At 46.4% G+C, this 115,343-nt stretch carries 88 protein-coding genes, 1 tRNA gene and 6 pseudogenes (1 of these 95 running past the window's edge); 47 read left to right on the forward strand and 48 right to left on the reverse strand.

Annotated elements, in window-relative coordinates:
- Positions 1–699 precede the first annotated feature (699 nt).
- From AM1_RS44345 to AM1_RS00030, 3 genes and pseudogenes are all read right to left on the reverse strand, one after another.
- A pseudogene (locus tag AM1_RS44345) lies at positions 700–816 on the reverse strand (SUMF1/EgtB/PvdO family nonheme iron enzyme); the annotation flags it as partial.
- 114 nt (positions 817–930) lie between these two features.
- Positions 931–1,596: pseudogene (locus tag AM1_RS39525) on the reverse strand (RNA-directed DNA polymerase); the annotation flags it as partial.
- A gap of 30 nt (positions 1,597–1,626) precedes the next feature.
- Positions 1,627–2,319: an NUDIX hydrolase gene (locus tag AM1_RS00030; protein WP_012160714.1), complete on the reverse strand. Its 693-nt coding sequence runs from the start codon at positions 2,317–2,319 to the stop codon at positions 1,627–1,629.
- A gap of 84 nt (positions 2,320–2,403) precedes the next feature.
- Here AM1_RS00030 and AM1_RS00035 point away from each other — a divergent pair, with 84 nt between their 5' ends.
- The 5 genes from AM1_RS00035 (at position 2,404) to AM1_RS00055 (ending at position 8,051) form a co-directional block, all read left to right on the forward strand.
- Positions 2,404–3,255: a protein phosphatase 2C domain-containing protein gene (locus tag AM1_RS00035; RefSeq protein ID WP_012160715.1), complete on the forward strand. Its 852-nt coding sequence runs from the start codon at positions 2,404–2,406 to the stop codon at positions 3,253–3,255.
- Positions 3,233–4,009, forward strand: coding sequence for an ADP-ribosylglycohydrolase family protein (locus AM1_RS00040; protein ID WP_012160716.1), 777 nt, complete (start codon positions 3,233–3,235; stop codon positions 4,007–4,009). The genes AM1_RS00035 and AM1_RS00040 overlap by 23 nt, the downstream gene beginning before the upstream one ends.
- A gap of 161 nt (positions 4,010–4,170) precedes the next feature.
- The gene (locus AM1_RS00045) at positions 4,171–6,042 is read left to right on the forward strand and encodes a hypothetical protein (protein WP_012160717.1); all 1,872 of its coding nucleotides are present in this window, start codon (positions 4,171–4,173) and stop codon (positions 6,040–6,042) included.
- Between the two features lie 14 nt (positions 6,043–6,056).
- Positions 6,057–7,085: an isochorismatase gene (locus tag AM1_RS00050; RefSeq protein WP_012160718.1), complete on the forward strand. Its 1,029-nt coding sequence runs from the start codon at positions 6,057–6,059 to the stop codon at positions 7,083–7,085.
- Positions 7,086–7,271: 186 nt separating this feature from the next.
- Positions 7,272–8,051, forward strand: coding sequence for a hypothetical protein (locus AM1_RS00055; protein ID WP_012160719.1), 780 nt, complete (start codon positions 7,272–7,274; stop codon positions 8,049–8,051).
- A gap of 74 nt (positions 8,052–8,125) precedes the next feature.
- Here AM1_RS00055 and AM1_RS00060 read toward each other — a convergent pair whose 3' ends face one another.
- The 3 genes from AM1_RS00060 to sppA all read right to left on the reverse strand — a co-directional run bounded on the left by AM1_RS00060 (position 8,126) and on the right by sppA (position 10,096).
- A complete protein-coding gene (locus AM1_RS00060; RefSeq protein WP_012160720.1) occupies positions 8,126–8,617 on the reverse strand; it encodes a CBS domain-containing protein in 492 nt (163 codons plus the stop codon).
- A 46-nt stretch (positions 8,618–8,663) separates the two neighbouring features.
- On the reverse strand, positions 8,664–9,083 hold the full coding sequence (gene aroH / locus AM1_RS00065; RefSeq protein WP_012160721.1) for a chorismate mutase: 420 nt from the start codon (positions 9,081–9,083) through the stop codon (positions 8,664–8,666).
- Between the two features lie 191 nt (positions 9,084–9,274).
- Positions 9,275–10,096: a signal peptide peptidase SppA gene (sppA, locus tag AM1_RS00070; RefSeq protein ID WP_012160722.1), complete on the reverse strand. Its 822-nt coding sequence runs from the start codon at positions 10,094–10,096 to the stop codon at positions 9,275–9,277.
- Positions 10,097–10,467: 371 nt separating this feature from the next.
- Here sppA and AM1_RS00075 point away from each other — a divergent pair, with 371 nt between their 5' ends.
- Entirely contained in the window at positions 10,468–11,535 is a 1,068-nt protein-coding gene (locus tag AM1_RS00075) for a DMT family transporter (protein WP_041660677.1), read from the forward strand.
- A 6-nt stretch (positions 11,536–11,541) separates the two neighbouring features.
- Here the strand turns inward: AM1_RS00075 and AM1_RS00080 are convergent, their stop codons facing one another.
- The 5 genes from AM1_RS00080 to AM1_RS00100 all read right to left on the reverse strand — a co-directional run bounded on the left by AM1_RS00080 (position 11,542) and on the right by AM1_RS00100 (position 19,227).
- On the reverse strand, positions 11,542–12,792 hold the full coding sequence (locus AM1_RS00080) for a uracil-xanthine permease family protein (RefSeq protein ID WP_012160725.1): 1,251 nt from the start codon (positions 12,790–12,792) through the stop codon (positions 11,542–11,544).
- 102 nt (positions 12,793–12,894) lie between these two features.
- Complete coding sequence (locus AM1_RS00085; RefSeq protein WP_012160726.1) at positions 12,895–14,004, reverse strand: hypothetical protein; 1,110 nt, start codon at positions 14,002–14,004, stop codon at positions 12,895–12,897.
- A gap of 126 nt (positions 14,005–14,130) precedes the next feature.
- The gene (locus AM1_RS00090; protein ID WP_012160727.1) at positions 14,131–16,395 is read right to left on the reverse strand and encodes a GGDEF/EAL domain-containing response regulator; all 2,265 of its coding nucleotides are present in this window, start codon (positions 16,393–16,395) and stop codon (positions 14,131–14,133) included.
- Between the two features lie 93 nt (positions 16,396–16,488).
- Complete coding sequence (locus AM1_RS00095) at positions 16,489–18,813, reverse strand: ATP-binding protein (protein ID WP_012160728.1); 2,325 nt, start codon at positions 18,811–18,813, stop codon at positions 16,489–16,491.
- 12 nt (positions 18,814–18,825) lie between these two features.
- The gene (locus AM1_RS00100; protein ID WP_012160729.1) at positions 18,826–19,227 is read right to left on the reverse strand and encodes a response regulator; all 402 of its coding nucleotides are present in this window, start codon (positions 19,225–19,227) and stop codon (positions 18,826–18,828) included.
- Between the two features lie 288 nt (positions 19,228–19,515).
- Here AM1_RS00100 and AM1_RS00105 point away from each other — a divergent pair, with 288 nt between their 5' ends.
- Positions 19,516–20,316 carry an IS5-like element ISAcma5 family transposase gene (locus tag AM1_RS00105; RefSeq protein WP_012160730.1) on the forward strand — a complete coding sequence of 267 codons (801 nt, stop codon included), beginning with the start codon at positions 19,516–19,518 and terminating at the stop codon, positions 20,314–20,316.
- 26 nt (positions 20,317–20,342) lie between these two features.
- On the opposite strand, the gene AM1_RS00110 is transcribed toward AM1_RS00105, so the two are convergent.
- The 5 genes from AM1_RS00110 to AM1_RS00130 form a co-directional block, all read right to left on the reverse strand.
- Entirely contained in the window at positions 20,343–21,668 is a 1,326-nt protein-coding gene (locus AM1_RS00110; RefSeq protein ID WP_012160731.1) for a PhoH family protein, read from the reverse strand.
- A gap of 260 nt (positions 21,669–21,928) precedes the next feature.
- Positions 21,929–22,390 (reverse strand): hypothetical protein, encoded by a 462-nt coding sequence (locus AM1_RS00115; RefSeq protein WP_012160732.1) that lies wholly within the window; start codon positions 22,388–22,390, stop codon positions 21,929–21,931.
- A 146-nt stretch (positions 22,391–22,536) separates the two neighbouring features.
- The gene (locus AM1_RS00120; RefSeq protein WP_012160733.1) at positions 22,537–25,671 is read right to left on the reverse strand and encodes a WD40 domain-containing protein; all 3,135 of its coding nucleotides are present in this window, start codon (positions 25,669–25,671) and stop codon (positions 22,537–22,539) included.
- A 25-nt stretch (positions 25,672–25,696) separates the two neighbouring features.
- Positions 25,697–27,079: a tetratricopeptide repeat protein gene (locus tag AM1_RS00125; RefSeq protein WP_012160734.1), complete on the reverse strand. Its 1,383-nt coding sequence runs from the start codon at positions 27,077–27,079 to the stop codon at positions 25,697–25,699.
- 341 nt (positions 27,080–27,420) lie between these two features.
- Positions 27,421–28,368: an RsmB/NOP family class I SAM-dependent RNA methyltransferase gene (locus AM1_RS00130; protein ID WP_041660678.1), complete on the reverse strand. Its 948-nt coding sequence runs from the start codon at positions 28,366–28,368 to the stop codon at positions 27,421–27,423.
- 164 nt (positions 28,369–28,532) lie between these two features.
- On the opposite strand from AM1_RS00130, the gene AM1_RS00135 reads away from it, so the two are divergent.
- The 3 genes from AM1_RS00135 to AM1_RS00145 all read left to right on the forward strand — a co-directional run bounded on the left by AM1_RS00135 (position 28,533) and on the right by AM1_RS00145 (position 30,424).
- Complete coding sequence (locus AM1_RS00135) at positions 28,533–29,159, forward strand: hypothetical protein (RefSeq protein WP_012160736.1); 627 nt, start codon at positions 28,533–28,535, stop codon at positions 29,157–29,159.
- 88 nt (positions 29,160–29,247) lie between these two features.
- Positions 29,248–29,320: transfer RNA gene (locus AM1_RS00140), tRNA-Arg, on the forward strand.
- Between the two features lie 102 nt (positions 29,321–29,422).
- Positions 29,423–30,424: an adenosine kinase gene (locus AM1_RS00145; RefSeq protein ID WP_012160737.1), complete on the forward strand. Its 1,002-nt coding sequence runs from the start codon at positions 29,423–29,425 to the stop codon at positions 30,422–30,424.
- Here the strand turns inward: AM1_RS00145 and AM1_RS00150 are convergent.
- Positions 30,398–30,859 (reverse strand): MAPEG family protein, encoded by a 462-nt coding sequence (locus AM1_RS00150; RefSeq protein ID WP_238549122.1) that lies wholly within the window; start codon positions 30,857–30,859, stop codon positions 30,398–30,400. The two genes, AM1_RS00145 and AM1_RS00150, sit on opposite strands and share 27 nt — an antisense overlap.
- A gap of 105 nt (positions 30,860–30,964) precedes the next feature.
- Between AM1_RS00150 and AM1_RS00155 the strand changes: the two genes are divergently transcribed.
- Complete coding sequence (locus AM1_RS00155; RefSeq protein ID WP_083776672.1) at positions 30,965–31,660, forward strand: helix-turn-helix transcriptional regulator; 696 nt, start codon at positions 30,965–30,967, stop codon at positions 31,658–31,660.
- A 211-nt stretch (positions 31,661–31,871) separates the two neighbouring features.
- Positions 31,872–33,323 (forward strand): pentapeptide repeat-containing protein, encoded by a 1,452-nt coding sequence (locus AM1_RS43855; RefSeq protein WP_012160740.1) that lies wholly within the window; start codon positions 31,872–31,874, stop codon positions 33,321–33,323.
- A gap of 35 nt (positions 33,324–33,358) precedes the next feature.
- On the opposite strand, the gene AM1_RS00165 is transcribed toward AM1_RS43855, so the two are convergent.
- The 8 genes from AM1_RS00165 to AM1_RS00200 all read right to left on the reverse strand — a co-directional run bounded on the left by AM1_RS00165 (position 33,359) and on the right by AM1_RS00200 (position 43,209).
- A complete protein-coding gene (locus tag AM1_RS00165) occupies positions 33,359–34,825 on the reverse strand; it encodes an aromatic ring-hydroxylating dioxygenase subunit alpha (protein WP_148215637.1) in 1,467 nt (488 codons plus the stop codon).
- A 548-nt stretch (positions 34,826–35,373) separates the two neighbouring features.
- Positions 35,374–35,880 carry a YqeG family HAD IIIA-type phosphatase gene (locus tag AM1_RS00170; protein ID WP_012160743.1) on the reverse strand — a complete coding sequence of 169 codons (507 nt, stop codon included), beginning with the start codon at positions 35,878–35,880 and terminating at the stop codon, positions 35,374–35,376.
- Positions 35,881–35,903: 23 nt separating this feature from the next.
- Positions 35,904–37,004 carry an endolytic transglycosylase MltG gene (gene mltG / locus AM1_RS00175; protein WP_012160744.1) on the reverse strand — a complete coding sequence of 367 codons (1,101 nt, stop codon included), beginning with the start codon at positions 37,002–37,004 and terminating at the stop codon, positions 35,904–35,906.
- Positions 37,005–37,032: 28 nt separating this feature from the next.
- Positions 37,033–37,587, reverse strand: a complete 555-nt coding sequence (locus tag AM1_RS00180; protein WP_012160745.1) for a DUF3727 domain-containing protein — start codon at positions 37,585–37,587, stop codon at positions 37,033–37,035.
- 124 nt (positions 37,588–37,711) lie between these two features.
- Positions 37,712–38,146 carry a Holliday junction resolvase RuvX gene (gene ruvX, locus AM1_RS00185; RefSeq protein ID WP_010477919.1) on the reverse strand — a complete coding sequence of 145 codons (435 nt, stop codon included), beginning with the start codon at positions 38,144–38,146 and terminating at the stop codon, positions 37,712–37,714.
- Between the two features lie 5 nt (positions 38,147–38,151).
- Complete coding sequence (locus AM1_RS00190) at positions 38,152–39,366, reverse strand: GNAT family N-acetyltransferase (protein WP_012160746.1); 1,215 nt, start codon at positions 39,364–39,366, stop codon at positions 38,152–38,154.
- Positions 39,367–39,602: 236 nt separating this feature from the next.
- Positions 39,603–40,769, reverse strand: coding sequence for a hypothetical protein (locus AM1_RS00195; RefSeq protein ID WP_012160747.1), 1,167 nt, complete (start codon positions 40,767–40,769; stop codon positions 39,603–39,605).
- Between the two features lie 649 nt (positions 40,770–41,418).
- Positions 41,419–43,209 carry an iron uptake porin gene (locus AM1_RS00200; RefSeq protein ID WP_012160749.1) on the reverse strand — a complete coding sequence of 597 codons (1,791 nt, stop codon included), beginning with the start codon at positions 43,207–43,209 and terminating at the stop codon, positions 41,419–41,421.
- 933 nt (positions 43,210–44,142) lie between these two features.
- Here AM1_RS00200 and AM1_RS00205 point away from each other — a divergent pair.
- The 6 genes from AM1_RS00205 (at position 44,143) to AM1_RS00230 (ending at position 49,698) form a co-directional block, all read left to right on the forward strand.
- A complete protein-coding gene (locus tag AM1_RS00205; RefSeq protein WP_012160752.1) occupies positions 44,143–44,808 on the forward strand; it encodes a HEAT repeat domain-containing protein in 666 nt (221 codons plus the stop codon).
- On the forward strand, positions 44,798–45,481 hold the full coding sequence (locus AM1_RS00210) for an SDR family oxidoreductase (protein ID WP_012160753.1): 684 nt from the start codon (positions 44,798–44,800) through the stop codon (positions 45,479–45,481). Before AM1_RS00205 ends, AM1_RS00210 begins: the two co-directional genes overlap by 11 nt.
- A 48-nt stretch (positions 45,482–45,529) precedes the next feature.
- On the forward strand, positions 45,530–45,799 hold the full coding sequence (locus AM1_RS00215) for a hypothetical protein (RefSeq protein ID WP_012160754.1): 270 nt from the start codon (positions 45,530–45,532) through the stop codon (positions 45,797–45,799).
- A gap of 78 nt (positions 45,800–45,877) precedes the next feature.
- The gene (gene tsaE / locus AM1_RS00220) at positions 45,878–46,366 is read left to right on the forward strand and encodes a tRNA (adenosine(37)-N6)-threonylcarbamoyltransferase complex ATPase subunit type 1 TsaE (protein WP_012160755.1); all 489 of its coding nucleotides are present in this window, start codon (positions 45,878–45,880) and stop codon (positions 46,364–46,366) included.
- A gap of 49 nt (positions 46,367–46,415) precedes the next feature.
- Complete coding sequence (locus AM1_RS00225; RefSeq protein ID WP_238549124.1) at positions 46,416–46,976, forward strand: DUF2062 domain-containing protein; 561 nt, start codon at positions 46,416–46,418, stop codon at positions 46,974–46,976.
- Between the two features lie 289 nt (positions 46,977–47,265).
- Positions 47,266–49,698: a GAF domain-containing protein gene (locus AM1_RS00230; RefSeq protein WP_012160757.1), complete on the forward strand. Its 2,433-nt coding sequence runs from the start codon at positions 47,266–47,268 to the stop codon at positions 49,696–49,698.
- 92 nt (positions 49,699–49,790) lie between these two features.
- On the opposite strand, the gene AM1_RS00235 is transcribed toward AM1_RS00230, so the two are convergent.
- From AM1_RS00235 to AM1_RS00250, 4 genes are all read right to left on the reverse strand, one after another.
- On the reverse strand, positions 49,791–50,555 hold the full coding sequence (locus AM1_RS00235; protein ID WP_012160758.1) for an SDR family oxidoreductase: 765 nt from the start codon (positions 50,553–50,555) through the stop codon (positions 49,791–49,793).
- Between the two features lie 131 nt (positions 50,556–50,686).
- Complete coding sequence (locus AM1_RS00240; RefSeq protein ID WP_012160759.1) at positions 50,687–50,986, reverse strand: SH3 domain-containing protein; 300 nt, start codon at positions 50,984–50,986, stop codon at positions 50,687–50,689.
- 192 nt (positions 50,987–51,178) lie between these two features.
- Entirely contained in the window at positions 51,179–51,790 is a 612-nt protein-coding gene (locus AM1_RS00245) for a hypothetical protein (RefSeq protein ID WP_238549125.1), read from the reverse strand.
- A gap of 569 nt (positions 51,791–52,359) precedes the next feature.
- Complete coding sequence (locus AM1_RS00250) at positions 52,360–52,668, reverse strand: SH3 domain-containing protein (protein ID WP_041658422.1); 309 nt, start codon at positions 52,666–52,668, stop codon at positions 52,360–52,362.
- 238 nt (positions 52,669–52,906) lie between these two features.
- On the opposite strand from AM1_RS00250, the gene AM1_RS00255 reads away from it, so the two are divergent.
- The gene (locus AM1_RS00255) at positions 52,907–53,416 is read left to right on the forward strand and encodes a PH domain-containing protein (protein ID WP_012160762.1); all 510 of its coding nucleotides are present in this window, start codon (positions 52,907–52,909) and stop codon (positions 53,414–53,416) included.
- A gap of 12 nt (positions 53,417–53,428) precedes the next feature.
- On the opposite strand, the gene AM1_RS00260 is transcribed toward AM1_RS00255, so the two are convergent.
- The 3 genes from AM1_RS00260 to AM1_RS00270 all read right to left on the reverse strand — a co-directional run bounded on the left by AM1_RS00260 (position 53,429) and on the right by AM1_RS00270 (position 56,479).
- Positions 53,429–54,646 (reverse strand): DUF790 family protein, encoded by a 1,218-nt coding sequence (locus AM1_RS00260; RefSeq protein ID WP_012160763.1) that lies wholly within the window; start codon positions 54,644–54,646, stop codon positions 53,429–53,431.
- 3 nt (positions 54,647–54,649) lie between these two features.
- Positions 54,650–55,873 carry a leucine-rich repeat domain-containing protein gene (locus tag AM1_RS00265; protein ID WP_012160764.1) on the reverse strand — a complete coding sequence of 408 codons (1,224 nt, stop codon included), beginning with the start codon at positions 55,871–55,873 and terminating at the stop codon, positions 54,650–54,652.
- A 63-nt stretch (positions 55,874–55,936) separates the two neighbouring features.
- Positions 55,937–56,479 (reverse strand): SRPBCC family protein, encoded by a 543-nt coding sequence (locus AM1_RS00270; RefSeq protein WP_012160765.1) that lies wholly within the window; start codon positions 56,477–56,479, stop codon positions 55,937–55,939.
- 389 nt (positions 56,480–56,868) lie between these two features.
- On the opposite strand from AM1_RS00270, the gene AM1_RS00275 reads away from it, so the two are divergent.
- The 5 genes and pseudogenes from AM1_RS00275 (at position 56,869) to AM1_RS00295 (ending at position 60,259) form a co-directional block, all read left to right on the forward strand.
- A complete protein-coding gene (locus AM1_RS00275) occupies positions 56,869–57,216 on the forward strand; it encodes a hypothetical protein (RefSeq protein WP_012160767.1) in 348 nt (115 codons plus the stop codon).
- Positions 57,217–57,305: 89 nt separating this feature from the next.
- Positions 57,306–57,686 carry a PD-(D/E)XK nuclease family protein gene (locus AM1_RS00280; protein WP_012160768.1) on the forward strand — a complete coding sequence of 127 codons (381 nt, stop codon included), beginning with the start codon at positions 57,306–57,308 and terminating at the stop codon, positions 57,684–57,686.
- Between the two features lie 55 nt (positions 57,687–57,741).
- Positions 57,742–58,671: an IS5-like element ISAcma6 family transposase gene (locus tag AM1_RS00285; RefSeq protein WP_012160769.1), complete on the forward strand. Its 930-nt coding sequence runs from the start codon at positions 57,742–57,744 to the stop codon at positions 58,669–58,671.
- Positions 58,672–58,709: 38 nt separating this feature from the next.
- Positions 58,710–59,031 (forward strand): annotated as a pseudogene (locus AM1_RS38315) (PD-(D/E)XK nuclease family protein); the annotation flags it as partial.
- A 71-nt stretch (positions 59,032–59,102) separates the two neighbouring features.
- A protein-coding gene (locus AM1_RS00295) for an IS3-like element ISAcma13 family transposase (protein WP_148215638.1) occupies positions 59,103–60,259 on the forward strand; the annotation gives its coding sequence in 2 pieces (ribosomal slippage) (positions 59,103–59,358 and positions 59,358–60,259; 1,158 coding nt in all).
- Positions 60,260–60,295: 36 nt separating this feature from the next.
- Here AM1_RS00295 and AM1_RS43860 read toward each other — a convergent pair.
- The 6 genes from AM1_RS43860 to typA form a co-directional block, all read right to left on the reverse strand.
- Complete coding sequence (locus AM1_RS43860) at positions 60,296–60,424, reverse strand: hypothetical protein (RefSeq protein WP_261890555.1); 129 nt, start codon at positions 60,422–60,424, stop codon at positions 60,296–60,298.
- Positions 60,425–60,626: 202 nt separating this feature from the next.
- Positions 60,627–60,977 carry a hypothetical protein gene (locus tag AM1_RS37400; protein ID WP_049783664.1) on the reverse strand — a complete coding sequence of 117 codons (351 nt, stop codon included), beginning with the start codon at positions 60,975–60,977 and terminating at the stop codon, positions 60,627–60,629.
- Positions 60,978–61,040: 63 nt separating this feature from the next.
- Positions 61,041–62,291 (reverse strand): IS256-like element ISAcma7 family transposase, encoded by a 1,251-nt coding sequence (locus AM1_RS00305; protein WP_012160773.1) that lies wholly within the window; start codon positions 62,289–62,291, stop codon positions 61,041–61,043.
- A 186-nt stretch (positions 62,292–62,477) separates the two neighbouring features.
- Positions 62,478–62,795 carry a cupin domain-containing protein gene (locus AM1_RS00310; RefSeq protein WP_012160774.1) on the reverse strand — a complete coding sequence of 106 codons (318 nt, stop codon included), beginning with the start codon at positions 62,793–62,795 and terminating at the stop codon, positions 62,478–62,480.
- A 19-nt stretch (positions 62,796–62,814) separates the two neighbouring features.
- A complete protein-coding gene (locus AM1_RS00315; protein ID WP_012160775.1) occupies positions 62,815–63,222 on the reverse strand; it encodes a zinc ribbon domain-containing protein in 408 nt (135 codons plus the stop codon).
- An 85-nt stretch (positions 63,223–63,307) separates the two neighbouring features.
- Positions 63,308–65,101: a translational GTPase TypA gene (gene typA, locus AM1_RS00320; protein WP_012160776.1), complete on the reverse strand. Its 1,794-nt coding sequence runs from the start codon at positions 65,099–65,101 to the stop codon at positions 63,308–63,310.
- 212 nt (positions 65,102–65,313) lie between these two features.
- On the opposite strand from typA, the gene AM1_RS00325 reads away from it, so the two are divergent.
- The 3 genes from AM1_RS00325 (at position 65,314) to AM1_RS00335 (ending at position 71,972) form a co-directional block, all read left to right on the forward strand.
- Positions 65,314–70,041: a GAF domain-containing protein gene (locus tag AM1_RS00325; RefSeq protein WP_012160777.1), complete on the forward strand. Its 4,728-nt coding sequence runs from the start codon at positions 65,314–65,316 to the stop codon at positions 70,039–70,041.
- A gap of 348 nt (positions 70,042–70,389) precedes the next feature.
- The gene (locus tag AM1_RS00330; protein WP_012160778.1) at positions 70,390–71,421 is read left to right on the forward strand and encodes a diguanylate cyclase domain-containing protein; all 1,032 of its coding nucleotides are present in this window, start codon (positions 70,390–70,392) and stop codon (positions 71,419–71,421) included.
- Between the two features lie 113 nt (positions 71,422–71,534).
- Positions 71,535–71,972, forward strand: coding sequence for a secondary thiamine-phosphate synthase enzyme YjbQ (locus tag AM1_RS00335; protein WP_012160779.1), 438 nt, complete (start codon positions 71,535–71,537; stop codon positions 71,970–71,972).
- Positions 71,973–71,989: 17 nt separating this feature from the next.
- Here the strand turns inward: AM1_RS00335 and AM1_RS00340 are convergent, their stop codons facing one another.
- Positions 71,990–73,042, reverse strand: coding sequence for a Fe(3+) ABC transporter substrate-binding protein (locus AM1_RS00340; RefSeq protein ID WP_012160780.1), 1,053 nt, complete (start codon positions 73,040–73,042; stop codon positions 71,990–71,992).
- 439 nt (positions 73,043–73,481) lie between these two features.
- On the opposite strand from AM1_RS00340, the gene AM1_RS00345 reads away from it, so the two are divergent.
- Positions 73,482–73,811, forward strand: a complete 330-nt coding sequence (locus AM1_RS00345) for a hypothetical protein (protein ID WP_012160781.1) — start codon at positions 73,482–73,484, stop codon at positions 73,809–73,811.
- 87 nt (positions 73,812–73,898) lie between these two features.
- Here AM1_RS00345 and AM1_RS00350 read toward each other — a convergent pair whose 3' ends face one another.
- Both AM1_RS00350 and AM1_RS00355 read right to left on the reverse strand, forming a co-directional pair.
- A complete protein-coding gene (locus tag AM1_RS00350) occupies positions 73,899–75,623 on the reverse strand; it encodes a mechanosensitive ion channel family protein (protein WP_012160782.1) in 1,725 nt (574 codons plus the stop codon).
- Positions 75,624–75,662: 39 nt separating this feature from the next.
- Positions 75,663–80,873 (reverse strand): translocation/assembly module TamB domain-containing protein, encoded by a 5,211-nt coding sequence (locus AM1_RS00355; protein WP_012160783.1) that lies wholly within the window; start codon positions 80,871–80,873, stop codon positions 75,663–75,665.
- Positions 80,874–81,322: 449 nt separating this feature from the next.
- Between AM1_RS00355 and AM1_RS00360 the strand changes: the two genes are divergently transcribed.
- From AM1_RS00360 to AM1_RS00395, 8 genes are all read left to right on the forward strand, one after another.
- Positions 81,323–83,506: a filamentous hemagglutinin N-terminal domain-containing protein gene (locus AM1_RS00360; RefSeq protein ID WP_012160784.1), complete on the forward strand. Its 2,184-nt coding sequence runs from the start codon at positions 81,323–81,325 to the stop codon at positions 83,504–83,506.
- A 210-nt stretch (positions 83,507–83,716) separates the two neighbouring features.
- A complete protein-coding gene (locus tag AM1_RS38320) occupies positions 83,717–84,205 on the forward strand; it encodes a hypothetical protein (protein ID WP_012160786.1) in 489 nt (162 codons plus the stop codon).
- 243 nt (positions 84,206–84,448) lie between these two features.
- Positions 84,449–85,570 carry a magnesium/cobalt transporter CorA gene (gene corA / locus AM1_RS00370; RefSeq protein ID WP_012160788.1) on the forward strand — a complete coding sequence of 374 codons (1,122 nt, stop codon included), beginning with the start codon at positions 84,449–84,451 and terminating at the stop codon, positions 85,568–85,570.
- 103 nt (positions 85,571–85,673) lie between these two features.
- Positions 85,674–86,513: a LapA family protein gene (locus AM1_RS00375; protein ID WP_012160789.1), complete on the forward strand. Its 840-nt coding sequence runs from the start codon at positions 85,674–85,676 to the stop codon at positions 86,511–86,513.
- 140 nt (positions 86,514–86,653) lie between these two features.
- Positions 86,654–87,454, forward strand: coding sequence for an IS5-like element ISAcma5 family transposase (locus tag AM1_RS00380; protein WP_012160730.1), 801 nt, complete (start codon positions 86,654–86,656; stop codon positions 87,452–87,454).
- Positions 87,455–87,744: 290 nt separating this feature from the next.
- Positions 87,745–88,260, forward strand: coding sequence for a tetratricopeptide repeat protein (locus AM1_RS37405; RefSeq protein ID WP_012160790.1), 516 nt, complete (start codon positions 87,745–87,747; stop codon positions 88,258–88,260).
- An 80-nt stretch (positions 88,261–88,340) separates the two neighbouring features.
- The gene (locus AM1_RS00390) at positions 88,341–89,213 is read left to right on the forward strand and encodes a rhomboid family intramembrane serine protease (RefSeq protein WP_012160791.1); all 873 of its coding nucleotides are present in this window, start codon (positions 88,341–88,343) and stop codon (positions 89,211–89,213) included.
- A 433-nt stretch (positions 89,214–89,646) separates the two neighbouring features.
- Positions 89,647–91,185 (forward strand): phosphohexomutase domain-containing protein, encoded by a 1,539-nt coding sequence (locus AM1_RS00395; protein WP_012160792.1) that lies wholly within the window; start codon positions 89,647–89,649, stop codon positions 91,183–91,185.
- 14 nt (positions 91,186–91,199) lie between these two features.
- Here the strand turns inward: AM1_RS00395 and AM1_RS00400 are convergent, their stop codons facing one another.
- A complete protein-coding gene (locus tag AM1_RS00400; RefSeq protein ID WP_238549127.1) occupies positions 91,200–92,090 on the reverse strand; it encodes a preprotein translocase subunit SecD in 891 nt (296 codons plus the stop codon).
- A 113-nt stretch (positions 92,091–92,203) separates the two neighbouring features.
- On the opposite strand from AM1_RS00400, the gene AM1_RS00405 reads away from it, so the two are divergent.
- The 3 genes from AM1_RS00405 to AM1_RS00415 all read left to right on the forward strand — a co-directional run bounded on the left by AM1_RS00405 (position 92,204) and on the right by AM1_RS00415 (position 95,660).
- Positions 92,204–93,379, forward strand: coding sequence for an alpha/beta hydrolase (locus AM1_RS00405; protein WP_012160794.1), 1,176 nt, complete (start codon positions 92,204–92,206; stop codon positions 93,377–93,379).
- 343 nt (positions 93,380–93,722) lie between these two features.
- Complete coding sequence (locus AM1_RS00410; protein ID WP_012160796.1) at positions 93,723–95,060, forward strand: FAD-dependent oxidoreductase; 1,338 nt, start codon at positions 93,723–93,725, stop codon at positions 95,058–95,060.
- A 132-nt stretch (positions 95,061–95,192) separates the two neighbouring features.
- A complete protein-coding gene (locus tag AM1_RS00415; protein ID WP_012160797.1) occupies positions 95,193–95,660 on the forward strand; it encodes a HugZ family pyridoxamine 5'-phosphate oxidase in 468 nt (155 codons plus the stop codon).
- A 2-nt stretch (positions 95,661–95,662) separates the two neighbouring features.
- On the opposite strand, the gene AM1_RS00420 is transcribed toward AM1_RS00415, so the two are convergent.
- Both AM1_RS00420 and AM1_RS00425 read right to left on the reverse strand, forming a co-directional pair.
- Positions 95,663–97,660, reverse strand: coding sequence for an amylo-alpha-1,6-glucosidase (locus AM1_RS00420; protein ID WP_012160798.1), 1,998 nt, complete (start codon positions 97,658–97,660; stop codon positions 95,663–95,665).
- A 102-nt stretch (positions 97,661–97,762) separates the two neighbouring features.
- A complete protein-coding gene (locus tag AM1_RS00425; protein ID WP_041658435.1) occupies positions 97,763–98,530 on the reverse strand; it encodes a carbonic anhydrase in 768 nt (255 codons plus the stop codon).
- Positions 98,531–98,832: 302 nt separating this feature from the next.
- Between AM1_RS00425 and AM1_RS40710 the strand changes: the two are divergent.
- Positions 98,833–98,979, forward strand: a pseudogene (locus AM1_RS40710) (IS630-like element ISAcma27 family transposase); the annotation flags it as partial.
- A gap of 42 nt (positions 98,980–99,021) precedes the next feature.
- Here the strand turns inward: AM1_RS40710 and AM1_RS00435 are convergent.
- Positions 99,022–100,266, reverse strand: coding sequence for an ISL3-like element ISAcma10 family transposase (locus tag AM1_RS00435; RefSeq protein WP_012160803.1), 1,245 nt, complete (start codon positions 100,264–100,266; stop codon positions 99,022–99,024).
- A 100-nt stretch (positions 100,267–100,366) separates the two neighbouring features.
- On the opposite strand from AM1_RS00435, the pseudogene AM1_RS00440 reads away from it, so the two are divergent.
- A pseudogene (locus AM1_RS00440) lies at positions 100,367–101,184 on the forward strand (IS630-like element ISAcma27 family transposase); the annotation flags it as partial.
- Positions 101,185–101,484: 300 nt separating this feature from the next.
- On the opposite strand, the gene AM1_RS00445 reads toward AM1_RS00440, so the two are convergent.
- On the reverse strand, positions 101,485–102,453 hold the full coding sequence (locus tag AM1_RS00445; protein WP_012160807.1) for an IS4-like element ISAcma11 family transposase: 969 nt from the start codon (positions 102,451–102,453) through the stop codon (positions 101,485–101,487).
- A 126-nt stretch (positions 102,454–102,579) separates the two neighbouring features.
- On the opposite strand from AM1_RS00445, the gene AM1_RS41940 reads away from it, so the two are divergent.
- Positions 102,580–102,744, forward strand: coding sequence for a hypothetical protein (locus AM1_RS41940; RefSeq protein WP_012160808.1), 165 nt, complete (start codon positions 102,580–102,582; stop codon positions 102,742–102,744).
- Between the two features lie 527 nt (positions 102,745–103,271).
- On the opposite strand, the gene AM1_RS00450 is transcribed toward AM1_RS41940, so the two are convergent.
- Entirely contained in the window at positions 103,272–103,853 is a 582-nt protein-coding gene (locus AM1_RS00450; RefSeq protein WP_012160809.1) for a hypothetical protein, read from the reverse strand.
- Positions 103,854–104,365: 512 nt separating this feature from the next.
- On the opposite strand from AM1_RS00450, the gene AM1_RS00455 reads away from it, so the two are divergent.
- On the forward strand, positions 104,366–105,616 hold the full coding sequence (locus AM1_RS00455; RefSeq protein ID WP_012160773.1) for an IS256-like element ISAcma7 family transposase: 1,251 nt from the start codon (positions 104,366–104,368) through the stop codon (positions 105,614–105,616).
- 26 nt (positions 105,617–105,642) lie between these two features.
- Here the strand turns inward: AM1_RS00455 and tnpA are convergent.
- A pseudogene (gene tnpA, locus AM1_RS42960) lies at positions 105,643–105,899 on the reverse strand (IS200/IS605 family transposase); the annotation flags it as partial.
- Positions 105,900–106,075: 176 nt separating this feature from the next.
- Between tnpA and AM1_RS00460 the strand changes: the two are divergent.
- The 4 genes from AM1_RS00460 to AM1_RS00475 all read left to right on the forward strand — a co-directional run.
- The gene (locus AM1_RS00460; protein WP_012160811.1) at positions 106,076–108,868 is read left to right on the forward strand and encodes a CHAT domain-containing protein; all 2,793 of its coding nucleotides are present in this window, start codon (positions 106,076–106,078) and stop codon (positions 108,866–108,868) included.
- 294 nt (positions 108,869–109,162) lie between these two features.
- Positions 109,163–109,753 (forward strand): DUF4329 domain-containing protein, encoded by a 591-nt coding sequence (locus AM1_RS00465; RefSeq protein ID WP_012160812.1) that lies wholly within the window; start codon positions 109,163–109,165, stop codon positions 109,751–109,753.
- Between the two features lie 288 nt (positions 109,754–110,041).
- Positions 110,042–115,273, forward strand: coding sequence for an inverse autotransporter beta-barrel domain-containing protein (locus tag AM1_RS00470; RefSeq protein WP_012160813.1), 5,232 nt, complete (start codon positions 110,042–110,044; stop codon positions 115,271–115,273).
- A 27-nt stretch (positions 115,274–115,300) separates the two neighbouring features.
- Positions 115,301–115,343 carry the start of a TIGR03032 family protein gene (locus AM1_RS00475; RefSeq protein WP_012160814.1) on the forward strand. 1,052 nt of this gene lie beyond the right edge of the window, so only the first 43 of its 1,095 coding nucleotides appear in the window; its start codon is at positions 115,301–115,303; its stop codon lies off the right edge, out of view.

Here is a 115,343-nt window from a genome sequence, read left to right on the forward strand (position 1 = left end):
AATAAATACTTACAGGTATTCCACCTGAAACTCTTTCTATGAATGACTTTCAAGTCTATATCCTATATTTATCCTCAATAAAATATGCACAATAGATCTCTACTGAGAAAACTTTATATTTTAGAAGCAATTCATCTCCCTTTTAAAATACAAACTTGCATAGGATTGCCATAAATTAATGCACCTAAAATTAAGTCGTTTCTATGAAATTTATTTTAGGTGTGAAATTATATATTAGGTGTACAATTAGCCATACCATTCCGACAATATCGACATAGGAATATTGAGTAGAACAAGATGTACCATTATTAGCTTCTGGGTTGGCATAAGGGAATACAGGCAAAGACTTAAACCTATTCGGACTCTGTAGAGCTGGCTCAATATTCAAAAGAATAATGTCCCTCGATACAAGCATCAGAATAGAGATCGCGCTCTTTACACCTATTAAATACATCATCTAAAACAACTGCATATTGTTCTATGCTCAAGCTGTAAGCATCAATATCTAGGCAAGCTCATTGACTAAAACAGTCTCTATCGAAATGTTCCAGCTCAATTCAAGGTCGAGATAGTACACCTATTAAATTAATTTCATACCTATAAATTCGAGATTCCCAGTAGTCTATTGGTGACTACATCAATCGGGCAACACCACCATGGCAAATATGCCGAGGGCAAGAAGAACAAAGGGCACGGGAGTCATCGGGACGCGAGCACAATACGAAAACCGATGTTGTTGTTCGTGTTGTCGGGATTGTTGTGGTTGCGCGTGGCAGACCGACAGTTCCTCGGATTGTTGTTCCAAGACCCGCCGTGTTTTGGATGTCTGTCCCGCTTTGACCATAAGGAGTTTTAGGGGTGGTTCGTGAATGTCAATGGCCTAAATTAACGATCGCAAGCTGGATACGCAATCTCTGGATGTCGCTTAAATCAGGTGTCATCAAAGATTCGTCGTCTCAGTTGGTAGGTATCACCATGTTTAAGGTGGGCTGCCCAACTCTGTAAGCACTGAATAAGATCTTGAGGGTCACATTGATAGGTTCCATAGGCTTGTTGCAGGTTTTTGATTCGTTGACGACCTCGGCGGAGGTTGTCGTTTCTGACTCGGATGCGGTCATGCAGCACTCAGAAGCCGACGAAGTTGGCTCCTTGTTGAGTTTCAAATTGCTGACTTTTTACGGGATGGATCTTGAGGCGTAAGGTCGCTAAGTAGTTTTCAATGGAGGTGCGGCAGTGTTGGAGATATTGCCATTCATCTGAGAATAAGGCGAGGTCATCTACGTAGCGTAAATACTTTGAACAACGCAGGTTCTCTTTAACGTAATGATCAAAGCTATTGAGATAGACGTTGGCAAAGAATTGGCTGGTTAGGTTACCGATGAGCAACCCTCGTTTGCGAGTCAGTGGGGTTAGCAGGGTGCCTCCAGGAAAATATTCAATGGAAGGGTCTTGTTCATTGCTGTTGTCGATAATTTTATCGATCAACCAAAGGGTTGAGGGACAACGAATCTTCTTGTGCAGGATATTTTTGAGGATGTCTAGATCGATGGAGGGGAAGTATTTGCGGATATCGCACTGCAAGATATATCGGCTGCTACACAGCCCTACTTTTCAAAAGCTTTAATCTCAAACCTCGAAGTTAAATCCCTGTTGTTTCAATAGCTCGTATTTGCTTTGGTCGAACTGATAGAGTCTGGCAGCACGATGAGCAACTCCAGTTTGTTGCTCATCAAGGGGAATTAAGAGATCCATTTTTAGCAATTTCTTACGAAAGTTCCGTTTATCTAGAGGATGGCCAAGAACTGTTTCGTAAAGCTGCTGAATTTGGGTGAGTGTAAATTTTTGCGGCAGTAGTTCGAAGCCAATCGGTTCGTAGCGAACTTTGCCCTGCAATCGCCGGATGGCCTGTTTCAAGATTTGAGCATGATCAAAAGCTAGAGATGGCAAATTCTCAATGGAGTACCAGGCTGCGTCTTCAGCATCAGTAGAGGCTTGTAAAGGATATTCGATGAGGTTGATTAGAGCGTAGTAGGCAACGGAGATGATGCGATCGCGCGGATCTCGACCCAAATCGCCAAAGGTATAGAGCTGCTCTAGGAAAATACCCTGAACCCCCGTTTCTTCTCGCAGCTCCCGGCGAGCCGCGTCTTCTAAAGATTCATCCATCTGCACAAAGCCTCCGGGTAATGCCCACTGATGCTGGAAAGGGGGAATCTGGCGCTGAATCAGTAGGACTTTGAGATCGATCTGTTCGTCTAGGCCAAACACCACGCAGTCAACGGTAAGACCAGGGCGCGGATAATCATAGGTATAGGGCATAGGATAGGGGCAATCTTGACATCGTGTAAAAACGACACTATGATGGTTTTATTCAAGTTAGTGTCGTTTTTACACTATAGAGCAATGCAACAGCATTTTGAAGTCGCGGCCGGGTCTATTTTGGGCCAGAACCATCGACGAGTGAGTCAGAATAATCAAGATGCTTGGGCAAGTCTGACGCTAGGTCAAGCAACCATTGCGGTGGTATGCGATGGGTGCGGAAGTCGACCTAAAAGTGAAGTTGGCGCGCAGCTTGGGGCTCAGTTAACGGTGCATGCTCTTGCCCAACTCGTAGCAGAGGAGCAACCGGAAGACGAGCTGTTTTGGCAGATGTTGAGGAAGCACCTATTAGGAGGGATGCAGACTTTACAGGAGCGGCTAGGAGCAGATTCGCAGAGGCTGGTGGATTACTGGTTATTCACTCTGATGGGGTGTTTAGTGACCCCAGAAACAACCTGGATTTTTGGCCTAGGGGATGGGGTATTTGCCATCAATGAGGAGTTCCATCAGATTGGCCCATTTACTAACAATGCCCCGCCCTATCTGGCCTACAGCTTGCTATGGAACACCGAGAAGGGCCTCGATCCGTTTCAACTCCAGATTTATGCTCAACACCCCACAGAACAGGTGCAGTCTGTGCTGATTGGGAGCGATGGAGTGGGGGATTTAGTTAATGTAGCAGAAGATTATCTCCCTGGGAAGTCAGAGCTGGTAGGACCACTGAATCAGTTTTGGTGTTGCGATCGCTATTTCCAGAACCCTGATCAGGTGCGACGACGGCTCGCTCAAATTAATCGAGAGGTAATACAGCCAGATTGGCATACCCGGCAGGTGCGGAAGATACCCGGGTTATTACCAGACGACACTACGTTAATCAGTATTAGACGCAAAGGGACAAAAGAAGGAGGTAGCGATGCTAGGTGCAATTGCAGGTGACATCATTGGGTCGGTATTTGAGCCCCATTGGCGACGAATTAAACGGAAAGAGTTTGACCTATTTAGTAAAAAATCAAAATTTACAGATGATACGGTGCTGACCATTGCAGTTGCTGATGCCATTCTCCATCAGAAAGCATATGCCCATACCATCAAGGACTATTATCGGCGTTATCCCAAAGCTGGCTATGGCAAGACTTTTCGGGAGTGGGGAGCATCAGACAGTATGGAGGCGTATCACAGTTGGGGAAATGGTTCGGCCATGCGGGTCAGTGCCGTTGGGTTCGCCTTTGATGATTTAGAAACGGTATTGCAGGAGGCGGAGCAGAGTGCAGCCGTTACTCATAATCGTCCAGAAGGGATTAAAGGGGCCCAGGCAACGGCGGCAGCGATTTACCTAGGGCGGCAGGGACGATCTAAAGCGGAGATAAAAACCTATATCGAAACCACCTTTGGCTATGACTTGCGTTTGAGCCTGGAAGAAATTCGGCCCCAGTATCAATTTGATAGTTCCTGCCAGGGGTCAGTGCCCCAGGCGATTACGGCGTTCCTAGAGTCGACAGATTTTGAGGATGCCATTCGCAATGCCGTATCTCTGGGAGGCGATAGCGATACCCAAGCCTGTATTGCGGGCGGTATTGCCCAAGGATTCTATGGTGGAGTGCCAAAACAGATTGCCCAGGAGACCTGGGCGCGATTAGATGCTGATTTGCAGCAGGTGGTAGAGGCATTTATGGCAACTTACCAGATTTAATAGGTGCATTAAAGACGTATCGCGATACACCTTGCTTTTAGGTGTATTAGCTGAATGTACGCCAACCTCTTTCTCCAATAAGGATTAAAAGCAATACCATAAAACATCAATTCGTATCGTCAACTGGTATTGCGATACGGGAACCTACTTTCTCAATTTTTATGGACGTTTATATCAATCAAAAACGAGTTCGTCTGCGGCCTCAGCAAGCCATTGGTAAGGGGGGAGAAGCGGATGTGTATCGTCTCAATCGAACAACGGCGGTGAAGCTGTTTAAACCGCCCAGTCATCCAGATTTTGAGGGCATGGTTGAGGCTCAGCAGGGTGCACGGGAACGGTTGGCACTGCATCAGCAAAAGCTACGGCAGTTCCCCCAGTCTTTGCCTGAGCGTGTCATTTCCCCCCAAGCGTTGGTGATGAATCAAAATGGACAGCGCATTTTGGGCTATACGATGCCACTGCTCACCCATGCAGAGGTGCTGTTACGGTATTGCGATCGCCGCAGGCGGGTCAAGGACCATTGCAGAAGGCAGGTCGGAGACCATCGCAAATTCCAGCAGGCGGTTGATACTCAGGCGGTAGTTGACCTGTTTTTAGATCTACACGAGACCGTCTCCAAGCTGCATTTTGCAGATGTGGTAATTGGGGATTTTAACGACCTCAATATTTTGGTCCAGGGCACCCAGGCATTTGTGATTGATGCCGATTCATTCCAGTTTGGTTCGTTTCCCTGTTCGGTCTTTACAGCCCGGTTTGTCGATCCACTGCTGTGCGATCCGCAAGGGACACAACCGATATTATGTCGCCCCTATTGCTGGGAATCGGATTGGTACGCCTTTACGGTGATGTTGATGCAGGCACTGCTGTTTGTTGATCCCTATGGAGGGGTTTATAAACCCTCTGATCCGGCTCAGCGATTACCACAGGCGGCGCGACCACTACATCGGGTGACGGTGTTTCATCCGCAGGTGCGCTATCCCAAGCCAGCTTTACCTTGCGATCACTTGCCGAAACCCTTGCTGGATCATTTTCGCCAGGTGTTTGAGCAGGATTGGCGGGGGGAGTTTCCGCGATCTCTATTGGAAAATTTGCGCTGGCATACCTGTCCGTCCTGTGGGGTGGAGCATGCTCGCTCTGCTTGTCCAAGCTGTGTGAAATCTGTGGGGATCCCGATGCCGCCAGGTGCGGTTCAGGTGACAACGGTGCTGCAAACGAATGGAGTGATTTTGGCGGCGACGTTAACGGCGGGGCAGCTACAGTGGCTGGTCTGGGAGGAAGGACAGTTTAAGCGAGAAGACGGAACGGTGGTGCTCACGGGTGATCTCAGTCCTGAGTTTGACTGGCATCTCCAGGGTCAAACCACCTGGATTGTCCAGCAGGGTCAAGTGGTGGAATTGCCAACCACGGAGCGCATTGCGGTGGATAGCTATCAAGGTCGCCCCCAGTTTGCGGTCAACGATCGGCATAGTTATTGGTTCAACCAGGGACAGTTGATGCGAGACCATGCCGTAATGGGGGAAGTATTGATCGGACAAACTCAATTTTGGGTGGGGCCTCGGTTTGGTCTGGGCTTTTATCGAGCTGGACAATTGAACGGAGCCTTTGTCTTCGATGCTGATCGTTCAGGCATCAACGATCGGCTGTCTTTGTCTATGGAAGCGGGGACAGTGGTGGCGGCCCACTGTACGTTTAGTCAGTCCTTCGGGTGGCTCTTTGTCACCCTGCAGGCCCAAGGGGTGCTGCAACAACGCTGTTGGGTGATTGCGCCGACGGGTCAGGTACTAGCGCAGGCGGAGGTAGGGGAATGGGCCGCAACGGCATCCGGCCCTTGTCCCCACTGGGCGGTGGAAGAGGCGCTGTTCGTGGCCACGGATGAGGGCATTATCCGGGCGCAGGTGGAGCAGGGGCAGGTGATCGTACAGCGACGATTCCCGGAAACGGAGCCCTTTGTACAGACGGGCTGTCAGTTGTTGGCGGCCCCCCAGGGACTCTATACGGTCGGGTCCCAAACGATTCAGTTATTGCAGTTATAGGAGTGTTTGAGATGATGTTGACGCAATTACCGATTCCTGATTTTTTTGACCCTCAGCGGGTGGGAGAGGTGTGGCGGGTTCCTTACCAGGAACGAGCCCAACAGGCCCAGGACTGGGCTAACCAACAGGGGATACAGCCAGCAGCGAAGGATAAAACGCGCGTCTGCCTGATGGCCATTGATGTCCAAAATACGTTTTGTATTCCCGAGTTTGAGCTGTTTGTGGGGGGACCATCCGGGATGGGGGCGGTGGAGGATAATCGCCGACTCTGCGAGTTTATCTACCGCAATTTAGGGACGATTACGGAAATTGCACCGACGATGGATACCCATACAGCGATGCAGATCTTCCATGCTGATTTCTGGGTGAATGATCGCGGTGAGTCCCCCGCACCACTCACGATGATTCCTCTGGCGGAGGTGGAGCAGGGGGCCTGGAAGGTAAATCCGGCTATGGCCTATAGTCTGGGCAATTATATGGCGCTGCAGAATTTTGCCCGCCATTATGTTCAAAGTCTTTCCCAAGAGGGCAAATATCCCCTGACAATTTGGCCCTATCACTCCATGTTGGGAGGCATTGGTCACGCCCTAGTGGCGGCGGTGGAGGAGGCCTGTTTTTTCCATAATCTGGCCCGCCATAGTCAGACCCATTTTGAAATTAAGGGGGGTAATCCGCTGACGGAGAATTACTCGGTACTCCGACCGGAGGTTCTCGATGATCCCAAGGGGCGGCCCATTGCCCAAAAGAATACCCGATTTATCCAAAAGCTGCTGGATTTTGATGCGGTGATTATTGCAGGGCAAGCCAAGAGTCACTGTGTGGCCTGGACCATTGACGACTTGCTGACGGAAATTCAAGCCCATGACCCGAGTCTGGCCCAGAAAATCTACTTACTAGAAGATTGTTCTTCGCCGGTGGTGGTGCCAGGGGTGGTCGATTTTACCGAGCAGGCGAATGAAGCGTTCCTCCGGTTCCAGCAAGCGGGGATGCATGTGGTGCAGTCTACGGAGGCGATCTCAACTTGGCCTGGAATCCATCTTTAGGCAGAAGGGTCAGGATCAACTGTGTGCATAAGGTGTAAGGATGGGCTGCTAGCATTTCTCAATAATGCGTAAATAATCTTTTTTTAATCCACTTGGCCTCTTTTGAGGTTTGGGAGCGATTGTGATCGCTTCACAGGATACGTTTGTCTTTTTTTTCAATGTTTTGGTTTATTCAAGGAGGATGGGATGTCTCAAGTTCCCAATTTAAATACGTTATTCCAATCTGCCCAAGCGGATGGGGTACTCTCTAATGCATCGATGCAGGCTCTCAATGTTGTCGATATTGGGGCGCAAATCCAGGCGGGACTGGGAACACCGGTGGATGATGTGATGGCCAGTGAGGTGGTGCTGGTGACGATTATGCCGGATGATTCGGGGTCGATTCGGTTTGCGGGCAATGGGGCGGTGGTCCGAGCGGGGCATAATATGGTGCTGGATACCTTGGCTATGTCCCCGCAACAAGATCAGATTCTGGTTCACAACCGCTATCTCAATGGGGCAGTGCTTTATCCCTACTGTCCTGTTGACCAAGCGCTTCGGATGGATCAACACAATTATGATCCGAATCTAGGTACGCCGCTCTATGACCAAACCCTGGTGTTACTCGCTACGGTGCTGGCGAAGGCCCAAGCTTTTATCGATAATGGAGTGCCGGCACGGACGGTGTCGCTGATTATTACGGATGGGGCGGATGCCCATTCTCGGCGCTCGGTACGCGAAGTCAAGGGGGTGGTCGAGGATATGCTAAGAACGGAAGACCATATTATTGCGGCGATGGGCATCAATGATGGACAGACGGACTTTAAACGAGTGTTTCGAGAGATGGGGGTGCGTGATCAATGGATCTTGACGCCCGGCAATTCTCAAAATGAGATTCGTAAGGCGTTTCAACTGTTCTCTCAGTCGGTATTGAGGGCCAGTCAGTCGGCGCACAACTTTAATTCCTGGGGCGGTTTTGGACCTTAACAGGCGCGTCCCCTAGACAGGCACTATGATTGAAATCACTATTGAAGGCTGCGGTGGTTGATCAAAGGCCCATATCAATCAGGAAGTGATTCATAGGTTACGGCAGGCTTTAATGCGCGCACTAAATCATGCCGTGTAATGATGCCTATCAAATATTGGTCGTTATCAACCACTGGTAAACGGTTGATCTTTTTAGACAACATCAAGTTGGCTGCAGACGTTAAGGGGATATCTGGCTTAGTGGTAATCGGTTGGCTCGTCATAACGTCCTGAACCAACATACCCAACGCCTTTTGCATATGCTGATGGAATTGCTTCGGAGACTCAAAGTATATGACGCTCCCTAGCAATGTCATATACAAAGGAGGTTGCATGGGGGATTCTCTAACGAGCAAATCGCCTTCTGAGATAATGCCAACAACATGATTCGAGGCATCCACCACCGGCATTCCACTGATTCGATGATCCTCTATGAGCTTGATCACTCTCTCTATTGAGTCCGTGGGAGAGATAGTAATAGGATCAGGGGTCATAAAGTCTTTGACTACGGGATGAGATTCTGCCATTAGCCCACCTATTTATATGTGAATTGTCCAAATGGACGCGCTAGGATTACAACGATGAGGAAGTGGAAACTCTTGCTTTGATAAAGCCCCAATCTGGGCGTAAATGCCTGGCCCCTCTTTGATATATATGATGGATCGCCTGGTTCGGATCTGCAGTATTAAAATGGATCAAACAGCGGATACAATATTCCAGATCACTTGATACATGCATCTGCTGCACATCTAGGAGAGGGACTGTATCCCAGTTGGGACGCTGGCGAGCGATTGCTGCAGGAAAAATGGCATCTAAATCCCGAGTCACGGAAAACGTTACGCTAATAATTTCATTCACATCCAGAGAATTCTCTGACTCAATGGCCAACATGAGCTCATTCACGGCTTCCCGTATTGCGGCTACGGAATTCTCAGTTGCTGTCGTTGCCCCGCGGATTGCCCTCACTTTCCATGACACAGAATTATCCTCCATAGCTAAATCATGCCTCAGGATTTGCGAAAACCTGCGCCATGTTAGCAAACTTGACATCTTAAGGGAATTGACCCACATCACAGAAAATCTGCGATTTTCCATACTAACTGTTTATTGAATCATGTAAGGCTCATTAAAGCTAAATTGGATGCAATGTCAATTTAGCTCTAAACCCTTGAGAAGCATGATATTTAAGGTCGATAGAGCCACAAGGGTAAGCCATTCGTTGCTATCTCAAAATTCACCCAATCCGCAACTTGGGGAGGTACAGACCAGGAAGATTGGCGGCTACCGGGTAGCAGCTTACTCCAAAAGGATTTATGTTCTTCTATTGTGTTGCATTTGGCCTTCTCAGGATCTAGGCCTGCTAGTTCAGCCGCCCAGCACCGGGCATCTTCTTCTGTTCCTAATCGATCCACTAGGCCAAGTTCAAGCGCTTGTTGTCCCGTGAAGACACGCCCATCAGCAAATTGCTTAACGGCGTCTACTTCTAGGTTTCGACCTTCTGCCACAATCTCCACAAACTGAGAATAGCTGCTGTCAATCAGATCTTGGAGGATTTGACGCTCCGGTTCAGTTAACTCTCGATCAAAGGCGAGAATGTCTTTGTAGGGACCAGACTTGATGACCTTAAAGGAAACCCCCACCTTATCTAATAGACGTTCCAGATTATTCCCTCGAAGGATCACGCCAATACTGCCGGTGATGGTACCTGGGTTAGCCATGATATGTTCAGCCCCCATGCCAATATAGACCCCACCAGAAGCCGAAATATTGCCAAAGCTGGCAACAATCTTGATTTTTTCTCGCAATTTGATCAGAGCACTGTAAATTTCATGGGAGTCAACGACCGTTCCTCCTGGACTATCGATACGGAGGAGAAGCACTGGATAGCCTTTCTCTTCAATCGTTTTGAGGGCTTCCAAGACATGCTTTCGGGTTGCGCCTGCGATCGCACCTTTGATCTCCAAACGGGCTATTTGTTTGCGGGCACCTTTAAACGGCCAAATCATGGGCAATATTTATTACTGACTGTTTTCAACACTATCAATCTGGGAATGGATTAAAAAATGATCGACCCAAGCGTAACACTCCAGGACCAGCCCATTGTGAAAGCACGCCGCCCATTCAATCACCCTTAAGGTTCCCAAAGCCTGTATTGTAGCTTGGTCATCTCTACAATGCTCACATCGGATAACCGCCCCACTAAATTGTGAACACCGAAGCATCGGTCTTATAATCGAAACAAAGGTTACAGAAAGTTTAAATTTCTCAGACTAGATTTACTAAACCTGGGACGTTTGTGACTTTCTTTCATCCGTTGTGCTTTGAGACCAGCTTAAATAAAGCCAATTTCTCTTTTCAATCCTTGCTACGGGTCATTATGCAATTTAGTCTGCCTCACTCTCAACGCATTCCCAATCGTCTGACCTTGATCGCCCCCTTCTTCCTATGGGGAACCGCGATGGTTGCCATGAAGGGGGTTTTGGCTCACACCACTCCCCTCTTTATGGGGGGCTTGCGCATTGCCCCCGCTGGGCTTCTGGTTATCGGAGTCGCTCTACTCTTGGGTAAGTCTCAGCCCAAGGGATGGCGAGCCTGGCTATGGATATTGCTATTTGCCCTAGTCGATGTCACCCTATTCCAAGGTTTTCTTGCATTAGGGCTCTCCCATACCTCTGCAGGGCTTGGTTCTGTGATGATCGATTCACAGCCCCTCGTGGTGGCCTTACTGGCGCTGGTCCTATATGGGGAGCGAATTGGGCTGTGGGGATGGTTGGGATTAGGCATTGGCGTGAGCGGGATTAGCTGTATTGGGTTGCCTGATGAATGGATTTTACAGTTGGGGTCTGGGGAATGGCTGCAACAAGATTGGCAGCAGGTTTTTAATTGGCAATACCTAAATCAGCTCACTCAAAGTGGGGAGTTTCTGATGCTGCTAGCGGCCCTGTCAATGGCAGTGGGGACCGTGATGATCCGCCAAGTGTGCCGTTACGCCGACCCCATCAGTGCCACCGGTTGGCATATGGTCATTGGGGGACTTCCCCTGTTTATAGGGTCTGGACTTTGGGAATCTGAGCAATGGGTCCATCTAACCCAAATTGATTGGCTCTCTATTGGCTATGCTGCCGTTTTTGGCAGTGCAGTTGCCTATGGCCTCTTTTTCTATTTCGCGTCTAAGGGTAACTTAACCAGCCTCAGTTCCTTAACATTTTTAACGCCAGTCTTTGCCCTGATCTTTGGCAATCTGTTTTTGGCAGAAGTTCTCAGCCCGATCCAAACCCTGGGCGTCTGCCTCACCCTCGTCAGTATTTATTTCGTTAACCAAAGAGAGCAGCTTCCCACCCTGGGACATCTATGGTCGTCTCTAGAGCTTCGGATGTTGGGTACCAAAGATTCTAAAACTGCGGAGATTCCGGTCCGAGTTGATCCCAAAACGACCGTTAAATAATAGCCCCTATTCCCCCGGACTAGGGTTCGGGAGAACGCTATTTAACAACACTCCCATTAGGCTGGACAGCCCAATACCTTCCAAGGAGAACTGGCCTATGGTTAGGCTCATATTCCCCGCTCCTAACACTAGAATCACCCCCACAATAATCATGTTGCGGGACTGCAGCAGGTTACTCCCAGACTGAACCAAACTGTTAATTCCCACTACGACAATGGTGCCGAACAGCACCACCAACACCCCTCCCATAACGGGTGGGGGAATGGTCCTTAATAAAGCTCCTAATTTACCGGAGAAGGACAGCATAATGGCAATGAGGGCAGCCCAGGTCATAATGCCAGGATTAAATGCCCGGGTCAGGGCAACTGCACCCGTAACTTCTGAGTAGGTGGTATTGGGAGGGCCTCCCAACAATGCTGCAATTGAAGTGGCCACACCATCGCCTAAGAGAGTGCGATGCAGTCCTGGATCACGCAATAAAGGGTTGCCAGTGATGGAACTGATCACGAGGATATCGCCGATATGCTCAATGGCCGGGGCAATAGCAACGGGCACAAAGAATGCGATCGCAGGCCAATGCAGGGTCGGTAAAGTAAATTGAGGCCGCATTAGCCAAGGCGCTGCCACAACAGGGGAAAAATCCACAATCCCCAACAGTAAGGCACCGACATATCCCACACTAATCCCCATCAAAATCGGGACTAATTGAAACGTTCCTCGGGCCAACAGGGCCGCCACAATCGTTGTGGTTAAGGCCAAAGCAGCTAGGAACTGTGCCGTCCCCACGCCATAACTAGAGCCTGCCTCAGACGCCATTTGAATCGCGATGGGGGCCAAAGATAGGCCAATCACCATGATCACAGGCCCCGTCACGATCGGTGGTAACACTTTCAAAATTGAGTCTGGCCCCCGCCACAGCACCAACATACTTAAAAGCATGTACAAGAATCCAGCCGCGACCAACCCGGACATCGTTGCAGCCAAACCAAATTGTTGGATACCAGCGGTAATCGGCGCAATAAAGGCAAAGGAAGAAGCCAAAAAAACAGGGACTTTGCCTTTAGTAATCAGTTGAAAGACCAGCGTTCCCACTCCCGCCGTGAATAAAGCCACATTCGGATCTAAGCCTGCCAGGATAGGAACTAAGACCAACGCCCCAAAGGCGATAAACAGCATTTGCGCCCCCAGGATGATGTCCTTGAGGCGGAAGGAGTAGGAACTGGGAGATTCAACCGGATGAGGCGGGCTAAGGTTCATAAACAAACGGTACCGGTTTTGAAATTTCTGTTTTTCCAGTATCAGTCAGCCTTTTTGGGGATCAAGATAGCGCCAGGATTTTCTTCATACTTGGCTCAAACATCAATCTCCATCAATTTGGGTGATCCACTGCATCTGTTGATGAATGGCTAATAATTGCCGCTGGATGTGCCGTAACTGGCGAGCTTGGTACACAAGCCCTTGCATATCTACCTCAAGCAGCTCCAGGTCATTGACAAGGGACACATACTGAACTTGCAAGGGGGTTAGTGCCACCACGATTTGTTCTTCAATCTGAATCGGAGAAAGGGCCGTATCGGATGTTGACGACTTCACGCTATTGAGATCGGGATGCAACCTTGCCATCTCCTCCTGCAGCTGATGGAGAGAACGCTGCAGGTTCTGTTGATCCGTATTGAAGGGGAGCAATTGTTCTGATAACACCTTTTGGATAGATACCAACCGATGATCTAAAGATGAACTTTGTTCATAAAGGCAACTTAAACTCTCTCCCTGCGAGGTTGCGAGATCAGACGAATTTTTCTGGTTCATAGAGGAAGTAAGAGTGTCTAGCTGAGCCTGTAAAGACTGCACCTCCCCACACCAATCTCGAACCAGTTCTGCTACTTTTGGGTTTTGATCTATCGAGCGCGGAGTATTTTGGTAGCGTTGTAGGGTCGTTTTCAGAGCTGACATAGCTGCCAACCTAGCTGTAGGGGTGCTGATTTCCTGTAAGTCTTGCATTAGGGCCATTAGCGTCTGTCCGCAATTTTGGACTTGCTCTTTTAAGCCTTCAATCTGATCCAGGAAGATCGGTAATTTTTTCGCATCTACCCCACCCTTCTGTCGGGCTTCCAGACGCTTAATTTCATCTAACAAAGCATCAATAGACTGATGAAATTGAGCTAACTCAGACTCGGTGTTATTTCGTTGATGTAGGGACACATAAGCCTGAATCACCTGTAGGTCCTGCCGTAAGGCGATTTGAATCGTATTCCGTCTTAATCCTGCATAGTATTCAGTCAGACGATCCATCTGACGCCGATTATGCAAATTGAGGGCAACGGCCACACTTAGAGGGGCTGCAGCCAACACCATGTTTTGGGTCACACAGGTCGTGATCCCTCCAGCCACTACGATCAATGCCGATAAAAACTCTAGACCTTTAAGTCTGGAACCTTGCTCTCTTGTTCGCTGGGATAAGCCCGTCATGGCTGTTCGTCCTACATGCCTTGGCTATCAAAATGCGGGATTACCTCTATTCCTTGCCCATCTCTCGCTCTTAAATTCTTATTCTCTCTTTAGGTCCCCCAGAGTGGAGAAAGTCTTTACAGGAATTTAATTCTGCACATCCACAATGGGCGACGTAGATGGTGCTAGAAAGGAAAAATTAGGGTTCATGGGCTGTTGTTGAACAAACCATTGAGGTCCAGCCTGAAGATGTTCTTCTAACTTCTCCTGACTCATGGGTGGAGAGAACCAATATCCTTGTCCCCGTTCGCAACCCAATTTCTTTAAGTGTAAAACTTCTTCTTCTGTTTCAATTCCTTCGGCAATTACATCCATATTTAAGGTGCGGGCCAGAGAAATAATGGTATTCACAATCTCAGCATCTTTCGGTTCGGAGATCATCCGACTCACAAAAGATTGATCAATCTTGAGGGTATCTAAGGGAAATCGGTAAAGGTAGCTCAAAGACGAATACCCCGTCCCAAAGTCATCCAGGCTGATGGTTATGCTGCGATCGCGCAGTTGCTGCAGCGTCTTTATATGCTTCTCTTCATGGGACATCAGCATACTTTCAGTGAGTTCAAGCTTTAAATATCGTCCGTCTAACCCGGACTGAGATAAAACCCGATCCACAGTTTGGATAAAGTTAGGATCTTGCAGTTGTTCACTGGATAAATTGACGCTAAATTTCAACTCCGTTGCAGAGGCAAACTGTTGTTGATAATCTCGTAGAGTCTGGCAGGCTTCCTGAAGTACCCACTGACCAATTTCTACGATTAGCCCCGTCTCTTCTGCTAAGGGGATAAATTCCGATGGCATCACTAATCCCCGATCCGGATGTTGCCACCTAACCAAGACCTCAACATCCGTAAGGTCTCCTGACTGCAGGTCAATGATCGGCTGGTAATACAGCACAAATTCTTGTCGATCAACCGCAGACCGCAGATCTCGTTCAAGTTTGAGCAGGCTAAGGGTCTGGGCATGCATCTCTGGGCTGAATACTACAAAACAACCTTTCCCTAAGGATTTAGCACGATACATGGCAATATCTGCATCCCGCAATAATAAGGTTGGATCGTCATACTGCACCGAGTTGTAAGCGATTCCGATACTGGATCCCGTAAAGACACTATGTTCTCCCACCTGAAAGGGCGATTTTAAGGTTTCCAGGATGCGTTCTGCCACATGGATCGCATCCTCTATGCCTTGAATACCATCCAGGAGAATGGTAAATTCATCTCCCCCAAGACGGGCCACGGTATCAGAGGTGCGCACACAGTTTTCTAACAGATGTGCGATCGCAACTAGCAATTGGTCACCGACAATATGTCCCAAACTGTCGTTGATAATCTTAAATCGGTCCAGATCAATAAACAGCAGCGCAAATTGATAATCGGACGTGCGATGCTGGCGCTTCAAGGACTGAGAAATGCGCTCCATCATCAAATTACGGTTTGGTAGTCCCGTTAATTCATCATGAAAGGCATCGTGGATTAATTGAGCTTGAGCCCGTTTTTGCTCCGTAATATCGTAAATAATTCCATCTAGGCGGTGGGGACGTCCTTGATCACCCGTGATCACATGGCCTCGATTTTTCAGCCACCTAATTTCTCCATCGGGCCGCAATATTCGATATTCAATATTAAGGGAACCGGCAACGAGCAATTGATCAAAGAAATGGATCATTTGATGACGATCCGCAGGATGAACCACCTCTAGCCATAAATCAGGATTACTGAGGAATGACGACACCGGATAGCCATGAACCGCTTCTGCTGCTGGGTTCAAATACAACAGTTGAAACTCTTCAACGGCTGCTGACCACACCACATCATCCAATGAATTGAGAATGCTTTCTAAACGGGTTTCACTCTCCTGCAGCTTCTGCTGTACGAGCTGACGTTCATCGATTTCCCCCTGTAATTGAGCATTCATCGCTCGCAGGGTTCTATTCTGGCCAATTAGCTGTTCATCTTGTAGGTGACTCCTTAAAGCCGCCTTTACCGTTAAACCTAAATCAGTTTCATCCCAAGGTTTAGCGATGTAACGATATAAATTGGCAGAATTAACCGCGTTAATGACCGCATCTAAATTCGCCTCCCCAGTTAACAGAATTTTTCGGGTTTTGGGGTACTGAATCTGTAAATAACTGAGAAGAGAATCCCCCCCCATATCCGGTAAATTCTGATCACAAATAACCAAGGGGATCGGAATTTGATCCGCCTCTAATTCTGTAAATAGTTCGAGGGCCTCACCACCGCTTTCTGCCACCTCAATTTCATAACTATCGTCGATAATTCGCTGCAATTGATCTCTCAGAGTATTCAAAATCAATCGGTCATCATCAATGCAAATGATCGTGCCTTTGCTCACCGTTGCTCCACCATTGTCGCTGTCGTCACTTTGGGCACATTCCGTTCAAATACAATGAGGATTAACCTGATATTCAAGCACATTTTCAACTGATTAGCTCACCTCAAGGGGTAACCAGACCTCAAACCTAGTATGCCCTGGCTGACTCTGACATTCGACCTTCCCTTGGTGTTTATCGACAATTTTACGGACGATATCTAGTCCCAAACCACTCCCTTCGCCAGCAGGTTTTGTCGTGAAAAAGGGATCAAAGATCTTGGCTTGCACATCCTCAGGAATACCACTGCCTGAATCCGTAAAGCTGACCAGAATCCCCTGCTGCTCCTGGCCAATGGTTAATTGAATGTGGCCTTTGTAATCCATAGCCTGCATGGCATTGTGCAGCAGATTCGTCCACACCTGAGCCAGTTCTTCTGGATAGCACAGAATATCTGGGACATCCTCAAAGTCTTTAGTCAAGTCGATACCGTGTTTAATCTGGTTATGGTACAAGGTCAGAACCGTCTCTACCGTGTCTGTAACTGACGCTTTGACTTTCTCGTTACTCAGATCTTGGCGAGCATAGCTCTTCAGAGCAAACACAATTTTGGCTGCCCGTCCTACAGCCAAGCGGATATTCTGAGTGTTGTTATGTATGACCGTCAAATCATAGGCAACATCCAGAACTTCGGTATTGTTCGGCAACTCCAGAATGGGTAGAAACGACGAAAGATCAGCAGAGACCCCCATCTTACTAAGGGTACTAGCCATATCATTGGCAGGCTCTAAGCTTTTCTCTGCCAGGATTTTCTTCAAACTTCGTTTCAGCTTACGCTCCTCGCGGGAGGTTAACAGCTCCTGTTGCTGAGCCATCGCCAATAACTCAAAAAATGCGTCGGTTTGTTCTGGCTGTAATTGATCCAGGATTTTGGGGAGCTGCTGCATGGACTTCTCTAGAGAAGATGCAATATTTTCTCCGGCAGCTTGAATCGCCCCCAAGGGCGTATTGATTTCATGGGCAACCCCTGCGGTGAGTTGGCCTAACGCCACCATTTTTTCAGATTGAACCAGTTCCTGGGTTCGCTGTTGAACCTCCTGTTCTAGAGACCGGTTATATTCTGCTAACTGTTGTTCACTCTTTTTGAGTGCCTCTACCACCACATTTCGTTCTTCCAAGGAGATGCGCAGATCTTGAACCATTTGATTAAACGATCGTGCTAATTCTCCTAACTCATCCGAGCGGTTGAGAGCAACACTTCGCTGCAAATCTCCTGAAGAGATAGCCGTAGCAGCAGCGTTGATTTTCAAGATGGGATTCGTCACCCACCGGGCGGTAGACACCCCAATGAGGATCGCAAATAGCAGCGCAGCAACCGATAGCCCAATGGTTGAGCGGGTATTGGCATAAATTTGTTCCATAAAGTCTGCTTCTGGAACAACAACCACACTGAGCCAATCTAAACCATGCTGATCTCGAAGGGGATTCACCTGGAGAAAATAACGCTTGCCCTCAATATCGATGGTGAGCTGTTGGCGAACCGAAATCTCCTGCAAAGTCCCAAACCGATCCAATAATGTTTGAGTGGTTGCCCGGACAACGGGATCTTTGCTTTCCAGGGCTGGTAAACGCTGTGGACCTTTCTCGGAAGGCGTAAAGGGCTCCTCGGCCGTAGAAGTAGCAACCATTAATCCTGAGCGCTCCAGGATAAAACTCTTGCCTGTTTTACCAATCTTGAGGGTTTGCAGAAAATCGCTAAACTGAGCAATCGATAGATCCGTTGCTAAGATACCTTGAAAGGTTCCGGACTGATCATAATAAGGTTGCCCTAAGGTAATGGCTAAAGTCGGAGGGTTAACCCAAGCATAAATATCGGTCCAAGTCGGCTTATCTTTTTTTTCGGGAATTAAATACCAAGGACGTTTTTGGGGTTCAAAATTAGGAGATGTTTCTAATTTTTTCCCCCGCTGTCCATTTTGTTTAATGGCATAGGTTTGTAAATCCCCAGAATACTCCGTTACCTGATAAGTAAAACTACCATCATCATTCGCTGCCAGCCCGACAAATTCTCCTTTGGGCGTCCCAAACTGAATATAGCTAATCCGATCAAATACCTGGATCTGTCGCCAAAAATGGCGTTCCATACTGTTGAGGTTATCGGCGCTCAGCTGCCCGAGTTCTAAAGCATTCTGATTAAGCTGGTTAACGGCATGGGGAGCAGCCAAATAGGTTTGGGTCCGCTCAGCAATATGGACTTCCACTTCATCTGTCAGCTGCTGAGCCAGGGATTCAATTGATCGTTGACCATTCTGAAATGATAAATAACCGACCAGACCAACTGCACCGCAAACCTGCAATACAAAAGGTACAACCAGGACCGTTCTGAGCTTGTGGCGACGAGCGAGTTTTCCAGGGAAGGATCGCAGCGTTTGAATAAACATCAATCCCTTTCTCTATTCTTGAAATGTAGACAGTCCAGCTTGAATCACACCCATCAAATCTTCTTCATTCCATGGCTTCGAAATATAAGCATGAAGTTGCATGTTCTGATGAATCCGCTCGACAGCAGATTGATCTGCTTGCCCCGACAACAACACCGTCACAATTTCAGGAAATTTTTGATGTAACTCAATGAGGAATTCGTCTCCTTTGGTTCCGGGCATTAACCAATCTGAAATAATGAGGAGAATTTCAACATCATCCTCTTTCAGTTCATCAATGACTTCCCAAGCTTCTTCAACACTCTCAGCAATTTCACAGGTGTGCTGATCACCAAAATATTTACTAATTTGGTCTCGTAGACTTCTGAGGACTACAGATTCATCATCAACACAAAGAATCGCTGAATTTGCCATTTCTATTTTTATTTAGCCTCTAAACAATACCCTCAATAATCCTTATTCATGAACAGAACAATCGATTATTGTCTTTCGAAAATTATTTATTCTAAACAGTTCAAAATAGTCAGCATAGAAAGAAGATCAGGGTGATCCCGCAAACAACAGAACCATTCCCAGTTTGCCCAGTTATTCCTCTGACTTGAAACTTTAGGACCAGGAGTTCAGAGGCTGTTTGAGAAGTGAGTAAAGCTCTCAAGGTACTAATCTGTCAATACACAAACACTGGACAGGACCTAGAGAGCAATGCCTACAGCATATGATAGCGACCTCACCACCCTGCAATGGGAATTACTTGAGCCTTTGATTCCTGCCGCTAAACCTGGAGGTAGACCTCGCACCACTGATATGCTCAGTGTTCTCAATGCCATTTTTTATCTTGTGGTTACGGGTTGTCAGTGGAGACAACTACCCCATGATTTTCCCTGTTGGTCAACGGTCTATAGCTATTTTCGAAGGTGGCGCGATGATGGGACTTGGGTCCACATCAATGAACATCTGCGCATGCAAGAGCGGGTGAGTGAAGACCGTCATCCAAGTCCCAGTGCCGCCATCTGCGATGCTCAATCGGTTAAAGTCGGCAATCCTCGGTGTCACTCGATTGGGTTTGATGGTGGGAAAATGGTCAAAGGTCGTAAACGTCATGTGCTCGTTGATACTTTAGGGCTGGTTTTGATGGTGATGGTCACTGCTGCCAATATCTCTGACCAACGAGGGGCCAAAATACTGTTTTGGAAAGCTCGACGCCAAGGTGCGAGTTTGTCCCGTCTAGTTCGCATATGGGCCGATGCTGGCTATCAAGGACAAGCTTTGATGAAGTGGGTAATGGACCGTTTTCAATATGTCTTGGAAGTAGTCAAACGCTCAGATAATCTTGCGGGGTTTCAGGTTGTTTCCAAACGATGGATTGTAGAACGGACGTTTGGATGGTTGTTGTGGTCTCGACGTCTTAATAAAGATTATGAGGTGCTGACCAGAACAGCTGAAGCGCTCGCATATGTGGCGATGATTCGACTCATGGTTCGAAGGCTAGCGCAGGAGCACTAAAACTTCTCAAACAGCCTCTCACTTTTCTACAGTAAAGCGGCTGCTCTTTCAGCTAAATCTGACCGTTCACCTTGGTATAGGGTGATATGGCCGGCAATGGACTCAGATTTAAATCGCTCTACTACATAAGTCAACCCATTACTGGCCGCATCCACATAGGGGTTATCGATTTGCTCAGGGTCTCCAGTGAGCACCACTTTGGTATCTTCCCCAGCACGAGTCAGAATGGTCTTAACTTCATGGGGAGTAAGGTTTTGGGCTTCATCCACAATCAAAAATTGTTTGGGAATGGTCCGTCCGCGAATATAGGTGAGGGGTTCTATTTGGAGGAGCCCTTGGTCCATTAACTCTTCATGTCCCCGCCGCCAATGCTGAGGTTGCCCTGCCGCTTCTTGAGTCCCAAAAATCAGATCAAAATTGTCATAGAGGGGCTGCATCCAAGGGGTGAGTTTTTCGTCAATATCTCCCGGTAAATACCCCAAATCTCGTCCCATGGGAACCACAGGACGGGCTATTAACAAACGACTGTAGTTCTTCTCATCCGCAACTTTATGTAATCCTGCTGCGATCGCAATCAACGTTTTGCCGGTTCCCGCTTTCCCGACCAAGGTGACTAAAGCAATATCGTCTCGCATGAGTAATTCAAAGGCGAATTTTTGTTCGCGATTCCGCGCCCGAATTCTAGAAATGCCGTTATGGGGAAATTTGGGCAACGGCATGACTTCGCCCGTATGATCTCCAGCTAAAGCTAAGGCTGTATGGGAAGGCTTGAGGCTATCCACTAAAGTAACCGCCTGATTGGGCCATGTTTTTTCGGCCAGGGTGGTCTGTCCCGATTGGAAGAGTTGACTAATCGTATCGCTCCCTACCATGACTGAAGTCATGCCAGTATAGAGCCCTTCAAAATCAACTTTATCCGTGGAGTAATCCTCTGCAGCCAATCCCAATACATCCGCTTTAATGCGGAGATTGGTATCTTTGCTCACTAAAGCCACGGGACATTGGCACTGATTTTTCAGTTCCAAGGCCACGGCCAGAATTGCGTTATCGGCTTGGTCCCCTTCTAGTTCTGGGGGAAGCTCGTTAAGGGTGATGCGATCGCACAAAGCAACCCGTATTGTTCCACCCTTTGGCAGTTCAATCCCTTTTGTCAGCTGCCCCTGCGCCCTCAGATCATCCAAGGTTCGCGACACCTGACGGGCATTCCGCCCGGTCTCTTGGGGCTGCTTTTTGAACCGATCGAGTTCTTCGATAATCGTAATCGGCAAGACTACGTCGTTATCCTCAAAGCGAAAGATGGCATTTGGATCATGCAGCAGTACATTCGTATCAAGGACAAACGCTTTTTTCATAGGGGAGATTAAAACCGAATAAGAGAATGGTTAGCCGAAAGTTGATACTTCATTACAGCACATTGGCCTTGATCCTAGCGTCCCAATTGAAGCCATACCGATTCAGATTTTATTGTGCCTTCAGCTTTGTATGGAAAGACAGCAGAAAGCCCACCTTTTTAATGGGTGGGCTTTCTAATAGCTAATTCTCTTAAATTAAGAGAATGGACTGATGCTAGTTGCTGCTACTGCAAGAGAAATTCCCCTCACAAAAGCAGCTATTACTTGATTGACCTGAGTTTGCGAGATAGCACAGCCGCCGATCCCATCCCGCCAGAGAGAACTATTGCCACAAGGGGAATTTGAGGAGACTGGTGCTGAGGGACTTCGCTAATCTCGTTTATATTGATTCCCTTCGGGGTCACTGGCACCGTCAAAATATCTTGATGACCCGATTCGCCAATGCTAACTTCCCATTCTCCCGGCATTTTTTCGCTGGTATCAAAGGTAAACTGGCCATTTTCATCCGTTTCGGTCTCCATCACTGGCTCAGTCAAATTGTCAGGGGAATAGATTTTGACTTTGGCCTTTTTATGGGGTTCACCTGTACTAAATACAGCCGTAAACTGAACCTTATTCACTTCTTCTAAGACATAGTTCGTCTCCAGGGCATGGGCCATCACACGAACAGGAACTCCCAGTACAGCCAACAACAGAAGCGGCATTAATACTTTAGATTTCATCTGCATTCTTCCCCTAAGGTTTCGTTTTCAACAAAGGTTTCAGCACCAAACACTCGAAGATTGGCTCTATCCTACCGATTAATTCTCAATCTTTCACCCCATTCCAACCCAATTATGCCCCTTACCCCAAAAAATTCACTCACGGGCTAATCCCGACTCCAGACTTTAATGGCACTATTTTTACTGCTACTGACCAAAGACTGACCATCAGCGGCAAAAGCCAAGGAATAAATATCACCTTGGTAACCTGTAAGGGTATGACGCAAGGCCCCCGTAGAAAGATTCCAGAGTTTAACCGTCCGATCTAAACTCCCTGTTGCCAATGTATTCCCATCGGGACTAAAGGTCACCGCGGTCACCGGCTTGGTATGTTCCTGAATGGTTCGATTTAATTTTCCAGATTTCAGATCCCAGAGCTTCACGGTCTTATCCTGACTGGCACTGGCTAACCGCTGGCTGGAAGGTCCAAAGGCAATGGAAATCACCCGACCCGTATGTCCCTTAAATGTCCGAAGGAGTTTGCCCGTCTTCAGCTCCCATAACTTCACCGTCTTATCGCTGCTGGCACTGGCAATCATTTGACCATTCGAACTAATAGCCACGGATCGCACTTGTCCTGAATGGCCCTTGAGGGTGCGGACGAGCTTGCCCGTTTTGATATTCCACACTTTTAGGGTTCGATCTTCACTCCCACTGACCAGCAATGTACCGTCAGGGCTGATGGCTACAGACCATACAGTCATCGGATGGGCCGCAAAGGTTCTCAGCAGCTTCCCGGTTGGTACATCCCAGAGTTTAATCGTGCAATCCCCACTAGCACTGGCTAAGATTTTGCCTTTGGGGCCTAGGGCAATCGTCCAAACCTGATCTTTGTGATCTGACAGAGTACGGATGAGCTGGCCTTTCCCTAAGTTCCACAACTTAATATCGTTTTGGTCACCACTGCCAATCAAGGTCTTGCCATCTGGGCTGAGGGCAACGGACCAAATCGCCTGTTTCGGGGCATTCGACAAGGTTTTTAATTGAGCATTCTTCCAGTTGATACCCGCTTGGCATTGGGAAAATAGTTTCTGAGCAGAGGGATAGAGTCGAGAATCTTTGGGAATATTTTGAGTCTGGGCAATACAGTTGTCATAGCGTTTCTGCTGGGCCAGGGATTGCCAAAACTCCATCTGCTGTGCCTCTTTCTGCCGCTGTTGCGCCTCTTGTTGTTGACGCAGAACAGACATTAGTAGCAGAAGTGCGATCGCACCCGCCCCCGCAAACCACCATACCCGCTTGGGCACCGACTGCACCTGACGCCAAGACACGGAAGACAGGTTCACCCGATATCGAGCATTCCGTACAGACTGACTCACGGTCATAGACAGATTTTGCCCCAGAGAAGTCAGGCGCTGAGCTGAGGTCTTCAGGGTCTGTTGCCCAACCCCCAAAGCCTGATGGAGCGGCTGAATCACCGTTTGATTTGACCAGGTTGTACTAGGTACCGCTCGTCTCGGCGGTTCAGGGGCTTGACCAGGAAATTGGATCACCTGAACCTGACGAATAATCGCTGATTCAACCGGAATCGTATCTGCATCCGTTAACCCTAAGGTGGCTTGAAACTGCCGAAACTGATCCTGTAAATAATCACTGACCGGATATTCTTGGCGCACAGCCTCCACAAAGGCCATGGCATATTCTTGCAGTTTAGTCTGATAGGCTTTACCCGGTTTACTCACCTCCGCCTCAATTATCTTGGCCATCTCTATATCCAGATCAAGGCTGGACTGGAGATTATCCAAAATCACCCGATTGACCGGCGATACCTCACCACGACCCGCATAGAATTCGAACTGACGGCGATAGACAAATTGGGGTTCATCGATGGCAGCTTGAGCCAAAGCTAAATTCTGCACCGCCTTGACATTATAAATTTGCGGTTCAATCGCTGGAATCTCTTGTTTGACCTTTCGCTTCCCATAGGCATACCATTCCTCCACCGAAATACTGCCGTCACAATTTTGATCTGCAGCCCCGGTTCTTAACCCTTCCACTAAGTAAAATGTGTAAAGGGATAGATCAGCCCCCTTATGCACAAATGCATGGCGAGCCTGAGTCGCTGAGGTCATAATCGTCCGCCCCAACCCCCCTAAATATTGAGGGAGATTCACCCCCCCTAGATGGGGATTATTAGCAGAGGTGTCAGTTTGTCGATAGCAGCAATCTAGAACTACAACCTGTCGTTCTGCCTTACTATCATTCAAAATATCTTGGAGCAGATCGGCTGAAACAAGGGTTGACCGCACCACTTTACCTTTTGAGTTGGTGCGGCTCATACTAGTGGTTAACCCAAACCGGCCATGATCATCCAGCACCACCCCATGACCAGAAAAATAGACTACGAGCAAATCATCAATATCTCGATCTTGGCAAAAGCTTTCTAGGGATTCTGCCAAAATCTGGGGATTGGGGTTCAGTAGGGTTTGGACCTCATCAAAGGCAGCGATTTTGGGGTTCTCTAGGACTTGCTTCATAACCGCAATATCCTGCTGAACCCCTGGCAATGGTTCAAATCCATGCTCACAATGACTGACCCCAATCAACAGGGCATTCTTAGTCGTGGGTACCCGAGTCATCGAGTCTAAGGTAATTCTCGGAGACTCTAGCAAACGCTCTAGAGAAGACAAAAGGGGCTGATTATCCACGTCTGGTACGAGGGCATCAGCTGATGTTTCTTGCGGCATTTGAGGATCATTCTCCTTGCCATTCGCCAACTCCGACTCGCCGGGAATAGCCACCGAGAAATTGAGTAGTTTACCTTTGTTGAGTAGCAAACGACATCGTGCCCGGGTACCAGACGGAATCATCACGCCGGGCAATGTCGGCTGCAAATCATCTATCTGGTCAATGACTACCCTATGGAGATCAGACGAAACCCTATGACGTTCAATAAACGTCACAGGACCTCTCTCCAAGCAGGCATAGATTGTATCCAAGAGGGGATTATCCAGGACCCCTGATAAACAATAGGCAATAAAGTAGGGGATGTGACTTCGGCCTAAATCATCATCCCCTTGGTTATACATCCAGCCAAATAAGGTTAACTCAGGAGAGATTTGAGCAAGATAAGCCGCTCGATACCCTGGCTGAGGCGGCGCATAAGAATTCCAATATTTATAAACCACCTGGGTTAAAAAAACTTGCTTCACTTCCTCCGGGACATCAGCACTACTGAGAGTCTGAAAGCCCTGATCAGGGAAGCTAGTGTAAACCAGTTGACCAAGATCTAGCGTTAGCATCAGAAGGTCTTCCTAAAAAGTGAGATTAAGGGCTAGGTTTAGACTGAGCCTTATCAGCCAACTTCCGAATTTCTTGCTTTAACTGATCCGTCGGCGCAGCAGCCTCAGCCTTACTATATAGGGCTTTTGCGGCCTTGTTATCCCCCTGTTCGCTTCGCAAGGTCGCTTTGCTGGTTAAAGCGAGTATGCTTTGTGGGTCTATTGTAAGGATTTTGTCATAGACCGTTTCTTCTTTCTGCTTGTTCCCGTTCAAGGCATATAGCCCAGCTAGTTCAAACAGAAAATCCGACTTCTCTGGCTGTTGCTCCACCAGCTTTTCCATCAGGGGTAGGGCTTTATCAAATTCTGTTAAATCTGAATAGAGCCGAGAGAGCTGTAGCAGAGCTTCAGGATCCGTCGGAGATTTTTCCAAAATCTCTTCGTATTGCTTAACCTTTTCACTCGGCGTTGAGTTTGCTTGTTCGGTAGACGAATTGCCTAACAGCCCCGTCCCAAATCCAATGGCCACCGCAACTCCGATGGCCAGCAGGCTGCCTATGGCTGCCACACCCCAGAGCTGCTTATTATTGGCAGTAGTTCCCCCTGCTCTAGCCCGAGAAGGGGATAAAGGTTGGGCACTATTATCTAACAATCGGTTAAAACCACTAGCCAACGATTGGGGCTTACCTTTTCGATGAATTTTACTTAGCTCTGTCGCCAACCATAGCAACGGCGCAGAAGCCCCTTTTGCCTGCAGAACCGACATTTTTCCATTTTTAACGATGGGAATCGTAGAGTAAAATCTGCGGTATTGAATCTGATTCGCATCCAAACGGGCCATTAAAGGGCGGATATTTTCTTCTATTTTTAGTAATTTCTGGGGATTTTCCGCCAAAAGATCACATTTTGTCAGCACAATAGCAAAAATATAGGTCAAACCACTTTGTCGAGCCAGTGAGGCGATGGTTTCTACCTGTTTCACAATGCCTTGAAGCGTCTGGCTATAAGCAGAATTATTAAATAGCGTATAGGTATCAATAAAGACACAACAACCATGGGAGTCCATCACCATTTTCTGGAAATTGGGATTGTCGTTGTTGCAGATTTCTCCTGGGATATCCCACCAGCGAAACTGACACAGATCCTTTTCACCAAAAAGGTTTTGAGTTTTTGCGGCAAAATTAAAATTCGTTATTTTCATCGTTGCTGGCGGATATTGACCTGTTTGGGCAATATATTCCAGCAAGGTGTTCAGGTTATGTTGAACCTGGGTATCCTGACAGTCAAACCAGGTAGATGATTTTCGCGACCCACTATTCGCTTTTTGCTCAGCATAGCTACCCACTAAAAAGACAGTTTTACCCACACCCCGATGACCAATGCTGAGTAAGTTAAACGTCTGGGTTTTTGTTTTTGACGGAGCATTCATAAGTTAGTACTAACGAAAAAGTGGGAAAAAGTAAAAGTGCTAATGCCAAGGTTTTGGTTATTGTCTCTAATTTACATAGAGCAAGATCTCTTAGGGAAGCTTTGTTAATCATTGTTGCATAGGCTAGAACCACTACCGCTAGGTTATAGGTTTAGTGCTAGCCCATAACATATTGACCGTATCATCGTTTCCAGTAGCCTCCCTATTCATAGAGATAATGAGCAGACTACAGTTAGATATCTGGCCTATCTGACCATTTTGCGGGAGATATTGTTGCCAGGTTGGCAGAGAGAATCGTTTGCGATCGCACCCCAATCCCCTCAATACATCCAGGGCAACATCTATTCAGAAGACCAACGAGCATTCTCATCCAGCCATGCCCCTAAAGGTTGAGCCATGGATGCTGTCCCTTGGGTATTGCGAAATAACATGGTGAAAGCACCTGCTCCCAAACCTGACTGGGGCCATATCCGATAACAAGGTAGGTCCGTTAGGTGAGATTGAAAAGCCAACAAGGCATCAACCGTTTGAGGTTCGAAGTTGGGGAAGCGGCGAGTAAACCAGCGACAGACCTGCTCATTCTCCGCTTCAGAGAACGCACAGGTCATATAGGCCAAATATCCTCCCGGCACCACCAAACGGGAGGCATTAGCGAGGATGCGTCTTTGTCGCTTCACATTATGTTGGATAGACGCGGGATGAAAACAACCGGGCGCAGACTCCCCCTTTGCTAACAAAGATTGCCCCGTACAAGGGGCATCAACTAACACCACATCAGCACTGGCAGGAATCGCTTCAGCTAGTACTGATGGATCCGCGCTCAACACCCGCACAGGTGCAATTTGACATCGTTTCAAATTGCTAATGAGCATTCCCACCCGTTTACCAATCACTTCGTTACTCACCAGTAAGTGGGGCTGTAGGAATCGCCAAGCTAAAAGGCTTTTCCCTCCCGGAGCTGCACACAGATCGAGCACGACTTTAGGCTTTTTCCGAATAACCGTGAGAGGAGTTGCGGCAAATACCGAGGAGAAATCTAGGCAATAATAGGCTCCCTGGTGATGCAAATCATGCTTTCCGGGACGCTCTCCCACTGCCAGTCGATCCACAAAGGGAAGCTGCCAAGGAAGAGCGTCAACCCGCTGAAAGGAGGCTTTTTCTGATCGCCCTTTGATCCAAGCAATACAAGGGCTATAGGGCTGTGGCTCCGTCAATGCCTGTATAAATGCTTGTTGTTGCTGAGGGTCAGGCCATAACTTCAGACTAAATTTTGTCAACAACTTAGACACAGTCAATCACTTAGCATGGAGGCCAGGGCTGAGAAGATATCCCCAAACTGCCCCTTAGTATAAGGCGACAGTTTATGATTTGGGTGATTAAGGTTAACGCTTTTCCTTGTTCCGTCAACTGTTGGTTTGCAACATTATCCCCAAGGCTGTTTGAAATGTCTGTCATGCCAGAGAAACAACCCGATGTCCTAGATCAGGCGTTTGTGAAAGCAGCCCATGCTGCCTTAACGGGGTCTGCCCCCAAAACTCCGACCCAGTCCTTAATTGAATCTCTATTACAACGGGAAAAGGTAGCTCAATCTCAGTCGAATCTTAAGTTTGAGCAGTTTATAGGTGCCTGGCGACTTTGTTTTGTGACAGGAACGAAAAAACCCCATCAACATCAAAACAAAACCGTCGGTAACGGATTCTACATTCCCCGCTGGGTCAAGATGCAAATCGTCTATTCCCCCGGCAACTCGACCGATTATGGCCCCAAAACCTCAGACACCGTTGGACAAATTGCCAACCAAGTCCATTGGGCAGGATTGAGCTTATCTTTGACTGGCCCAGCTCGTTGTTGGTCAAAAAAAAATATTATGGCCTTTGACTTTACAAGGATGGAGTTTAAGGCCTTTGGTCGGACCCTATATCAGGGATTTATTCGAGGAGGCCAAGAGAGCGAACAAACCTTTTGGGATGGGCATGTCCGCACCCAAGCCTTTTTTGTTTATTTTCTGATTCAAGATCAGGTCCTTGCGGCTCGTGGTCGGGGAGGAGGGATTGCCCTATGGGCAAAAACCGAGACCTAGGAAATCTGTTTCACGGTCGTTTGTCCAAGAGTCGGCAAGTTAGCATCGACAAAGTTAGACAGTTAGCATAGTCTAGTTAGAGTCATTAGCGCTCGTAGCTCAGCGGATAGAGCAGTTGCCTTCTAAGCAATTGGTCGCAGGTTCGAGTCCTGCCGAGCGCGTTTTACCCCTGAAAGGGTTGATTCACCTTTAATCGATGCAAATGCATTACAGTGTTCATGATCCGCTGAAGAATCAGCGATTTGATGAGTACAGGATGACAGATGGCAAAATACGACGTTTACGGTCTCGGCAACGCCCTCGTAGATATTGAATGCGAAGTTTCTGTAGAGGTCTTGCAGAACCTTGGGGTCGATAAGGGCGTGATGACCCTATTAGAAGAAGCTGATCAACAGCGAATCATTGACCATCTCAGTAGCTATTCTCTTAAGCGAGGGTGTGGTGGCTCAGCAGCTAACACCCTGATTGCCGTTAGCCAATTTGGTGGTAAATCTTGCTACTCTTGCAAAGTTGCCAATGACGAACCGGGTCAGTTTTACCTGGATGATTTGATCTGTTGTGGCGTCGATACCAATTTACAACAGCATCAGCCAGAAGCTGGCGTCACGGGCAAGTGCCTGGTTTTCGTTACCCCGGATGCGGACCGAACCATGAATACCTTTCTGGGTATCTCTGGACGCTTTTCTGAAGCTGAATTGTTGCCGGATGCGATCGCAAATTCCACCTACACCTATATCGAAGGCTACCTAGTCACCTCTCCCGATGCCAAAGCAGCTGCCATCAAAGCCAGAGACATGGCTAAAGCCGCAGGCCAAAAAGTCTCCCTGACTCTATCTGACTTCAACATGGTCAGCTTTTTCAAAGACGGTCTATTGGAGATGATTGGCTCTGGCTTAGATTTAATCTTTGCCAACGAAAGCGAAGCCCTCAAAATGGCAGAGACCGAGGATATTTCCGCTGCCATTGACCATATGAAAACCCTGGCAACCTGTTTTGCCATCACTCGGGGTCCCCAAGGCTCATTAATTTACGATGGCCAGCAAGTCTTAGAAATTGCACCGACCCCAGTAAAGGCCATCGATACCGTTGGTGCTGGCGATATGTATGCCGGAGCTGTGCTCTATGGCATTACCAATGGCATGAGCTATAGCGAAGCTGGACAGCTTGGATCGGTTGCCGCAGCTAAACTCGTCGCCAGTCTTGGTCCCCGCATGCCTACGGAAGTGACTCGGAGTCTTTTAACTGAAGTAAAAACGGCTTCCTAAGACTAGGCAAGCGCTAGCACCTATCAAATACACCAACAGCGTCAAGAAGTAACCTATGGCTCTCCCTGGGGAGGGACCATAGGTCTCCATCACGCCTACAGCATGGGCCATTCTGCCCACGCTATAGGCTATCCCCAATCCCCAAAGGAGAGGAGATGGGGCCTGCATAAGTTCTAAAACGACTAAAAACAGAATGACCAAAGGGGTGTATTCAACAAAGTTGCCAAACGCGCGTACCTTCCGTTGTAAACGGCCCTGATCAGGATTGGAAGTCAAGAACCATCCCTTCGTCAGTTTCTCAACCCAAACTGCCCATTGATTTGGCTTGTCCAGGTAGTCCCGCTGATGGGCAGTATCTTCTGGGCGCGCACCATGCCAAAGTCTAGCTTGGGCTCGCTCCAAGACAACTATGAGAGATAGGACAATTGCGAGCAAACTGTTGAGGCACAAAAAATGCAGGATATTGGAAGAACCATAGGATTGACATAGATTTGAACGGGTTCACCTTATCCAAATACATACTGATTTCCGAGTCCCCAAATGGGTACAACTATGCGATTGACACCCTTAATCCATGCCGTTGTCTCTGCCAAAACCGAATCTGAGTTGCGATCGCAGTTATTGAACAAGGCGGGTTATTGCACAGGATCTCAAGCTTGGGGGCTAGATCTTTTGGACTATCAGCAAAAAATCATGGCCTCAGATCTGCAAGGACTTCCCGTATCCTTTTGCGATCGCTATCAAGCCATTGGTCGTGATCAAGACATTACCAGTCAGCAGATGCTTCGTCAGCACGTTCCTGTAAAGCTGTGCTCCCTTTCTACTCAAAAGCACCCATCCAATGGAATGGATGATCTGTTCAGGACTTACCATATCGAACATGGCGTGGTCGCTCCAATTTTAGGTTCAGGTCAATTACTGGGTGGCATCTACTTTCTGCGTCATCAAGGTTATCCTCCCTTCAAAACCAGGGATTTACTGCGTATCAGCACTTTATGCCAGCATTTAGCCGTTCAATTTACGACCCTTCGCTTCAATCACCAAGCTTCGGCGAACCACGCCGTCCTCACAGATCGAGAATTAGAGATCGTTGATCTTGTAGCCCAAGGGTTCACCAATCGAGAGATTAGTCATTACCTACACATCAGTGTAGATGGGGTGAAACAAAGATTGAAACGTCTATATAGAAAAGTTGGTGTTGCCAATCAAGCTGCCCTAGTAGCCAAGGTGAAATAGACCACTCAAACTTTAAATAACTTGAGCTCTAGTCTGATCTTAGGGTGGCAAATATTATGCGAAAAAGGAATATATCCTGAGAAAAAGTGAGTATTTTAACTATCAGACGCCATATAATTGATAAATTTAAATTTCAAAGTAATTTTTAGAATCAATTGGTCAATACTTCTAAATACTGCATTGGAATCATTTGTGACGGGGGGTCAACAGAATGAAACGTTTGTTGGGATGGGGGAGTATCCCCTGGCTAGCACTGGCTATCGGTAGCTTTCAAACACCAGCCCAAGCGCTAGACTCAGTACAATTTTTACTCAATGAGGGGTTTTGCCAAGCCTGTACCCTTAGTAACTCAGACCTATCGGGGCTAGAACTAGCGAATGTCAAACTGAACCATGCCATTCTAATCAAGGCCGATTTGTCCGGAGCTAATTTATCGGGAGCTGACCTCACAGGTGCCAACCTTTCCGGCGCGAATCTGAGCGGGGCCGATCTCACGAATGCCAATCTTACGAATGCAAACTTAGACCAAGTTAATTTAACTGGTGCTCGCCTCAATAACACCAACTTAGCAGGAGCAAATGTACAAATTGCTGTAAATACTCCAGTACCTTCTACAGCTCAATCCTCTTTTGTCAGTTACTACAATCCACCAGAAGAGTCCACCGACATTAGCCCTATTTCTCCCATCCCCTCAGCTCCACCTCCAACCTATGGACGTGTATTAAATCCACCTAAATCCGGCTATCAATCCCCGACGGCAGTCGCTACTCGTGCCCCATCCATACCGGCTCCATCCGCCCCGCCAATTCCCACAGAATCACCCACTGTAGCGGATAATAGCATCGGGGGAGCGGATGATCCGAGCCAAGCTGCTGCCCTAACAACAGATGGTATTGGCATTATCGACGGGGGAACCGTTCCTAAAGGCAGAGTCCTAGTGAGTCTCAAAGGGGGACCTCAGGGCATTCAAAGCACAGTACGATATGGCATTTTGGGAGATCTCGAAGCCTTAGGCTATCTTGACTACTCCTTTGGTACTGTTGACGAGTCCGAGCAAGGTTTCGGTCTAAAATATCGCTTCCTCGACCAGGCGAAAGGCAAACCCTTAACCATTAGTGCTGCCGTCAACGTAGGGCTCACGGGCGAAACCTTTATCAACTATGCCACCAATAATCGAAATGAGTTCCGACAACGGGGCCTGAATAAAGCAGTTCCCACAATCTTCCAAGGCACCGATGGCAATGTCGGTAATAATCTGATCTATAGCGTCTCGTTGCCTGTCCATTATCAAGCGACGGACCGATTAAATTTATGGGTCACCCCTACCTTTAGCTACGTTCAAGATAGAGATATTGCGGTCGGAGGCTTTAATTTTGGCGGCTCCTACGAAATCGTTAATAATCTAAATTTCATTGCCGAAGTCGGGGCTAGTTTTGCTGGCCGAGGCAACGCCTTCCTCAATAACACCTTGGGTGACGCTATTCCTTGGAATGTGGGGTTCCGGTATGATTCCTCAACACTATTTGGATTTACCCCCGGCAGTAAACAACTCATTTTTGACTTGTATGCCACCAACCGAGTGGGAACATCACCCTGGAACCAACTTCGAGTCCGAGATCAGGATGAGCCCACAATTGGCGTAGGAGTTCACCTCTTGTGGTAACTCAGAACACCTAACCATCCCTGAGGGGTAATACCCTAACGACCTTTTTTCTCTGGGTAATTTCGAGGTGGGATAGATCGCCCTTTTAGAAATCTTTTCTCTAATTGACCTAAGCTTAGCCAGGCCACAGCCGAAGAAAAGATCGTAACGGTCGCAGCAATAGACAATTTGATCGAGAATACCCCAAAGCCAAAGGCCAAAAGCGGTGTAAGGGTCCAAGCGACCAAGGCTAGTCCAACCATTACTTTCCGCAGGCGTTTGACATTTTTCAATGCCTGGGAACAGCTGGCACAGTTCACCGTGTGTGAATAGTACCGATCAAGTAACTGCTCGCGAGTCCGCTCTGGGGGTAGACTTTGCCCGGGGAACGGATCAGCCTGGAAGCGTTCTTGCCATTGATGCAACGCCAGCACAAACCGATCGGCCCGTGTGGGCAGATAAAAGGCTTGAGCAATGGACTTACTGTCTTTGGTCCGCTCTAAATACCGTTCTTGGAAATGCAAGAAGATTTGGTCATCTTCCAATATGGCATTCTGTCCTAGATGAGAAAACCAAGTCGGAGTATGACTAATCATCCAAGCAGGCACTTTAGATGAAAATTGAAACGGGAATCGGGCAAAAATGCGACATTCACCTTTACGCACTGGTGTAGCATAGACAACGGTCAAGGTTCGACCAAACTGGCTAGATGTTAAGTCATGCCACATCAAACCGGGAGCCACAAATGTTGTCGTTTGTGTTCCCAATTTTCCTTGGCGAGGGCCTTCTTCCCACACACCGTAAAACCCTTGTTTTCCTGATTCCATGACCTCCAATTCCACCGGCCCCGCATTGCTGCGGTTCCCAACAGAGCGGTGGTGAGTATAAGGCAAATGGCTGGGGTCTAAAACATTTTCAAGTAGCGTGAGCACATCGTAGGGCAGGTCACGGAATCCATCGAGAATAATCCAGTCATCAGGTGACTCTTCAATGGGGCCAACAATGGGTACAGGTGTTAAAGCCGCCCGTTCTGGCTGCCCCGCATAGGCAAATAACAAACCTTGTTGAATACTAATCGGCAGGGAGTCCACACAGGCCCTTGGAGAACTCTCGGCAGAACGACCACTCACCTGCTGAGGAATCCGTTCACATTCACCCGTCCCCGAAAAAGCCCAGCCATGATAGGGGCATTCAATCAGCCCATCTTCATCGATTCGGCCTTCAGACAGTCGAGCTAACCGATGGGGACATTGATCTGCAAAAACTCGCCAGGTGTTGGCGTTGTGATCCCACCAAATCACAAGATCTCGGTCTAACAAAGTAAAGGTAGTGAGTTTTTCTTTATCTAGATCCTTAACGTAGGCAATAGGATACCAAACTTCTTGCCAATCAAAGCGGTTGGGATCGTCCCCCCCCGCAGGTAATGTTTGGACCCTGCGAGAAATGTCAGCAGTCGTCAAAGGTGTGTCTGACAAATGTGGAGGGGTTTGTTCAACGTCAACCAAAGTCAGAGAAGATTTCATGGGATTAAATGGGGGTAGGAGTCTGAAACTAAAATGAGGCGTATCAAATCAGGTACTCGGTGTGCCCGACTCGTCATGCCCCAGCTCACACTTGAGTGCATAATTGCAATGTAACAAAATTTCAAGCATTTATGTTTTTTTGTTGCAATTAAAGCCTTATCTATTGCCCATAAAGACATCTTATGATTATAAACTGGCAAATTATATAGCACTTTACCTTCACATCATTCCCCAAAGTTGTTAAGGCTAAACTTTTGTGCAAAAACTTCATCCAAATCTGCCCAGGATGAGTCACCTCCTCAATAAACAAGGCATACCGACCAGGAGCGTGAATGCAAGCCCAAAAAAGCCAACAGCGGTCTTCTATGCTAGAAGGCCGCTGTTGGCTAAGGTATTTAAGATTTATCTTTAGAGCCTTTATTGGGCTGGCTCCAATAATTTATGTTTATATATTGACAAATATTTCCTTATTTTGCGACTTCTATAATATTTATTTTATATTTTTACTTTCCATGACTTTTCTGTAATCATCCTTGAAATTTGGATGTTTAATTCAATATTCGTTCCAAGTTTTGGTAAAGCCACAGTTCAATTTTACGCAATGTACTCCCGTGGCCTACTGGCTCTACCAAAATTGTAAATACACCCAGGCGGTTTCCAGCCAAAACATCCGTAAATAGCCGGTCCCCAACCATTGCCACATTCTCATAGGGCAAGTCCATCGCTGTTACTGCCTGACGCAGTTTGCGGCGGGACGGTTTACCAGCTCCATAAATATAAGGCAAGTCAAGGCCGACTGCGATTCTTTCAATCCGCGAGCGTTTTAAGTTATTACTAACCAACCAAATGGGAACCTTGGCTTTTATGTCAGTCAGCCACGTTAACAATTCAGGAGAAACATCGGCAGATCTAGAGGACACAACGGTATCATCAACATCCAACACCAACCCTTTAAGCTGATGTTGCTCCAATAGAGAAGGGGTCAATTGGAGAATAGAATTTTGAAGTCGTAGATCCGGTTGTAAAAGAGAAACCCAGGAATAAGCTGGAGACATTGGGCTATTTTCAGTAGGACGAACTATAGATTTGTGGAGTTTTGCTTGGCATCTTGTTGATCACGAATTTTGGCTTGAGCTCGCAAGTGCTCAGTCAAAGTCCGGCTAAACACATGGGTTCCATCATATCGAGCAACAAAATACAGAAAATCTGTTTTCTCGGGAGAGACAGTGGCTTTAAGACTGGCCAGTCCTGGGCTAGCAATCGGCGTTGGAGTTAATCCGGCATTGATGTAGGTGTTGTAAGGGGAGGGAGTTTCAACTTGGGCATAAGTGAGGGGTTGGTCAGGGGTTTGAGTGATTCCTAAACCATATTCAACTGTCGGATCAGACCCTAAGGTAATATTGTCCCGTAACCGGTTCCAAAACACACCAGCAATTCGAGCCCTTTCTTCGGCAACCACTGACTCTTTTTCAACAATGCTGGCCAAGGTGACCCAATCATCTAAACTTAAATCGGTATAGCCGGTTCGGTTCTTATAGACTGGCAAGGCAGACGCTTCAAAATGGTTCAACATCACACCAATTACGGCCTCAGGGGTGCGTTGATCAACTGAAATTTGGTAGGTATCGGGAAAGAGATACCCTTCCAGGAAGGGAATGTCCTCAGGTAACCACGGGTAGCGATCACGAGGGATATTGTTGGTCGCATCCAGAAACTCTTGAGCTGAAAACCAACCTAACTCTTCAAAATAGTTAGCCATCTGCTTTTGGGTCCAGCCTTCTGGCACGGTGAAGCTAACCTGCTGGACCTTTCCAGACCAGATCGTTTGGGCGATATCAGCCATAGAAGCTTGGGGCGAAAGCTGGTAGGTTCCCGCATGGAATCCACCGGAAGATTCCCACAAGCCTTGCCATCGAGTCCAAACCTTCCAGGCAGTGATTGAGCGAATTAGTCCTGCTTCTTCTAAAATCTGACCGATTTCGTTAGCAGATGCACCTTCTGGAATTTGGACCTGAAGTAACTCTTGCGAGGGTTGAGCGTTCTTCTCAACAGGTGCGATCGCAGATTGCCACCAATACCAACCTCCCCCTCCAACGCCACTGGCTATCGCAACAATGGCAACGACCGAGGTTATAGCCAATTTGCGGAAAGGAAATGATTTCTTTTTGTTCACATTCAAAAGCAGACGTCGTCTATTAAATCAGCAGTTAGTCTAAATCGTCCATTAGACGTTCCTCCAGCAGAGGTTGAAGCTTGGGTTGAAGAGCTTGGAACTCTTGAGGAGAAAGCAGCTCCGGCTGCATATTCTCACGCAGTCTAACAACAAACAGCACTGGATCTATTGGAGTATAGATCGAATACTCTTGTTCCTCCTCAAAAAAAGTCGCTAAGAGTTGATATTCCTCTTGCTCAGAAATCTCATCCCCCTCCTCCATTTCCAAAACCAGAATTTCTTCTTCATCAATATCCGGAAGATCACCTTCTACGGTTAAAGACAAGGCACTTCGCTTCAATTTCAAGTTCTGTTCGGATAATACAGCTTGAGCCGTGGGGAATATCTTCGCCAGCTCTTGTTCTTCTACAGGCTGGACAATCTCATCCTCTTCATCGGTAACAACCCAACCAAAAATGTCTACTGGATAATCGACAGGGTTCAGGAGAGCATATTCTTCTTGATCGATTGGCACAGATACTTCAACGAAGCAGGTCAAAGAACGTCCTGCTTCATCCATCAACGTCACCGTAGAACGGTCCATTTCCATGGGTATTTTACCTCTACTCCCCAGATTACTGGTCCACCATCAGGACCCATAGGCTTAAGTTTAGGGGGTAATGGACTTAATAGGCGAGAAAATTAAACGAAAAAACGAAATAGTGGAACCTAGTCTAGGTCGAAGATAGCCATGGTTTTTGATCCAGCCAACGTTGTAGAATCAGCGCGGCCGCTTTGCGATCAATCATTCCCTTTTGTTCGGCTGGATTGATACGCTGTTCACGCATCATGGACTCAGCCTCATGGGAAGTCAATCGTTCATCAATAAAATCCAAAGGTAGATCAAGTGCTTTAGCAATCCGCTTGGCTAATTTCTGGGTCTTTTGGGCTTGAGTTCCCACTTCACCCTTCATCGTATAGGGCAGACCCACGACCAAGGTTTTAACCTGGCGGTCCACCACAATTTGCCGCAGTATTTCCATGTCTTTGGTAAAAGACGTACGTCGAATCGTGGTGAGTCCAGTGGCAATTAAGCCCGTGCCATCACAGCCAGCAACTCCAATCCGACGATGTCCTAGATCTAATCCTAACGCAGATATTCGCTGCATACCGGTTAAAATTCTGACGGCCAGGGGCGCTGATTTCGCTTCGAAGAAACCTGTTTATTCTGACTCGTGGTAGATCCTTGACAATGACGTTTGCCAACAACAGGGGTCCGAGTGAGCCAATAGGTCATGCGGCCAGGGACTGGCTTATGATTGGGCTGCAACCCTTGCAACATATCTGACAACTGCAGAGTTTCAAAAGAAATAGAACGAGATTCTCGTAATTTATGCCAAACGGAACGAGACATCATCAAGGTTTGCTCTAAATCTTCAGCGCCAATTTGCTTTAGATATTCTTCCCGCTCAGGTTGGTAGTCCGTTGAGTCTAAGCACAACGGAGCAGAAGGATAGGCCTGTGTCAACTGTGCCATATGGGCCAGCAACTCTGGGTACAGCCAAGTATAAGCGGGATGAACCGTAAGCCGGGCTTCATGGGGGTACGACCCATTTCGGCACAGCTTCATTTCAAAATAGCCAATGGCAGCCTTCCGTTGGGGCTCAAAGACATAGGCTTTGACCAATTCTTTGGGGTCTCCCCAAACCTGAATCCCCGCCAACAAAGAGTCGACTAAATTCGTTTTAAAGTCCTGAATATGCCGATCAAACACTTGGCGGACCAAGGGAGGCATCGATGCCGTATCAAGCTGGTATAGCAAAGAAGCATCTGCGTTATTGACAGGCAAGAGGTTCGGCAGTACGGGTTCTCGTTTCGCTAGACAACTCAACTGTTCAGGAGCCAGGGACCAATAAGTAATTTGGGCGAGGGGCTGAAACCCATTATGGCGATATAGGGCCAGCGCTGCGGATTGGCTTATATTAATCTCAGTCAACCAGGTGCGAGCTTCCCAAATATTTTCCAGGCAATATCGCAATAACTGCGTCCCCACATCTTGCTGACCAACAGCAGGTGAAACACTGACTTGATCAAACCGCCAGGTGCTCCGGGAATGGTTAAAGGGTGAAACCTGAACCACTCCAGCTAGTTCATGAGTTTGTTCCCAGACATAGGTGCGTTGCTGATCGGATAGGCGGTTGGGAAACAGCCTCAACAACTTCAATAATTCAGACCAGCGCTGAAGCTGCAGTAACTGCCGTTCATGACCGTAGAAGGTACCAATGCTGGATTGATCATAATCATCCACCAATATCCGCTTGATCGCTTCCAGATCGCGGTACTGGACCGGACGAATGATGGGTTCTAACTTTGGAGCTACTGTCGTCATACGAGTTGCTAAGCTTGCAGAACTAATTGTCCAGAGAGAGCGTGTGGATGGACCAACTGAAACCAGCTTGCTAATTTACTCACTAGGATACATACAAGTTATACAAATTAGCTTGAAGAAGGAAATTTAGGGTATTAATCTCACTCTATGGTATCGGATCTCTCTCCAAAACGGGGATAGAGGCAACAAGTTTTCAGACTTTTGTCAAGGGAAAATCCCTGAACAGAACGTAACCCCTAAGACTGATTGGGGCGAATCAAGACAACAGGGGTTTGCTCATCAGCATTACCCGCAGGATTACTCCGAAGTGCTTCTTCAATCAACGGCAGCGGGGCACCTTGGGTCGCAGAGAGAATCTTTACTCTCTTGAGATCATTCACATCGACAATCGCTGCGGCTAAACCAGTTTCTGCCTGAATTTGGTCAACCACTTTTTGCGGATCGTCTGGACCTAACACAATAAATTGATCAAAGGGCGGCAGGGTACCCGTCACATCATCGATCAGTCGGGCCTGTTCCCCAGCCAGGCGATAAAAGACCCCTGCTTGTCCGAATACTTTTGCGATCGCACCCACCACAAATGCTAAGAAGACTCGCACTGGCCCCTCAATATTGACCAGGGTTTGCATACCGCAGGCCGTAGCCAAACTCGATGTCGGTAAAAAGAAATAAACTAATCGCTGGGCCACCCAGCCAGGTTTAATCGTACTGGGATGGAAAATGCGGCCTTGCATAATCGCTACAGGAGTTTCGCCGATGGTGACAATATCACCTGGCTGGGCGTGGGGACTGACATAACGGCGGACAATGTCAGGGCAGGTATCCAGTTGAGTCAGCAGATGGGTGGGAACAGGTAAGACTTGCCCCCCTGCAACCGAACGCCACTGCAACGCTTCCTGGGGGTCAGGGAAGCGAAGAGGAACCACTTCATGATGGGTATTCTCAATACGGCCTTTTGGGCCATAGGACACGTAGTTGACCCGCACCCAAACCGCTTTGAGTTGAGTCAGGTCAGGTCCGGTGATATCTAGCTTAATTTCAGCAGAGGTTTGGTAGCGTGACTTAACAATATAAGCAAACCAATACCCATCTTCGCGGGGTTCAGCATCGGGATGCTTGGGCACCACCTTGATTTTGTAATCAATCTCGTCCAGACTCCCCTTCGATAAAAGGGTTACATCCACTGACAATTCAGGGATCATTACTTCTAACTTACGGGTGGGGTTAAAAAAGGTTTGCTCCCCTACCAGCTGATAATGCTGGGGTTCTCGACTTTCAAATTGCCAATTTCCTGGCAAGGCGTCTAAGGCATTCCCCTGGCGACGACGATGAGTCCACTCTAAGCCTCCCCAAGCGATGAGAAGGACTGCAACGATACCAATTCCAATGCTTTCGATGATCATTCCGTATATTGAATCCTTACCTTGAGACTCCTGCAAGACCTGGCAATTACTTGATTACTTTATTTTCACTAGAAAAAAGTATCAAACCGAGATGATCATGCCATATGGCTGACAGTTCGGCACTTATTTCAGCTAACTAGAGTTTCGATAGACCGATGGGTTTAGCACAAGAAATCAGTACCGCCGATGGACAACACCATCATTTACTGAAGTTAATACTCTCTACAGCCCATACTTCTCAGAAATAAACTTACCTTGCAAATAGCCTCCTATCCACCTAGAAACTTCTATACTCATAGGTGAAGCATAATATGCTTCCCTGGCAGATAAAGCAGCCAAATTCAAATCCATAAAAGAGGTTAAAGAGCTGTTGATAAAAACGTCTGTCTCGTCAAATCAGAATAACACCCAATTCTGGCGTTAAACATCCTTAAATGTAGCGATGGGAGATAGGTCTCAAAGGGTAATTCCTAAACGGGCTAAAGTCTCTAAATACTCTTTATTGATGTGAGGAAGTCATTAAACGACGGATTCTGGGTGTTATTTGCTTTTAAAGATGTTTTTTGCTGGTTTTTCAATTCTTTGCCAATGCTAAGCCCCAAGCTCTGCTTAGAGAACTTGGGGCTTAAGGTTAGTCTAATTCTCTAGATTAGAACTTAAAGGTGGTTCGAATGACTGGAATAAAGATAGGGTCATTCGAAGAAGTGTTGTTGGCATTGAAAATGACAATTAATCCAGGTGAGATCTTGATATTGTCATTGACCTTAAACTGATACTGTGCTTCAGCAGTAAAGTTGGAAGAAGTCCCATCATCAATGTTTAGATTACCACCATCGATAATGTAAGGCTGCTGACCAAACGATAGGGAACCTCTGCCACCTTCTAGGAGCAAGTCAGGGAAGACGAGGTTAGCGGCCCAAGTCAACAATTTAATTTGAGAATTTGCAATATCAGGAGTACGGGCTAAGGTTAAACCACCCCAACCAGACACATGAAACCCGTCAACAACTCTGGCATTAAATGAAAGGCCAAAGTTATCAGTAATGGTTTCCAGTCCATTGAAAGGATCGGAAGTATCACCACCTAGAGCTAGGCCACCTGTAAGAACTGGCGCATCTCCCGTATCGGATGTGATGTCAACATTACCCGCTGTGTACTCGTTACGAGAATATTGAACACCAATACCGATATCATCGGTTGGATTAAAGCCAATCTGGGCAAACACCCCATACGTGCCATTTTCAAAATCAAATAAACCGTTGTTAGCACCATTACCCGCTGTAGTGGCAAACTGGGCATCATCAGCTGCATAGACAACAGAGAGATTGACCTTTTCGCTGACATCATAGACAGCACTGAGGGTCGTTCCTCCTGGTCCCCGCTGCGTTAGTGGGTTGAAACGGAAAAAGCGAGATAAAGCACCACTACCACTACTCTTCAAGAAGGGGTTAAAGGTTTCGACATCGTCCTTGTAGTCACCACCCACAATCGCAATTTTGAGCGTTAGATCCTCAGCTGGCTTAAAACGATAGTTAAGCTCGTCTAGGATGACCGTATTGCCAGCAGGGTCATTTTCATCAAAACCAAATCTGGCTAAACTTGTCCCTGCAGAACCGAATTCATCTAGTTCAGGAATATCAGCGGCTTCTAAACGTACACGAAGTCGATCAGTACCACTGAAGCTAGCATCAAAGTTCAGGCGAGTCCGGTAGCCAAGAAAGAAACGGTCTTCAACAACAACACCATTGTTTTGGGTGTTGCCAGTATCCGTATCTACCCCCAGGATGCTGTCTAAGGGATCATTATCTCCATCAAATACAAAGGCAGATCCGAAGACGACTTCACCATTAAGTTTCGCAGTCGTGGAAAATTGCTGCGCTTCGACTGTGGCCACACGAGCTTCTAAACCATCCACACGTCCGCGCAAAGTAGCCAGTTCAGCAGCGAACTCATCTTGAAGTGCTTTGAGTGCGTCCAGATCCTCTTTAGTTGCAAATCGATTGCTGAGGTTATCTAAACAAGCATTGACAAGCGCAGCTGCTTCTCGACGAGACATGGCCCGGCTGGGGCGGAAAGTGCCGTTAGGGTAACCGGCGACACAACCATAACGCTCAACTAGAGACTGAATAGCTTGAAACGCCCAATCGTCGGGCTGGACATCAGACAGCTGGGAAACAGAGGTAACCTGAGCTAAATTGTCGTCTTGAGTCTCGCTCATCAACTCTGAAACAGATGTGGTAGGTACATCAGCATCAGCTAGTACTAGGGGCTCAGAAGCCTCCACTGCCTCAGTGTCTAGTTGCTCGACTGCAGAAATTTCAGGTACAACTTCCTCAGTCAATTCTAGTGACTCGGCTGCGATCGCAGTCGTCGGCAATAAAAGAGCTAGGCCCACTAAAGCAGGGTTAATCAACCCAAGCTTACGCCAAATCATTGACATATAAATTATCTCCTCACACTAAATAAAAATAGCCAAATTGGCTACTTGAGATGGAAACAGGCTTCGAACAATATCTTCAGCCTGTACATAAAGGATAAGAATTTGAACACTTGAGGTTTTAGGAACTCATCGAAGATGGTTGACGGTATAATCAATCACCTTCTAGTCTTCAAAACGCTTATCCATACCTTCAACCTTGATCTTTACCAGCAATCAATACCATCAGAGAAAAGATAGAAACAACAAAGACTAGGTTAAGGAAATAACACCAAAGGTATATCTCTCCTAGATCTTTGCTTGGGTTGGTATGTTGACAGTTTCCAAACTTACACAAGCAGTTTCAAGAACAGCAATTTACCGAACAGAACAGTCCTACATGAATTTATGCAATTCATACTTTTTGTATTGGGCATTCAGGACTATTTTTCGATAACACTGAGTCTAAGTTACATCCGTTCTGGAGTAGGCCCAGTGGTTTGTGCTAACTGACACATAGAAGCTGTGATCCAAAAACAATATTGATATTCATCATCAATCCTCCCACAACTAGCATCTAAGTAATCAAGGTGGCTTTTGGCCTAATTGCATAATTAAAGCTATTAGTATCCTTAATATGCTCAAATAAGAAAAATCTATGGAGCATATCTGGATACACAGACCTAAAACAGTGTTAAACAGTTATTTCAGGTAAACTTAGCTGTTTAAGTTTGCGAATTAGACTCATCAAATACTATCAGCTTGTTGAAACTATTTTCAATAGTGATCAAGAAATTCACTTCAATTTATCAGAATCTCTGAGATCAGAGTCTGGTAAAGGCACAGACAGATTCCCAAGGACAGCTAAAACCCGCTATTCACCTAACCCAGAAGAGAAGCAGGAAATTTGGCCCATTCTCTTTTAAAATTTGAGTAACTGTGAATACAGAAGGTTCTATGCCCCATCCCCGACTTCAAGAATTGACCTTGAAGTTAAAAAGTGAAAACGCTAGCGATCGTCTGTTAGCATTGGTGGCCTTAAGAAGTCTCCCCAGCGCTGAAACATTCCCGTTGATCAAACCGATGCTGTTTGACGACTATTTACCCGTTCGCTCCATGGCCATCCGTTCGTTGATCCATCACCCTTCAGCCGAATCGGTATCACTTCTGGTACAGCTATTAGACGATCCAAACTATGAAATCCGGGCAGGTGCTGCTGGAGCCCTAGGACATGTCGGTGATCATGATATTGTTCAAGCCCTGTCTAGAGTTTTCCTTGAAGATACCGAGTGGCTGGTGTGTTTTAGTGCTGCCGTTTCGTTGGGAAACCTCAAGGATCCAGGGGCCTACGCCGTGCTCCTCCATGCCCTAGACCATCCGGAAACGATTGTGCAGCAAGCTGCGATCGCAGCCCTGGGAGAAATTAAAGCCTTCGATGCCCTAGAATCCCTCCTCCCCTTTGTTCAAGCTGAAGATTGGATGATCCGTAAGAGTCTCGCTACTACCTTGGGTAACCTTCCCGGTCCAAAAAGCATTTCAGCGCTGAAATACTTAGCCAAAGACGATAATCCTCAGGTTGCAGCCGCAGCCACTGTCGCCTTAGAGCTGATACATGAGCCGTAAAATTGTCATTACCGGGGTCACCCAGGGACTGGGGGAAGCCCTCGCGATTGGGTTTATTCAAGCAGGGCATACCGTATGGGGTTGCGGTCGAACCACTGCCTCTATTAATCATCTGGCTCAGCAATATACATCCCCCCATCATTTTTCGACTGTTGATGTTGCCCAAGCCCAGCAGGTTCAAGCTTGGGCCAACCAGCTTTTGCAAACCGATGAACCCCCCGATATCGTCATCAATAATGCAGGGGTCATCAATACCGTCGCTCCTCTATGGGAAGTGCCCGAACCAGATATTAGTGATGTATTGGATGTCAACGTCAAAGGCACCATCAACATCATTCGTAGTTTTCTCCCTAGCATGAAAACTAAAGGCCAAGGGATCATTATCAATTTCAGTTCTGGATGGGGACGGTCAACGTCCCCTGGTGTAGCCCCCTACTGCGCATCCAAATGGGCGATTGAAGGTCTAAATCAGGCTTTTGCCCAAGAAGTTCCTCCCGGCATCGCCACAATTGCATTGAACCCGGGCATCATTCATACTGAAATGCTGGAAACCTGTTTTGGTCAGCAAGCCCGCAGTTATCCCTCCCCCACCGCATGGGCACAAAAAGCCGTTCCATTTATTCTGGGCCTTTCTGAAAACGATAACGGTCAAGCCTTAACTGTCCCGCAATAAGGTTTTGGTATTAAATTCGGTTTGCAGGTATATAGAGGGAGATATTCGATGGAGGAGCTAGTCCACTTAACATCAGCAGGTAACACCTATGGAGGCTGCTTATTAATATTAAAAAATGAGGGTTGTCACCTATCTTCACAAGACTTTGGTAAAGACGGATTAATTTATTGGGCTGAATACAAAGGCAACACATTTGCGGCTAATTCACCTGTTGAGTTACTAGGTCTTTTTACTTTATGGAAAGAACTTGGGAGTAACTGGAATTATCCTAGCTTAGACATCTGGGACGAAATTGAAGAAGTAATTGAAGAATCTTAGTCTTTTTTTGTGATATTAAAGCACTATGTCAATGAAAAATGCGATTCAAAAGCCTTTATTGTGTAGATAATAACAAAAATGGCTAAAATTCCCTTAATTCTTTCAAATTTAGAGATGACTCAAAAGTTAGGGGAAATCTTAGGTCAACGTTTGCCAGCAGGTAATGTCGTACTCTTAGAAGGTGATTTGGGAACCGGTAAAACATCCCTGATTCAGGGATTAGGGAAGGGACTCGGTATCTCTGATGCGATCGTCAGTCCTACTTTCACATTAATTAACGAGTACCACGACGGACGAGTTCCCCTATACCATCTAGACCTTTACCGCCTTACCCCTCACCAAGTGGATGAACTCTATCTCGAAACCTACTGGCAAGGAATTGAAGTGCCCCCCGGAATTGTTGCCATAGAATGGTCTGAGCGCCTTCTGCATCGACCGTCTAGCTATCTTTTTATCAAGTTAAGCCACCAAGAAGAGTCTAGACAAGCAACCTTGCAAGCGGTTGGATCTGATCAAGACTTAGACCTAGAGCAAATACCATCAGCCTTGAATTCTACTTCAGCCTAGTACTCAATGCGGAATGGGTTAGTTATATTGGGCTGAGAGAGAAAAGCCCTTGAACAATCTTCTTGTGCGGCTACAACACCGTATGCGCCAGCCCCATCAACGCTCCCATCGAAAACGTTTCTTACGACGCACTAAGTTTCATCGCAAGAAATTAACCTGGAAACGGCGAGGGCGATATTTATACCTGCGGTTTATCCGATTACAGGGAAGCCCAGATGCGATCGCACGGGGACTATCCGTTGGCGCTTTTGCGGGCATGTTTCCCATTTTTGGATTTCAAATTATTTTTGGCGTTTTCCTCGCAGCCTGCGTCCGGGGAAACAAATTAACGGCAGCAGCAGCAACTTGGATTAGTAATCCTTTCACCTATTTACCGCTATTTGCCTTTAACTTCCATCTGGGTCAATGGCTTCTGCAAGCCAATGAATTTGACTTCGATCAACTCCAAAAGCTGGATTGGCAAGGACTCTTAGCATTAGGGCCTGGCTTTATTGCAACTTGGTTTACTGGGTGTTTCGTTATGGGATGTCTGGCCGCAATCATTGGCTATCTTCTGGGTCTATGGTTGATTCAACATCTAAGGAAAAAACATCGTTCTCAGCGCAGCTAATCCCTTCTTTTCTTTAAATCTATGGACTATATCCAGCCAATAATAGTCACAATATTTTGAACATGAATGACTGGATTATGGATTCCAGCTATCGTAGGAAAATACTTTACTGATTGCATTTATTTTCTTTCATCATAAATAAAACTCACAATTGCGCCACTAGAGGTTACTGAATGTTGCAAAAGCCTGAGTAGATTAGAGGGATACATCATTCAGGTTTGAGAACGAACTGAAACATTAAAAATTTGAAGATACAAAATCTGCACCTTTCAACCATGAGGTTTGCACAGTGACGCCGTCATCTCTTCCACCATCCAAACCCGAACAATCCGAACCCGAACAGATAGAATTTTCGTCTTTATCCCCTTCAGAAATCTCCATCGATCAACCCAAAACAAAAAATACTGGTGCGAACCAAGAGTATCTAACCTCCATCAAAGCCAGATTAATCGCTTGGGGAATTGCCTTGAGTACATTACCTGTCTTAGCTGTAGGCACAGCAACCTACCTGACCGGTGAAACACTGAACCAGCAGCTCAGCGCCAATCCCGAAATCACCACCAGCTGGGATGAAGCCCAATCCACGCTTCAAAATCGAATTCCCCCTCTATTGGTAGGGACTGGAATCGTGGCAATCCTGTCGGGGGGCCTTGCCGTTTGGTTGATCAATCGTGAATTACGTCCCCTTCGTCAAGCTGGTCGGCATTCAAATCAACTCGTTAACCGGTTGTATCGCTTAGAAACAGGTCCTGAAATCGAGAGTGAACCCAAAGATGAGCTTTTAGCGCTGGCCAACAATATCAGCCTAATCGATGCTCAAATCCCCAACCTGATCCATTCTCAAGAACATGAAGCGGCTCGAGCAGAACTATTGATGCAGTTCATTGGTGAACTCCATGTCGCTCTATCAGAAGAAGACTTATTAAAAACGACCGTCGCCGAAGTGCGCCAAATCTTACAAACCGATCGAGTCACCATCTTTGCCCTCAACAATAACGGTGAGGGTACCTTTGTCGCCGAATCTGTTGCCCCAGGTTATCCCAAGTTACAGTGGTCTACCCTACATGACCCTTGCTTTAACGAAGGCTATCAGGAGCAATATCGTCAGGGACGAGTCAGTGCAATTGACAATATTTACAATTCAGGACTGAACGACTGTCATATCGGTTTGCTAGAGCGTTTTGCCGTCAAAGCAAACATTGTCGCTCCCATTCTCCAAAACGAGAATTTGTATGGCCTGTTAATAGCCCATCAATGTGCAAGACCCAGGGAGTGGAATCAATCTGAAATCGGCCTGTTTAAGCAATTAGCATTGCAAGTAGGCTATGCCTTAGACCGGGCTAGAGTCATGAGCCATCTCGATAGCCAAGTCAATCAATTGCAGCAGTTATTACACTTTACGCAATTAATCCGAGAATCATTACACACAGAAGAAATCCTGACAAATGCGGTTCAAGAGAGTCGCAAGGTTCTTAGAGCAGATCGGGTGATTGTTTATAGTTTCGATGAAAACTGGCAAGGCACTGTTGCAGCAGAAGCAGTCCAGCCAGGTATCTCCAAAATGGTGTGGGCCGAAATCTCAGACCCATGCTTTGCAAACAAATACGTTGAGCAATATCGACGGGGACGAGTGCAGGCGATTAATAATGTTAATGATGCTGGACTGACTGAGTGCCATGTTCAACAGTTGGAAAAATACGGCGTACAAGCCAACTTAGTTGTTCCTATTCTGGTGGGAGAATATTTGTTTGGTTTACTCATTGCCCATCAATGCTCTGGCCCCAGAATATGGCAGTCCTCTGAAATCGATCTTTTTACTCAAATTGGCGTCCAATTGGGCCATGCGTTGGAACAAGCCAACGTTCTCACCCAAACAGAGCAAGAATGGATTGCCAATACCTCTCAAATTGATATAGATAATCAGCAACTTACGAACTTAGAGCAGCAACTTTCAGACTATCTACAGGCAAATCGCCCTAGCATTCAATTTTTAGTGGATGGGGTCCATCAACATACTGAAACGGCTCAGTCTGCCTATTCCCATTTACAAGCCATCATGGATTTTGCCCAAGAGGTTAACACCCTTACTCGGCAGATTCAGTCTCAAAATCACCAGATTGTGACTCAAGTCGAAATAGCTCAAAATCATCCCCCCCACCTTCCACCCGCCGCTCAATCCGCCATCACTCAACTTCAAGAACTGGAGAAACCCTTACAGCAGCTTTCTCAAATTCGCATATTAGTCAATCAACTGTCCTCCCAGATGCAGCTACAGGTGATGAATATCACAGCAAAAGCACCTCAGGACTCAGAGGCCTATCCTGAATTATCTGGTTCAGCCCAAAAGATCAGCATTGTCGCTCAAAAGATAGAAGACAATTTGGCCCAAATGAAGCCAATACTAGAGTCTTTGCAACGAGATCTGCAACAAAATACGGCTATTCTAAAGCCCCTAGCCCAACAAACTAGTACCGTTTCTACAGAACGATTTAGATCTGAGCAGCTATCCTCTAATCTAAATACTGAGTTGGCTCAGCTCAATGATCAGATGAAGAAACTGACTCAGCTCGTGAGTAGCCATCTGCAAACATCTTCCACCGCAAGTCATCAGATCTTTGAATTGAACCAGTTTCTGCAGCGTCTTGCACCACAAGCCCAATCGATGCAGGCCTCTATCCAAAAGATGGAAACAGCAGTAACTCCTGAACAATCTCCAGGTTGATTCAGGCGTGTGTGCAAAGAATCAACTGATTTTGCAGCCCATTGAATGAACTGCCTCTATCAATGGCTCATGCCAAAATATGTCTGCTTCCATCACAATCCAGGGGTGGTTTGGGCAAAAAGGGCGGCAAAATCCGAGGTGGGAGGAGCTTCTTCCTCCTCACGGGTCACCACATCAAACGCTTTATTCTGAGCATTCGATTCGAGTAGAGCCTGCACCACCACTTCAGCCACATCCGCCCGAGGAAGCTTGTGGGGCATATTGCGATCAGGGATAAAGAATGAATCATCTTTCCCCACAATAATTTCACGGCGTCCCCCTGGCTCATCGATTAATCCACCTGCCCGCACAATGGTGTAGGTGATACCAGAATCAATAAGATATTGTTCAGTTCGACGTTTCCAAATTAGGACTTTGCCGTTACCAAGGGTATTGAGGTAGTGGTTTTCATCGGTTCCTCCCATGGAACCCACAATGACGATATGCTTTACGCCTGCCGCCGCCGCCGCATCAATCACATTTCTATGACCGTTATAGTCGACATCTTCGGGGTAGCCTCCTTGAGGAAATTCAAATTCGGGTCTTTGGCCGGGCTGAGGTGGACCTTTCATCACGAGTACGGAACTGGATAGAATCACCAGGGCATCACACCCTGCGATCGCAGAATCAATACTGGCACGATCTGTGACATCTCCAATCACCACACCATCCAAAGAGCCCAGCTTTTCCTGCGCCTTCGCTTCAGAACGGGCAAAGCCAACCACTTCAAATTCATCTGCACATTCGCGGAGTTTTTGCACCACAATGGATCCGGTCTGTCCCGTTGCCCCTGTTACCAAAACTTTTTTCGTCGCCATAGCTTCTGACTCTATCTATCAAAGAGTGTTCAACTTGTTTCTCCTTGACTTTATCAGAAGCTGATCAGCAGATTCGTCTCATTTCTTCACCAAAGGCGAATCTGTATGATCAACACGAAGAAGTTATTCCATTAGTGTCCTAGTGGAGAGATAAAGTCTCCTCGAATCCAGCCTTCGGCACCTGAAGCAAATCTGACGTAAAACCAAGCGTATCCATCATCCCCTACGACTTGATTAATAATCCAGACCTGATCGCCCACCAATCCATAGTGTGGAGAATAGGTAGCAGTACTAGGTCCAGAACGAACATTCACACGGCTACCTGGTTGAGAACCTGCAAGAACTGCTGGTTCAGCAACGACTGGAGTCGCAGCCATAATAGTCAAGAAAGAAACTGAAATAGAAGAAAGAAGATATCGGGTTAGTTTCATTAATTTAAGTAATAATTTGCATGTGTCTACATACCACTAGGCTAAAGACAAACAGCACTTTTATCGTCAGTATTTATTCTGATTTTCAAGTCAATTATTCAAGTATTAATAGACCAAATTATTTAATCTAAAAGTATTTCAGCCAATAACAAACACAAGCTGAAATACTTTTAGGATATTTATTTTTCTGATCTATCTCAACTCAGTCGGCATCACTGTAGATATAGCCGCTTCACTGAGCACTAGTGAGGTAACCTCTAGCACACTATTTATATTCTCTTGGGCTTCTACCTGACTCGTCCTTTTAAAAAAGTCGTTGGTATGGGGCCATAGGAATACATTAAACTTTCGATTCCCTAATTTTTGTCGATATTTTAAGGTTCGCTTTGTGGCCAAGCTCGTCACGGCATTTAGCCTATCTGCCAGTCCCATACAACGACGTAGGGTTGTGGGAGTATAGCATTGCACATCAACCTGATAGCAGCCTTGGGCTGGAACTTGCCTAGCTTGAAACGGCTGAATACTACAGTAAATGGGTTTGTCATAAGCTGAGCGCAGTTCAGCAAAATCCTTAGATGAATAATGCTTAAAGTAATGATCATCTACCTGAAGACCATCTGTATGCTTTGCCTCATTGATGAGTTGTGATACCGATAGCGATCGCAACTGTGGTGACTGAATCCACACCACAGGCTTCAGCTGATTTTCCCGAGCCGCCTGACTGACTTTTTGTTGGACATCATCAGAGACATTTCGATAGTCCAGAAAAACAACTTTATAGTTTTGTTTTTTGATCTTGGCCATCGCCTCAGTCAAAGTATTTGAAGAAACGTGGTACCGAATTTGAGGCTGCGAGAGCCATGTACCTGTTGGTGCAGCTTGGGAGACCTTAGGTACTGCCAATAATAAAGAAGAAAATAACAAGCTTTTTAAGATTAATTTAAAACTGGACATCAGCCTATAAATATTATATAATTGGTTATCATTACCAGACTTATAAAAGTCAGTTACTCCCTAATTAACTCAATACTTTTTTACTCATAAATCAATTAGATTTCTGAGTAAACAGCAATCAATAGATCATAGAGATATGTATGAAAGAGTCACCTAATCTCTTTCTGTAGAGTGGCGGGGAAATTAGGTTTAATCAATCATTCGGAAAAATCTAGAAAAGACATTACTGGATATGTCTAGGAATGATTCATCATTCCTATTTTGATTCTTATCCCTTTAACCAAACGAGACTTATATGTCTTAACTAAGGATTAAATCATCCAATCATATCCTTTGTCTTTGGTCTTCTTGACCTGAACAAGAAAGCAGTAATAATTCGATATAGTATTACCTAAATCGAATCATTACTGGAAATGAATTTAAAATCTACGGGGCTGTTGTACCTGAACAAAATCACCCCGAATCCAACCTCGGGCACCCGAGGGGAATTCAACGTAGTACCAGTAATAGCCGTCATTACCTGTCGTTGAATTAATAACCTGTACACGATCGCCCACCAATCCATAATGAGGGGAATAGGAAGAGGTGCTAGGAGCAGAACGCACATTAACTCGACTGCCTGGTTGAGCACCCACCAAATAAGCAGGTGCAGCTAATGCTGGAACTGCAGCTAGGATAGACAAGAAGGTTATTGAAGCAAAAGAAAGGAGAGATCGGGTAAGTTTCATCTACTTAAGAAAAAGTCTTCATGTGTTCACGTTCTTCTAATTTAATCCTGAGAAAAAAAGACGTCGTCAGTGAGAATGCGTAATTTAGCTATAATCGGAGCAGCGAGTACCTAAGTAGCGAACTTTTTATTATTTTCTGGTAGATAAATATTTTTGCGATGTAATTCGTTTAAATATCTAAGTTTTAGGTACTCAATCCTTTCAGGTGGACAAGTTTTTCTAAGTAGAGGTGATAAAGATGGATCTTGCCAGTACAAACTACCCAGCACCCTGGGGCGTTTCCTTAAAAGCCATCTCTGGGGGCATAACACTATTGCTTATTGGCATCGCAGTTATTGGTCTACTCACAGGACCCAAAAGCAACTGGATTTGGATCCTTAGTATGGTCGTCATCCCTCTCGGTATCGTGTTCATCACTGCCCTGTTTACGGTCCGAGGCTATGCCCTGACCCCTGATACCTTATTTGTGAAACGCCTCGTTTGGAATACTGAAATACCCTTACAAGGTTTACAATCCATTGAAGCAGATTCTAATGCCATGGAAGGATCGATCAAAACGATGGGCAATGGGGGATTGTTTAGTTTTTCCGGCTCCTTTCGAAACAAACGATTGGGGGCCTACCGCGCCTTAGCAACGGACATGCGACGATGCGTCGTTCTTAAGTTCGATCAAAAGGTGATTGTCATTACCCCAGATCACCCCAAAGACTTCGTTGATCAGGTCAAAGCGTTAAAAGGTATGGCATAAGACTGGCTTAGCCTAATCCTCTAAAACTTGCAGTACCGCTTTAGGTACAAGCTTATCTTTGAACCAGATTAATCGAGCGGGCGTATTATTAAAATTGACGCCTGCTTTATCCAGATTGAGCCGTTCTGAAATCGCTAAAATTAGGTCTGATCGATCCGCCTGTCGAACCTGAGAAAACTTCTTTTTCAAATACTCAGGTCGCCAATATCCCACTATTTCTAAAAGGAACGTCCGACCATCCGGGTGAACAAGGCGAAAGTCTGGAATCATGACACTTCCTGGAATGGGAATCAGATCAATTTCTCGTTCTAGTTTCCAGTCCGTTTTGGTTTTCTGCCAACGTTCAGCAAAGCTGGCTTCGAGCATACTGTCATAGGGTTTACCCGGTGGATAGTGACTGACCAAACCACATTCAGAATCTAGGGCAAATCGACTGGTTCGCTGTTTTTTGGAATAGGTGTCTTTGTTGGTTAAGGTTGCGGTTAAGCTCCATTTTGTGACATGCAATAGCGCGGGCAACAACTTAGCCAAAGCTAAGCCATAACGGGTACTGGCGCTAAACACACTGGCGGGGCCATCGATCTTGAGGGTAAACCCTTGATCCGCATCGCCCTCAATGTAGGCCATCAGGCTAAACAATTTCAGGTAGCGAAATAGGAGCTTATATTCTCCGGGGTCATTGCGATGGGCATTGATAATGATTTGAGTGGCTTTGTAAAAAACGCCTTGAACCTGAGACAAGTTATAGCGATGGAGCAACGCCTCCGGGGTCGGGGCATCGAAGGTTGTCAAGATTTGATTGTCGGGTCGATCGGCATACAGCCCTTCTCGGATCTGAATCGCGCTAACGTCTCGGTCTAACTCCTGGCTCAAGTGAACCGCTAGTCGTTCTAGGGTTTGGGTTGTTGCTTGGGGACTGGGTACGGTCTGGGCCGACAGGGTAAAGACCCGTTGCCGTAGCATGGGTGGATCGAGAGGGCTAATGACATCAAAGGTGGAAAAGCCACTGGATAAGAGATGGGCCAGTCCTCGCTTCACTCGGTAATCCGTTCCGTCTCCTTCCAGATCTTGGAGCCGCTGATTTAATTCACCTCGGGTTTGATTGCAGGCCGATTTGAAGCAGTCGATCGCTTCGGTTGCGATCGCAACATTCCCTGCATTTATTGCCAACCGTTTCGGGACAAGCGCTTCTCCCTGATAGCGGTGCATCAATAGGTCTGAGGGCAACATGTCTTACCCCTTCGCGCTATTTTGCAGATAGCTTTTGATGGCGTTAGGTCCCCGTTCCCAAAGCACTTCTAGCTCTGATCGAAGGGGGTTGTTGGATAGATTAAGGGTTTTGAGATTATCCAATGTCCCGAGAGAAGGGGGGAGATCAGTCAAATTGTTGTGGCTCACATTCAGACTCTTCAACTGAGTTAGTTCACCGATCCAATGGGGGAGTGACCTTAACTCACAAGCGACAAACGTCAGTTGTTCCAACAGGCGACAACCCCGAAGTCCTGCGGGAAACACCTGCAAAGGAACAGGTTGGTCTGGATCTAGATTAAAAATTAGTTGCTTAAGATTTTGCAATTCACCGATGGATTCTGGAAGCTGACAAATGCTATTTCCAGCCATTCCCAAAGTGGTTAACGCAGCCAAACCTCCCAACGCTTCAGGAAGATGGGTGAGCTGATTGTTATAGGCCAACAACGACGTCAAATTCACCAAATCACAAATCTGTGGAGGCAGGGATTGAAGTTGATTAGATTGAATATCTAAACTCGTGAGTTGGATAAAAGAGCCTAGGGTTGCGGGTAATTCCTTTAGCTGGTTAAAAGACAAGTCTAAGGAACGTAACTCTGTCCATGTCCCTAACCACTCTGGCAGAGTCTGCAAATGGTTAAAAGAGAGGTTTAATGATTCCAATCCCTGAAGCGATTTCCAATCAGGCGGGATTTCATTCAGTCCAGTACTGGCAATTTCTAGCGATCGCAACCCCGTCAACCATCCCAACTCCTTTGGCCACCGGGCAATGGGATTGTAGGAAAGCTGCAGTTCTTGGAGGTTCTTCAGCTTTCCGATAGACGGGGGTATATGAACCAGTTGGTTCGAGACTAAATTGAGCGATCGCAACTGTGAGAATGCACCTATAAATTCCGGTAGTTCCACCAAAGCATTTCCCATAAGATCGAGGGATCTCAATTGGGTTAAATCGCCCAAAACTTCCGTCAGGATAGGCAGATGGTTGCGGGCTAAGTCCAAGGTTTGAAGCTGAGTGAGTTGCCCCAAAGACTTGGGCAACCGCATCAGTTCATTTTCAGAGAGATATAGAGATTTCAATTGGGAGAGGGAACCAATCGACTCTGGCAACTCACTCAACCCAATATCACTCAGATCTAGCTCCGTTACCCCTTCAAGGCGAGCAACTTCAATCAGCCTTTCGGCCTCTCGATAGGCCGTATTTTTTTCCATTACGTCTGATTTCTCTTCACCTTTACCCGGGATAAACACTGCCTCTTGAGAACCACCAATAGACTATCGCTCTATTAATGCTTTGAGGTTAGATAACCCCGCTTCATAATCTTGCCCCACAGCACTCTCCAGGACAAACCGAAGGTAGGAACTAACAGGCTTCATTACAGGAGGCACCCCCGCACTTACATCTGTATCTAATGACCAGGCAACCAGCGTACCATTGTCCTGAGGCGCCAGTTGTAATGCTGCATCAGCCGTTCCCTGTTGCCCAAAATCCAAATGGGTCTGGATATAGCTAGATTCCCCCATGGCGGTGATTTCTTGGGTCCCGGTTCCCACCATCGGATCCTCACTTTGCCAGTGCATGGTTTGCCCAACGCCGTCACCCTCAATCGTTAAAGCCATATTGGGGTCCATTTTTGCCCAGGGAGACCAAGCGGACCACTTAGATAAATCACTGACAACCGGGAAAATTTCGGCTGGAGAAGCATTGATCAAAATATTTCGTTCAACATGTACATCACTGGGAAGAATCAAGCCGCCTATCACCACCAGTAACAACAGCCCAATCAGTCCACTGATCGCATTTCTGAAGATAGCCATAATCAAGGGGTCTCCTAGATTGTCTATTTGCCTTCAGTGTAAAAAGAGAATTCAGATTCGGAAGCTGGATTGAAGGTTGTTTTAAGCCTTAAAGATTACCAATCATTACAAATCATACGCAGAAATAAAATAGAAGGGCATGATTTAGAGAACAGCCCCACTTTGGGTATGACGGTGGGCTAAAACTAGCTAGCAATAGACGATGGAGTGACCACAACAAGAGTGATAAACAACACGATCTCTTGTGACACACATCATATTTTTCAACTAGCGTAAATTATATCCTTAATTTCAGTGAGCCACAGCCCAGGAACAATCTGGTTGAGGCCACGACACAAAACCTAAGCAAACACTAACTTTTTATTCCCCCTGCATTGAAGGAGACTCCTATGACTCGCCAAATCAAAATGATTGCTGGTTTGCTCGCCACTACAAGCGTCGCTGGATTAGTGGTTGCCGCTTTCCCTCAAATTTCCCTGGCTGGTCAAAAGCACACTTACGACCCCATTTTGGTTCAACGCTATAACTCTGGCTGCGTCGAGAAAGTAACTGGTAAAGGTTATTCTCCTGCCCAAGCTAAGCAAATGTGCAGCTGCTCCATGAGCAATATGCAAACCCAGCTCACTGAAAATCAAGCTATTAGCCTACTGATTAAATCTCAGTTCAGCTTCTCCAAGGATAAGGACACTGGACTACCTACTTCCCTTTCTCCTTACTTCGTGGGCTGCAAAGCCTAACCTCAAAGCAGGCTCACCCCTTTTAGCCATGATTCCCGTATACCGCTAAAATATAAGTACATATAAACTATTTAGCGGGTATTGGGGTCATGGCCTACCCACTGTCAGCGACTAAGCTTCAGACCTATCGTCAATGTCCTCAAGCCTATTATTTCAAGCATGAGCGGCGGTTAACGGTCCCCACGGCTTTCGGTTCACCCACCTTTGGTAAAGCAATCCATCGGGCTTTGGCCCAAATTTACCAAGACTGGTCCTATGCCGACCCCATTCCGCCCCTGCAATGGTTTGCCGACTGTTGGCAACAGCATATCGGCGAACTCAGTGAGTCCCAAATTCATGAAGGCTGGCAAGCCCTGGAGACTTACTATCGCCAATATGTGGCTCCTCAATCGATGTTGCGAAAACCTTTGGGCATTGAGGGCAAGATTCAAGCCTCTTTTCAGGTCAGTAAGGCGTTGTTGCATGAATAGGTGCTGCGGATTAGGCGCGGGCTAGAGTTTATGTACCACCAAAAACCGCTAGCCCATGAGTTACCAAATCCGCAACTGGTCCGAGTATAACGCTGGTCTCAAACAGCGGGGAAGTGTGACCTTCTGGCTCGAACAATCAGCTATCGTTCATTGGCTAGAAACCACACCGAGACAAAAGCGGGGAGCCTCTCTGACCTATAGCGATACAGCAATCTCCACCTTCGAGACCGTCAAATGTATCTATGGTTTAGCAGGGCGTCAAACCGAAGGATTTCTAAATTCATTGTTTGAGTTGATGGGAATTGAGCTTCCCGTTTGTGACCACAGCACCGTCTCTCGGCGGAAAGGTCAGCTATCGATTTCATTGCCCGTTATACCTAAGCAAGGTGCCATTCACGTCGTTATCGATAGCACAGGGATCAAAGTCTATGGTGAAGGAGAGTGGAAAACCAGGCAACATGGTGTGAGCAAACGTCGGACGTGGCGTAAACTTCACTTGAGTGTTGATGAGTCCACTGGAGAAATTCTCACGGGTGTCGTGACAACCAATGACGTTCAGGATGGTGAAGTGTTTGAAGATCTCCTTGAAGGCATCGACGATGAGATTGAACAGGTCTCTGCTGACGGAGCCTATGACCAAAGTCATTGCTATGATGCCCTCATGGAGCGCAATGCCACAGCTGCAATTCCCCCAAGGAAGAATGCCAAAATTTGGCAACATGGAAACTGCAATGCTCCACCCCATCCACGAGATCAAAATCTCAGAGCCATCCGAAAACAGGGACGAAAGAGGTGGAAAAAACAAGCCCACTATCATCGGCGGTCTCTAGCTGAAACGACGATGTTTCGCTTCAAAACTATCTTTGGGGGTCAGGTACGTTCCCGTAACTTTGATAATCAAGCCACAGAGTTACTCCTGCAGTGTGCGGCACTCAATCGAATGATTCAGATCGCCAAACCCGAGACTGTTTGGGTTGAAGCTTAAGAATAACGAGGAGAGGCAATTCATCTAGCCTTTACGCGATTCATGCAACAAAGCCGGTCAGTAATATAGAGTTCGCCCTGTCCGGTCGCTATGACCGTTTAGACTGGCTAGACGATGGCCTAGAACTGATTGACTACAAAACCAGTAAAACTGTTAAGCCCCCAGAAGCCATTGATGTGCAGTTGGGGCTTTACTATTTAGCGCTGGAACAGACTTATCACCATGCCCTTAAACGCTTGAGCTTGATCTATATTACGCAGCAATCAATGCATTTCTTATGAGGTTACTCCCGATCATTTAGACCAAATCAAAGGTTTGATTGGCGACTTAGCACTAAAACTGAGGTCTGATCAAGACTGGCATCTGAAGTGACCCCCAAGATTCGGACAAGTCCTTAAGCATCGTAATCTTGTACCGAATGAGGGAAATTAATGTCATCAAAACGTCGTCAATATAGTGCTGAGTTCAAAGCTCAAGTGGTCTTACAATTGTTAAGCGGTGAAAAAACGAGCAGTGCATTGTGTCGCATCCATACCCTGCACTCTAGCCTCCTCAACCGCTGGCGCAAGGAATTTCTAGCGCACGCCAGTAGCATTTTTGAGAGTCAGAACAACGACGACAACGCTGAAGCGAAAATTGCTCAGTTAGAGCGTCTAGTCGGCCAATTGACGCTGCAATTAGAGATCGCAAAAAAAGCCTCAATGTCCTTACACCTAACCAAAAACGGCAGATGGTGAGACAGTTGCAGCAGGACTATTCCATTCGCCAAATTTGTCAGGTACTCAATTACCCACGCTCTCAAGTGTATTACCATGCCAGAGGCCAACCGGATGAGAGCGAACTAAAAGCGGCCATTGCTGGAGTTGCTGGAGCCTATCCGACTTATGGCTATCGTCGAATCACCGCCCAACTGCAGCGTCAGGGGTATTGCGTTAACCATAAACGCGTGGCTCGACTAATGCGACAGATAGGGATTATGGCCAAGACCAAAGTCAAACGCAAACGCACCACCAATAGCGAACATTCGTTCCCTCGCTATGGCAATCGAGTGTTGAATCTCTCCATCGACCATCCTGAGCAGGTGTGGGTGGCGGACATCACGTACATTCGCTTACAGCAGGAGTTTGTCTATTTGGCCGTCGTGATGGATGTCTTTACTCGCGCCATTCGTGGCTGGCATCTGTCCCGCCATATCGACCAGCAACTAACGTTGAGGGCGTTGAACAAGGCGTTGGAGCGGGCAACGCCTGAGATTCACCATTCTGACCAAGGGGTTCAGTATGCCGCTGCAGCCTATATGCAATTGCTCCAACAACACCAAGTGCAAATCAGTATGGCCGAGGTGGGACAGGCTTGGCAAAATGGCTATGCTGAGCGATTGATGAGAACGATAAAAGAAGAAGAGGTCGATTTATCAGACTATCGAAATTTTACTGAAGCGTATGAGCACATTGAGCAGTTTCTAGAAGATGTGTATATGCATAAGCGGATTCATTCATCACTGGGGTATTTGACACCCTGTGAATATGAGCAGCAGTGGAGACAACAGAACAATCACTATTGTATGAATAAGGAGGATAGCGCTTAATTCATCTATTGCCCTGTCCGAATATAGGGGTTCACTTCAATCCTCATGAAGGCGAGCAGTGCGATCGCTGCGGGTATCGTCAATATTGCAGTGCTCAACCCCCCAACCCTGAACCGCTTCCACAAACAGCCAAACCACCGCGAAAGGTCCAACTGGCTCTACCACTCCCTTAATCACACGCAAAATTGACTGACAGTCTGCTCAAAATAAAACTGACGGCAGATTAGCAAATCAACATCCCGTATTTCTTTGAGCTTAGATATTGCTGGCCTCTAATATTACCGTTTAACAAACCACCATAAAAACAGATTGTTATCTGCCATTTCGATGATGTAATTCGCATCGATTCAAAATGTATTTGGCACCATTATTCAGGAATGTTAAAAGCTTGGGATAGCGTTCCCAGTTTTGTGAGATTGTCTCGGGTGTAATGATTTCGTATTCCGAGGCTTCGAGCGATGTCGTGTAAAAGTACGACCCGTGCAATGTCAAAAGTGATGTCAGATTCGTGGATCATATAGAGCAAGTGTTCGAGAGCAATACCGAATTCGTTATGAGACAGATGATCCACGATCGTATCGCGTCCATCCAGTAGGCCCACTTGCATAAATGTCTCATGACTGGGGTCGCGCTGATGCAATTCATAGATTTGGCGATGTGCAATCTCTGCGCACTGTTCGATTGCACGAACTACTTCTTTGTAGTCAATTAGGGCCATTGATAACTGCTTGTGAGAAATTCAGGTGAGAGTGTTTAGATTTTTGTGTAAGCAGCAGTGTATTCAATAGTTGAATCGTGTTGGGAACAGAATAGCAAAATGGGACAGCGCCGCCTTCCAATTCAGAATTGGTCTGGTCCATCGCTTCGAAATATTCCTCATCGCTAGAAACATCAATTTGTAGACAGACTCTTCATTAGGGAAAACCGCTTTGGTCTTAATCACCTTTCTCAGTGAGCGGTTGAGCGACTCAATGGCATTGGTGGTGTAGATAACCTTACGGATGGCCATTGGGTATTGAAACAACGGGGCAACATTATCCCAATGTCGTATCCAGATTTGGCTAATGCCAGGATACGTCTCGTCCCATTTATGGGCAAATGCATCCAACGCAGCCTCAGACTCTTCCAAAGTGGCCGCTTGGTAAATGGGCTTGAGGTCTGCAGCTACGGCTCGACTTTCCTTCCACGGCACATGGCGAAGGCTATTACGAATAAGATGGACAATACAAACCTGCACCTGGGTCTGAGGGTAGACCGACTCAATCGCTTGAGGAAAACCTTTGAGTCCATCACAGCAAGCAATCAAGATATCCTGAGTTCCTCGATTTTTAAGGTCTGTGAGCACCGAAAGCCAGAATTTTGCTCCCTCTCGTTCAGCGGCTCCTATCCATAATCCCAACAGTTCCTTGTTGCCCTCCACAGTCACTGCCAAAGCGACATAGACAGCTCGCTTGCTGACTTGACCATTGACTTTGATGTTCACATACAGCGCATCAAGATAGACAATCGGATACACCTCATCCAGCGGCCTTGAACGCCAGTCTTTGACCTCTTCCATGACGCTATTGGTGACGTCACTAATCAGAGCTTCAGAGATATTGGCCCCATACAGCTCCACCAATTGGGCTCGAATATCACGGGTGGTCATGCCCCGAGCATATAAGGCGATGATTTTCTCATCGAGCCCTGCGATGCGTCGCTGGCCTTTAGGCACCAGGACAGGCTCAAACTCGCCGCAACGGTCACGAGGAATCGATAGGTCCATCTCTCCTTGTTCAGACTGGACGGTCTTTTTCGAGTAACCATTGCGACTATTTCTGGGGCCATTAGAATTCTCATCACCTGACTGATCGTTGGAGGATTGCTGCAGGTGATGAGTCAATTCACCTGCAAGGGCTCGTTCCACTAGGCGTTTGCTGAGTCGTTTAAGCAGTCCTGATTCGCCCAGAATATCTTCCGGTTGAGGGTTCTCTCCGATGAGTTCATCTAACAGTTCATCGACTCGATTGGGAGCTTTTTTCTTTCTAGACATCGTACGGTCTCCTGATGTGTTTGGATCCTAGACCGCTTACACAAAACTCTGAACAGTCCCTTCAGGTTAAATCTAATTCTCTTCCGGTAACAATCAAATGAGTACTTCTCAAATTTGGACTTTCATCTACACTTTCGGATTTTGAGCTATTCCTATTCTGGTCCACAACTGAGTAATTCCTAACTCTCACTCTGAATAGTGAATGGCCAACCATATCGTTTCCTGGGTGGGGTCCGTCCAATCTACTCGATGCTTTTGATGGGCAGGGATATTAATATAGCTACCTTCATTCAGCTCGACAGACTCGCCACCTTCAAAAACAAGTCTAGCTGCTCCCTTGAGTACCATCACCCATTCATTTAAATCTTGGTCATACCATTGCCCTGCCTCAGTCTTATGCCCTTTAGAGATAATTCGCTCGACCTTGACCCCATCATTGCTGATCAAAGTTTCAAAGACCTCTTGCTCAAGATTATCGGGTAACTCAGCAAAGATATTATTCATAGCCAGTTCACCAATGCTTTTAGAATCCCAGTAATTCAGCAAATTTAAACACCCATTGGCCCCGTCCTTCAGCCCAATAAATCCCGAACTGAGCGACCAAAGAATAGGCAACTGCAAACTGAGCCAGTGCAAATCCTGCCAGAGTAAACTGGCTGAGGCTGATTAATCCCACGCCCACCTGCGAAATGCAGATTACACCATAGCCAAACTGCCCAATCGCAATCACCCCTTTCGCCAACACTGGTCTTCGATTCGGGCGGTACTTGAATGCAATATGCACAAGCGGCAAACCAGCAATCATCAGAGATGATTTATACTCAAAACCCCATCCATCCCAAGAGGTTCGGGCTGGATAGGGTGCCCCACATTGGGGACAAGTCAATGCCTGTTCAGAGATTTGAGCTTGGCACTCACGACAAGGTTTCATGAAAAGGGAGAATGCCTCAATCCTGGCCATTGATTAACGAGGTTGCACACAACCTTACCAAAATTGAGTCTTCCAACCCATAACCCTAACGCTTGGCGAGCTTTTTCTTTTCTAGTTTTCGTAGACGTACCGATTCAGGAGTGACCTCCACTAGTTCATCTGGACCGATATATTCCAGCGCCCGCTCTAGGCTCATATCAACCGGTGCTTGCAGCTGTACTAGCTCATCGCCCGTTGAACTACGGTGATTGGTGAGGTGCTTGGTTTTGCAAACGTTGAGATCCAGATTCTGAGGACGGTTATGCTCACCCACAATCATGCCTTTGTAGACTTTGACCCCCGGCTCAATAAAGAAAGAGCCTCGATCTTCCGCATTCTTAAGGGCATAGAACGTAGCCGTTCCTTCCTCAAAGGCAATAATTACCCCATTCCGTCGAGACGAAATATCCCCAGCCATCTCTCGGTACTCCAAGAAGCTGTGGTTCATAATGCCATCGCCTCGGGTTAGGCGCATAAACTCGCCTCTAAAACCAATCAAGCCTCGGGCTGGAATCACAAATTCGAGTTGGGTGCGGCCATTGCTCACCTGCATATCCTGCATTTCGCCCCGGCGTTGTCCCAAGCGCTCAATACAGCCCCCCACAGCCTCTTCAGGAACATCTAGCACCAAATACTCATAGGGTTCACAGGGCTGACCATTCACTTCCCGATAAATCACCTGAGGTTGGGATACTTGAAACTCATACCCTTCTCGGCGCATGGTTTCAATCAAAATGCCCAAGTGCAATTCACCTCGGCCGGAAACAGCAAATCGATCGGGGGAATCCGTTTCTTCGACCCGCAGCGCGACGTTGGTTTCCAGCTCACGCATCAAGCGATCGCGAATTTGTCTTGAGGTGACAAAGTCTCCTTCCTGACCCGCAAATGGCGAGTCGTTGACGCAGAAAGTCATTTGCAGGGTAGGTTCATCCACCTTAATTAGGGGAAGGGCTTGGGGTTCGTTGGGACAGGTAATGGTTTCGCCGATATTGGCATTGGCAAACCCTGCGATCGCAACCAGGTTACCGGCAGAAGCAGTCGCTAACTCAACTCTCTGTAGACCTTCAAACCCCATCAACTTGCTGACTTTGGCTTTGACCATCTCGCCATGTTCATTGATTAAGGCAGCCTGCTGTCCCATATTGATCGTGCCATTGTGAATTTTGCCAATCACAATCCGGCCTAGATAATCGGAATAGTCCAGGGTGGTGACCTGTAGCTGTAAGGGCTTCTCAGGATCACCAACTGGGGGTGGAACATGGTGGAGGAATGACTCAAACAGTGGTTTCATATCCTCGCCAGGGGCGTCTAAATCTTCCTTGGCATAGCCATCCAAGCCAGAGGCAAATAGATAAGGGAAATCGCACTGATCATCATCCGCTCCCAGTTCTATAAATAGATCAAGGACCTTGTCTACTGCACCATGAGGATCCGCTTGGGGACGGTCAATTTTATTCACGAGAACAATCGGCCGTAAACCCTTTTCCAAGGCTTTTTTCAATACAAACCGCGTTTGGGGCATAGGGCCTTCGTTGGCATCCACAATCAGCAGACAGCCATCCACCATGCCTAACACCCGTTCCACTTCCCCGCCAAAGTCAGCGTGTCCTGGGGTATCAACAATATTAATCAGGGTCTCTTTGTAGGTAACCGCCGTATTCTTGGACAAAATGGTAATACCCCGTTCCCGCTCTAAATCGTTAGAGTCCATGACGCAATCGGGAACATCCTCTCCTTCACGGAAGGTGCCGGCTTGCTTCAGTAGGGCATCAACGAGGGTCGTTTTGCCGTGATCAACGTGGGCAATAATGGCGACGTTACGAATCGGAAGGAGCGTCATACTAGGTTCCAAAGATACAGATGTTGGATCAACTTCGGTTTTGCAAATCTGAAAGAATACTTTCGGCCAGACTCGGAAAAACTTTAATTTTATTTAACAATTTTAGACTGATTCTGCCCAAATCAGTGGAGTGATGATCAAGTCACCCCAGTAAAAGGCGCTATAAAAGGTGATGAAGAGGGTAGAAATGGGCAGTCTAGAGGCAGTGAGTGATGGCTATTCGTTCTGTGAATTCTTCAACCACCTCAAGCGTTACCCCTGCCGAACTGACCTTGTTTAATCGGCTGACAACGCCTGTCTGGATCTTTGATATTGAGCAGATGCGGATGTGGTGGGCAAATACGGCTGCCCTTGAGTTGTGGAATGCTGAAAGTTTAGAAGAACTGCTTAATCGAGATTGGAGTGATTATTCAGAAGCAACCGAGATTCGATTACAGTCCTATCTGAATAAATTTCGACAGGGAGACTCTGTCACGGAGCAGTGGACTTTTTACCCCAAAGGGGGTGCTGCGGTTTCTGTTCGCTGTATTTTTTCAGGCATTACAATCGAATCTGGCCGCCTGGCAATGCTATCCGAAGGGATCTCTGACGCATTGGAGCAGGTGGATGTCGATAGTCTCTGTTCCTTAGAAGCCTTGCGACATACCACCGTCATGATCTCCCTTTACGATCTGGAGGGGCATGCGATTCTTCAAAATCCTGCGGCCTTGCAATGCTATGGAGATGAGGTCCGCCTTGGATCAGAACAGACGTTCAACCGTCGTTTTAAGGATCCCAACCTTGCCCATCAAGCCCTGTCCGCAGTTAAAGCGGAAGAGGTTTTCAGTGTTGAAGTTCAGGTTCAAACCCTTCAGGGGATGGAGTGGCATGGTATTGATGTGCGCGGCACGCAAAATCCACGCACGGGAGAGCTAGCCATTCTCGTCAACGAGCACAATATTAGCGATCGTAAACGAGCAGAAATCGCCCTTAACCAGCTATTACGCCAAGAACAACAGCGAACCTTTGAGCAGCTCCAACAAACCCAAACGGATTTGCATGAGTCTCAGCGTTTGTTGCAATTGATTTTGGATACGATTCCCCAATCTATCTTTTGGAAAGATCGCCAGTCCACCTATCTTGGGTGCAACCTTGCCTTTGCCAAAGATGCAGGACTATCGGCTCCCCACCAGATTGTGGGATTGACAGATTATGACTTGCCTTGGTTAAAGGAAGAAGCCGATTGGTACCGACAATGCGATCGCAAGATCATGGAGACGGTTGAGCCAGAGGATCGAATCGTCGAGACCCAAATCCAAGCCGATGGTCGGCAAATTTGGGTAGAGACCAGCAAACTCCCCTTACTCAATAGCGAGCAAGAAGTCGTTGGCATTCTGGGACTTTACGAAGACATCACAGAACGTGAACAATCCAAAGAAGCCTTACAACTGGTTTTAGAAGGGACGGCCACAAAGGTAGGGGAAGCCTTCTTTCGCACTTGCACCCGAGCCTTAGCCGATACCTTAAATGTCCGCTATGCCATGATTACTGAGCTTGTCGGTATCGCGAAAGATCGAGTCCACACCCTGGCCTTCTGGCAAGGGGATACCTTTGGCGAGAATTTTGAATACCCCCTAGAAGATACTCCCTGCAAAGATGTGATTGCCGGAGAAGCTTGCATCTACAAAGATTCGGTGCAGCAGCATTTTCCCAATGACGCTGATCTTGTGACCCTGGAAGCAGAAAGCTATTTTGGCATTCCAATTTTGAACCCTTCCGGTCAAATCTTGGGTCACATCGCTGTGATAGATACCGCTCCACTCAAAGACATATCCCAGTTTGAGATGATCTTGCAGATTTTTGCAGCCCGAGCAGCGGCAGAAATCGAACGCCAGCAAGCACAACAAGCCCTCGAACGACAGCTCTACCATGCCAATCTCCTGGGCCAAATTACCCGCGACATACGTCAAAGCTTAGATGCCCAAAAGATCCTCGACACCGCTGTCCGTCACATTGGCAAAATATTCAAAGTCAGTCGTTGTCATATTCATACCTATACTCGCAATCCCACCCCTCGACTCAAGGTCGTCGCCGAGTATTTAGCAGCAGACATGCCATCCCTTTTAGGACAAGATATTCCCGTCCTGAATACCCCCTACATTCAACAACTATTGTCTGTTGATCAAGCACTTCCTTCTACCCATGTGGCCACGGATACGACCCTGCATGAATTGCGGCCGCTCCTTACCGAAGCTGGGTTACTTTCCATCTTGTCGATTCGAACGTCCTACTTAGATGAAGCCAATGGTGTCATTGTCCTCAGCCAATGCGATCGCACACGAGATTGGACCGCCGAAGAAATCAGTCTACTAGAAACCGTCGCCGGTCAGGTGGGCATCGCCCTGGCTCAAGCGAATTTACTCGATCGGGAAAAACATCAACGGCAACAGTTGATTCTTCATTACCAACAGCTACAGCAGGAAATTAAAGAGCGCCAACAGGCAGAACAGGAGCTAGAACTCGCCAAATATAGTCTCGACAAAGCCAAAGATAGTATTTACCTTCTAGACTCCACCGGAAAATTTCTCTATGCCAATGACCGAGCCTGCCATCAATTAGAGTATTCTCCAACCGAAATTTTAACGAAGCGGTTTGGGGATATTGCCCCTTGGATCACCCCCCAGAAACTTAAGTTGCTATTGAAAGAAATTAAGGACAATCAATCCATTACTTTAGAGGGAGTTCACAGAACCAAATCGGGTCAGATTATCCCAGTAGAAATTACCTCCACTTACTTTCAATTTCAAGGAGAAGATCGCTTTAGTGCGGTCTCTCGCGATATCACGGAACGAAAACAAGCTGCCCTTGCCTTAGAACGGCAAATTCAGAGAGAAACCCTGTTAAGAAAGCTCACTGCCGACATTCGTCAGAGTCTCGACACCCAAAAAATCTTCACCACCGCCGTACAAATGATCGGCGAAGTATTCAATGTCAGTCGCTGCCATATCCATAGCTATACATTGGGTCCTGTAGAGGAATTTCCAATTGTCGCTGAATACCTACAGCCAGGCTGTGATTCCATGTGGGGCACCACCATACAGGCCTATCAGCTTGCCCATATCCAACAGATGCTCTCCCAGGAAAAAGCGCTACTGACGCCTAATGTTTATACCGATCCCCTCATTTACCCTTCCCTAGAAAATCGCTCTATTCAGCTCAAATCTATCCTTGCCGTTCGCACCTCCTATCAAGGGCAACCCAACGGCGCGATTGTGCTGCAGCATTGTCAAAAAAACTTGAATCGTCAAGGCTTTTTGCAACTCCCTATTGCCGAGCAGAATGACATGCTGCGCCGATGGACCGCCGATGAAGTTGAACTCATCGAAGCCTTGGCCAACCAAGTGGGTATTGCCTTGGCCCATGCCAAATTATTGGAGCAAGAAAAACAGCAAAGTCACAAGCTATCTGAGCAAAATCATGAATTATTAGTGGCTAAACGAGAAGCCGAATTTGCGAACCAAGCCAAAAGTGAATTCCTCGCCAATATGAGCCATGAACTGCGCACTCCTTTGAATGGCATTTTGGGGTATGCCCAAATTCTACAGAGATCTGCATCCCTTAGCCCAAAGGACCACAAGGGGATCCAAGTGATGCACCAATGTGGGCAGCATTTGCTAACCCTAATTGAAGATTTATTAGACCTCTCTAAAATTGAAGCGCAACGCATGGAGTTGCATCCTGATTCTTTCCATTTTCATGAGTTTCTGACTGGTATCTCTGAACTCTGCACAATTAAGGCACAGCAGAAAGGACTTGAGCTGATCACCCAGTTTGCATCCAATCTACCCCAAGGCATTTATGCAGATGAACAACGATTACGGCAAATTTTGCTCAATATTCTCGGGAATGCGGTGAAATTCACCGATAGCGGAAATGTAACCTTCAAAGTGGCAATAGCCCCCGATCCCCTTCCACCTATCAGTCAAAAAGACGATCTTCCCCATGGAGAAACCATTCAATCAATTGTTTTCCAAGTCAGTGACACCGGGATTGGCATTGTAGCTCAGGAACTCTCCAAAATATTCCTCCCCTTTGAACAAGCGGGCCATCCGGATCGATACCATCAAGGCACAGGATTAGGTTTAGCGATTAGCCATAACTTGACCGCCATGATGGGCGGCAAATTATCGGTTATCAGCCAACCCAACGAAGGCAGTGTCTTTTCTTTTACCCTCGCTCTGCCAGTAGTGCAACCCGACACCCTAACTTCGGCATTTGAAACCTATGAAAACATCACGGGCTACTGTGGACAGCCCCGCACCATCTTGATCATCGACGATCATTTGGATACTTGTGCTGGAATGATTGAGTTACTCAATGACTTAGGTTTTAAGACTTTGACGGCCATTGACGGTCAAGCGGGAATTAAAGTTGCCTTGGATAACCCACCAGATTTGGTAATTTCTGATCTAATGATGCCCCATATGGATGGCTGTGCTTTGACCGAAGCCCTCCGACAACAGCCGTCTACAGCAGATATTCCCGTGATCATGTCTTCAGCCAGTGCTTATGGACCGGATCAATCCCGTAGTTTAGCTGCAGGTTGCAACGACTTTATTGCCAAGCCCTTACAGATGAGTGAGTTAATCCAAAAATTGCAGCATCACTTAAACCTAAAATGGGTGACGACAGATAACGTCCCTAAGAATGAATTATCAACAAAGAGTCCTATTTCGCCTTCCAAGGAACCGAAGGTAGTCTGTCCACCTCCGGTAGCATTGGAAAAACTATTGACTATGGCAAATAAAGGGAGTGTTTTTGAAATTATTGATGAAATATCCAATATTCAGGCAGCTCATTCACAATACAAAGGTTTTTGCCAGAAAATTATGGATTGGGCTGAAAAATTTGAAATCACTAAAATCCAAGACTTTTTACATCACAAACTGAATAGAATCTAGTCGATTCTTGCCTATAATTTTCGAGTATTTTTTCTGGAAGACATGTTCAAAGCCCAGTCAATCTACCTTCAGAAATCATGGGCTCCTTACCCCTCAAGTACTGGGAGAATAAAGGGTCAGGGATATACTAGAAATACTCAACAGGTGTAGTAGAAGATTTCTAAAATTCAAAATCAGACACATTGAAATATGTTTATTTAAACAGTTAACTGTAAATTTAAGTATTCTTGCGGATTTTGTTCGTTCCATTACCCTTCACAATGGAAAAGTCAAACTATCCTGTTTTTGATATAAATTTATCTGGATGTGCCGTTAGCCTCCACTAGTCCAGTCTTACTTAGCAAGGCGATGCCTGATTCCCCCAAACCTTCAAATATTCTCATCGTCGATGATGTGCCAACGAATCTCACCATTTTGGCTCAGACACTCAGAGATCAGGGGTTTACAGTTTGGGTCGCCACTAGTGGGAATGCTGCCTTAAAGCAGTTAGCTCATGGTTTACCTGATCTGATTTTGTTAGATATCCAAATGCCGGGAATGAATGGCTTGGAAACTTGTGCAAAATTAAAAGCCGATCTTCGTACCCAGGATATTCCCGTTATTTTCATGTCTGCTCTAAGTGAGCAGGCGAATAAAGTTGAGGGATTGTCCTTAGGAGCGGTTGATTACATCACCAAGCCTTTCCAGGAAGCCGAAGTCCTCGCCAGAGTGAAAGTGCATTTGAGCATTCGAGAGCTGACGCAGAATCTGCAGCGGGAAATTGAAGAGCGTAAACGAGTTGAAGCAGAACTCGCAAAGGCAAATGCCTCTTTGCATCGCCTAGCCCACATTGATGGCTTAACTCAAGTGGCCAACCGCTATCGGTTTGATCAAGATATGGAGCAAGTTTGGCGGCGATTACAACGTGATCATGAACCCTTATCGCTCATTTTATGCGACGTTGATTATTTCAAATTGTTTAACGATCACTATGGTCATCAGGTTGGAGATGACTGCTTAAGGCAAGTCGCCCTTGCCATCCAAAAGGCCGTTCATCGCCCGGACGATCTGGTTGCTCGCTATGGGGGCGAAGAATTTGCGATCGTTTTGCCTTCAACCCATGCCCAAGGCGCAGAACAAGTTGCCCTGGGCATTCTCAGTAAGATTGCAGAACTCAACATTCCCCATGAGTTTTCCACTGTTAGCCCTCAAATCACCCTAAGTTTAGGAATTGCCACCGTTATTCCTAAATCTGAGCAGTCGTTGGATGGCTTAATTGAATTAACAGACAAAGCGCTATATCGGGCTAAGGAAGAAGGTAGAAATACTTATTGTCACCATGACTGTTCACAATCCCCTCCCTCTCTAAGCTGCTCGCCATCTCCCCTATCCCTCCATTAGGAGCAGTATTCTGTGAAGGCGAGCTGACCGCCAAAAATATGTTCAGATAGGTAAAGCCTAAACCTGGTGCCCAGCAAGGTGTATCTTAGGTGAGATCTTTCTTTTTGCGTTTCATGGTGATTGTGCATGAAATTCTTGATCTTGAAACCGATCAAGGGATTGGCATTTATAATCTTTCCCCTCAAATTCAAGAGTTTATTGCTGCTAGCTCAATTCGAAATGGCCAAGTTTTAATCTGTTCTCGGCATACCACTACGTCTTTAGCCATTAACGAGTATGAAGAACGATTATTAGAGGACATTAAAGTCTATTTGCACAAGCTGGCTCCAGCGAACCAACGATACCTGCATAATGATCTACATTTGCGGGATGTCCCCGAAGATGAGCCAGAAAATGCGCATTCTCACCTGATGGCGATCACGCTTTCTTCCAGTGAAGTGGCGCCTATTGTCGAGGGCCAATTAGCTTTAGGGACTTATCAATCGGTCCTGTTGTTTGAGCTGGATGGCCCTCGACAAAGAACGGTCTTTCTTCAACTATCTGGAGAGTAGGCAGCGAAACAAAGGGGTTACTGCCATCCTGCTCGATCTGCTATTTTGGTTGCTTCTGGATTATTACGTCCATAGGCACTGACGTTGATGGTGTCGGATTTAAATTCGCCATACTCTTTTAAAGCGGGTGATTCTTCAACCCCAATCACTGCCGGATATTCGTTATTTGCTTCGGCAAACACTTTCTGGGCCTCAGGACTGGTGAGGTACTCCATAAATGCGATCGCATTTTCCTTATTAGGTGCATTGGCGACTACGCCAGCCCCACTGATATTGACATGAGTTCCTCTGTCATCCTGGTTAGGGAAAAAGACTCCCACCTTCTCAGTAATGGCTCTATTCTTAGAATTCTTGGATTGAGCTAAACGGGCCACATAATAGTGATTCACAATAGCTACATCACATTGACCAGCTGCCACCGCTTTAATTTGGTCAACGTCTCCTCCTTTGGGAGGACGAGCAAAGTTGGCGACTAAATTTTTGGCCCATTGTTCGGTTTCCGTTTCCCCTTTTGATTCAATAAAGGATCCTAGAAGGGATTGATTATAAATATTGTTGGAACTACGAACGCAAACTCTACCTTTCCAAGCAGGTTCTGCCAATGCCTCATAGGTGGAGAGTTCTTCTGGCTTTACCTTTGCTTTGTTGTATACCAACATCCTCACCCGCCGAGTCAGACCAAACCAAAGACCATCCGGGTGACGGAGATTCTCTGGAATTTTATCTTTCAGCTGGTTAGAAGAAATTGATTGCAATAAGTTGGCCTGTTCCGCCCGCCATAATCGACCTGCATCAACCGTAATCAACACATCCGCTTGGGGATTGCTGGCCTCGTTTTTGATTCGCTCAAGTAGCTCATTATCCTTACTTTCTAGTAACTTAACCTCAATTCCCGTTTGCTTGGTGAAGTCTTGATATAAGGCCTGATCCGTATCATAGTGTCGGGCAGAATACACCCTCACTATCTTGCCTTCACCATCCGTTTGAGTGTTAGTACATCCACTTGCAACAGCGATAGAGAAAAAGCTCACTGAAGTAATCAGAGCGATTTTAGAGAGATTGAAGACCATCTTAAATTCAACGCACTAATGAAAACTATTCTTAATTTATCAGACCAGTCTTCAAGCTATCGAAGTCTACCAACCTCTGTCAAGCAGGCAAATGCAAGATTGTACCCTGATGGCTCTTCTCACATCAGAGTTCAATCAAGCTGGCACTATCTAACCACATTGAGAAAAATTTTGAATATTCGCTACCACTCTGCTCAGATATCAAGATAAGATTGGCAATCAAATATGAATTTAAAAATCGTTTAAATCTAATTTTTATATTCCTAAAAAATTAGATTTTTATACTCTCATAAAAAATTATTCAAACGGCAACAAATATATCTAAAAACAACTATCTAGCTAAATTATGTATTTCTACTGAGGTCAATAAACCTATTCCAAAATGTAAAATAAGAGTAACAGAATGAGCAGTATTCACCATTTTTAGTTGCGTCAAAGAATGAATAAAAAGCTAGCAGTTTTAACAGCAATATTCGCCTCCTCTATATCTACAGCTGTTTCGGCGCAAATTGCTCAAGTATCAAATATTCGCCCCCTCGACAAACCAGGGCTATATATGGCCAGCGGTGTTTTGCAATATCCTGATGGAGATGCACTACAAGCAGATTTTAGAGTGTATTGTCCGACGAGCATGATACGACCCACAAATTATCAACTATTCGATAAATTGGGACATGCCAAACAACAAGGTTCATGGTGGCAAACTGCTTTCCAGCCCAAATATGCATCAGAGTTTACACTTATTAGATCAGTTTGTGGTGGCGACTAGACCTAAGTTATCTAGGTAAATTCCCCTTATTCAAGATTAGTTAAACTGATGCACCTAAGAGTATCCTTTTGAAGGACAAACAGGGAACTAAATCTTTTTATCATCTGGGTGAGCAGACTTTGTATTTGCAGCAGCATGAGTGTCTGAAGCGTTTTCTTTTAGAGACTGCTGCTGCAACCAAACGTTTAAATTTTGAGAAAGTAGCGTAAAAGAAGTCACTAACTCTTCAGGTAGATCTAGGGGTAGCTTGCCGGATCGCACATGTAGATCCCTTTGAGGAAAAGGAATCTCAATCTCTCGATGACGCAGAATGGTCTCAATGCGAAAATTAAGATCGCTCTTGATGGCAAATTGCTTTTCAGGCTCATCAATCCAAACCAATAGCAAGAAATTCAGAGAATTATCCCCAAACTCAGTGAAAAATACCCGAGGGGGTGGATCTTTGCGAACCGAACTATACTCAGCAACCGCATCCATCAAAGCTTCTCGTACCTTTTTGGGGTTGGTCCCATAGGCCACTCCCACTGGAATTTGTAACCGCGAGACAGAAGAACCATGGTCCCAATTAACCACTTCAGATTCTAAAAACTCTGAATTAGGGACAATAATCGAAACTTGATCTAGGGTGCGAATCTCTGTACTCCGAACATTGATTCGTTCTACTGTGCCCTGATAATCTCCGACCTTCACAAAGTCCCCCACCTTAATGGGTTGCTCAAAAATCAGGACCATACCACTAATAAAGTTTTTGGCAAATCCTTGCAGTCCTAAACCAATCCCCACACCAAGGACACTCGCAAATACAGCTAAGGAACTCAGATCAAAGCCCCAAAGCTGAAATAGCACCATTGCTCCGATGAACAGCAAGACATAGTTAGCCACAAAGGCCACGGCTTCTTGGGCTCCGCGATTCAGTCCAGTGGCTCCTAATACCCGTGATCTCAACAAATGCTGCACGGTTTTAGTCAGGTTCATTAGCCCCGCCAGTAGAAGTAGAAGCAGAGCAACATCTACAACAGAGTAGGACTTTCCACCTGCCGGAATAAACGGAGTGGAGAAGGTTTGAATCAGAGTGTTGATGATTAAATAGATGCCATTGCGGGTCCAGGGAAATAGACCACAAACAAAGCCAATCGTGCCCACCCACAGCACGATCCGCAAACAGTAGAAAATGGCTTTGAGGAGAAATCTAAGGCTTTGAGGCTGTTCACCCGTCGTTGGATCGACCGTTGCCCGAGGTAAAAGTTTGAATAACTTCTGGCGCCAAAACCACCCTATCCCCCAGTGAGCGATCAGTGCCAACAACAAACATAGAGCGCCAATAGCCACTAATCGCCCAGGATTGGCCCGTTCATCTTGCCCTCGATTAATTGCTCGCTGCAATTTCTTTTGCCAAGTTCTAGCGGTCACTTCTGGAGAAGACAACTCTGCATCCTGACTATTCACGGTCAACAAATACAAGGGTTGTTTCGCACCGACTTCGACTTTCAGCACGGGTAGGTCTTTAGAGAAATCAACAATAACCTCTGCCTTTGTCGAGGTATTCACCAGGGTTTGTAAGCTTTGGTTGACCGTTCTAGCTCTATCTTCAGCCGGGAATTCTTTCGACGAACTTAATTCAAATAACGGAATGCCATCCACTTCCACCGTCTCTGACTCAAGGGTTTGAGCCACAACGACATCCCTACTGGGATGACTTAAGAGAATTAAGCTTGCCGTAATCAGGGCAAGACAGCACCAACGCCACCAGCGCCGATCAGAAAAATCCCTAATGGCCAAAACTCCCCAGGCGAATAATCGGTTGATGATCATAGCAGCCGTATCTATTGCAAAGGGTTATTGTAACGAGGATTAGAATTGAATGCGATATTCCAACACACCGACGGCTTCGCCTTCAGAACTGATGGAGGACCGAGCCCTAATTTGATTGTTGATCTCGTAACTCAAGTTAAATAGAGTCGGTTCATCTACCCCTGTCAATATTTGGAGAACCGATGCAGAGAAGCGATCGGTAATGTCAAATCCTAATTCAGCTCCAAAGGCTAGTACAGCGCTTTGGTTATTGTTCTGATTAGGGAGCAAAACAGGAAAGGCTCGGAAACTAGCGCGACTTCCCAGAGCATCGTTCAGAGCTTGCTGCACACTGGAGAAAGCTGCGGAGCTGGCAATATTGGCAGCAGCTTGGGTCGCTTGCCCATCCTGTAGCGACCGTTCCAAGCCACCCCCCAGTAGAGCAATAATTTGGGGATTGGTGCGGCTAGGACGGCTGCTTAAGGTCACGACTTTGTCAAAGTTAGCGAGGAGTTCGCTGGCCCGTCCATCCACCGTGGCATTCACTTTCACGGATTGGACTGCACCAATGGCACTAGAGGGGACTTCAGCAAACTCATTCAAGTCAGTGGTCGTCGCCCTTACCACCTCAGTCACAGTGGTTTTCATACCAATATTGAGATAGGGGTCTAAGCCAAATTGCGAGTCAAAGCTGGCATAGTTCTCCCGTCTAGGATCAACACTAAAGAGGGTGGTGGCCAGATTAATGGAGCCTTTACGGAAGCGAACCACACCATCCGCTAAAGGTTGATCCACTTGTCCATTGATGGTCAGGTCACCGTTCGCGATAAAACTAAGGACGGGCGGTTGAGAGATTTTGACATTATCGCCAATTTGAACCACTAAATTATTGAATTTAATCGGATTGTCTACACCCGGCTGAGACACGGTTCCAGGGGCAGAACTATCAGCTCCACTTGCATTGGCTAATTTGACCTTGCCGTTACTAAGCTGTAGTTTGCCGCTGATCCGAGGTTGTAAAGCACTTCCCTTGACGACAATGGCTCCATTCACGCCTCCCTGATAGAGTTCCTGCACATTGAGATCTAAATCTTCTAATTTGACGGCTAAGGCCTGTTGGTTCGACCCTTGGAAAATGGGCAGACTTCCAGTGGTTTCTAGCTGGCCATCATCGATCTTGGCCGTTAAGCGAGGAATGGTCACTAGGTTACTATCAAATTTGATCAAGCCATTCAAATTGGTGAGGGGCTGTTTCAGGGCCGCAGCCTGAAGTTTGGCATCTTGGAATCGGATGCTACCGTCCACAATAGGCTGATCAATCGTGCCCTTGACATTGACATCTAGAGCGCCATTACCGCCTTCCCAGGTGACTTGGTCTGTAAATAAGCTCAGGAGGGATAAGCCATCATTTCGAATACTTGCTGTGAGGGAGACCTGATCCGTCGCTGGCTTTACTGTTGAGAAAACCGGTACAAAGGGGACTTCCCCCTTTAGGACCAAGGGTTGGGAGTTATTAATCCGAGCCTGACTATCAATCTTGAGGAGCGCTTGTTTATAGCTCAAGGTGGTTTGAGCACTATTAATAACGGCATCGTCCAACCGCCCTTCTACTAGCTCAAACTGACCTTCTAGCTGAGGGTCTTCCAAGTTTCCAGCCAAATTGAGGGTGCCATTTAATTTGCCGGTGACGGTGACAGGTAAATCCAAGAAGGGGTTAATGGGTTCAACGGAAATATTTTGCAGCCGCAGTCGCCCCGACTGATAAGAACTGCCTAGCTGCCCTTGAAAAGCCAATAGACTCTCACCCGTTTTGACACGCAGGGGCTGTAAACTGAGCAGGCCATCTTCCAGTTCGCCTTTAACCACGAGTTGATCTATGCCAGACAACCCCAACTTAAAATCTTGTCCCCGAATATCGAAATCAGCATTCACCCCAGTTTTGACGGATCCTGCAAAGTCTATTTGTCCGCCAAATTGCCCCGTTAGGCCATCTAAGGCGAACAGACTTTGCTCCTGTTGATTCGCTTGGAGAATGGCTAACTGCCGAATTTCAGAAAAACGGCGCAGTTGAGACAGTAATGGGCCATTTACGCCAACCGGAATGGTTTGCAAATCTGCTGCTGTTCCATAGGTTTTAGGCTGCTGGGGGGATCCGATATTTGCAAAATCGATAGACTCATACAACGCCACAACATCAGCAATATTGCCTTTCGTAATCGCTAAGTCACCTGAGTACTGCGGATTATCACTGGCAATAAATTTCGCATTTAATACATACTGACTTTCATCCTTGAGCAATGTCCCCTGATCTAAATTAGCGATTCCATCTCGATAACGAATCTTGCCCGTTAGGGTTTTAGCTTGAATCTGGTTAAGGGCCGGTTGATCAACGGCAAAGCTACCCTCTAGGGTTTGCTGTTTCAGGTTGGCTAGGAACTGACCCGATGCAGTCCCAGAGACCGTTCCTAACCCTAAATTAGCGATGGAACCTAAATTCAAGGGTTGTAGGGGAAATTGTTTGACTTCTGCCCGGAGGATATTGCCTTGGGTTGTCCCTTGGGCGATGGCCTGATCTCTGCGAATCAGAAAAGAGTTGGGCAAGAATTGAGAGTTGAGAGAAACATCGATGCGATCTCGTTCTCCTCCCACCTTCATTTCAACCCCTGGGCCAAAGGCCAAGTCCCCTTTCATTACCGGTTCAAACCGAAACTGAAACAACGCTAAGTCTTCTAGCTGTAAAGTCGCCACTAAATTGGGGGCTTCGGGGGTTCCGGTAATGCGGCCTATCAAGTCGGCCTGCCCGGTCAAGGGAATTGCTGTGGGTCCCAAGGCTGCTAGGGTTCGTAAATCATAATTATCAGCCTTGATGTTCAGATCCATCGCGGTGATCTGGGGACCTTGAGGAGACTGTAAATTAGCATCAATGGTACCATCGGCTCGAAACCCCTTAGCCGTCGCCGACTGCACCACAATCTGACGCCCCGTCCATCGGAATCGAGCATCTAACGGCTGTTCTAGCAGGGATAATCCCTGGGAAAAATTAACTTGGCCTTGAGCCCGCAGGGTGTTAGGGCTGAGGGCTGCAATGGGGCCATTGAGGGCAATATTTCCACTCAAAGCGCCTTTTAATTCGGGGGCAAAGTTGGATAGCTTAATGCCCGCCAATCTGACATCCGCTTTCAGATCAGTTTGATCAAAATACCCATCCAGCCGAGCGGTTCCACCAGCCACTTGGGCCACAACATTGTCTAACCGAGTAATTCCTTTTCGTAAGCGCATCTCACCATTGGTGGGATATGTGGCACGGGGCGCTTGAAAAGCAATTTGGGTGCGTAGATCTTCGGGTTGCCCCCGAACCTGGGTCTGAGCGTTGATGGGGCCAATCGTTAAACCCGAGGGTACGTCGTATAGGGATGCGATCGCATCCCCAGGCAACCCAACAACATCTACATCCGCCGCTAGGTCTGCCCCCGGTAAAAGGTTATAGCGGGCCGTTCCCGTAATCTCGCCCCCAGCCTCAGGCACTGCCAAAATACGGCTAACATTCAGGGACGGATTATCTAAAATGAATTGGGCCTTGATCGTCTCAAAGGGCACCCGGTCAATCTTCGTACCAGAGGCCATCACAACTTCCCCGGCAATAAAGGGACGATCAATCGGACCCGTAATCCGAATCTCCGGAAGACTCACCTCCCCAGCAATGGGCACCGGCAATGCGGGCACCTCCATGGTGGTCAGAGCCGTATTAACATCCAGTCCAGGAACCTGGGCAGAAAGGCTATAACCCCGATCAATATCAATCGAACCTTTGGCGGCAACGGGAACTTGGTCATATCGAGCCGTCACCCCTTCTAGGGTGGCAGTTAATCCCCGTAAACGAATAAATCCATTGGCATCATAGAAAGACTTGGGCAAGCCGATCAGTTGAGCATCAATATCCTTCATGCGGGCAGTGCCTCGCATACTGGGCCGTTTAGCTTGATCTAGATACAACGTGACGTTGGCATCGACCTGACCCGAACGAATGGCTACAGGTGTTTGAAACGCCCGATCAAAAATAGGTGCAGAAACATTCTGGGCCAATACCGAAACTTTAATTTTGCTTAAATCGAGGGTTGTTTCCCCCTTGGTCCGCAGTCGGCCCCCACTGGCAATGGTGCCTCGGGCCTCAAACTGGAGGAGTTCTTCATCCTTTAGAAATTTTAGAGTGCCATTTGTACGACGCAGTTGCTGACGTTGCGATCGCCCATTTTGAAACAGTAAATTTTCAGGTACATAAAGATCCGCAGATCGGAATTGGGCTTCTCCCCCCACCTTGGGGAGTTGCTGATTGGGAGAATACTCAACATCCAACTCTCCCTGAAATTCCTCCGCCTTTACCCAAATATTCTGTTCAGGAACGCGAATATCAGCATCTTTGACTTCTGTTGTCCCAGTCAATTGAATGGGTTCTTGAGGTTGATAGGTTAGCTGGAAATCCCCATCCACTTCTCCCGATCGAATTTGAATGGGAATCTCTGTGGGCACAAACCCCATAAGTGGAGTTATTTGAACCTGTTTGGCCTTGACATCTAACTTTAGGGATTGACTAGGCTGCAACCACTCCCCTTTCAGCCTCGCTTTACCACCAGAATCTAAAGTGCCATTCCCTTCAACTTTCAGCTTCTCATTGTTGTCATGGAGCGTTAGAACACCCTTTAAATTCCTCAGGGTCCGAGCCTCCGCTCCATAAGGATCAATAACCGCTTCTCCCCCATCGACACTTAGGGAATCAAGCTGAATCTTGACCAATCCCTCAGAATCCTCCTGAGTGAGAGTGGTTGAAATCCATTCTCCATCTTCTGTTTGGTCAAGATACAATTCTGCATCCACCAAAGTCACATCTAAATTAAGAGTCCGGGTCCAGAGGGCTTTCCAAACATCAAACTGAACATTAACGGTTTGAACCTTGCCTGCATCCTTATCTTCAATGGTGCGACCGTTGCTTGAATAAGTATGAGCAGGTACTGAAGATGGCCCAAACTGCAGTCCCGTCAGGGAATAGCTTTGCACATCACCTAATAGCACTGGGCGATTCAGAGACTTTGTCAGTTCTTTGGCAATCTGGGGAGCAAGTTCATTATTTATAAAGCCTAGGATTCGCCAACCGCCCCAAATTAAGATCCCGAGAAGAATAAGGGCTGTACCTATCACTGGGCGACTAAATAAAATCAGCCAGAGGCGGCGGGATGGGCGTGGAGCTTGCTCTCCACCAGATGGTTCTTGAGGCATGAGTTATAAGCTGCCGACTAAATCAAAAAGTTACGGTTGCACGACTCAATGGATGTAATGCAGATTACCACCCAGATGGCCTTAGAGGACGAAACCTAAATTACAAATCCCCTCATGAAACTAAAATCATCCTGTTCTTATGAGATTAGGCTGATGGTGAAATTAATACATCTATCTGAAGAGAGACATTAGGTATTTTATACAAAGTTTAGAAGATATTACTTCTGTATCTTTATATATTTCCTTCTAAACGCATTAGTAACCGATCAGGGTATTTACTAGATATTTCAATTAACTTTCGTTAAAACTTGAACATTATTTTAGTAGTTCGCTGATGAGTCGTTGTAGATGACGACTCAATAGAACTACCTCATCCAATGTGTCAGTCAAAAAGCCCTCTTTATTGTCTTCATAGTGTTAGAACCCCAAAATTTATAGGTGGGTGAAGTATGAATAGCAAAGCCACCTTTCTCCAAGCAGCCATAATTTGGACGTGTCTCTTCTCGCCGACCTTAGCCCAAATCACCTCAGATGGGACGACAGGAAGCATCGTCAACCAAAACAACTCAAGATTTCAAATTGAGGGAGGGGTAACTAGAGGGAACACCCTGTTTCACAGTTTCGAGAAATTTAGTATCCCCACAAACAATCAAGCCTACTTTACTAATCCCAGTGGGATCAACTTGATATTGTCTCGTGTAACGGGTAAAGGAATATCAAATATAAATGGCACTTTGGGGGTTGAGGGAGGTGCTGATTTATTTTTAATGAATCCAAATGGAATTATCTTTGGCCCTAATGCGTCACTAGATTTGAATGGTTCGTTTTTGGCCACCACTGGTAGCAGTTTTGTATTTGAGGATGGTAAGACTTTTAGTGCCACTAACCCTACATCCGTTCCAAATTTCAAGGTTAGTGTTCCACTAGGGATTCAATTTGGGAATGTCGCTGCAGAAATCAAGGTTCAAGCACGAAGTGGAATCAGTTATAGTCCTTATAAATCTTACTTTGAGTGTGATTGTGGCCTATCAATCAATTCCGGCAACACAATTTCCTTTCTTAGTGGAGACTTTACTTCTGAACGAGGGGTTATAAATGCTCCAAATGGAAATATTGAAATTGGTAGTGTGGATGCTGATAGTTTTGTGAATTTAAATCCATTTACTAGTGGTTGGTCATTGGGATACTCAAAAGTAAATAGCTTCAAAGATATATCTTTATCAGGTGGGTATATTTATAATTCAAATTACTCTGGCAAAGCTGGCAATAGGATTAGATTCTATTCAAGGAAACAAATCATTCGAGATAAAGCACTAATCAAGACATTTTCTTATAACAATGGAATTAGAGGAAAAGTACTTATTAATGCAGCGGAATCTGTAAGCATATCAAGTGGTGGAAAAATTATTTCATGGTCAGGAGATTTTTTAGGAAGTGATCAGAGTATTGGTGGGGATATAGAGATCAATACAGGCTCATTATCTATATCAAATCTAGGGATAATATTTACCGACAGTGTCAATCAATCAACTGGAGGGAATATAAATATTCAGTCTAAAGATCTGAAGTTAACTAATGGAGGTAGAATTAAAACTATTGCCTTGGATTCTGGTAGTGCTGGAAATATTAATATCCAAGTCTCAGATAGCACTAATATCTCTGGAAAGGATGGGTATTTTGATACTCACTTTAATAATAAAATATATGTTGATAGTGGAATTTCTTCAACTTCATATGGGGTGGGAAAAACTGGAAATTTATCCTTGTCCACAAAAGATATAGAAATTAGTAACGGAGCTGGAATAGGTGTATTAGGGCTTGGGAATGGTCCTACAGGCTTTCTCAATATAAAAGGGGAGAATTTAACTCTTAATAATAATGCCTATATTTCAATGAAGGTAACGAATAATAAACTTGGCAACTTGAATATTGATATGAGCAATCTTCTTTTAATGAATAATCAGAGTAAAATCACCTACGAAGCAGAAGGACTTGGTATTGGAGGAAAAGCAAGCATTAGTGCACCTATGATTGTTGCATTTCCTAATGAGAATAGTGACATCATCTTAGATGCTCCTATGGCAGATACTTCAATCAATGCTAAAGAAGTATTAGGTTTCACAAAAAACTCCAAACCAACTAAGATGAGTGATATTGTCGTTAACTCGGAAGATGATCGTGAGTTAGTAGGAGAATATGGGCGGACTTCTAGGTTAAAAGTATCTGAATATAGAGAAGCTCCGGTTCAACCACAGAGAATCGTTAAAGGATGTCGCCCTGGTCAAGCTTTAGGGAACGGACATTTTGCCTATAAAGGCAAAGGTGGATTACCTCCTAATCCATATCAGAACCGAACTATGCCAGCCGTTTGGCAAGATCTACGATTGCATGATTTAGAATCAAATTCAGTTAATAAGTACATAAAACTATCTCATCAGATATCTAAAGCGATTAGGGACGAAAATAAGCATCAAACGCCAAGAGAATCAGTTGTTGAAAAAAATATTGTTGCTGAGGAAGAAATTATTGAAGCGAAAGGCTGGATTGAAGATAAGAAAGGGCAGATAATTCTGACTTCTTCTCCAAAAAAGAATGTCGTCACCGCCAATTATCAACCGACAGCAACTTGTTAATGCAGAGTTTTCACTTTTTCTGAGGCTTGCCAACAGTTAAGATATGTAAAAACGGGAGTAAATGTTGATCCCACTCCTGAAATATCTACAGAATAGCAACTCCATATTCCAGATTTGCATGCTGACCAAGCACCTTAATCTCTTTTCCCATCTGAGAATTTTGCTGTTTGCTCCTTCCCCGTTGTCCGCAGACCGTAAAGCAGGAAAATTATGAACAAGACTGTTTTGTGCATCCCAACAGCGTTAGCATGGATGTTGCTTCTCTCTCCAGGCCAAGCCCAACAAGCACCTATAAAATCAATCTCAGCGCAACGACAGAACTCTGCCTTAGCCACACACACCAGCAGAACTCAAAAATTACAGGCAAAGAAGAACTGCCATACAAATCAACCCTCGGTATACCGTCCCAGCAATCCTATCCGTACCATCCAATCCCCCACACCTCAACAGCAGCGACCAGTCAGAACTGCGGTCTGGCAAGATTTACGATCGCCTGGTTCCACTTCATCCTCCATTGACCTTCATGAGTCAGAATTATCCAATACTGCTGCCCGGAGCTACCAAACAACATTGCCTAAACGCCCCGTTATTGTAGAAGCCCAAGGTTGGACTCGGGACAAGCAAGGCCGCGTCTTCTTAACTTCAAGGTTCTCTAGATTTAGAAAGAATAGAGCTGTTCCATCCAATGGGGAATGTTGACCACAGCAACTTTTTTAGGTGTATCAAGGCTAGACAACAAATAGACTTTTCCTGTATTGGGCCAACCCAGGCAGAAGGCCGTATTAATCGAGCCTTTGCCTGGGTTTTAGTATGTTTAGTCCTCTTTTCCTAATCAGATGGGTGGTCTCATTCATGTTTGTAAATCAGGACCAGAGAAAGTTCCTGGGTTTGCAGGTAACAAGCAATGCAAACTATAGATGCAGAAGCATTCTGGTTTCAGACATGACCAATCCTCTATCAGACCCTTTGCAGCAAGGTTACGTTGATTATTTTTATGACCAAGCAGGCAGCTCTCCTGGAACCCTGACGATTGACGAAGATGCTTCACCCACTCGGATTGTTGTCATCGATTACAACCCACATCAAGCCCGCCGGATCATCGTTGAACAACCTGAAGAAAGTGCAGATTATCTGACCACAGAAACCGTTTCTTGGATTGATGTTCAGGGACTAGGGGATGAGGATATTCTGCGCCGATTAGGACAAACTTTCGATCTGCATCCCTTGGTTTTGGAAGATGTGGTGAATGTACCTCAACGCCAAAAAGTTGAGGATTTCGATGATCAGCTTTTAATTATTGCCCGTATGGTTCTTCCTCACCCTGAAGGCGTCGGGTTTGTAAGTGAACAAGTCAGCTTTATCTTGCATCAGCAAGCATTATTGACGATTCAAGAAGAGCCTTTCCATGATTCATTTGGGCCAGTTCGCAAGCGAATTCGATTGCAGAAGGGATTGATGCGAAAAATGGGGGCTGACTTTCTCACCTATGCCCTCTTAGACGCCATTATTGATGGTTTCTTCCCGGTGCTAGAACTTTACGGAGAGCGGTTAGAAACCTTAGAAGATGAAATACTCGACAATCCCACGCGAGAGACCCTCAACCAAGTTCACTCTCTCAAACGTGAGTTGATGAATCTACGACGACTGAGTTGGTCACAACGGGATGCTTTATCTGCCCTCCTACGGGAAGATAGCCCCCTAATCAGCCAAGAGGTAAAAGTGTATCTAAGGGACTGTTACGACCATTCCATCCAGATCTTAGACATGGTTGAAACATATCGAGATTTCGCGGCCAGTCTGATGGATGTTTATCTATCTTCTGTGAGCAATAAAATGAACGAAGTGATGAAAGTCCTCACGGTCATCTCAACAATCTTTATTCCCTTAACCTTTATTTCAGGGCTCTATGGCATGAACTTTAACCCTCAAGTTTCCCCTTTTAACATGCCTGAGTTGAGCTGGTACTGGGGATATCCTGCGGTCATCGCTACCATGTTGCTGATTTCGGGAAGTCTAAGCTATTTATTTTGGCGTCGCGGTTGGTTTAGCAAGGTATCACCTTGAGTGCTCCACAATATTTCCTAGAGATTCAAAGGATTGATCAATCGCAACTGTTATTTATGGTGAGGCGACGTCTTAATATAGAAGCGATATTTCCTAAATTCAGATGCCTATCTTAGTTGTTCTCGCCCTACTTATCGCCCTGATTGCTATCCTATTTGCGTTGCAAAATGCTTATTCGGTTCCGGTCAGCTTTTTAATTTGGCGATTTGACGGTTCTTTAGCCCTTATTCTCCTGCTAACGCTAACCTTAGGGGTGATTATCGGCTTGTTGGTCACAACTCCCACCATCATTAAACGGGGGTGGGTTTCTTCTCGCCAGAAGCGGCAACTAAGTCAGCTAGAAGAAGACTATCAAGGGCAAGCGCAAGATGCATCTAGCCAGAAGAAAAAGCTTGATTTGATGCATTCGGCCCAGATGCATCTATTTTCAGCTCTTAGATTAACGGAACCCAAAACTGGACTATTGGAATATCAACTGCTGGATCAGGTTCTCACCCATACCTTGAATAACTTGAACCCTGATTCGGCCTGGCATCGCTCGATCTGCTTATTTGTGATGGATATTGATGATGCCCCTAGTTCTAATGATGGCAAAGCCAGAGCGGTTTGGCCGATCATTACTGATCGGATACAGCGTCAGCTTTCTCCACGCAGCTGGCTTCATTTTGATGGTGGCCATCGTTTGTATTGCGTCACCCTAGGAATGGCCATTGAAGCAGCGGCTGACTACGGAGAATTTCTATCCACAACTTTAGATGCCCCCTTACAGCTCGTGGATGCGTCAGAGATCTCTGTGAGCTTGAAGATTGGGGGTGCGATCGCAAGAAACAACACCACCGTTACCAGTCAACAGCTTATTTCCCAAGCCGAGCAAATGCTAGAGAAATCAAGTCTTTGGGGACGGAGTCGCTTTCGCATGGTGGAGGCAGGTGCTTCTTCTTAGTCGACAGCCTTTCAGATAGCTCTATATTTTTAACCCATAACCTGCTTCCAAAACACCTTCAGAGGCTGTTTGAGAAGTGAGTAAAGCTCTCAAGGTACTAATCTGTCAATACACAAACATTGGACAGGACCTAGAGAGCAATGCCTACAGCATATGATAGCGACCTCACCACCCTCCAATGGGAATTACTTGAGCCCTTGATTCCTGCTGCTAAACCTGGAGGTAGACCTCGCACCACTGATATGCTCAGTGTTCTCAATGCCATTTTTTATCTTGTGGTTACGGGTTGTCAGTGGAGACAACTACCCCATGATTTTCCCTGTTGGTCAACGGTCTATAGCTATTTTCGAAGGTGGCGCGATGATGGGACTTGGGTCCACATCAATGAACATCTGCGCATGCAAGAGCGGGTGAGTGAAGACCGTCATCCAAGTCCCAGTGCCGCCATCTGCGATGCTCAATCGGTTAAAGTCGGCAATCCTCGGTGTCACTCGATTGGGTTTGATGGTGGGAAAATGGTCAAAGGTCGTAAACGTCATGTGCTCGTTGATACTTTAGGGCTGGTTTTGATGGTGATGGTCACTGCTGCCAATATCTCTGACCAACGAGGGGCCAAAATACTGTTTTGGAAAGCTCGACGCCAAGGTGCGAGTTTGTCCCGTCTAGTTCGCATATGGGCCGATGCTGGCTATCAAGGACAAGCTTTGATGAAGTGGGTAATGGACCGTTTTCAATATGTCTTGGAAGTAGTCAAACGCTCAGATAATCTTGCGGGGTTTCAGGTTGTTTCCAAACGATGGATTGTAGAACGGACGTTTGGATGGTTGTTGTGGTCTCGACGTCTTAATAAAGATTATGAGGTGCTGACCAGAACAGCTGAAGCGCTCGCATATGTGGCGATGATTCGACTCATGGTTCGAAGGCTAGCGCAGGAGCACTAAAACTTCTCAAACAGCCTCTCATTACTCCCCTAGCCGCCCCATCCTCTTTTACTGAAAATGGCAAGAATTGTTTCAGTTAAGGGGGACACCTGTTTTATTTCTTAGAATAGGGAGTATAAATCTTTCCCCAAACATTTTTTAGTTATAGGTCTCGCAGACTTCAAGCATCTCGCTTGGACAGTTTTTTTGTAGGTATTTATTCTTAGCACTGTAATAGAACTAGAAACACCTGTTGCTCACAGTCAGGGGCAGATTTTCTGCACCTAAGATTTAAGAAATTAGGTTTAATTATGCTTATCACTTCTCACCGTTCCTGGCTTTTTCCCACTCTATTAATAACCGTTCTTTTATCAGTAGGTAGCGGGCAAGGCAGCTATGCTAAACCCCATACTCATCCATCTCCATTAGAAAACATTGCCCTTTCCAGAGAAGATCAATCGCAAATTTTATTCTCAACAGGAATTCAGAAAGCCTTGAATGGAGATTATGTCCACGCCATTCAAGACTATGACCAAGCCCTACAGCTCGCCCCCAGTAATTCAGAAGTCTATTACAACCGAGGCGTTGCCTATTTTTCCATTAATCGACCACAAAGCGCCCTTCGTGACTTTAGCCAAGCCATTGCTCTACAGCCCAATATGGCCGAAGCCTATGGCAATCGAGGCTTGATTCGCCAAACCTTGGGTGACCGTAAAGGGGCTATCGCTGATTACCAACAGGCTAAGCAGCTGTTTCAAAAAAGTGGGAACCAGCCTGCAGCAGAGCAAATGGAGCATTGGATCGATCAGCAAGGGACACCTCAATAGCTTGATTGGGCCAGGGGCAGTATTTGCACCAGGTTACAGTAGATCTATCCTGGATTTACTCAACAGCCTTATGATCACCTATGGCCTTTAATTTACCTAAACGTCAGACTTCGGGTTCTGTCGTCTGTTTTTCTTGTCAGAAACTGGTTTCTATTGAACAAGAAGAATGCCCACAATGTGGTCAGGTGAATCCCGGCTTATGGGGATATGCACGTCCCATTCGCAGAGTAGGGGCCGATTTTGGTTTTATCAAAATTGTGATCATCGGGTGTATTGCCCTTTATTTGATCACACTATTATTTGATCTTCCTGGCATTCGGTCAGAAGGAGTTATGAACCTTTTAATGCCGAGTTCCTATAGTTTGCTAATTTTCGGCTCTACGGGTTCCGTTCCCATCTTTGAATGGGGTCGATGGTGGACGGTACTTAGTTCGGGTTGGCTCCATGGGGGGCTGTGGCATTTAGGGTTCAATATGGCCTGGTTAAACTATCTTTCACCAATGGTGGCAAAGGGGTATGGGGCGGGTCGATTAGTGAGTATCTATACATTCACAACCCTAACCAGCTCATTACTCACCAGTTTTGTCGCTCAGTATTGGACTTCTTTGCCACCATCGTTTAGGGGATCAAACTTCAGTGTCGGTGCTTCTGGCGGCGTTTTTGGCCTTCTGGGAGCACTGGTGATTTATGGCCAACGGGCTCATAAACGACAGGTTTTGCAACAAGCCCTGACGTTAACCATTATTTCGTTTGTACTGTCAGCCTTTGTTGGCAGAGTAGACAATTGGGGACATTTAGGCGGATTTATAGGTGGGTATCTAATCGGACTAACCTCGTGGTTTAACCCCAATCAACCTCAGAGTCTTTACCATCTGGGAATTGCCATTGGCGCATTGGTGGTGACCTTTGTCAGTATCATTCTGTCTCCTGTTCATGCACTGTTGATTGGATAAACCGTTTGTGCCAGAAAATTTAATTCGACAATTACCCTTTTAAAAAATTTTGACGATTTAGGTTTCTTGCTTCAAGTTGAAAAAAAGAAAAAACATAAATTAGCCTTAATCCATCTTCTATTCAATAGAGAAACGCATATTTTTTACTAAATTATTTATAGAAATCAATATATACTGGATCAGTATAAAAAACTTAAAAGCTCCTCCTTAAAATAAGAAGATATATCCCTTTCTGGTATTGCACGGATAAAAATCTAGGGGTTCAAAACCTCTCAAATCTGGGAATCTTGTTTCATGCAGAATTTGAGATCATACTTGCTTCTCTCTCGCTGCCTAAACCTGTTCGTTCTCGACTATTAATCAAAGCTGTATATTTTACGGGGGATCATTTTCTCGGGGCATGATGGGGGTTGTACTGAACTTGCGATCGCATATGACCCTGACCGCATTTAACTGGCCTCAACTTCAGAATGGTTCAGATATTCGAGGCGTTGCATTAGAGGGGGTTGAAGGGGAAGCCGTAAACCTAACCCCAGAGATCGCCCAGATCCTAGGAATGGCTTTTGTCCATTGGCTCTCCCAAACTCTGAATAAATCTACTAGTGAACTAACCGTTGGTGTGGGTCGAGATAGCCGCATTTCTGGCCCCACTTTGATGGACGCTGTTCTGGCCGGAATTACCAAAATGGGGAGTAACGGCTATAACTTTGGGTTAGCCTCCACCCCAGCCATGTTTAAAAGCACGGTTACCGATGGCTTTAACTGTGATGGGGCTATTATGCTAACCGCCAGTCATTTGCCCTTTAATCGCAATGGCCTCAAGTTCTTTACCGCCCAAGGGGGCCTAGGCAAAGGCGATATCACCCAAATCCTCAGTCTGGCTGCTGAGCAGACATTTGAAAAAGCTGCAGATCCGGGTCAGGTGTCTGAGCATAACTTTATTGGCGTGTACGCAGCAGAACTCGTCAGCCAGATTCGCGCAGCCGTTAATCATCCAGATCAGTTTGAGCAACCCTTGCAAGGGCTCCACATTGTGGTCGATGCTGGCAATGGAGCTGGAGGGTTTTATGCGGAGCAAGTCTTAAAGCCCCTGGGAGCAGATATAACGGGCAGTCAATTCTTAGACCCAGATGGCACGTTCCCCAACCATATTCCAAATCCTGAGAACAAAGAAGCAATGGCGGCCATTTGCCAAGCCGTAACAGAACAGCAGGCTGACTTTGGCATTATTTTCGATACAGATGTTGATCGGGCTGCTGCTGTCGATCATTTGGGTCAAGACCTCAATCGCAATCGGCTAATTGCCTTGATCTCTGCTGTGGTATTGAGAGAACATCCGGGCTCCACCATTGTTACGGATTCCATTACCTCCGATGGGCTCTCCCAATTTATTGGAGATGAGTTAGGCGGCGTCCATCATCGGTTTAAGCGGGGCTACAAAAATGTGATCAATGAGTCCGTTCGCTTAAACCAATCTGGTCAAGAATCTTGGTTAGCCATTGAGACCTCCGGTCACGGGGCGATGAAGGAGAACTATTTTCTGGATGATGGGGCTTATTTGATCAGTAAACTGCTTGTCGAACTGGCTAAGTCTAAGATGGCAGGTCGCAACATCACGGACTTGATCGCCAACCTCACAGAACCTCAGGAAAGTGAAGAATATCGCATCAAGATCCAGACGGATGATTTTAAAGCCCATGGCAACTCGGTGATTTCTAAGTTAGAAGAATTTGCTGGTCAACAAACAGACTGGCAGATCGTTCCCAATAACTATGAAGGGATTCGGATCGCCTTAAACTCGCCCTCAGAGCAAGGCTGGTTGTTACTGCGATTATCACTCCACGATCCCGTTTTACCTCTAAATATTGAATCCAATGTAGAGGGAGGTGTGGCCAGTATTTCGGCTAAACTCACTTCCTTTTTCCAAAGTATCGATGGACTGAACTTGCCTCCAGAGCTTATCAGTTCCTAGAAACTGGCAGCTTCCTAGACCTGGGGGGTAGAAGGGCATTGTTCCGTCTGTACAGCTTCTATTTTTAAAACCGTGATCGGTGCAGGCAAGCTACCTTCTTTCAACTGGAAGGCCAAGTTTTTTGCCGTCTCCAAATCAAAGTTGCCAGTAATGACCGCAGCTCCCCCAGAAATCCCTGTTTTAGCAAACTGAGAGGAAACAGTTGCTTCACTTAATAGTTGATCGTCCAGAAAAAAGCCGATGGGTCGCTGGGTACCAGCCATTTTCTGAGTGATTTGCTCAAATTGTTCAGCACCTTGGGCATCAAACCGGAGCGTGACATCCCAAAGATGCCCCACAGAAGCAATCTGGTACGATGCATCAATCAAATTCTTATCGGTTAACACGGGCGGGCCATATAGTTTTTTGTAGATCTGGGCTAGCTGCTTTTCAATTTGACGGAGATCGGATGACTTTGCGTCCAATTTAGGTTGAAGCTCTATCTTTTGAAGTATCAGGGATTCGGTTTGAGGAGTCGTTGGATTGTGTAGACGAAACGTTAAATGAGATCGCTGAGTGATTCGCTGCAAAGCTTGGCGTTGATCCAGCTGACTAGGCAGCTGAATTAAAAATTGATCGGGGGGCAGGGGGATAAAACCAACCGATACCTGTCCCAGATTCAACAATCGCTCCCTTAAAACCGTTTGAACTTGGTCAAAGGCTTGCTCACGAGATATCTTGTCTTCGTAGGCTTCTCCCATTCGAAGCGTAAGTTCAGTGCCTTGAAAGGGGCATAGTTGTGTAGAAGAAACGGTTGGAGGGATAGAAATCGGAAATTGAGACCACAAATCAACGTCAGCACATTGAGTCGCTGTCGTTAATGCGAGCAATGCTGATGCGATTCCGGACTGCAAGCTATAGGGCATAAGCACTCCCATCTCGATTTATCTCTCCATGCTAAATCACCCTAAGATCATTGAACCGATCCCCTTTGGGCATTTTGCCTCATTTCACTTTTAACCTCATTTCAGAGACAACTATGTTCTATCGATTGTTACAACTTCTCATTGGGATCGGGCTATTTCTCAGTCTCTGGATAGTCGTTCCAGCTCCCACATTTTCGTTACTTCCCCTGGGAGTTGGAGCCCCTGAAATTAGTCCAGCGTTAATGGTACTAAATGCGATAGCACTCTTGCTCACGCTGTTTTACCACAGCCGCAAGACCGCCTTTCGGATCATGATGGTAGGAGGCCTGTTGGGATTAGTGTTGAGTAGCTTGCCCCTGATTCAACTTCCTAGGGCCATTCAACAAGCGAATGGGGCAATGCAAACCAACCTAGGCAAAGATTATTTAGCTAAATTATCGCCAGCCCAGCAAGCCCAACTCCGCCCCCATCCTTTTAGTCTTCTCGACTTTATTCGCCAAATCCCCCTGGGAGATATCCGTCAAGATTTGGGGATTCCCTTTGCTCAGCCCGATGGACAGACCCTAAAACTCAATCTTTACCGCCCTCCCCAGCCAGGGCTCTATCCAGGCATTGTTGTGATTTACGGAGGGGCATGGCGGACAGGGAGCCCTAACAGCAACAGCCAATTCAGTCAGTATCTCGCAGCTCGGGGTTACGTCGTTTGGGCCATTTCCTATCGACATGCCCCCCACTACAAATTTCCTGCTCAACTGGAAGATGTGCAAACAGCTCTCACTTTTATCAAAGATCACGCATTGGATTACGAGACAGATCCAAATCGAGTGGCATTATTGGGGCGCTCTGCTGGGGGTCACCTGGCAACATTGGCTGCTTTTAAGAACAGCGATCTTCCTATTCGAGCAGTAGTTAGTTATTACAGTCCTGTCGAATTAGCAAAAAGCTATTATGATCCCCCTTTCCCGGACCCTATTGATGTCAAATCAGTGTTGAGGTCGTTCATTGGAGGTGATCCCAAACAATTTCCTGAGAAATACAGACAAGCCTCACCTATTCATGCCGTCAAGCCCAATCTTCCTCCTACTTTGCTAGTTTATGGAGCGCAAGATCATCTTGTAGAAGTAAAATATGGTCGAAAAATGCTCAAAAAACTTCAATCCGAGAAAAATATAGTTGTCATGCTTGACATTCCATGGGCAGAGCACGCATTTGATGCAGTTTTTAGTGGTGTTAGCAACCAGTTTGCCCTCTACTATACGGAACGTTTTTTAGCTTGGGCGCTACTCTAACAGTTATTGGCATTATCAGCACTTACAATCAATTAGTGCATAGCCAAGAACAAAGTTTGGATTGGATTGTAATCAGTTCAATCCATTAAATGGCAGCGAATAAAAAACCGAAGAAAAGCACTCGTTGGAGCTATTTGGCTGTAATGAATAAAGTTTGGCCATTCTGAGCAAACAAGTTCATCGATTTGCTCCAATGAGTTGTCCAGTATAAGCTAACACTGGGATCAAAAAAATTATAAGCAACAAAACCTCGAAGGATTAAACACAAGCGAGTTATCCATTTCGTCATGCGAAAAAATCATCCAACACCATAAAAATATTGCCATTAAGTCATCATAAGCCTATGGTCAGCAACTCAAAGAAAGATTCAGGGAGTCAGGCGATTGTTCTAGGTGGAAGCATTGCTGGTCTTCTCAGTGCGCGCGTTTTGTCAGAGTATTTTGATCAAGTTATTGTTATTGAAGCTGATCAACTCCCTATAAGTCCTTTTCCTCGACCCGGCGTTGCGCAGTCTATCCATCCTCATATTCTGTTTGCCAAAGGATACCGAATCCTTCAAAAACTTTATCCCACAATTGAAGGTGAATTGATTTCTAAAGGTGGAGTAAAAATTAATTGGGCTGCAGATTTACACCTTTTTTTAAATGGAAAGTGGTTTACTCAAGCCCATGAAGAAACTGAGTTTACCTCTTTTTCTTGTAGTCGCCCCCTTTTAGAGTGGGCGATTCGAAAATTAACATTTTCGATTAGTAATATCAAACTACTGGAAAAGCATCGAGCCACTGGACTCCTTGCAGATCCCAGCGCTGGTATTGTTACTGGTGTAGAAGTTAATGATGGTCAGGTTACTGTACCCATTCTGGGCCAGTTGGTGATTGATGCTAGTGGTCATAAATCCAGACTGCCTCAGTGGTTAGATAAGGCAGGTTTCCAGAAACCCTCCGAGACTGTTATTGATCCTTTTTTAGGCTACGCTACCCGACTATATGAGCAACCCAAGGACTTTCATGTTGATTGGCAAGTATTGTCAATTTCTCATACCCCACCTCACAATCCCCGCCGAGGCTACATTGCATTTATTGAGAATGATCAGTGGCTAACAACACTTGGAGGATTTGGAGGTGAATTTCCTCCAAATGATGATCAAGGTTATATAGACTATGCAAAAACTTTGGCGAGTGACAAATTCTATCAGGCCATCAAGCTTGCTAAGCCTGCATCTGAGATTTATTTGTATAGAGCAAATTCCAATCGGTTAAGACATTATGAGAACACTCCTCTTCCCCAAAATTTGATTGCATTAGGCGATTCTGTCTGTTCCCTCTGTCCAGTCTATGGCCAAGGTATGACCCTTAGCGCAGAAGCTTCGTTAGTCTTAAAAGGTTGGCTTGAGCAATCTCGAGGGAAAGATTTGTGTAGTTCTAAATTTCAAAAAAAGCTTGCAAAGTCTAACACTCTCGCCTGGATGTATGCAACATCTCAAGATTCTCGTTTTCTAAGTACCAAAAATAGAATTGCTCCAAGTGGACTTAGTAAGTTTATTGCCAAATACAACGAACGTCTTCTTGAAAAGGCATCTGAAGATCCACGTTTGTATACATTGTTCCTAGAAGTTATCCACCAGCTGAAATCACCATTTGCTGTTATCAACCCTTGGGTTGCATATCAGATTTTCCGTTGAGTAAGCCTTTTACTTCCCATGTTGGAGTCTCATAAAAAAACCGGAGTCAAAAAAGGTAGTCTCTCTTCATAGTTATTTACTGCTTTTGTGCCTAAGATGAAGGTTGGATTGCACACAACGGGAGGTGGCCCCATGTCTACAGAAGCAACAGCAGTCAAGAAACTCATTGAACAACAGAGCTTTGGTGTCCTGTCTACAACATCAGTAGCTGTGGAAGGTTTTCCCTTTGGGTCTGTCACCCCCTATAGCTTGACGGAATCCTATCATCCTCTAATTTTTATCAGCAATTTAGCCCAACACACTAAAAACATCATTAATGATAATCGCGTCTCTCTAATCATCCTGGAAAATTTGCAGGATGGGTCCGAGGATCCACAAAAGCATGGACGTGCCAGTATTCTGGGACGAGCAACACCATTAGAAACAACGGGCGCTGAGAACGAAGCGAAGTACCAACGCTATTTTCAGCGGTTTCCTGAGTCTGAAGGATATCAGAACACCCATGGCTTTCAGCTCTATGAGATTACGCCGGTGCGGATTCGCTTTATTGGTGGGTTTGGAAAGATTTTCTGGTTAGAGCCTGAGCAATTGACCGCATAAAATTAGTATTGCTGCTGGGAAATATCCATCCAGGCCCTCAGAATTTCGGCAACGGACCAAGCTTGGGTGAAACAGCCTCGGGGATAAAACGGTGGGTCGCCATCAAAAATTTCACTAATACTGCCCAAACCGTGGGTCTGAAGATGATTGGCAATGGGGTTCAGCAAGGATAGGGCTTGTTGAGGGTTTTTATAGACTCGGTAATGAGCTTGAACGTAGGGTCCTAAGAGCCAACCCCATACGGTCCCTTGATGATATCGACTATCTCGTTTCACTTGATCCCCCCCATAAGTTCCTTGGTATTGAGGATCGTCCGGGGAGAGGGACCGCAACCCATAAGATGTGAGTAAATAGCGTCCACAGGTCTCAACCACCGCCTGTTGCTGCTCATCTGTTAGCAACGCCGGATGATCTGCTGCTCCCGAGACAAGAGGGAGCGATACGGCAAAGATTTGATTGGGTCGCAAGGTGAGGTCATCTCCCTGGGGACCATCAATTACATCGGCACAGTAGCCTTGGGAAGGCTGCCAAAATCTTTGGAACCCTTCCACCATGAGTTGAGCCATGTCTCGATAAACCTGTTGGGGCTGGCCGAGCTGTTGAGCAAACCGTTCCATACTTCGCAGGGCGTTATACCATAGCGCATTAATTTCAATGGGTTTTCCCATTCTTGGAGTGACCACCCAATCCCCAATTTTGGCATCCATCCAGGTCAGTTGTGCCCCCTCCTCCCCGGCATAGAGCAGCCCATCTGTATCCACATGGATTTGGTAGCGCGTTCCTTGCCGATGCCAATCAATCACCCTTACCAACACTGGGAATAACTCTTCCAGTAGTTCATTATCTTGGATCGCCACAGTGTAGATGCGGATGGCTTCAAAGTACCAGAGAATCGCATCAACGGTATTGTAATCCGGTAGCTTTCCCACCTCTGGAAAGACATTAGGTAGCATCCCCTGATTTAGATACCGGGCAAAGGTGCGAATGATTGTTCGGGCGATTCGAGGTCTCCCCGTCGAAATCGTGAGGCCAGGGAGGCTAATCATGGTATCTCGCCCCCAATCCCCAAACCAGGGATAGCCTGCAATTATCGTTTTTCCCTCGGGTTCTTCAGCTAAGGGTCGATTCACAATAAACTGATCAGCCGCTAAGGCTAATTGCTGAATCCATTGGGGCATTGGGGATGCGGGGACGTCCAGCTCCCCGCGAATCATTTCCTCATAAAAGCGGCGCTCCAGTAAGGCGGTAGCTCCATCTAAATTGGCCTGAGGTAGAGTACTGGCAACCACCGTCAGGCTATCACCGGGGTTAAGAACGACCTCTAAAGTGGTGATGTGTAGATGATTATCTTGATCATCTAATCCTCGGTATTGCTCAAGCCCCAGTTCAAACCCTTGATACCACTGGTGTTGCGTAACTAAGCCTCCCTGGCTGACCAATAAATAAAAGGGGGTCGCCGTATCATTCGCCTTAATTCGAATGCCCTGGGCAACGGACTGAGTCTGCATTTGCCATTGATGGGAATGGGTTTGACTATGGTGATCCCGATAATTAATTAAGGCTTTAACAGATAAGGCAACGGGACCACTACCCCGCTGAAGCTGATAGTAGATATAGGTCGTATTCTCGCCCTGCTGCATCCACACCCTTTTTTCCAGTAGAGCATCTGCCAGGGCATAGGACCAACAAGGCACCGTTCCTTCTAACTCAAATTTCTCCAAATAGCGATAGCCTTGGGGGGTTACACTCCCATCTGCCCATTGATTTGTAGAGAGTTCAAACAGCTCACCGTTATAAAGAGCCGTTTCCTCCAGTTTGGAGAGTAAGAGGGTTCGCTCCAATGGCGGATTCAAGGCTGCAATGAGCAACCCATGATATCGCCGGGTAAGCAGGCCCGCCACGGTTCCAGCGGCATATCCGCCGATCCCATTGGTCACGAGCCATTCCCGGGTGGAGGCGATTTGGAGTTCGCTCGTAATCTCTCGCCCTAACTGGATCATTCTTTGTCCCCCTTTTGAAGCGATTCATCTTAATTACAGAGATGGTGCTTATTGTTCCGTTAGCTTAGGGACATTTCCGTTAGGTTGGTTGAGGATGTTCAATTAACTTAAAGAATCAGAAAACTGAATGGATCGGTTATTGAGAGCTTGAACTGGTCTAGCATTTGCGTGAAACTGGGACTTAAAGGTACTGATTTGCTGGCGAGAGGCTTGAATGGGTTGCTTAAGGATGGCCCAATTGACGGACTCACTACAGGGGGGAGTCGTCAGGGATCCTTGGTAATGGTAAAAACTGCGATCGCGGGGCAGTAGCGAACGAACGTCAATCTCTAAATTAGGTGCATTCTCTTCTTCCACCGCAGGCATATTCTCCCAAATCTCATCCAATAAGGGATTAGCAGCCCCTGGCTGAATCATGACCCCCAGCACCGCTAACTCATCTGCTGCATTTTTATGCACCAGGTGCATTTCCATGGCGCTGGATTTATTGTTAATCCGGTGTTCACTCGGAGCGTGGAAATGAAACTGGACTAATTCATAGGTTTGATTATTCACGGTTAGGGTATTCCCGGCGGCGTAGTTTACGGTTACTGTGCGCCCATTATTGACTTCATCCAATGGAGAAGCGTGATAGTCCACATTTAAGGTTTCGTGATTGCTGCTGAGATCTTGCGATCGCAAGTTGATCGGTGACTGTGACTGCCCCGTTGCACAGAGGGAATAATCGGACTGTAATTCTGACCAATGCCCGGGATCAGATGTGCCTTCATAGCTCCAGATCGGTGTTGCGATCGCAGGTATTGCCAATAGCATCCAAGCTAGACAAATCAAACTGATGAGACGAGGAAAAAACTTGTTGAAGTGGTGCATAGTACGTAGAGGGTAATGCAAGCTTTTTTGACTCTAAATCAATCATTGCCCCTAAAGAATCAAGATTTCTTAACCTCCTTAGTTCTATTTGAAAAGCCATTCTGGTCAGATCAATTTGCAACTCACAGATCTAAGCAAAAAACTTGAAATAATCAGTTCTGTGGCCTAAATCAAAGACTAAACTTAAAAAACTGTTAACTGTACATCAAAATATACTCTATAAGTAGCTCAACCTTGTTCAAAAGCTCAATTAGATGAAGTTGAATGAATCTACCCACACTATCGTTTAGGAGATTGTGAGGATGGGTGCCCGATTACGTACTTTATTGAATAGCTCAGAAGAACAGACCTTATTTGAACTGAGGACAGCAACAACAGTCCCCCAACGGGTCAAAGATCGAGCCGCAATGATTCGATTGAGTCATCAGGGGATGTATGTAGAGAAAATTGGGCTCTCCGGGAATTAGCGTGGTAGCCGCTAGATATAGTGTTTAGGTCACAGCGAATGTCTGATACCCATTGAGGTCAAGAGAAATCCTTTGGAAGAGTCTTTCAATATCGAAAATACCGTAGCATCGTCTTTTTAAGACTTTGACTCGGTTATTAAATCCTTCCACAAAACCACTGGTCCACCCCTCCAGGAAATAGTTGGTCATCTCGTCCATCCAATTATTGATAGTGGTCAGAAAACAATCGAATTCCTTGATGTCACTCTTGAGTACTTGTTTACACCAAGCACGGATGGCACATTTAGCTCCGTGCTTGGTGTACCTGCCCTCAAATATCTGCGTGAGTTTCTCTCGGAGGTTGTACGCCTGTTTCAGTTGTGGAGAATAAGCAAACAATCGCTCAAGGAGTTGTTGCTCTGACTCTTTCAGATTCTCTGGTCGTTTTCTAAAAGGCCACATCGCGCCTTTGATGCTGTCATACTCTTGCTTAGAGAGCTCTCGTCGTAGACGTTTGACCTCACGTTTACGAACCGTATCAGCACAATTACGATAGGCTTTGGTCACATGAAAGCGGTCAATGACAATTTTGGCTTGCGGCAATTGTTCTCGGACTGCACTGACAAATCCTTGGTACATGTCCGTACAGACGCGCTCAATGGTTTGGCGTAAATCAATGGGAATCGATTGAAGGAAATTTGCCACTGTCTGCTGTTTACGGTCGGCTAGAACTGCCAATATATCCACCCCATCCGTCGTAGGAATCGTGATCAAAACCACAAAATCACGATGGCCTCGTTTGAGAGAAATCTCATCCATCCCCATAACTTTGAGGTCTGCATATTCGCTCCAGTCAACTTGAGCGGCAATCCAACGATCAATGATTCCACTGACGATATCCTCACTAACGCCTAGTTTTCTGGCAACATCTGAGACCGTTGAATTGATCAAGATTCGCAGAAGCCAACGCTCATATGCTTTTGTATTGGGACTGCGAGGTTCGTGCCATTCTAAATGTTGAGTTGTTGTGGGATGGTCATCGCAATACTTGCATCGATAACGCTTGGGCCGAATTTCTAAGTAAACGGGGACTTCAAATAATGGCAGGTGACGAATCCGAAAAGGCTGATCATGACAATGGAGGTCAGTAATCTCACGTCCGCATTGATGACAGGTTGTTCCTTGAAGCGTACTCTCAATCTTGATGAGCCAATCCCCTCTCTCAGTCTTCGATAGCTCTAGAACTCGAATATCAGGAAGGTTGAGCGGGATGCGAATTGAGTTATCCATTACGCCATTGCTCTGAAGTACTACCTCAGATCATTCCATAGGGATGAAAAAGGAAACACACTAAATGTAGGACTGCTACACGCTAATTCCCAGAGAGCCGAAAATTGCAGCACTATTCCAGTGTAATGTTTGGACCGTTCGCCAAACCCTTCATCGCTGGCAACAGAAGGGATTAGGAAGGCTATGGGATGCACCACATCCGGGTGCTCAGCGACGGTGGCACCCCGAGGATATCGAGTATCTTGAAACCTGTTTGCGTCAGGAAGAACGCACCTACAATAGCCAACAACTGTCCCAGAAACTGGCGAAGGAGCGTAACGTTCACTTAAGTGCAGACCGCATCCGGCAGATTCTCAAAAAAAGGGGGTGATCTGGAAACGAACTCGTCATAGTCACCGCAATAAGCAAGACCCCGTTAAGAAAGCTATCAAACTCGCTGATTTAGAGATGTTGCAGTGGGCAGCAGCGAGTGGAGAGATTGAGTTGTATTACCTGGATGAGTCTGGTTTTTGCCTATGGATGCCCGTGGAATATAGCTATTTCTTCAAGGGAGAGCAAAAGCGGATGGAACAGACTAAACGTAGGGGAAGACGTATCAGTATTTTGGGGCTTCTCCAACCGTTGACGACCTTTGTTTATGGGCTAGTTGTCGGCAGTTTTAATGCCGACCGTTACATCAAAATAATGGATGAACAAGCATGCCAGGCCCAACAACAACTGGATAAAACTGGACGAATTCGGGTCATCGTTCAAGACAATGGCTCTAGTCATACTTGCAACAAAGCGAAGCAAAAATGGACACAGTGGCAAACCCAAGGGCTCTATTTGTTCTTTCTGCCCAAATACTGTTCACAGATGAATCCGAGAAACAGAGTGGCACCAGCTCAAAGCGCACCAATTGAGGGGGCAAATGTTTGAGCATGAGCTGGATTTAGCCTATGCGGTGATGGATGGCGTGAAGGCTAGAGCGCAAGCGGGAAACTATGAAGTAGAACGATTTAGATTCCCATCACGGCTCGCTGCTTCATGAGCCTTTACGTGCAGACAATTTTTAAGGCTTGGCTACTTAGCTGATAGTCAATGTCAAACCAACAAAAAATCGTTGCAAACGTTTGTAATTTGATTCCGATTGGGCTGTCTCTTCAAAATCCAGAGCAAATTCGCTCAAAATTAACAGTTTTGACTTTGAATAATCCTAGTACAATACTCCGGACAGTTTTAATGGTCGATAGCTCCGTACTTAAGGAGTTTCTGGTAGTTGATGTGGGATTTAATCAAAGTTGGGTCCAACTCAAACATGTCAATAAATAACTCGAGCAGATGCTCATTGAGCGCCCAACGTTTGAACGATGCTATCGAGAAACGACTGGGCTCCGCTTTTTGACAGTCACGTCTCCAGGCTGCCTTAGCCAAGTTGAGCGCCAATAGGCTGGCATTGACATGTGAATCTAGGGCATTGGCATTACGCACTTGACAATGCGTCAGCCCTGTAAACAGTCGAGCATCCCGAAAAATAAACTCAATTTGGAACCGGGCACTGTAATAGCGATAAATATCATACGGATCTATGTCTAAGTCCGTTGAGAACAAAACGGCATAGCTGTGTTTGCCGTCTTTATGTCCGCACACATAGGCCATTCGAATCGCCCGCTTGAGTGAAACAGACCACACCACAGCCATATACAACTGGTCTCCCGATTCAAGTTCACAGACAAACGTCAAGTTGCTCGGGTCTGCTAATTCGACCTTGGCTGCATATCGACGACGACGCCCTTGGCGCTTTTGCGGACCGCGATAGAGAAACTTGAGATTGGCATCGCAGCGGAGCTTACCAATGGCATGTCGGTTGATTTGCACAACCGCATTGATCCACTTTCGTTTACTGTAAAATCCATCAGCAACGATATAGCACACACGCTCAGGCAAATAGGAGTCACACTCAACGAGATGCCCCACGTAAAAATCAACTCGGCTAGTGGGAGATGGGCTGTCCTTGGCTAGTCTGGAGGGCTCAGGGGGCTTGGCTTGTAATCCAGCTTCGGTCTGTTGAGCTGAGAGGGTATATCCGGTGTGTTGAGCCAGGTCAATAATAGCAATGACAGACCACTCAATCCCCCGTTCTGCACGTTGGGTTTTACCGTTGAAGAACCAATCTACTCCATGGGTGTAGTGACCACTTTTCTCCACAAAGGTACAGTCGACGGCTGCAATTTGCTCACTCTCTGGAGCTGCGACTTCTTCAATAAGAGCGCTGTTAAGAGGCTCCAGACTCAGACCCGCATTAAACTGCCGCCGATAGGTTTTCTCGCATAAATGGCTATAACGGCTGAGGTTTGTTTAGTTGACTTTGCCACAAACGACGAAAATCGCCGTCATCAGGCTCAGCAAAAACGTCTGTTGGGGTTTGCGAAATGGCCTGCTGATTGCAGCAGACCCATTAGAATTGCTTTAAGGGTATCCATCGGTGCAGTCTATTAAAGGATAACTCCACTCTACACGGTGGATGCTTTTCTTCTCACCAGCTACTACAAAACTGTCCGGAGTATTGCTAGTAGGAATTAAGGCCAAAATAGATAAGCAGTCACCATGCCAGTTCAGGTGAGATTGGAGAGCACTTTTAAGTTCGCTATATTAAGTCATGGGGGTTCTATGGACTGTGGTAATTCGGTTAACCCTCTACTTCTATATACATTTTAATCTTTTTGTCTTATGCCAGTCTAACAAAAACAGTAACCAACACAACAGATAATTACAAATTCAAAGAGCACAATACGACTACAACAAGAATAAGTAAATTAATAATTGTATTTGAGACAAGCAATTATTAATTTACTTATTCTTAATATTAATATACTGAATTATTTAGGAACATAATCCTATATTAGACCTCTTGCAATATTCGTTTCGTGATGTGCTATTTACGCAAAAAATGTCGCGATCTGACTCGAATTTTAAGTCCTCTACCATATCGTTAGTTGAATTATGCAAGAGGTCTATTATAGCTATCAACGTCTTGCACGAAAGCGGACATAAAATTGATGCCAGTTGGGAAGGTTGACTTTTTTTTCAACTTTTGCTGTGTAAGGACATATAGAAAGTTTTCGCCAGCCACATCTTCTAGTACGAGGTTCATGATAAACAACTCTTTTCCAACGGTCATAGGTTGCAAAGCCAGCATCTAAGTCAAGATTTTTATAAAAAATAACTTTCTTTTCGCGTAGAGACTGTACTAACATTTGCTTGAAGAATTGCTTTGAGATATCAGGAAAATTTTGGTTGATTTTCACCCAGTTTTGCTCTACTTTTCCATTAAACCACTTCAAGAAAGGTCCTGGATTTTCTGCAGCAACTGATGTACTAATTGCTCCAAGACCTTCTACCCAGTCTCCTTCAGTGAAGTTATGCCCCCACACCACTTGCCAACCTTGACTTAATTTAGATCTAACTTTATTACGATTACTTGATTCTGCAAATGCTTTAGCTTCTTGTATTGTAATTGTATTTTTAGATATTTTAGGCTCAATACCTGAAGCAAATGATACACCCAAAGTCAAACAAGCAAAGCTAGTCAATAAATATTTATTCATTAGAATCTCCTTTACATTCAAATCAAACTCAATAGACTTTTGATTCAATAAATTAAATTTTCCAGAAAACTTCTAACTTTAATACAGATATCTTTCGATAATTATCAGTAAAATATTAAACAATTCAATCTATCTTTGTCAGTGCAAAAAAGTGACTACTAGTGACTCCTTTATAGGAATAAGTTGAATTACAGCGAGAGCATATCAACCTTTAAATAGAAAAAAGAACAAGCGGCTCAAGAGAAAACGGTCTTTGTTCCGGTTGCAACCTGGTGGGTCATTGAGCATTCAAATATTTGGGTAGAGCATTGTAAAAGCCTGACTAAGAACTTTGACCGAACAATTGTGAATTCAAAAGTAAAAATGGACTTGTGCTTCGTCAGGCTTATGCTGAAGAGACTTGCGGCTAGTTCTTAAGATTTCAAATAGGTTCTATAAAATCGCACTTTTGCGGGACTGTTCAGAGTTTTGTGTAAGCGGTCTAGGATCCAAACACATCAGGAGACCGTACGATGTCTAGAAAGAAAAAAGCTCCCAATCGAGTCGATGAACTGTTAGATGAACTCATCGGAGAGAACCCTCAACCGGAAGATATTCTGGGCGAATCAGGACTGCTTAAACGACTCAGCAAACGCCTAGTGGAACGAGCCCTTGCAGGTGAATTGACTCATCACCTGCAGCAATCCTCCAACGATCAGTCAGGTGATGAGAATTCTAATGGCCCCAGAAATAGTCGCAATGGTTACTCGAAAAAGACCGTCCAGTCTGAACAAGGAGAGATGGACCTATCGATTCCTCGTGACCGTTGCGGCGAGTTTGAGCCTGTCCTGGTGCCTAAAGGCCAGCGACGCATCGCAGGGCTCGATGAGAAAATCATCGCCTTATATGCTCGGGGCATGACCACCCGTGATATTCGAGCCCAATTGGTGGAGCTGTATGGGGCCAATATCTCTGAAGCTCTGATTAGTGACGTCACCAATAGCGTCATGGAAGAGGTCAAAGACTGGCGTTCAAGGCCGCTGGATGAGGTGTATCCGATTGTCTATCTTGATGCGCTGTATGTGAACATCAAAGTCAATGGTCAAGTCAGCAAGCGAGCTGTCTATGTCGCTTTGGCAGTGACTGTGGAGGGCAACAAGGAACTGTTGGGATTATGGATAGGAGCCGCTGAACGAGAGGGAGCAAAATTCTGGCTTTCGGTGCTCACAGACCTTAAAAATCGAGGAACTCAGGATATCTTGATTGCTTGCTGTGATGGACTCAAAGGTTTTCCTCAAGCGATTGAGTCGGTCTACCCTCAGACCCAGGTGCAGGTTTGTATTGTCCATCTTATTCGTAATAGCCTTCGCCATGTGCCGTGGAAGGAAAGTCGAGCCGTAGCTGCAGACCTCAAGCCCATTTACCAAGCGGCCACTTTGGAAGAGTCTGAGGCTGCGTTGGATGCATTTGCCCATAAATGGGACGAGACGTATCCTGGCATTAGCCAAATCTGGATACGACATTGGGATAATGTTGCCCCGTTGTTTCAATACCCAATGGCCATCCGTAAGGTTATCTACACCACCAATGCCATTGAGTCGCTCAACCGCTCACTGAGAAAGGTGATTAAGACCAAAGCGGTTTTCCCTAATGAAGAGTCTGTCTACAAATTGATGTTTCTAGCGATGAGGAATATTTCGAAGCGATGGACCAGACCAATTCTGAATTGGAAGGCGGCGCTGTCCCATTTTGCTATTCTGTTCCCAACACGATTCAACTATTGAATACACTGCTGCTTACACAAAAATCTAAACACTCTCCTTTTGCCTTTGATATAACCCATCACATTTAATACAGAGTATTTCGGCGGAATACTAATCAACATATGAACATGGCCCGGTATCAGGAAGCCTTTTCTATCACACTCTCTTGGTGACGGGCCAGTTCATGAATATTTCCCCAACTAGCACCTGAGTTACTATATATGCACTTCTGGCAATATTTTGGAATAAACACCACACGATACTTGCATTCCCACTCAGTATGAAATAGTTTGTGGTATGTTATTTCGTCTCCTTTGCATTGACATAGAAGAAGACTTTTCTGCCGAAGTATAGGTCAAGCCTGACGAGTCCTTCTCCCAAAGCTCAGGCTTAGAAGTGATAGTTATATTACACATGAGATACAAAAACTCTCGAAGAGTCGGGCATCCTAAATGAACTGACTATGGGGGATCCGAATCTATGCATCGGTTTTATCGCTGGGCTCATTGGCCAACACTGTCTAGCTTGCTAATCCTTGGGCTTTCTTGCTATCCCCTATCATTGGCCTCAGCGGCCCCTACAGATTCCCAGCAATTCGCAGACTGGTGTAATAACAGTGCTCAACTCAAACCCAGTCAGAGGGCAACGATTTCTGCCCTACTCAAACAACTAGACACCACAGATTGCCAGCAGGCTGAACAACTGCTGAAGGCCAATCCAGGACTTAGCTTACAAGGTCAGGAGATATCTGACCTGAGCCCATTAGCTACCCTGCCCCATTTAACCAATCTCAATCTAACGGACAACCAAATCAAGGATCTCAGCCCCTTAAGTCACTTACCCAATCTGAATTTCCTCCTGGCAGGTCGCAATCAAATTGAAGATGTATCCCCCCTAGCGAAGCTCCCTAATCTTAGTTATGTGGTTCTAGATCTAAACCAAATTAAAGATGTGAGCATGTTAAAGCCACTACAGAAGCTCACCGCCCTCAATGTTTTATCGAATCCAATCCAGAAAAAACTGTGTCCAGTTGCGCCTAGTAGCATCTGCTTGTTTAGTGATGAGGCTCAAGATCAATTTGCAGCTGCTGAGCAACAATACCAACAAGGCAACTTACGATTAGCCTTACAGAGTTTTCAAACCCTACAAAGCACATATCAGCAAAATAGCGATCGCCACAAACTAGGGGACACCCTTAACCGCTTAGGTGATATTCATCAGCAGTTGGGCAATTATCCCAAAGCTCTAACAACCTACGAACAAGCCTTTCAGCTCCGACAAGAGATTACCGATGAATCAGGAATCGTTGTTTCTCTGACCAGTCTAGCTTCCGTTTATGAACGATTAGCCCTCTATGCTAAAGCTCAAGATCTACTCCAACAAGCATCAGTTTCCCTGCGTAATCAAAACCCTTTTCGGCTAGATGGGGGAGGTGTATATGAACATGCTAAGGAAGAAGCATTGCTCTATGGTTGGCAAGCCCGGCTGTTTATTCGTCAAGGACAACAGGCCAAAGCAATAAAAGCCCTAGATAAAGCTCAAGGTTTGTTCGACAACATTCCACCCGCCTTTCCGAATAAGCGTTTTCATGAACGCCTAATTAGGGAAACGCGAGGAGCAGCTCTACTTGGACTTGGACAAACGGATGCAGCTCTAACGGTGTTGCAGTCCGCTTTAGAAGTGGCCACAGAAATTGAGGATCAGGCGGGAATGGCATCCACCCTCAATCTGTTAGGTAAAGCCTACCGTCAAAAGGGAAATGAAAAACAAGCCCTCAAGGTTTTTCGGCAAGCCCTATCGATTCATCAAAGCATTGAGAATCAACCAGGAGTGGGACTGACTCAACACAATATGGGAGAAACTTGGCTCCAATCAAAAGATTATGCCAAAGCCAGTAAGGCTTTAGCAAAGGCGGTTGACATTTGGGAGTCGCTGCGTCCAGGTTTAACGGATGCCAACAAAGTCTCTTTGTTTGAAACTCAGGTGATTACCTACTCCTATTTACAAACTGCGTTAATTGCCTTGGAAAAGCCTGATCAAGCCCTGGAAGTTGCTGAACGAGGCCGCGCCCGGGCCTTTGTTGAGTTACTGGCGTCTCGCATTGGCGCTGACTCCTCCAGTCAATTCCAGCAGCCTAACCCACCTACGATTGATCAAATTCGCAATATTGCTCGCAGTCAAAAAGCCACTTTAGTGGAATATTCTCTGCTGCCAGAACAACTCCTAATTTGGGTGATCACGCCAGATGGGTTAGTCTCTTTGCGACCAGTGGATCTGAAGGAGTTATCGGAACAATCCCAGCAATCCCTCCCTCAAATGGTGGCTGAAGCTAGACAAGCGATGGAAATGGGGGCTGGTACAGATGTGATGTCTCTTTCATTGGACGGTCTTCCCGTGGCTCAGTCCCCTGATCATTTGAGGCAGCTTCATCAGATTTTAATTGATCCGATCGCAGACTTGCTACCGAAAAATCCTGATGAGCGAGTCATCTTTATTCCCTATCGTGAGCTATTTATGGTGCCCTTCCCTGCCCTTGAAGGAGAAGACGGCCCTTTGATCGCCCGCCATACCATGCTCACAGCTCCTTCAATCCAACTGTTGCATTATACAAAACAGCGACGACAGCAGTTACAACAGAGTCCTCAAAAAGCACTGGTAGTCGGCAACCCAGACATGCCCCATATCTCACCTGGCGTGGATCTACCTGCTGAACCCCTACTACCCTTACCAGGGGCTGAGCAGGAAGCAGTTAAGATTGCCTCACTTCTGGACACATCAGCCCTAACTGGATCGGATGCAACTGAAGCCTTGGTGACCGAACGGATGGCTAAGGCACCTGTGATTCATCTGGCGACCCACGGTCTTTTAGAGGAACTGAAGCATTTAGGATTTAGTATCCCAGGTGCGATCGCACTCACCCCTTCTGCCAAACTAAACGACGGCCTCCTCACCACATCAGAAATTCTCAATCTTGATCTCCAAGCAGAACTTGTTGTTCTAAGCGCCTGTAATACCGGAGTGGGGACCATTACTGGAGACGGAGTGATCGGCTTATCTCGAGCATTGATGGCTTCAGGTGCTCCCAGCTTAATCGTGTCTCTATGGGCCGTTCCCGATGCTCCAACCGCTAACCTCATGACCGAATTCTATACCCGCTGGCAACAAAATCCGGATAAAGCCCAAGCCCTTCGCCATGCCATGTTAAAAACCCGTGAACAGCACCCTGACCCTAGAGATTGGGCGGCCTTCTCCCTGATGGGACAAGCTGAATAATCTGCCGAAAGGCTCTTTCTCTACGAGTGAATAGGGGATGCCGCTTGGCCTTCTTCAGCAACTACAATGATTGGGTGTTGATTCAGACCAGTACGTGCAATGAGACACCAATCTAAACCTGAATTACTTCCTGAATTAACCTGAAGTTTTCAGGATTTTTTCTGCCATTTGACTTTGGGATAGTGGGCTTAATCGCGAAGCACACCAATCCAGGCAATCCCGACCTGCAAAACGATGCAAACCAGGAGAGCCAATAAAACTTCGCTCTATTCCAAGCCAAATAGGAGCAGCACAATGACTCAACAACTGAAGCGACGAGCCAAATTTGTAGGACTATTAAGCACAACACTCCTAGTTCTGACCTCACCCATCGCCTCAGCCCAACGCTATCAACCTTCCAACAGTGAGCTAGAAGAACTCCATGAGGTTGCGGCTGATCATTTAGACATGGTCCAAGCCATTTCCATCAGAGAAGGGGTTGAATACTGCGGGTTTTTCGGATTTTACCCAGGTGGACCATTTGCTGGGACTTCCCCCAGACGGGGGCGAGCCGATAGTTGCGAACCGAATAATCCACCTCCCGGTTTCACTGTACTTGCCTCATACCATACACATGGGTCCTATACCATGGATGCCGATACGGAGGTTCCTTCAGTAGATGACTTACAGGCTGATATCCAAGAACAAATTTATGGATATGTTGCCACACCTGCAGGGCGAGTTTGGTTTAATAACCCCGAACGGCGTGAATCAGTCATGTTATTCGGTCCAGGCAGCGTAGTTAGTGATCCAAACTATCGAGAATGTCGGAATTTTGCTCCCAGAGCGCAATATACATTACCTCAACTCAGACAACGAGCTGTGAATGACCCAGGCGGATGCTAATGTCAGTCCCCTAACCCCCCAGAGCAACCCTCAGTTTTGCCGTAAATAGGTAAGTCTGGGGGCTTATTGTCAAGAAATGTAGAGAGCCGCCATCAGTTTTTTGGGCATCGGGTAAGTTGCAATTAAGGGTTTTTTGCTGATATCGAGTACGGGCTCATTATCGAGCATTTAGTACTCCTACATATTCTCTGATTGCGATTGTATTTTTTCGCAATCTAATTTGTGGTGTCGCCAGCACCCCCGCAAGTGAGATTGATCTAAAAATTGGAATGTGAGTGAGGTATCACGATGGCTAGACGTCGTATTCTTGACCCTAGATTATTTCCGAATTGGGGTCAAGCCTTAACCCTAAGTGTATTGATGGCGGGGCTATCCCCCCTGTCTACCATTGCCAAACCCACTACCTTAATTTCTCCTCTAGGACAACCCACTCCCTCAAAGACGGAGCGAATTGAGCCAGAGCCGATCTCCGTTCAAATCACTCCAATAGGTGATTTAGACCTTGCACTTAAACTCCCCCCCATACCCACCACAACCAGATCTAGCCTTCAAAACGACCCTGCACACCCTCCCCTTACCCCTCAGGAGAAGCCCTCAGAAAGCCATTCAATCCCCGAACCCTCTATCACAGATCTGCCCAATCCCCCTCTCACCTTAGCCGAAGCTGGATGGGTTCCTAATTCCCAGACTGTCCCAGTCTCTTCGATTCCGGTAACTCCCCCAACAGCCCAGGCCAGCCCAATAGCTCCTCCCCAAGCTTCTTCGGACGCTCCATCTCAGACACCAGAAGATCCCGAACCTTCAGCCAGCCTCGATATCCCCTACTTCGTCGATGCTGAATTTCGCGGTAGCACCCGTCGCCAGTTTGGCGTCCTCAACCTCCGCCTCCCCGTCTTCCAAGACGAAAAATCCTTTGCCTTTGCTGATGTCCACTTTGAAGCAGGTAGCAACGAAACCTTCCTGGGGAACCTCGGTCTCGCCTATCGCCGTGTCCTCAACACCGCCGAAGAGAATCCCTGGGTCCTCGGTACCTATGCCTTCTACGACACAACCCGCAGTGAAAACGGCTTTCAATATCACCAAGGTAGCCTCGGCGCAGAACTCATTAGCAAGAAATTTGAGTTTAGAGTCAACGGCTATCTTCCAGGCAGTAACTCTAAAGTGGTGGGTCAACGCACCGTGAATGGTGTCCTTAGCCTTCAACCTCGTGCTAATGGCCTAGGTGCGGACGTTGTCCAACAAACCCTGACACTAGAAACTCGGGAACGCGCCCTAGCGGGCTTCGACTTTGAAGTCGGCCATCGTCATCACTTTAATGACAAAGTCAGCCTTGGTCTCTTTGGTGGCTACTTCTTCTTTGATAGCAGCGCCACCAACAGTATCGACGGCCCCATGGCCCGTGCCCAACTCGAAGTCCAAGACCCCTTAGGCATGAATGGGGGACTCCTCCAAGTCGGCAGCCGCTTCCGCTTCGATGAAACCCGTGGATCCGAACTTGAAGGCTTTGTCCGCCTCGGGATTCCCTTTGGCGGCCCCCAACGATCTGAACCCCTGAGTCTGACCCAGCGATTAGCTCGCCGCCCCATTGAACGCCACTATGAAATCACCACCTTTGCTCAGGACATCAATCTCCCCATCACCCTTACCGAACTGCAAGCTGCCCTTACCGGTCAAGGTACTCTTTCTCCAATGGGCCCACAGATTACTGCAGTGACACCTCCCCAAGTTGCACTAAATCCTGCGACTGGACAACCGATTAATATTTTCTTTGTCGATGGTGATGGTACAGCAGGTGATGGCACGCAAGATAACCCCCTGACAGTTGCTCAAGCTACCAGTGCCATCACTCAAGCCAACGACATCCTCTTCTTCTTAGATGATGCCGGCACGATTAATACCCAAACAGGCCTAGGAAACTCCCTAACCCTAAAACCTGGACAACAAGCCCTTGGGGTAGGAACCACTCCCAACTTCGTCCTCACTGTACCTAACCTCGGCTCAGTCACCATCTTTGATGCCGGACAACCCCAACTGGTCAATGGTGCCAACAACAACGTCCTCACCCTCGCCAATAACAACACCATTGATGGTCTTGCCTTCAACGGGCAAAACACTGCTCCTAGAGGAATCGCCGCCGTTACAGGAGCCACCAACACCACCATCCGTAACAGCAGCCTCAGCAATTTCACCGTCGCTGGTATTCAGATCACCCCCTCCACCAACACCACCATCGACAACGTCGTCTTTAATAACAACGCCACAGACGTTATCGTCAATGCCGCCAACACGACCTTAACCAACGTTGTGAGCACCAACGCCACAGGTCCCGCCATTCAGATCCTCAATGCTACGGGCACCACCACCCTCACCAATGTCGATATCTCTAACGCTGGTGGAGATGGTCTCCAGTTTGCTAATCCCTCCGGCACCATCACCGCAACGAATGTGGATATCACGAATGCGGGTGATAACGGCCTTGAGATTACGGACGGCGATGGCACCTTTACCTTTGATGTGGCTAGCTCGATTACCAATGCTACTAATGCCGCTGTCAATGTAGTCGGTGGCACCACCACGATTACTTACAACGGTACCATTACTCAAAACAATCCTGCGAGTGCCGTCAATATCACTGATAAGACAGGCGGCACCACCACCTTTAATGGCTTAGTCACCGCCAATACGAGTACAGCACCTGGCGTAAACCTGACCAACAATACGGGTAGTACGATTGCCTTCAATGGTGGCCTAGATATTGATACCACTACCGGTACCGGATTTAGCGCCACCAATGGCGGCACCGTCAATGTCACTGCCACAAGTGGGGATGAATCGGTTACTACGACCAGTGGCGCTGCCCTGAACCTCAGCAATATAGTGGCCAACATCACCTTTGATTCAGTGTCTTCGACCGGGGGAACGAATGGCATCAACCTGGATACAGTGACAGGCTCGGTGGGTGTCTCTGGAACCACTACAATTGCCAACACGACTGGAGATGGGTTCTTAGCGACCAATAGTACAGGGACCTATACCTTTGGTCCTGTGACCATCACCAATGCTGGGTTAGATGGTGTGGATCTATCAGGAATTAATGATGCCACTACAGTGTTTAACTTGGGGGCATTGACGATTAATGGCTTTACAGGAACAGGGATTAATCTGGCGGGGGCGAATGTCGGCGTCACGGCTCCCACGGTGGCGATTACCAATACGGGCAACGTGGGCACGGGGATTGACCTGACGAATACTACGGGCAATCGGATGATTACCTTAGGTGATCCAACGAATACGGCTGGAGATACTCCTAGTTCGATTGCTGGAGTAAATGTTGGGGTGCAGTTGAATAATGCCAATGCCAACTTTATCTTTGGGGATGGGGAGTTGACGGTGGATGCTCCCAGTACGATTGCAGCGACGACTCCCATTGATGCTAGTGCGGTGGGGGCAAATGGTACCTATAACTTCTTGGATGTGCTGTTCTTAAATCAAACGCCAGGAACTGGGTTGGGCGATTTATTCTATGTGGACAATATCCCTGGAGGAGCAGGAACACGAACAGATCCGGCCGATATCCCTCTGGGTGAAACGATTACGAATCCCAATGACATCATTATCCTGGTGGACAATACAGGGATGGATCTTTTGGATGCGATAGGGACGAATGGAAATGATACGTTCCAATTACAGGATGGCCAAAGTGTGGGGAGTTTCCTTAATGGTACGGTCAATCTCCGCACGAGAGGACCATCCAATGTCTTGGCGAATGTGACGGTGACGGACCCCACAGGGAATGGTGCACCGACTTCAACGACGACAGGGATGAGTTCTGCAACACTGACCTTAGCCAACAACAATCAGATTATCGGAGTCGATATCTCGGCAATGGGAACCAATGGGATTGAAGCATTGGGGGTTAACAATGCCACCATTAATCGCAATCGAATTACGAATGCGGATAATGGAATTCGTTTGCAGAATCTGACGGGTGCGGTGGAGATTATGGATAATACGATCTCCCAAACGACGGATGATGGGATTGACCTAGGCCAGAACAACACCAATCTCGACAGTGTGTTGATTTCGGGTAATACGGTTAGCAATGTGGGTGAAGATGGGATTGATGTCGATGTTTACAACAATGGTCTAATCAACTCAGTAACCATCTCGAATAATACGGTAAGCGAGGTTAATACTTCAGAATCAAGCGGTATTGCGCTCAATGTCTACACCAACGGCCAAGTCGACACAGTTACAATTTCGGGGAATACCGTGTCAACGGATTCACTATCTACACCTGGCATTTTCATTTTGTCTGCTGACAATAGCACCCTTAATACCGCCAACATCACGGGTAACACCGTGATGATGTCGCGCGAAGACACCTATGGCATTTATGTTTTATCGACTGATAATAGTGCGATTAATACAGCCAATATTACTAGCAATCGGGTGTCATTATTAGATGAAGATCTCGTCGGTATTTTAGCTTTAGTAAATAACAACAGCACAATTACAACAGCTACTATTTCTGACAATACCCTCTCTAAAACCGGGGATGGTAACACCGGCATTGATGTTGGTCTTATTAACAGCACACTGACAACTGCTAATATTTCTGGCAACACTTTTATCACGACCGACAGTGATAATACCGGCATTGAAGTTGATCTTATTAACAGCACACTGTCAACTGCCAATATTTCTGGCAACACTTTTAATACGACCGTGAACGATGTGCGAGGCATTGATATTGATATCTATAACAGCACACTAACGACTGCCAATATTTCAGCCAATACCCTATCCCTCACGGGTGGTGATTCAAGTGGTGTTAATCTCCAGCTTTTTAACGGTAGCGTTATCAACACAGCCACCATTAGCGACAATAGCATCACAACGACAGATGAAAGCATCTCTATCGAATTAGATAACAGTACGGTCACTACAGCTAACATTACGGGCAATAATGTAACAACTTCTGCTAACAATGCTGATGGTATTTTTGTAAGCTCCTTCTACTACAGCACTATTAATACAGCCAACATTACGGGCAATAATGTAACAACTTCTGGAACTAACGCTGATGGGATTTTCGTTGAGTCTTACTACTACAGCACTATTAATACCGCCAATATTACGGGCAATAATGTAACAACTTCTGGAACTAACGCTGATGGCATTGTTGTCATCGCTGAAGATGACTATGACAGTCGAATTAACACCGCTAACATCTCCAATAATGTCATTCTCCAAGCGGGTCGAGATAGCGTGCGGATAAGTAATAGTGACATTAATCCTATCTGTACATCCATTTCAGGCAACCGTAGTGATAGTCCTGGCTTTGCGATGGCCGGTGGAACAGACTTTAACCTAATCTCTGAAGGAAACACTTTCCAGGTTGTAAATTTAGCGACGGTCAGTGCCGACAATAACAATGCCGTCTTTAGCTTTGACGGCACCTTGGTTCCACCCGGTACTCCCCCTGCGCCCTTTACGAATGTGGCCAGTTGTCCCTAGGATGAGAAGCTGCTGCTTCGAGAAAGAATGACCTCACCTGATGCTGCAACCGATCCCAATGACGCCCCCT

The sequence above is a fragment of the Acaryochloris marina MBIC11017 genome (genome assembly GCF_000018105.1).
GTDB classification, from domain to species: domain Bacteria; phylum Cyanobacteriota; class Cyanobacteriia; order Thermosynechococcales; family Thermosynechococcaceae; genus Acaryochloris; species Acaryochloris marina.

Bases quoted from the DNA above. Each gene is read 5' to 3' on its own strand.
- AM1_RS00460 (WP_012160811.1), top strand. From the start codon at position 106,076: ATGCATCGGTTTTATCGCTGGGCTCATTGGCCAACACTGTCTAGCTTG.
- AM1_RS00415 (WP_012160797.1), top strand. From the start codon at position 95,193: ATGTCTACAGAAGCAACAGCAGTCAAGAAACTCATTGAACAACAGAGC.
- AM1_RS00335 (WP_012160779.1), top strand. From the start codon at position 71,535: ATGGTGATTGTGCATGAAATTCTTGATCTTGAAACCGATCAAGGGATT.
- AM1_RS00110 (WP_012160731.1), bottom strand. From the start codon at position 21,668: ATGAAAAAAGCGTTTGTCCTTGATACGAATGTACTGCTGCATGATCCA.
- AM1_RS00210 (WP_012160753.1), top strand. From the start codon at position 44,798: ATGAGCCGTAAAATTGTCATTACCGGGGTCACCCAGGGACTGGGGGAA.
- AM1_RS00275 (WP_012160767.1), top strand. From the start codon at position 56,869: ATGACTCGCCAAATCAAAATGATTGCTGGTTTGCTCGCCACTACAAGC.
- aroH (WP_012160721.1), bottom strand. From the start codon at position 9,083: ATGGAGGATAATTCTGTGTCATGGAAAGTGAGGGCAATCCGCGGGGCA.
- AM1_RS00305 (WP_012160773.1), bottom strand. From the start codon at position 62,291: ATGTCTAGAAAGAAAAAAGCTCCCAATCGAGTCGATGAACTGTTAGAT.
- AM1_RS00190 (WP_012160746.1), bottom strand. From the start codon at position 39,366: ATGACGACAGTAGCTCCAAAGTTAGAACCCATCATTCGTCCGGTCCAG.
- AM1_RS00270 (WP_012160765.1), bottom strand. From the start codon at position 56,479: ATGGCTATCTTCAGAAATGCGATCAGTGGACTGATTGGGCTGTTGTTA.
- AM1_RS00375 (WP_012160789.1), top strand. From the start codon at position 85,674: ATGCCTATCTTAGTTGTTCTCGCCCTACTTATCGCCCTGATTGCTATC.
- AM1_RS00250 (WP_041658422.1), bottom strand. From the start codon at position 52,668: ATGAAACTTACCCGATCTCTCCTTTCTTTTGCTTCAATAACCTTCTTG.
- AM1_RS00315 (WP_012160775.1), bottom strand. From the start codon at position 63,222: ATGAAACCTTGTCGTGAGTGCCAAGCTCAAATCTCTGAACAGGCATTG.
- AM1_RS00045 (WP_012160717.1), top strand. From the start codon at position 4,171: ATGGACGTTTATATCAATCAAAAACGAGTTCGTCTGCGGCCTCAGCAA.
- AM1_RS00165 (WP_148215637.1), bottom strand. From the start codon at position 34,825: ATGAAATCTTCTCTGACTTTGGTTGACGTTGAACAAACCCCTCCACAT.
- AM1_RS00435 (WP_012160803.1), bottom strand. From the start codon at position 100,266: ATGGATAACTCAATTCGCATCCCGCTCAACCTTCCTGATATTCGAGTT.
- AM1_RS00455 (WP_012160773.1), top strand. From the start codon at position 104,366: ATGTCTAGAAAGAAAAAAGCTCCCAATCGAGTCGATGAACTGTTAGAT.
- AM1_RS00280 (WP_012160768.1), top strand. From the start codon at position 57,306: ATGGCCTACCCACTGTCAGCGACTAAGCTTCAGACCTATCGTCAATGT.
- AM1_RS00155 (WP_083776672.1), top strand. From the start codon at position 30,965: ATGGGTACAACTATGCGATTGACACCCTTAATCCATGCCGTTGTCTCT.
- AM1_RS00340 (WP_012160780.1), bottom strand. From the start codon at position 73,042: ATGGTCTTCAATCTCTCTAAAATCGCTCTGATTACTTCAGTGAGCTTT.
- AM1_RS00260 (WP_012160763.1), bottom strand. From the start codon at position 54,646: ATGTTGCCCTCAGACCTATTGATGCACCGCTATCAGGGAGAAGCGCTT.
- AM1_RS00240 (WP_012160759.1), bottom strand. From the start codon at position 50,986: ATGAAACTAACCCGATATCTTCTTTCTTCTATTTCAGTTTCTTTCTTG.
- AM1_RS00285 (WP_012160769.1), top strand. From the start codon at position 57,742: ATGAGTTACCAAATCCGCAACTGGTCCGAGTATAACGCTGGTCTCAAA.
- AM1_RS00035 (WP_012160715.1), top strand. From the start codon at position 2,404: ATGCAACAGCATTTTGAAGTCGCGGCCGGGTCTATTTTGGGCCAGAAC.
- AM1_RS00355 (WP_012160783.1), bottom strand. From the start codon at position 80,873: ATGCCTCAAGAACCATCTGGTGGAGAGCAAGCTCCACGCCCATCCCGC.
- AM1_RS00120 (WP_012160733.1), bottom strand. From the start codon at position 25,671: ATGCTAACGCTAGATCTTGGTCAACTGGTTTACACTAGCTTCCCTGAT.
- AM1_RS00360 (WP_012160784.1), top strand. From the start codon at position 81,323: ATGAATAGCAAAGCCACCTTTCTCCAAGCAGCCATAATTTGGACGTGT.
- AM1_RS00310 (WP_012160774.1), bottom strand. From the start codon at position 62,795: ATGAATAATATCTTTGCTGAGTTACCCGATAATCTTGAGCAAGAGGTC.
- AM1_RS00395 (WP_012160792.1), top strand. From the start codon at position 89,647: ATGACCCTGACCGCATTTAACTGGCCTCAACTTCAGAATGGTTCAGAT.
- ruvX (WP_010477919.1), bottom strand. From the start codon at position 38,146: ATGCAGCGAATATCTGCGTTAGGATTAGATCTAGGACATCGTCGGATT.
- AM1_RS00410 (WP_012160796.1), top strand. From the start codon at position 93,723: ATGGTCAGCAACTCAAAGAAAGATTCAGGGAGTCAGGCGATTGTTCTA.
- AM1_RS00040 (WP_012160716.1), top strand. From the start codon at position 3,233: ATGCTAGGTGCAATTGCAGGTGACATCATTGGGTCGGTATTTGAGCCC.
- corA (WP_012160788.1), top strand. From the start codon at position 84,449: ATGACCAATCCTCTATCAGACCCTTTGCAGCAAGGTTACGTTGATTAT.
- AM1_RS00215 (WP_012160754.1), top strand. From the start codon at position 45,530: ATGGAGGAGCTAGTCCACTTAACATCAGCAGGTAACACCTATGGAGGC.
- AM1_RS00255 (WP_012160762.1), top strand. From the start codon at position 52,907: ATGGATCTTGCCAGTACAAACTACCCAGCACCCTGGGGCGTTTCCTTA.
- AM1_RS00325 (WP_012160777.1), top strand. From the start codon at position 65,314: ATGGCTATTCGTTCTGTGAATTCTTCAACCACCTCAAGCGTTACCCCT.
- AM1_RS00125 (WP_012160734.1), bottom strand. From the start codon at position 27,079: ATGAATGCTCCGTCAAAAACAAAAACCCAGACGTTTAACTTACTCAGC.
- AM1_RS00145 (WP_012160737.1), top strand. From the start codon at position 29,423: ATGGCAAAATACGACGTTTACGGTCTCGGCAACGCCCTCGTAGATATT.
- AM1_RS00465 (WP_012160812.1), top strand. From the start codon at position 109,163: ATGACTCAACAACTGAAGCGACGAGCCAAATTTGTAGGACTATTAAGC.
- AM1_RS00195 (WP_012160747.1), bottom strand. From the start codon at position 40,769: ATGATCATCGAAAGCATTGGAATTGGTATCGTTGCAGTCCTTCTCATC.
- AM1_RS38320 (WP_012160786.1), top strand. From the start codon at position 83,717: ATGAACAAGACTGTTTTGTGCATCCCAACAGCGTTAGCATGGATGTTG.
- AM1_RS00180 (WP_012160745.1), bottom strand. From the start codon at position 37,587: ATGGAAATGGACCGTTCTACGGTGACGTTGATGGATGAAGCAGGACGT.
- AM1_RS37400 (WP_049783664.1), bottom strand. From the start codon at position 60,977: ATGGCCCTAATTGACTACAAAGAAGTAGTTCGTGCAATCGAACAGTGC.
- AM1_RS00085 (WP_012160726.1), bottom strand. From the start codon at position 14,004: ATGACGGGCTTATCCCAGCGAACAAGAGAGCAAGGTTCCAGACTTAAA.
- AM1_RS00405 (WP_012160794.1), top strand. From the start codon at position 92,204: ATGTTCTATCGATTGTTACAACTTCTCATTGGGATCGGGCTATTTCTC.
- AM1_RS00390 (WP_012160791.1), top strand. From the start codon at position 88,341: ATGGCCTTTAATTTACCTAAACGTCAGACTTCGGGTTCTGTCGTCTGT.
- AM1_RS00075 (WP_041660677.1), top strand. From the start codon at position 10,468: ATGCAATTTAGTCTGCCTCACTCTCAACGCATTCCCAATCGTCTGACC.
- AM1_RS41940 (WP_012160808.1), top strand. From the start codon at position 102,580: ATGGCTATAACGGCTGAGGTTTGTTTAGTTGACTTTGCCACAAACGAC.
- AM1_RS00330 (WP_012160778.1), top strand. From the start codon at position 70,390: ATGCCTGATTCCCCCAAACCTTCAAATATTCTCATCGTCGATGATGTG.
- AM1_RS00470 (WP_012160813.1), top strand. From the start codon at position 110,042: ATGGCTAGACGTCGTATTCTTGACCCTAGATTATTTCCGAATTGGGGT.
- AM1_RS00450 (WP_012160809.1), bottom strand. From the start codon at position 103,853: ATGAATAAATATTTATTGACTAGCTTTGCTTGTTTGACTTTGGGTGTA.
- AM1_RS43855 (WP_012160740.1), top strand. From the start codon at position 31,872: ATGAAACGTTTGTTGGGATGGGGGAGTATCCCCTGGCTAGCACTGGCT.
- typA (WP_012160776.1), bottom strand. From the start codon at position 65,101: ATGACGCTCCTTCCGATTCGTAACGTCGCCATTATTGCCCACGTTGAT.
- AM1_RS37405 (WP_012160790.1), top strand. From the start codon at position 87,745: ATGCTTATCACTTCTCACCGTTCCTGGCTTTTTCCCACTCTATTAATA.
- tsaE (WP_012160755.1), top strand. From the start codon at position 45,878: ATGGCTAAAATTCCCTTAATTCTTTCAAATTTAGAGATGACTCAAAAG.
- AM1_RS00095 (WP_012160728.1), bottom strand. From the start codon at position 18,813: ATGTTTATTCAAACGCTGCGATCCTTCCCTGGAAAACTCGCTCGTCGC.
- AM1_RS00400 (WP_238549127.1), bottom strand. From the start codon at position 92,090: ATGCCCTATAGCTTGCAGTCCGGAATCGCATCAGCATTGCTCGCATTA.
- AM1_RS00115 (WP_012160732.1), bottom strand. From the start codon at position 22,390: ATGAAATCTAAAGTATTAATGCCGCTTCTGTTGTTGGCTGTACTGGGA.
- AM1_RS00245 (WP_238549125.1), bottom strand. From the start codon at position 51,790: ATGGCCAAGATCAAAAAACAAAACTATAAAGTTGTTTTTCTGGACTAT.
- AM1_RS00055 (WP_012160719.1), top strand. From the start codon at position 7,272: ATGTCTCAAGTTCCCAATTTAAATACGTTATTCCAATCTGCCCAAGCG.
- AM1_RS00345 (WP_012160781.1), top strand. From the start codon at position 73,482: ATGAATAAAAAGCTAGCAGTTTTAACAGCAATATTCGCCTCCTCTATA.
- AM1_RS00050 (WP_012160718.1), top strand. From the start codon at position 6,057: ATGTTGACGCAATTACCGATTCCTGATTTTTTTGACCCTCAGCGGGTG.
- AM1_RS00205 (WP_012160752.1), top strand. From the start codon at position 44,143: ATGCCCCATCCCCGACTTCAAGAATTGACCTTGAAGTTAAAAAGTGAA.
- AM1_RS00265 (WP_012160764.1), bottom strand. From the start codon at position 55,873: ATGGAAAAAAATACGGCCTATCGAGAGGCCGAAAGGCTGATTGAAGTT.
- AM1_RS00170 (WP_012160743.1), bottom strand. From the start codon at position 35,880: ATGTCTCCAGCTTATTCCTGGGTTTCTCTTTTACAACCGGATCTACGA.
- AM1_RS00200 (WP_012160749.1), bottom strand. From the start codon at position 43,209: ATGTCAATGATTTGGCGTAAGCTTGGGTTGATTAACCCTGCTTTAGTG.
- AM1_RS00350 (WP_012160782.1), bottom strand. From the start codon at position 75,623: ATGATCATCAACCGATTATTCGCCTGGGGAGTTTTGGCCATTAGGGAT.
- AM1_RS00135 (WP_012160736.1), top strand. From the start codon at position 28,533: ATGCCAGAGAAACAACCCGATGTCCTAGATCAGGCGTTTGTGAAAGCA.
- sppA (WP_012160722.1), bottom strand. From the start codon at position 10,096: ATGATTTGGCCGTTTAAAGGTGCCCGCAAACAAATAGCCCGTTTGGAG.
- AM1_RS00030 (WP_012160714.1), bottom strand. From the start codon at position 2,319: ATGCCCTATACCTATGATTATCCGCGCCCTGGTCTTACCGTTGACTGC.
- AM1_RS00235 (WP_012160758.1), bottom strand. From the start codon at position 50,555: ATGGCGACGAAAAAAGTTTTGGTAACAGGGGCAACGGGACAGACCGGA.
- AM1_RS00080 (WP_012160725.1), bottom strand. From the start codon at position 12,792: ATGAACCTTAGCCCGCCTCATCCGGTTGAATCTCCCAGTTCCTACTCC.
- AM1_RS00420 (WP_012160798.1), bottom strand. From the start codon at position 97,660: ATGATCCAGTTAGGGCGAGAGATTACGAGCGAACTCCAAATCGCCTCC.
- AM1_RS00425 (WP_041658435.1), bottom strand. From the start codon at position 98,530: ATGCACCACTTCAACAAGTTTTTTCCTCGTCTCATCAGTTTGATTTGT.
- AM1_RS00060 (WP_012160720.1), bottom strand. From the start codon at position 8,617: ATGGCAGAATCTCATCCCGTAGTCAAAGACTTTATGACCCCTGATCCT.
- AM1_RS00100 (WP_012160729.1), bottom strand. From the start codon at position 19,227: ATGGCAAATTCAGCGATTCTTTGTGTTGATGATGAATCTGTAGTCCTC.
- AM1_RS00380 (WP_012160730.1), top strand. From the start codon at position 86,654: ATGCCTACAGCATATGATAGCGACCTCACCACCCTCCAATGGGAATTA.
- AM1_RS00105 (WP_012160730.1), top strand. From the start codon at position 19,516: ATGCCTACAGCATATGATAGCGACCTCACCACCCTGCAATGGGAATTA.